This window comes from Chloroflexota bacterium (genome assembly GCA_020850535.1).
Taxonomy (GTDB): domain Bacteria; phylum Chloroflexota; class UBA6077; order UBA6077; family JACCZL01; genus JADZEM01.
Genome location: JADZEM010000166.1, coordinates 1 through 98,529 on the forward strand (window position 1 = coordinate 1; position 98,529 = coordinate 98,529).

Consider the following 98,529-nt stretch of genomic DNA (forward strand, 5'->3'; position numbering starts at 1 on the left):
GCGGGCGAGGGGGAGCAACGACAGTCTCGTGTGTCTCCCCCTCGCCCGCGCACAGGGCGAGGGGGTTGGGGGGTGAGGGCCTTCCCCTGTCCTGGGGGTCACGGCCCTTCAGGACGCCTCGAACGCGTCGTCAGGCGCTCAGGTCGCGGCGCGCGCGGGCGTCACGCGTGGTCAGCTCTTGCAGGATCAGCAGCAGGATGAACCACGTTGCCAGCCCGAGCCCCGTCAGCACGAGCGTCCCGCCAGCCGCAAAGTACGACCAGTGCGCCGTGATCTGCCGGGTGGCAAGCCACTGGAGCGCAGCCGGCGTCATCAGCCCCATCCCGAGGATGACCATGATCACGCCGATGCCGGCGAGGCGGCCACGCCAGGGGCGCGGCACCGCTGGCGGCGGCCGGCGGCGGGCCGGCAGCAACCCGAGGATCGCCTGACAGGTCACCCCGAAGGCGAGCAGGTTGACACCCGCCACGCTCAGGATCAGCACCGCGAACAGGCGGTAGATCATGTCTTCTTGCAGGTGCCGGTTCTGCGCGTAGTAGATGGTCGGTCCAAGCCCGAGCAAGAATGCCACGATCAACAGCCCCAGCCCGAACGTGCTGAAGAAGCGCTGCGGATCGTAGAGCAGGGCCGTCCAGAGAATCGAGCGCAGGAAGCGGATACCGTCCTTGAGCGGGTTCAGCTTCGAGCGGCCGACGCGCTCCTTGTAGGGGATCGGCACCTCGACCATCTTGAGCCCCTCGTAGACGGCGCGGGTGCTCATGGCCGGGGTGAAGTCGAGGCCGTCCGGCAGCGGGTACAGGATCGGGAGCATGTCGCGGTGGAAGACCCGCATGCCGCTGGCGCTGTCCGAGATCCGCCGCGAGCCGACGATGCTCAGCAGCGCGGCGAAGATCGTGTTGCCAACCCGCCGCACCAGCGGCATCTCGCTTTCGCCGCTCAACATGCGCGAGCCGATGATCAGGTCGGCCCCGTGCTCCTCGACCGCCTGGCAGAGCGCCGGGAACGACTCGGGCGGGTAGGTGCCGTCAGCATCGAGGAAGGCCAGCAGGTCGCCCGTCGCGGCATTGAAGCCCGTCTTGAGCGCCGCGCCGTACCCCTTGTTGACCTCGTGCTGAATCAGGCGAACATCGCTGTAGGTGCGGATGCGGTCCGCCGTCTTGTCCTTCGAGCCATCGTCCACGACGATGACTTCCAGCTCCCGGATGCCCACCTGGGCCAGCCCCTCGCGCTGCGCCAGCACCCGCTGGAGGATGGCGTCGATGCCATTCTCCTCGTTGAGGGCCGGGATCACCACCGAGAGTGAGGCCGGGCGGCCCCGCGCCGTCCCATCCAGGGCGCTCTCGGGTTCGGCCAGCAGAAGATCGCGAGTACGGTTCACCATTGGCAAGCTCGACAAGACCGAGTCATCCAGACCATCCGCAGGGCCAGTGTGCCCGCGCATGGATGCGCCGCGCGGTACCCGGCGAGCACGGACTATACCCGATCCCGCTGGCCCTGTCCGACCCTCATCCAGGCCAATTGTTGAGAACGGGTTCCCGGACGGGCGCGAGACCGCCCGTCAGGCGCGCGAAGTCGGCGTTTCGGACGGGGCGGGCGGAGCGGACGCCGGGGCCGCCGGGGCCGGGGTCTGGACCTCCGGAGATGACGCCGGGGCCGCTGGAATCGAAGCCGCGCCGGCTGGCGCTGCCGTCGCGGCGGCCTCGGCGGGCCGGTCGGCCGGCTCGGGCTTCCGCTCGTTGGTCCGGTTCGCCACCATCTCGGCGAACATCACCGAGTTCGGGATGATGATCTGGACGTTGTCGGCGTTCCGCAACTGCGTGGTCCGGATGCCGATGTGCTCGACGATGCCCCGCTGATCCTTCACCGAGATCTCGTCGCCGATGCGGAACGGCCGCTCGAACAGCAGGTACGTCCCCGCCACAAAGCTCTTGAGGATGTCCTGCATCGCCAGCGAGATGCCGAGTCCGGCGACGCCCAGCACCGTGACGAAGGTGGTCAGCGGCACGCCGATGGTGTCGAGAATCGTGGCGACGCCGATGCCCACGATGACCGTCGTGATGATCCGCCCGATCAACAGGCGAGCCGTCACGTCCGCACGACGGGCCGTGTAGTTGAACGACGAGCGCGCCACGCGAACGGCGATGTACGTCGCAACGGCGACGAAGAGCGCACGCAAGGCCGGCGGACCGAACTCGTACGCGGCGAGGAGCCATCCGTCCATCGTCAACAGCCGCGCAAAGCTTCCAGGTTCAGGCACGAGAGGAATGGCGCCCCAGGGGTCAGACGCGCGGGTGGCGACGCTGCCACCCCGACTGACGCGGGATTAGTTGGCCGGCGCCTGCTGGCCGAGCAGGAGCTTTGCCTCGCCGGACACGCCCGCCGTGAGGCAATCCTGGTACGTGGAATAGAGCGCTTTGTTCAGGAGACGCATTCGCCAATCCCCATTGTCGAGCACGTTCACGCACTCGCGGCGCTGCCGCTGGAGATACGATAGCCGCATCAGGAAGAACAGTTGCGTCGGCGAATACGACTTCAGACTGTTCCCACTCATGCCGCCCTGGGCCAGGCCCAGCAGGGACTCTTTATTCTGGTCACTCGGAGGCATTGCACCACCCTCGGTTCCGGATTACGTCCCCCGACGGGAGCCGAACCTGTGCTCCAGCGGTACTCTTAGTGTACCAGGGGCTCAAAGCCGGGTGCTAAGATCATCAACGATTCAACGATGCGGATAGTTCCACCCGTACACGGTCGGCTGGCAGGAAGCGTGTGTGCTGCGAGGCCACGCGCGTGACGGTCATCGCCCAGAAAGCGCTGGCGACGGTCCGCGGTGCGCTGGACCGAACCATGCGCGACGATGTCGAGCTGGCGCTGTTCACCTGCACGCGTGGACGGACCGCGCACGGCCAGCCGGCTGGCCCGACCTGCGCCAGAACACGCGAGCTGATGCAACACCTCGTCAGTCTCTCCGATCGCCTGCAGCCGACGATGCACGCTGTGGGTGACGATCCTGCCATGGCTACAGGATACAACGTTCGTGCGGTTCCGACGGTGATTATTCGCAAGCGCGCACCAGAATACCCACCCTCCAGGAGGGCGACGACGTGCGATCTCTGCACCGGCCGGGCGACGACGCGCGCTGCACGCTGCGTATGCCACCCTTGAGCCACTCTTGAGCCACTGATGCACCATCCATGGAAGGAGTCTCTGTCGATGTCTGTGCGCCTCCGCCGGCGCCGCCTGCTGGCGCTGCTCCCGGCGTCCGTCGCCGCTCTCGGACTCTCGGCGGCCTGCAGCCAGGCCGGCAGCTCGCCGTCCGCCCCGCGGACGGCCAACGAGCAGCAAACCGGAGCCAAGCCGTCGGAGGCGAAGCCAGCCGACGCCAAGCCCACCGCCGCGGCGGCTGCCGCCTCGCCAAAGCTGGCCCAGAAGCCGCTGGCCGGCCCGCCGGCGATGTCCATCGACCAGAACAAGCAGTACACCGCCCTCATCAAGACCAGCATGGGCGATATGACGGCGGAGCTGTACGCGAAAGACGCCCCGAACACCGTCAACAACTTCGTCTTCCTCTCGCGCGAGGGGTTCTACAACGGGGTGATCTTTCACCGGATCATCAAAGAGTTCATGGTTCAGACCGGCGACCCCCAGGGCACCGGTATGGGCGGCCCCGGCTACAAGTTCAACGACGAGCTGACCGGGCCCCAGACCTATGTCAAGGGCACGCTGGCGATGGCGAACGCCGGCCCGAATACGCAGGGCAGCCAGTTCTTCATCTGCCACGGCTCGCGCGCCGAGACCCTCCCCAAGCGCTACTCGATCTTTGGGAAGGTCACCACCGGGTTGGATGTGCTCGACAAGATCGCGGGCGTCCAGGTGCGCCCCGGACCGAGCGGCGAGCCGTCCCAGCCGGTCGACCCGCCGAAGATCGACACCGTCCAGATCGCCGAGGCCTGAGCGCGCAGTCTCCGGGCGGGGCGTCGATCTTGCGAGTGCCCCGGTCAGGACGACGCGCACCCATCGACGGCGCATCGCGCCAGCATCGGCAGCCGTGCGCGCAGGGCGTCGCTGCCACGGAGAAAGGAAGCATCCAGATGGCAGAGCAGAAGCAGTGGTCATCCCCTCCCGCCTTCGCGCTCGACGGGGGCAAGAAGTACACCGCTACCATCAAGACCAGCCTCGGCGACATGACGGCTGACCTGTTCGTGGGCGACGCGCCGCAGACGGCCAACAACTTCGTGTTCCTGGCCCGTGAGGGCTTCTACGACGGCGTCATCTTCCACCGCATCATCCGCGACTTCATGGTTCAGACCGGCGATCCGACGGGCACCGGCATGGGCGGCCCCGGCTACCGCTTCAAGGACGAGCTGTCTGGCCCGCAGGGCTACACCAAGGGCACGCTGGCGATGGCGAACGCCGGCCCGAACACCCAGGGCAGCCAGTTCTTCATCTGCCACGGCCGGAACGCCGAGGGCCTGCCGAAGAACTACACCATTTTCGGGCGGGTGACGTCCGGCCTGGACGTGCTGGACAAGATCGCGACGGTCCCGGTCCAGGTCGGACGGTCAGGCGAGCCGTCCTCGCCGGTCGAGCCGCCGGTGATCGAGGCAGTCGAGATCGCCGAGGCGTAGGCGCCCCGCAGCCCCAGAGCGATTGCACGATGGGCACGTCCCGCAGCTTCGTCGTGTCTGGGCACGCGCGAGCGATCGTGCAATTGCCCTGCCCGCGTCCCTTCACCAGGAGCGTGGGGACAAGCCCCGCGCTACTGGAGCCGGGGTCGGCCGCCGCTGCCGCCTGAGCCGCCACCACCGCCGCCACTCGATCCGCCGCCGCTGCTGCCACCGCCCGGCGCTGGGGTCGGGTTCGCCGAGGGCGGCGGGCTGGTGCTCGGCGGGGTCACGGGCGCACCGGCCGGTGGCGGCGTTGTGCCCACGGAGGCTGATGCCGTCGCGCCGGCCACCAGCGGGACGACCAGCGTCTGATCGTTGCCAGTCGCCGTGGGCTGCGCGATGCGGAGCCGCCAGTTCAGTTGGAGGGCCGGCTGCTCACGCGGGACCATGAACGAGAGCCAGCCTCGGGCCGGCGACGCCATCGAGACCATTCCCGTCCGCAGGCCCGGCGAGCGCCCTGAGACCGCCGTCCAGAAGCGGCCATCGTAGGTGTTGACCGAAAAGTCGGTCAGGGCGGTGGTCACGTCCGTCGCCCCTGCGACCTCGATCTGGACCTCGACGGTGAGGTACTCCATACCGGAGGGCGGCGTCGGGACGCTGCCGCCGGAGTTCCACGGTCGGTCGATGGCCGTCACGGTCAGCAGCACCACCGTGTCGCCGTTGACCGGCGAGCCGCTGGAGCTGCCAGTCACCTCGGCGCCTGGCGCGCCCGGCATCGTCTCGCCAGCGATGGCGATCGGCACCTCGGGATCTTTGCCCGGCACCACGACCGGCGCTGTCGGCCAGCCGGCCTGCGCCGTGACGAGGTCCGCATCGTCCTTGATCCGCTTGAGCATGAGGCTCGCAGCGTTGTCCAGCAGGCCCGGATCGTTGACGCCGCTCTGGGTGAAGACGGCAACTTCAGCGGTGATGGCGTTGACGCGGTACAGCGCGAGCGTGCCGTTGCCACCATCCGCGTTGACGCGCGTACCACGGAAGCCACTCTCGCCGTAGGCCGAGCTGGGGGTGAAACGCCAGCCCTGGAAGCGGGTCAGGTTGTTGACCTGGGTGTCCATCGCGGTCTGGGCAGTCGCCGTGGACGGGTGGATGGTGGCCCCCACCACCAGACGTCGGCTCTCGTCCAGGGCCACGTACGCCCGACGGATCGCCTGGGTCGGTTGCACGTCACCGCCCACGACATCTGACCAGTCCTCGCGGAAGCCCGCTGGCAGATTCGCGAGCGACGGCACGAAGTCGGCGGCATCCGTCAACAACGGCGCGGCCTGGGGGGCGTGCGCCGGGCTGGCCTGGGCCGGGCTGGCGGCCGACGGCAGCGTCAGGCCAAGCACGAGCAGCACGGCCACAAGCATCCGCGGCCAGCCGGCTCGCGGCGATGGCCGCCGTGTGGCCATGTTCGTCGTTCGCGTCATCAGACATCCCCCCCGGTTGCCGGTCCGCGCAAGATGCCGGCAGCCAGCAGCAATGGACACAGGTCGTACGCCTGTACGGGCGTACACCAGTAGGAACGAGTGTCGGCCAGCGGCGTGCCACCCCAGATGGGCCGTCTTTGCCCTACCCAGAGGGATGATGCACAGCCGTAACGCGGGGAGCCGCGACGCAGGGAGTGCGCCCGCACGCGTTGGGCATCGCCAGGCGCGCTGCTCCACCGGTCGCCACGGCTCGCTCAGCGGATCATCTGAATTCTCTCACACAGAACTAACGCGGGAAGCCGAAAAGTTAACGCGCTGCTGATGCACGCCGTGCGAGGATTGATGTTGTACAGAGAGATGCAAATCATCTCGATTGGGACACTCGCAACAGGACAGGGACGTGCAGATGATCGCCCAGACACCGGCCCCCCAGCAGTATCGAGAGATCCCGAACTTCCCCGACGAGCTTGAGGTCATCATCGCCAACATCGAGTGCCGCCTGCTGGAGTCGCTGACGCCCCAGCAGTTCACGATGGTGCAGCACCTGATGGAGGCCACGCGACTGCTCACCGAGGCTGAGCTGACGCTGAACAAGATCCCGGCGGCGGAGCGGCTGAGCGCCTGAGCGCCCGCGCTCCCCGTCCCCATCGTTCTGGCTGCGCAGCTGCGCGCGTCGAGCACCTGTCCCCCGTGCTCCGCCCGCAGCTTCGTCAGTTAATGGGCCTGCCGCCAGCGGCAGTCCTACCCTGAGACGGTCACCGGGTGCGCGACGCAGGCGCTGTACAGGTAGCCGAGCGAGTTCCACTGCACCGAGTCCGGCTGCGTGTTGCCCTGCTCGTCGGTGGCGCGCGTCGTGATCTCGTAGCTGCCGGGCGCGGCCTTCCAGTTGAACTCCCAACGCACCCAGGCCAGCGGCTCGTTCGGCGCCAGCAGGTTGGCCTGCTCCCAGTGTGCGCCGCCGTCGAAGCTGTACTCAACCCTTGCGACCCGGCCATACGGCGACCACGCGAAGCCACGCACCGTCTGCGGGCCAGCGCTGAGATCGGCCTCCCACGGCAGCGACAAGACGCTCTTGACCGGCTGAAACGTCAGCGCCGGATCGTCAGGGTAGTCCGGGCCATGCATCGCGTAGCTGGTCGTGTTCCACTTCACCTTGATCGGCTCGCTCGACACGACGACCCGCCCGACCCACTTGATGCTGTTGGTGCCGATCCAGCCCGGCACCACCATCCGCACGGGAAATCCGTTGTCCGGCGGCAGCGGATCGCCGTTCATAGCGTAGGCCAGGATCGTCTCGGGGCGCCGCGCGATGTCGATGGGCATCGGACGGGCGATCTTGCCGTCGTCCAGCCCCTCGGGCATCACATCCACGGCGCTCGGCTTGATGTCCGCCAGGTCGAGCACCGTCGAGAGCGAGACGCCGGTCCACTCAGAATTGCTGACGGCGCCCTGCCCCCAGGGGAGCTGGGCCGGATCGACAGCCTTCCCGAGCACCCGCTCATACTGGACGCGGGAGTTCCCAGCACATTCGAGCCAGTTAACCTGTGACCTGGACGGCAACGCCTTCAGATCCGCCAGCGAGAGCTGAATCGGGTTGCCAACCGCGTCGCCCTCGATGCTCAGACGATAGGTCCGCGGATCGATGTTCGGGGCAACGTGCTGGCTGCGAACAAAGTGCAGATCGCGTGGGGTGATCCACCCGGCCACCAGATCGAGGCGGCTCTCGTAGTTCGGTGGATCGGCCGAGACGACACGACGACGTTCCATGCGGACATCCCCTCCACTCACGCAAATGACTCGCCGAAACAGAATCGGGCCGGACTCGTGTGGGGCGAGGTCCGGCCCGATGTGCTCGCTGTGCTGGCTCTACGGGTAGATCGGCGACCGGTCGAGCGCGGTCTTCTCTGGGAACCCGAACATGATGTTGATGTTCTGGAGGGCCACGCCAGCCTGACCCTTCATCAGGTTGTCGATGGAGCCGACCATCACCAGCCGCCCATTCTCCTCGTCCAGCACGACGCTGACGTCGCAGAGGTTGGAGCCGGAGACGGCCTTCGGACCGGGGGTCAGGCCCGGCGGCAACACCCGCACGAACGGCTCGTCCTTGAACGTCTCCTCGTAGACCGCCTGGATCTCCTTCGCGGAGACATCCTTCCGAAGCTGCGCGTACGACGTGGTGATGATCCCCCGCGTCAGCGGCACGAGGTGCGGCACGAAGGTGATGCCGACCTTCTCACCAGCGACAGCTTCCAGCGACGCGACCGTCTCGTAAACATGCTGATGCGACGCCACCCGGTACGGGGTGACGCTCTCATTGCGTTCCGGGAAGTGGTTCGTCGCCGAGGGCTTCTTCCCCGCCCCCGAGATCCCAGTCTTTCCGTCGGCGATGATCGACTTCGGATCGATCAGCCCGGCCTTGATGGCCGGCAGCAGCGAGAGGATCATCGCGATGGCGAAGCAGCCGGGGTTCCCGACGACGCTGGCCTCGCGGATCCGCGCGCGGTTCAGCTCCGGCACGCCGTACACCGCCCGCTCGAACAGGTTCGGGGTCAGGTGCGGCTTGCCGGCCACGCTCGGATGGGCCTTCGCGTACCACTCGTACAGCGGCAGCGTCGCAAAGCGAAAGTCGCCGCTGTAGTCGAGGATGCGGATGCCGGCGTCCACCAGTTGCTGGGCATACCCCATGCCGACCCGATCCGGCGTCGAGAAGATCACCAGCTCGGCGTCCTGGCCGACCCGCTCCGGCTTCGCCTCCTCGACGACGGTGTCGCAGAAGCCGCGCAAATGCGGATAGAAGGCGCTCAGCGGCTTCCCGACATCGGAGACTGCCAGCAGCGAGGTCACCCTGATCTCGGGATGCCTGAGCAACAGCTCCACCATCCCGACACCGCCGTACCCCGTCGCTCCGACAATCTGCGCTCGGACCACGTTACACCTCCCGAGTCTGCGGGAAGTGTACCGGAATCGCCGGGGGCCTCGGAGTCACGTGGTGAGCGGCCCGGGGATCGCTCACCGCCACCAACGGGCCGCCCAGGCCGTCAGCCGTCACGCTCCAATTGCCGGCAAGCGCCGTTGTCACCGCGACGGGCAGAGCTGGCCGCACAAGCGGTCAGCGACCATGCTCCAATTGTCATCCTGAATGGAGCGAGCTTGCGAGTGGCTCTCGGCCTGGTCTGCAGCGATGGCGACCTCGGGCTCCAATTATCATCCTGAATGGAGCGAGCTTGCGAGCGGTTCTCGGCCTGGTCTGCAGCGATGGCGACCTCGGGCTCCAATTGTCATCCTGAATGGAGCGAGCTTGCGAGCGGCTCTCGGCCTGGTCTGCAGCGATGGCGACCTCGGGCTCCAATTGTCATCCTGAATGGAGCGAGCTTGCGAGTGGTTCTCGGCCTGGTCTGCAGCGATGGCGACCTCGGGCTCCAATTGTCATCCTGAATGGAGCGAGCTTGCGAGCGCAATGAAGGATCTCACCCGCTGACCGTCGAGCATCCGAAGCCTCGCGCGCCTGCGGGTGAGGTCCTTCGCAAGCTCAGGACGACATTTGCATCATGTCGGTGCACCGATTGCGCGTGGTGTCGTGCCAGAGGGACGGTGAGGCCGTTTTCCTGTACCCAGGGTCCTCACCCGACGCCCAGGCCAGCAATGGAGGTGTCGTCGAGGAACGCCTGCAGCGCGGCGGGGTCGAAGGAGGCCGCGCGGCCGGGGTCCAGGCCCGCCAGCTCGGGCGTCGGACGGCCGGCCAGTTGATCGGCCACGCATCGCCCGACCGCCGGCGCGATGGCGAACCCGTGCCCCGAGAAGCCGACCGCCAGCGTCAGACCAGGGAGCCCCGAGACCGGCCCGATCAGCGGGATGTGGTCGAACGTCTCCGCTTCCAGCCCGCACCACTTCCGCACGATGCGCTGCTCGTCCACGGCCGGCACGATGCCGACGCCGGCCGCCCAGCCGCCGCTGATGCTCTCCTCGACCATCGTGAATGAGCGCCGATCTTCGGCGGCGATGCCCGGCCAGCCGCCGCCCAGCATGAACTCGCCGGTCGGCAGCTGCTTGAGTGACAGCCGTCGCCCCGCCGAGCCGAGCACCTGCCGGAGCGTCCCCGGCGCGGCGGGACTCGAAATCAGGATCTGCGGCACGCGCGTCCGGATCGGCAGGCGCAGGCCGGCCGTCGCGGCGATCTCGTCGGTCCAGACGCCGGCCGCCAGCACGACGGCGTCGGCATGGACGTCCTCGCGGCGCGTGCGGACGCCCGTGACCCGATCGCCCGCCAGCAACAGGCCCGTGGTCGCCGTCTCGTGCCAGGACAGCGCGCCGTGGCGCTCGGCCGCCGCCGCGAAGGCGCGCGTCGTCAGGACCGGATCGGCCTGCCCGTCCTGTGGGCTGTAGCTGGCAGCCGTGACCGTCTCGCTGAGGGCCGGCGCCAGCTCGTGCACCTCGCGGGCGTCGAGCAGGCGCACGTCCGAGAAGCCGTTCGCCACCTGCCGCGCCGCGAACTGGGCAACGATCTCGGCCTCGGCGTCGCCCTCGCCAACGTAGAGGTTGCCGCCCTGCTGGTAGCCCAGGTCCGCGCCAAGCTCGTCCGGCAGCGAGGGCCAGCGGCCAATCGACTCGCTCGCCAGCCGGGCCTCGGCCGGATCTCGGCCCTGCCGCCGCACGCCACCGGCGCTGGCCCAGGACGCGGCCGGCTCGACGGCCGGGCGGCTCCGGTCGACGACCAGCACGCGCCGGCCCTGGCGCGCCAGGTGGTAGGCAATCGAGCTTCCGATGACGCCGCTGCCGACCACAACCACCTCAACCTGTGCCATGCGACGGTTCTCCCTCGGCTGCCAGTCCAGCCGCGATGCATCCATGTTCGTGAGATGGTAGCGCGGCTGCACTTCCCGAGTGCCGCACCAGGCAACGTGTCTCGGAACGCCCCCTGAGAGCGCGGCACCGGATCATCCTGGTGCTGCTCCAGGTCGGCTCAGCCGCCGGGCCGCACCAGGAACACGCCCCACGGCGCTGCCAGCAGCCCGATGCCGATGGCCGCCACGATCGCGCTGCGCCGCCGCCGGAACCCCAGCAGCCGGTTGGCGATCACCCAGCCGGCAGCGCCCATCAGCAGCATCGCCAGCGGCAGCGGCGTGAGCGACTGGCCGAACAGCCAGAGGTACCCGACGCTGACCGGCACCGACACGGCGGTCAGCACCAGCGACGCGAGCGCCGTGCGCCGCACCGAGAACGCCATGATCAGGCGGACCGTCAGTTGGACGCTCGCCAGCACGGCGAAGCTCCAGACCAGGGCGAGCAGCAGGCCGGTCGGCGAGAGGAGGGCGCTCATGGGGACCGTTCGCAGGTCGGAGATCGGAGCAGCACGACCGATTCAGCCAAGCAGCGCGTACACCTTGTCGAGCAGGGCGATGGGGCTGAACGGCTTGACGAAGTAGTCGTCGGCCGAGGCCTCGAAGGCGCGCGTCCGGTGGACCTCGCTGCCGCTCGCCGTCAGCATCACGATCTTGATGTGCGCGGTGCGCTGGTCAGCCTTGAGCAGCCGGCAGACCTCGAGTCCGCTGCGCCTGGGCATCTCGATATCAAGCAGGATCAGGGCCGGCAGATGCTCCCGGGCCATCACGAGCGTCTCATCGCCATCGGCGGCGGAGAGCAGGTTGAAGTGCTCGGACCCGAGCGTCGCCCCGACGAGCCGGCGCAAGCCGGGGTCGTCGTCAGCGAGCAGGACTGTGCGCTTGTTCATGACGATGCATCTCCGGCGGGGGCTGGTCGTCTGCCAGATCGTCTGGGTACAGGCAGACCGTGTTGCGTCCTCGATGCTTCGCCGCATAGAGGGCAAGGTCCGCTGTCCGAATCATTTCGGCCCCGTCCAGATCGGGCTGAGACGCCGAGACGCCACCGATACTGATCGAGAGGTACATAGGCGGAGCGCCGTGGATAGTCAGAGGATGGAGGCTCCGCACGGCGCGCCGCAGCTTCTCGCCCACCGCGCGGACACCACGCAGGCCCAGGCCAGGCAGGATGATGGCAAACTCTTCGCCGCCGTAGCGCGAGGCCAGGTCCGTCTGGCGGAGGTTGGTTCGCAGCGCTCCGGCGATGCTCTTCAGCACCTCATCCCCTACCGGGTGCCCGAATGTATCGTTGACGCGCTTGAAGTTGTCAACATCCACCATCAGCAGCCCAACGGCGTATCCCAGCCGGCTCGCACGAGCGACTTCCAGCCCCAGCGCCTCCCGGAAATTCCGGTGGTTTGAGAGGCCGGTCAGCGGATCGGTGATAGCCAGCCGCTGCGTCTGCTCGTAAAGGCGAGCATTGTAAATGGCGGCTGCCGCCTCCGTCGCCACCATCTCGGCCAGCTTCCGGTCGTCCTCGACCAGCGGTGCGCCGAACGCACGCACGATGTACAGAACGCCGATGATCTTGCCACTGGCCCGCATGACCACCATCAACGAGCGGGCATCGGCAGGGATCGCCGCGGCGTCGGCGCCGCTCAGCAATGACCCGAACGGCGACACCTGCACCGTCAGGCGCTCGGGCGGCAGCAGCGCCAGATCGCCGACCGTCGCAGCCCGCACCATCTCCTCGCCTTCCACGAGGTAGATGCAGGCGGCCTGATTCTCGACGAGCCGTCCGACCCCCTCAAGCGTCCGGGCCATTACCTCGGCGGGCTCCAGTACCTCGCCAATGGAGGTACTGATGCGGTGGAGGTCGCTCATGTGCGTCAACTGTCGCCGCAGCTCGCCAAACGTCCGCCGAAGATCCTCGGCATAGATCTCCAGCTGCCGCTGGGACGTTTCCAGCTCACGGACCCGCTCACGCAGACGCAGCAGTTCCTGCTGCTCGCCGGTCAACCCGTCGTCAGCGGGCATCAGCGCTCACCTGCCGGGCCGTCCGGCGCGCGCCCACGCCTGGTGACGGGCAAGGACACAGGCCTGCCGCCGGCCAGCGGCAGGCCTGTGTATCCCAGCCACCTCGGGCGCATCTGCTACCTCGCGTCACCTGACCGTCTGACCGACACCGAGCGAATGTTACCGGCGAACGTCTGCCGTGACGAGCGAATCGGGATGCTTCGGCGTCGCCGGCACTGGAGGTCGCCGCCAGGCCCGCAGCCGCCCACCGACAAACGATCCGATCCATGCCGCCGGCGCCAGCGCCAGCGGCAGCAGGTACAGAATGTACGTAGCGTCCTTCATATAGGGATGCCAGAAGTGATGATAGTACATCACGGTCGGCGCGGAGAGGCTGAAGCCGATCAGCACTTTGGCCGTCGTGGACTGCCACCCGAGCAGGATCGCCAGCGCCAGCGGCCAGCTGAAGTACCACGGCAAGACCCAGGTGTTGACGGCCAGCAAGAAGACCATCATCACCCGCGCGCCGGCGCCGGCGATCCCGAGGCCGCCGCGCACGCGCCACAGCTCGACGGCGCACCAGAGGACGAACACGACCCGCGCGACAGACTTGATCTGGTCGCGGCTCTGCTCCACGGCGATCTGTGGGTCGAGCGCGCCGCCCGCCTCCAGAATGCGCCGCCCCGCCAGGTGGAACGCGAGGATGTCCGGCACGTAGTTGTTGAACATCGGCCCCTGCGACCAGAGCAGGATCGGGCCGATGGTGGCGGGGCCGTCCCACCAGGGCAGGTAGAACGCGACGACGACGACCGGAATGGTGAGCGTCGCCAGGATACCCACGGCGAAGAAGCGGACCCAGGTGGCCTGCTCCCTGGCCCAGGCCATCGCGTAGTACGGCAGCAGGAACAGCGCCGTCATCTTCAGCAGCACGGCCACCACGGCGGTCACCATGCCGACCCACCGTGCAGACGAGGTGTACAGCGCCAGGGCCAGCAGCATCGCGCTGACCATCATCGCGTCGTTGTGGCCGTTGCCGCCGAACTCGAAGACCAGCAACGGGTTCCAGGCGTACATCGTGACCGCTTCGAGCGCGCTGCCCGGCCGCAGCCGATGCGAGACGTACCCGATCAGCCCGATGGCCACCAGATGCCCGAGGTTGACCAGGGCCTTGTAGGCCATCACCTTGTCAACCTCGGAGGCGTTCGCGACGCTCCGTGCGAGTGGCAGCGTCATGTCGATCCAGGCCGGGCCGTAGATCGAGGGCGCGTTCTGCCAGATCGGGTGGATCCAGTGGAAGATCCGCACGTCGGGGAACCAGGACGGCTGGCTGGTGTACGGGTTCACCTGGAGCACGCCAGCGATGTGGCTGTACATCACGTAGGAGAACATGTCCGTGGTGTACAGCCCGGGCATCAGGAACAGCGTCAACTGGAACGCCAGCGCCGACCCAACGACGACGGCCGGCCCGACGACTTTCGGGATGCCGCCGCGCACCAGCCCGATGGCCACCAGATACAGGATGAACGTCCCGATGAACACCTGCATCAGGGCGTCCACCAGGAAGTCGATCGAGCGCGATCCGCCCGGCCACTGGGTCTCGAAGTGGGCGAGCAACGACTGGAGCCGCTCCCAGACCCACGGATACTGCACCAGATACTCGTAGGTGAAGTCCGGGGCCTGCGTCATGAAGTACGACAGCGGCCACACAAACACGTAGATGATCTGGCTGAGGACGGCCACGACGGCAAGCGCCGCGAGGCGCACCCAGGGGAGGGCGGCCTGCATCAGCGAGCGACCGCGCGGCGCCGGCGGAGGCGCCGTGCCGCGCGGGGCATCGTCGATTGCGATGGCAGTCGGGCTGGCGATGCGCTCAGAAACGACCGTCATGCACCTGGAAAGACGCGTTCGCCTGCGATTGGGTCAGACCTTGCGGGCGAACGTCATGAAGATGTCACCAAGGTCAACCGCCACGAGACGGTCGCCCTGACCCGACTTACGAACCAGAAAGTCCAGCACCTGATACAACGGCCGGCAGTACGGCTCGATGCGAGAGATCAGGTACGAAAGCCTCACAACCCGCCGGTGGGTGGACATCTCGACCACCTGATACCCGGCCTTGGTCAGCATGTTGTGCAGGGTCCGCTTGGAGAAGTAGACCAGGTGCATCTGCATGTACCATGGCCAGCGCCGGCCGGCGAGGCGCGGGAACAGCGCATCGACGTTCATCGTCGAGACGGCCAGCAGCCCGCCCGGCTTCAGGATGCGGTGCATTCGCTTCAGCTCGGCCAGCGGGTCCGTCAGGTGCTCGATGACGTCCCACATCGTGACCGTGTCAAACGACTCGTCGTCGAAGTAGACGCTCTCAAGCGTGCCATGCCGCACGTCCAGGCCGCGCGCCCGCGCCTGCTCCACCGACCACCGCGACGGCTCGACGCCGTGCACGTCCCAGCCACGCTCCTTCGCCACGTCCAGAAACAGCCCCAGATGGCAGCCCACGTCCAGGATCTTGCCGCCGCGCTCGTGGCGCTCCACGGCGTCCAGGTCGTGCGCGAACGTCTCCATTCGGCCGCTGGACTCTTCGACGTACCGCGTGTCCACCACGCCATCGTAGGCGTCCAGGATCTCCTCGGAGGAGGGCACCGGACTCTGGTAGACCAGGCCGCAGCGCTTGCACTTCACAATCGGCCCGCACATGCCGTAGGCCGTATTGGTGCAGGCGTACGCCTCGCTGGCCGACCCGTGACCGTTCCGACGCTCGGCGGCGGGATAGAGCTCCTGCGCATCCCAGCTGGCACACAGGCCGCAGGGAACACTTTCGAGCGTCTCAGGAAGAAGGATCTCTAGCTCTGCCGACATCGCACCTTCAGCGGCCGCGGCCCGGTATTCTCGACGCATGGGCCGTCGGTCCAGGGGTGAGACCCGCGATCACCACGCCCGGAAGCTCGCTCGCAAGAACTGTACCCCCGAGATGATGACCATCCTGGTATGTGACCTGCACGGCGTCGACGGGCAGACCACGGGACGCGTACCGGCGGCACGGTGCCGTGCCACACCGGACGGACCGTCGGGAGAGAGGGACGCATCGCCGCGTACAAGGGTACGGACTTTTGGCGCGCGCGTCAACACGCTGGCGCCCGTTTTCACGGTCTCGGGAACACCCGAACTCACACGAAACCGCGGGTCATGAAATGTCTGACCGTACCCTGGATCTCTGCACGTCCGGCACGCGGAAGCGGAGCGTGGCTCAGGAGTCGGGGGCTCCCTGAGGAGCACCCCAGGACTCCTGACGTCGCTCAGCTGCTCACACCGCTCGGGGGCTTTCGGGCAACCACCCACAGGAACGTCACCGGCTGACCGTCCTCATCAGCCGTCACATCCTGCGCCTCCACGATCTCCAGTCCAGCCGCCCGGATCAGGGCCAGGCTCACGGCGCTGGCGAAGAAGCTCCAGTACATCGGGGCACCTAGCCAGTCCTGCTCGACCGTCCCCGGGTCCGAGTACGACCCCGTGGACGCGACCAGCAGCCCGCCCGGCCGCAGCCAGGTCGCGATGCTGGCGAACATCGCCGCGTGCTCGTCTCGCGGGAGATGGATGAGCGAGAAGAACGCCACGACGGCATCAAAGCTCGCAGCCGGGAATGTCAGCGCGGTCATGTCGCCATGGCTGAACGTCGCATTGGGCACGCTGGCACGCGCAAGCTCGATCTGACGACGGGAGATATCGACGCCCGTCACGTCGAACCGCTCGGCGAGACGGCGTGCGACGGGCACTCCGGCGCCACAGCCGAGATCGAGCACGCGAGCACCCACGGGTAGCTCGGCTTCGAGAACGGCAAGATGACGGAAGCGATGCTCGTTGACACCACCCGCAACCCGGGCGGCGTACGTCTCAGCAATCCTGTCGTAGCCATCGGCCACGAGCTGCTTCGGATTCATACCCGAACCTTTTTCTGTCCCGCTGGGACCACTAAGCGTCGTCACGGGCAGCCGGTGACATCCTGAATCTGCAGTTGCCATCGGTGCCATAGGTGAACAGTGCTTAGTCGGGCCAGGACAGATCGGCCGGGCACCTCCTGGGGTACGCGACTGCTGGAAAAGCTTCCACAGCTACTATCGCTGGTGGCGCCCAGGCTGTCAACTGCGTCTTTCACGCGTCGAACCGCTCGACACGCCGCAAGTCCGGGAACAGCCGCATCCAGGTCAACGCCACCAGCACCGTGCCGATCCCGCCGATCAGCACGGCCGGCACCACGCCGAACCAGGCCGCCGTCAGCCCCGATTCGAAGTCCCCGAGCTGGTTCGACGTGCCGGTGAACAGCGAGTTGACGGCGCTGACCCGCCCGCGCATCTCGTTGGGCGTGCGTAGCTGCACCACAGAGATGCGGATCACCACGCTGACCATGTTGGCCGCTCCCAGCACGGCCAGGGCCACCAGTGAGAGCGGCAGGCTGGTCGAGACGCCGAAGATGACCGTCGCCAGCCCGAAAACGATCACGGCGGCGAACAGCAGCGTCCCGACGTTCCGCCCGATCGGGTACTTTGCCAGCACGGCAGACATCGCGATGGCCCCGACGGCCGGCGCAGACCGCAGCAGCCCCAGCCCGACCGGCCCGGTCTCCAGAATGTCGCGCGCGTAGATCGGCAGCAGGGCTGTCGCGCCGCCGAGCAGCACCACGAACAGGTCGAGCGAGATCGAGCCGAGGATGATCGGGGTGCGCCAGGTGAAGACCAGCCCGGCAAAGACCGACTCCAGCGAGACGGGGGCGCTGGCCCGCGTGCTGGCGTCCCGGGGGATCAACAGCGTCAGGATGGCGGCGACGGCGAACACGGCGGCGGCCACGCTGAAGGCCGCCGTCGGCCCGAGCAGGTAGAGAAAGCCGCCGAAGGCCGGCCCGGTGATCCGGGCAAGCTGGCTGGACATCGTGTACCAGACCGTGGCCCGAGCGAAGATCTCACGCGGGACCAGCCCGGTCATCAGCGCGACGACGGTCGGGTCTTCAAACGCCCGTGCCGCCCCGATCAGCGCGACGAGCGCGAAGATCGACGTGGTGTCCAGCCAGCCGGCCGCGCTCCCAAGCGCCAGCAGCCCGCCGGCCACGCCCTGCGTGGCCCGGCAAACGGCGACGATCAGGCGGCGGTCGTAGCGGTCCGCCACCTGCCCGACGGCCAGCGTCAGCAGCAGGATCGGCAGGAACTGCACCAGGCCGACGAGGCCAAGGTCGAGCGGGTCGTTCGTCAGGTCGTAGACGGCCCAGCCAACCGCCACCACCAGCATGTTGAAGGCGATGACCGAGCTGAACCGCCCGAGCCAGAGCAGCACGAACCCCGGATACCGCCCAACGGTCAGCGTCACCTCACGCACGCGCGTTGAACATCACCCCCTCTTCTGTCACCCTGGGATCGCTACCCCGGTCTGCCGGCGCACATCGTAGCGCGGCACGGCCACCGCCCACGAACGAAGCGGAGGAGTCCACCACGTGGACTCCTCCGCTGATTCCCATGTGGGCGCGCGATGTGCGTCAGGGCGTGCTGGGAGCTGCTGCCGCTGCCGGCGCGCTGCTCGGCGTGGAGGCGGCGGCGCTCGACGAGGAGTCGCCGCTGCTGCTGGCTGCCGGCGCGCTGCTGGACGCGTCCGAGGACGTGCTCTCGGTCTTGGTCGCCGCCGCGTCGCTGCTGCCATTTGAGCCGGTGCTGCTCTTGTAGTCAGTGTTGTAGAAGCCGCTGCCCTTGAAGACGATGCCGGCCGGGTGAATCACCCGCCGCAGGCTGCCACCGCAGCTCTCGTGAACCGTCAAAGGGTCATCGCTGAAACTCTGGCGCTTCTCCAGCGTCGAGTCGCAGGACTGGCATTCGTAGGTGTAGATCGGCAAGGGTTCGCTCCCTCCTTTCCAACTGGTTCGCCCTGAATCCGTGTCACAGAAAGGCGACCAGCCACGGGGCTGATCGCCAGAAGGCGCCTGCCGAAGTATAAGCATCGCGCTCGAAGCAGGCCAGCGAACGAACGAGACCCGCCCGTCAGTCCGGCAGGCGGGTCAGCGTGAAGACCTCCCGCGACATCGCATCGGCGAACCAGAACACGCCGTTGTGGATGGTGAAGCCGTGCGGCTCCGGCCCGTCGATGCCGATGGCGTCGAGGATGCGGCCATCCTTTGAGTCAAGCTGGAACAGCACCTGGCGGTTGGTGTCGGCCATCCAGATCGTCTCGCCCTCGAACGCGAGGCCGTGGGCGCGGTCGCCGGGAATCGGGATCTCCCCGACGATCTTACCGGTGGTCGGGTTCATCCGGAAGATGCGGCGGGTGATCGGCACGTTGAACCAGAGCTCGTCGTTGTGCCACTCGATGCCGTGAGCGCCGCCGGACTTGTCGCCGGGCGGGGTCGGGTAGGCCGCGACTTCCTTGCCGGTCTCGACGTCGTAGGCGACCAGCTCGTAGCCGAACGTCGAGGAGACCCAGATGCGCCCGTGCGGGTCGCGGGTGATGCCGCTGCCGTGCTTGCAGCGGGTCGGGATCTCCTTCAGGATCTCCCCCTTCTCGGGGTCCATCAGGTACATGAGGTTCGGGTCGATCTGGTCGCAGACCCAGATCCCCTCTGGCGTGGACTGCAATCCGTTGGGCATCCCGCTGGGCGCCTTGTAGAGGACCGTGGTGACGTAGCGCTTGGGCATGTGATCTCCCTCCTCGTCGAGTGACTGCCGAGTCTGGAAAGCCCTCAACCCCGTACGAGCCCCTCACCCCCCGTGAGAGCCCCTCACGGGCGTGAAGGACTGAAGTGAAGCTCTACGAGCCGGCCACCGCCACGCACTCGATCTCGATCAGCACGCCTGGGCCGAACGTCGCGCCGCCGATGCAGGTGCGGCCGGGCGGGTTCTCGGGAAAGTACTCCTGGTAGACCTCGTTGACGGCCGGGCGGTCCGCGATGTCTGCCAGGTAGATGTTGACCTTGACGACGTTGCCGAGGGAGCTGCCGCCTGCCTCGAGGACTCGCTTCAGGCTGTCCAGCGTCTCCCGCGTCTGCCCCTTGATGTCCTCCGGCATGGTGCCGGTCTCGGGGTTGCGCCCGACGTGGCCGGCGGTCCAGATCAGATCGCCGACGCGAATCCCAGAGCTGAGAATGGCGTTGGGTGGAAACCCGGCTGGGCGGATCACTTCCCGGTTCATGTCCGTCGCTGCCTCCTCGCCCTGTCCACTGTCGACAGTGGCGGACGTGCCGGCGATTGAAGCAGGGCGGGGGGCATCAGGTCAAGCGAGCGGAGCCACCCCTCAGGGCGATTGCATGTTCATTGGGGTGCCCGAAGCATCATGGAACGGGCGGTCGGGGACTGAAGTCCCCGCCTACCATCCTGCAGTCGCTGCGCGACGCGCCAGTCGCACCAGTGCCTGCCGTTCCCGGCGGCCGTCGCGCAGCGACTGAATGACTGTAGGCGGGGCTTTCAAGCCCCGACGCCGCCGCACGACGCGCTCAACATACGATTGCACTGGTAGCAGCATCAGGGCGATTGCATGTTCATTGGTATACCCAAAGCATCATGGAACGGGCGGTCGGGGACTGAAGTCCCCGCCTACAGTCATTCAGTCGCTGCGCGACGCGCCAGTCGCACCAGTGCCTGCCGTTCCCGGCGGCCGTCGCGCAGCGACTGAATGACTGTAGGCGGGGCTTTCAAGCCCCGACGAGGCGGCACGACGACATCAACATGCGATTGCCCTGCGGAGCCACCCCTCCTGACGGAGACAGCATGATCTCTGCTGCTACAATCGGGACGTCGTGGCGGCGACGGGCGCTCTGCGGAACGAGCGGCGCGATCTCCTCCCCGACGAGGCCGAGCTGAGGGGCACCGTGCGCGCCGACAAACTGGTCAGATCGCTGCTGAGGCTCAACGTCGGGCGGCGGTCCCTGCTGCGGACTGGCGTCAAACTCGGGACGGTTGCCCCGCTCGCGGCGGTGGCCGGCTGCGCGCCAGCCTTCCCGAAGCTCGCCCAGCCAGCCGTCCTGCCGACGGCCCCAGGTGCAGCCGTCGGCGTCCACAGCATGGCCCACGTCACCGAGCTTGCGCCGGGCGTCGTGCCCGGGTTGCCTCGGCAGGCGCCGGCGCCAGGCTGGGCCGCCCGCGCCCCGGCCGAGATCCTGACCGCCTTCGACTACGGCCGGGTCTCGCAGCTGCCGGGCGGCCAGACGCTGCGCGAGTACACCTTCATCGCCCAGGAAACCGAGATCGAGGTCGCGAAGGGCGTCATGTTCCCGGCCTGGACCTACAACGGCAGCGTGCCCGGCCCGACGATCCGCTGCACCGAGGGCGACCGGGTCCGGATCTACTTCCAGAACGGCACCCGCCACCCGCACACCATCCACCTGCACGGCGTCCACCCGGCCAGCATGGATGGCGTCTTCGAGCAGGTGCCGCCGGGCCACAGCTACACCTACGAGTTCGACGCCGATCCGTGGGGGCTGTTCCCCTACCACTGCCACACCATGCCGATCCGCAAGCACATCGAGAAGGGGCTGTACGGGACGATGATCGTCGATCCGCCGACGCCCCGCGAGCCGGCCCACGAGCTGGTGATGGTGATGAACGGCTTCGACACCGACGTGGACGGCGAGAACGAGGTCTACACCGTCAACGGCGTCGCCAACTACTTCAACGAGCATCCCATCGAGTTGAAGGTGGGCGCGCTGGTACGGGTCTACCTCTCCAACATGACCGAGTTCGACCCGATCAACTCGTTCCACCTGCACGGCAACATGTTCAAGCTGTACCGCAGCGGCACCAGCACCACGAACCCTGAGCTGACGGACACCGTGATGCTCTGCCAGGGCGAACGGGCCGTGCTGGAGTTCCGCTACAAATACCCGGGCAAGTTCATGTTCCACGCCCACCAGAGTGAGTTCGCGGAGCTGGGCTGGATGGGCTTCTTCGACGTGAAAGCGTAGCCGGGAGATGGCCGCGCGCAGCCACGACGGCCGGGGCGACGACGGGCAGGGCCACGCCAGCGACGCGCCGTTTCCGGCCCGGCCACCCGACGCTGCCCCAACCTCCGACACCGCGCCGGCCGCCCCCGCGAGCGGCAAGAGTGGCGGGGCGCTGGCGCTCCTGGCCCTGCTGCCGGTGGCGCTGCTGGTGGCCCTCATCTCCCTGTTCGTCGTCTACGGCGATGAGCTGCTCGGGCCGGCCCCGGTCCCGCCCGACGCGCTCGGCAAGCTCGACATCGAGCGACTCTGGTTCCGGCCGGAGGGCGTCGCCGTCCAGGTGGTGAACACCGGCCCGGCCCCGTTGACCGTCGCCCAGGTGATCGTCAACGATGCCCTCTGGGAGTTCGCCATCGAGCCGGGTCCAGCCATCCCCCGGCTCGGCCGGGCGACCATCGGCATCGCCTACCCCTGGCTGGAGGGCGAGCCGGTCACCGTCAAGGTGCTCACCGCAAACGGGCTGGCGTTCCTGAAGACGGTCCCCATCGCCGCCACCACCCCGGAGCCGTCGTCGTCCCTGCTGCTGCTGTTCGCGCTGCTCGGGGTGCTGGTCGGCGTGTTGCCGGTCTATCTCGGACTGCTCTGGTTCCCGCTGGTGCGGCGGCTGGATCGCGCGGTGCTCGACTTCCTGCTGGCTCTGACGGCCGGGCTGCTGATCTTCCTCGGCGTGGATGCCGTGGTCGAAGCGCTGGAGCTGGCCGGCAGGGTGCCGTCCCCGTTCCGGGGCATCGGGTTGGTAGCGATCGGCGTGGCCGGGTCGATCCTGGTGCTGCTCGGCGTGAGCCGGCGGACTATCGACGCGGCGGCAGGGCGCTCGGAGGCCGAGCGGGCGCTGGCGCTCTCCTTTCTGATCTCGACGGGCATCGGGCTGCACAATTTTGGCGAAGGGCTGGCCATCGGTGCGGCCTACGCGGTGGGCGAGCTGGCGCTCGGGGCGTTCCTGGTGGTCGGCTTCACCCTGCACAACATCACCGAGGGCTTCGGCATCCTGACGCCCATCGCCCGCCACGGCACGACGCTCAAGAACCTGCTCTTGCTGGGGCTGGCGGCCGGCGGCCCGACCATCCTCGGCACCTGGCTTGGCGGGTTCGCCTACTCCGACCTCTGGGCAACACTGTTCCTGGCGATTGGCGCGGGGGCGGTCTTCCAGGTAGTCTACGAGCTGGCGCGCCTCACGACCAGCAAGGGCGGCAGCCGCATCGCGACGCCCCTCGGCGCGGCCGGCGTCCTGACGGGGATGCTGCTGATGTACCTGACGGGCCTGTTCGTCGCCTGACCCGCGCTCCCAGGCAGCCCCCTGCGCCTGGGGTATCATGGCTTCCTGTCGCCTCCGTGACAGGGGACGAGCCTACCGAGGCCAGAGGAGGAACGATGAGGTACGGAACTCTGCCGGACGTTGCTGGGCCTGTCTCGCGGCTGGTCATGGGCAGCATGGTCTTCTCCATCGAGAACCAGCAGCGCACCAACGACATCCTGGATCGCTTTGTCGAGGCCGGCGGCACCGCCGTGGACACCGCCCGCGTCTACTCGAAGGGCACCAGCGAAGCGGCGTTCGGCAACTGGCTCAAAGAGCGCGGCCTGCGCGACAAGATCGTCGTCATCGGCAAGGGCGCGCACCACGACAGCCAGACGCTGGAGCGGCGCGTCAACGCAGCGGCGATCCATGAGGATATCGAGATCAGCCTGGGGATCATGCAGCTTGACCGGATGGACGTCTACATCCTCCACAAGGACGACGAGGATGCGCCGGTCGGACCGGTCATCGACGCGCTGAACGAGGAGCACCGGGCGGGGCGGATCGGCGCGTTCGGCGGCTCGAGCTGGCGGCACCAGCGGATCGCCGAGGCGAACGCCTACGCCGAGGCGCACGGCCTGAAGCCGTTCAGCGTCAGCAGCCCGAACCTGGCGCTGGCCGTGCCCGTCGAGCCGATGTGGGCCGGCTGCGTCACCCTGGCCGGCGACCGCGACGCCCTGGACTGGTACGAGAAGACCCGCATGCCGATCTTCGCATGGTCGTCGCAGGCGCGCGGGTTCTTCAGCGGCCGGTATCAGCCCGGCATGACCGGCGAGACGATGGATCAGCAGAACGTGATCCGCACCTACTTCTCAGATGAGAACTGGGAGCGGTACCGCCGGGCCGAGTCGCTGGCCGGCGAGAAGGGCTGCAACCTGCGCCAGATCGCGCTGGCCTGGGTGCTGCACCAGCCGCTGGAGCTGTACGCGCTGATCGGGCCGGCCTCAGTGGAGGAGCTGGACGACTGCCTCGGGGCGCTCGACGTGAAGCTGTCCGAGGAGGAGCTGCTCTGGCTGAACCTCCAGAAGGAGCCGATCCGCGCCCTGGCCTGAACCCGCGACACGCCCCCCGGGAGCGCGGAGATCCCTTCGCTCCGCTCAGGGCAGGCTTTCGCCGCCTGGTTCCACTGGCGCTACCAGAGCGGACAAGCCGTCTGCGGTCCCAGGGGCCGCTACCGCGTCAGCCGGCCGCAGCCGATCAGGAAGGCGGCCGGCTCGGCGCGGTGTAGCTCGGCCGGCACGAAGCCGTCGTCCGCGAACGGGTTGGCGGTCGGCCGCAGGGTCAGCGACTGGCCGCTCCAGCTCCCGTCCAGCACCGTACCGAGCGCGCGCCGGGCCGGATCGGCGAACGTCAGCCGCAGCTCGACGCGGTCGCCGGAGCGGCTCGCCTCGCCGTCGACGCTGTACTCGAACAGCTCGCCCGCCCGATTGCAGATGCGAGCCCGCCCGGTCAGCGTGGACGCGCCAGACAGCCGGACGCCGCCGTCCCGGTAGCTCAGCTCCACGTACAGACGGTACTCGGCCCCCTGCTCGGCGCGCAGCGGCCCCTCCCAGACGCCGGTCAGAGTCGGGCCGAGCGCCGGCATCGACCAGGGCGCCCAGACCCATCGTCCGCCATACGTGCCTGCCAGATAGAGCACGCCGACGAAGGCCAGCAGGTTGATCGTTCGGAGCACCGGCCGACCTCAGCCCAGCCGAGCCGGCCGCAGCGTCACCATAAAGTCTCTCCCCCGCGATCTGCGAGGCCGCCCGCCCGCAAACGGCCCGCCCTGAACTCTACCGGACCACACGGCGTGCCCCCGGGAAGCAGTTTCTGCTGAACCACACGGTTGGCCAGGCCGGGAGCCAGCTCCAGGTCGCTTCAGGCCCACCGTTCTGACAAGCCGATCGGGCGCCGGGGTGCGCCAGCACGAGGCCGCCCAGGTACGCGCGCGAATGCCTGTTTCGGATCTTGACAGTCATGATGCGCCGGAGTACCGTACCGATATCGCACGCCATGTGCAGCATGTGAGCATCGGAGGCTCACCCGACTCCGGATTGCCGGCCCACTTGGGCGGCTGGCACGCTCGATGGTCGATTCACGAGAACAGTCTGCCGCCGATGCTGGCGGCTGGGGTCTGCGGGCGGCGCTCCCAGAGCAGGAGGCTGCGCGCGGCTGGCGCCAATCAGTACGGGAGCGAGGAAGGCAGTGACGCCTGGGTACATCGTTCGACGAGTTCTGCTGTTCGTGCTGGTAGTCTGGATGGCGACGAGCGTCATCTTCTTCCTGCCCCGGCTGGCCCCCGGCCGCGACCCGATCCGCGAGCGGCTGGCGTTGATGGCCGTCAGCGGCAGCGTCATGCAGACCGCGATTGAGGAGATGGCGCGCGCCTACGAGGAGAAGTTCGGGCTGGATCAGCCGCTGTACGTCCAGTACTTCCGCTTCATGGGCGACGTCCTGCGGCTGGACTTCAACGTCTCGCTGCTGATGTACCCATCGCGCGTCATCGACCTGATCGGGCAGGCGTTGCCGTGGACCGTCGGGCTGCTGCTGACGGCCACGCTGATCGCGTTCGGGCTGGGGACGCTGCTTGGCGGGCTGACGGCCTGGCCGCGCGCCCCGAAGATCTTCAGCTACCTGCTGCCGCCGCTGTTCGCCTTCTCCGCCGTGCCCTACTATCTGCTCGGCGTGTTGTTGGTGTACTGCTTCGCCTTCAAGCTGCCGATCTTCCCGATCAGCGGCGGCGCGCCCACTGGCACCCTCCCGAGCCTGACCGTCGGCTACATGCTGACCGTCATGTACCACTCGATGCTGCCGGCCCTGTCCATCGTGCTGGCGGCAACCGGGTTCTGGGCGCTTGGGATGCGCGGCATGATGGTCACGACGCAGGGCGAAGACTTCATGGTCATGGCCGAGGCGAAGGGACTGCGCGGCTGGCGCGTCTTCCTCAACTACGGCATGCGGACGGCCATTCTGCCGCAGATCACCTCGCTGGCCCTCACGCTCGGGCACATCGTGTCGGGCGCGCTGCTGGTGGAGATCATCTTCCAGTACCCGGGCGTCGGCACGCTGCTCTACAAGGCGATCTCCGGCTTCGACTTCTTCACGATCAACGGGATCGTCTTCTTCGTGATCGTCGGAGTCGGGCTGGCGACGCTGTTGCTCGACCTGAGCTACCACCTGCTCGATCCGCGCATCAAGCGGCAGCACGCCTGAGCCTGCCAGGCCTGCCCGCCGCCGACAGGAGATCTGCTCCACCGCCGCGCAGTCATGCACCGGCTGCGCCCCGCGGCCCGACCATACCTTCGCCAATCAGACACGCACCGTGAGGATGCTTCGCATGGGGATGCACGCTTCGGGAGTCGCCGCTTCCACCGCCGTCGTCACGGACGGGGATGGAGCGCTTCGGGGTCGCCCAGGGCTGGACGACAACGCGCTGAACGGGCCGCCGCCAGCCCAGGCGCCGCCCGCCGAATCTCGCGTCAGCATGGCGTGGCACTATCTGCGCCGCAATCCTCGCCTCGTGGCCGGCCTGCTGATCCTGCTGGGACTGTTGTTGTTCTGGCTGATCGGGTCGCGGGTGGTGGACGTGCGCGGCGCCCGCCCGCTCTCCGCGCCCCCAGACATGGAACCGTCCGCCGAGTACCTGCTGGGCACGGACACGGCCGGCCGCCAGCTCCTGCCGGTGCTGATCGAGGCGACGCCCCGCGCCTTCGAGGTCGGCCTGCTGGCCGGCTTCGTCGGGCTGATGATCGGCACGGTGCTCGGCTTCATGGCCGGCTTCTTCGGTGGCACAGTGGACACCGTCATCGGCGGCCTCGCCGACACGCTCTTACCGATCCCGGCCCTCGCGGTGCTGGTGGTGATCGCCTCGACGATCAAGACCAACCTGACCGTCGAGATCATGGCGCTGATCGTCGCCTCGCTGGCCTGGATGACGCCGACGCGCACGATCCGCGCGCAGGTGCTCACCATGCGCGAGCGCGGGTACGTCGAGATCGCGCGGCTCTCGGGGATGGGCGGCCTGGAGATCATCTTCCGCGAGCTGCTCCCCAACCTGCTGCCGTACCTCGCGGCCAGCTTCGTGAGCGCCGTCGGCGCGGCAGTGCTGGCCTCGCTCGGCCTGGAGGCGCTCGGCCTGGGGCCGCAGAACGAGCCGACCCTCGGCATGACGATCTTCTGGTCGATCTACTACGGCGCGCTGCTGCGGGGCATGTGGTGGTGGTGGGGAGGACCGCTGGTGGTGATCGTGCTGCTGTTCACCGGCCTGTTCCTGGTGGCCTCTGGCCTCGACGAGATCGCGAACCCGCGCGTGCGGCGGGCGGTGTAGCCGAACAGACGGCCCTCACCCCCCGACACCTGGCCGTCACCCACGGCACGAGTCTGTCTCCCTGAACCTCGGTCGTTCGAGCACGATGCTCGGGAAGGAGTGGACCACGATGGACCACGAGACGGAGCGGTCTGCGACGCCTCTTTCTGATCCCGCCCCGGTGGGCGAGCAGCCGCCGCGCGCCGGCCTGACGCGCTGGACGAGCCGGCGGCGCTTCATCGCCACGAGCGTGGCTGGCGTCGGCGCGACGCTGCTGGCGGCCTGTTCGCAGCCGCCAGCGCCAGCCGCCCCAGCAGCGCCGGCCAAGCCCGCCGAACCGGCCAAGCCGGCGGAAGCCGCCAAGCCTGCCGCGCCTGCTGAGGCGGCCAAGCCCGCCGCGCCGGCCGGCGCGGCAGCCCAGCCCCCGGCTGCCGCCCAGCAGGCCCCGGCCCAGAAGCCGGCCGAGGCCGCCAAGCCCGCGGCTGCCGCTGGCGGCGAGGTCAAGAACATCCCGCGCAACCGCACGATGGTCGCGGCGGGCCTCGGCGGCGAGCACCCGGGCGGCTTCACCGACGTCGACAACTTCAACCAGTACCTGCCGGGCCTCTCGCGGAGCGGCTACACCCAGGCCGGCACCGAGGGCCTGTTCTACTACGCCCCGCTCAACAACGAGTTCCAGCCCTGGCTGGCTGAGAGCTTCCAGTTCGCCAACGACTTCACCGAGGTCACGCTGAAGCTCCGCAAGGGCACAGAGTGGAGCGACGGCAAGCCGTTCACCTCGCGGGACGTGGTCTTCACCTTCGAGATGCTGGCGAACGAGCCGACGCTCCTCAACGGCTCGGAGGTCAAGCGGCTGGTCAAGTCGATCCAGGCCGTGGACGAGCAGACCGTCAAGTTCGTGCTCAACTTCCGCAACCCGCGCTTCGTCTTCGACATCCTGACCTTCCGCGCGGACATCGCCCTGCCGATCGCTCCCGAGCACGTCTGGAAGGGCCAGGATCCGAAGTCGTTCAAGAACTACGACCCTGCCAAGGGCTGGCCGCTCGTGACCGGCCCCTACAAGCTCGTCGCCACAACCGTCGAGCAGAAGCTGTGGGATCGGCGCGACGACTGGTGGGCCAAGAAGATCGGCTTCAAGGAGCTGCCGAAGATCGAGCGGCTGATCTTCCTGCCAGGCATGAACGAGATCACGATGGCGCAGAAGATGATCGCCAACGAGATCGACATGGCGTTCTCGTTCACGCCGGGCAACATGCGGGCCGTCCAGGGGCAGAACAAGAAGGTCATCACCCACAGCGATCAGCCGCCGTACGGCTTCATGGACTGGTGGCCGATCGCCCTCGGCTTCAACAACTCTGAGAAGCCGTTCGACGATCCGGAGATCCGCTGGGCCATCAGCTACGCGCTGAACCGCGACCAGATCATCAAGTTCGCGTTCCAGGGGTTCAACCAGATCGCGCCGCTCCCCTACCCCGACTTTGCCGGGCTGCGACCGTACATGGAGGCCGCCAAGCCGCTGCTCGAAAAGTACAACACCACCCTCTACGACTTGAAGAAGTCCGACGAGATCATGATGAAGAAGGGGTACAAGAAGGACGGTCAGGGCATGTGGGTCGGCGCGGACGGCAACAAGGTGGCCGTGCCGATCATCACCTTCCCGCAGCACCCTTCCACGACGCCGCAGGCCCCGATTGTCACCGAGCAGCTCCGGCAGGCCGGCTTCGACGCCACCTTCCAGCTGCCGGCCGACTACGCGGCGCGCGTCCGCACCGGCGAGGCGAAGGCGTACCTCTGGGGCCACGGCGGCAGCATGCGCGAGCCGTTCAGCACCTGGGACCGGCTCTACCACATGCGGCACGTCAAGCCGACCGGCACGGACAACAACGGCCTGAACCTGTACCGCTGGTCGAACAAGCCGTTCAGCGATGTCGTGGATCAGATGGGGCAGCTCGCGGAGGACGACCCGAAGCTGATGGACCTCTGGCTCAAGTCGCTGGAGATCTGGCTGCCTGAGCTGCCGGACGTGCCGCTGGTGCACACGGTCATCCCGGTGCCGATGAACACGACGTTCTGGACGAACTGGCCCAGCGCGAAGGATCCGTACGTCCACGAGGGCTTCTGGCACCGCAACGCGCTGCAGATGGTCCTCAAGCTGGAGCCGACCCAGTAGCCGCCGTCAGAAGCCGTCGCGCGGGGGCGTGTCCCCGCGCGGCCACGAGCGATACCTGAATCGCAGCAATGGGGGCGTGTCCCCCGCCCGTTCCATCGAGAAACGGGCGGGGGACACGCCCCCGCGCTACAGGTAACCGGTTCGCGGGACTCCCAGAAGAAAGGCCTCGCGGTGCAGCTTGCGGGGGTCAGCGGAACAGCATCGGGATGCCGCTCAGCTCGATCCACGAGTAGCCGTACAGCGCGATGAACAGCATCAGGAAGAGCAGCGCCAGCACCAGCGTGCCCGGCACCTCGAACGCGCCGGCGTGGGCAGCCGCCGGGTGATCCTCTGACCCGCCTGCCACCAGGGCCGGCATCGGTGCAAACGCCTCTGGCGAGACGTAGCCCAGGTCCGGCGTCGCGGTGCGCGTCCCCAGAAAGACCGTGCCCACAATCGAGAGCACGAACATCGCGCCGCCGGTGACGGCGATGATCGCGCCAATGCCCATGATCGCCAGGAAGATCGTCGGCTCGGCGCTGCCCGCCAGCAGGTTGATCCCGAGCGGGCCAGTCGAGCTGAACGTGACGTCCCAGTGCCGGCGTGGCAGGCCCCAGTGGCCGGCCAGCCCCATGCCGATGCAGAGGACCGTCATCCCGAAGCCGTAGACCCACGGCTGCGCCTTGACCATGGCCGGCAGCATCATCTGGCGCTGGAAAACCAGCGGCACCAGGTAGTACGAGATGCCCATGAAGGCGGCGGTGGTCCCGGCCACCACCGTCATGTGGAAGTGGGCGGGGACGATCAGCGTGTTGTGGGCCAGCAGGTTCGCCTGTGGGCCGCCCATGATGACGCCGCTGATGCCGCCGAAGACGCCGAACAGCACGAGGCTCACGGCCAGCGACGCGAAGCCCGGCTCGCCCCACGGCACGTTCCGCAGCCAGCCGAACAGCCCGTTGCTGAGACCGCGCTCGCGCATCGCAAGCTCGACGGCCGCCGGGATGCTGAACGCGTGGATCAGGCTCGCCATCACCGCCGCGTACATGAAGTAGCTCGTGTTCAGGTTGCGGACCCACGGCGCGATGCCCGGATCGGCCAGCAGGTGGTGCATCGACCCCATCTGGATGAACAGCACGTACAGGACGATGGCGACGCGGCTCAGCCCCTCGTTGACGGGCTTCGCGCCGACCGTGAGGCTGGCCAGGGCGTACCAGATGCCGATCATCGCCGCGAGGTTCACCTGCTGCGCGCCGTGGCCCAGGCCCCAGTAGAGCAGCCGGTAGACGCCCGGGTCCGGCGGACCGATCAGCCCGAGACTCCAGAGGAACGCCGGGATGAGCGCCGCCGCGCCTGCCGCGAGGCTCCAGAGGGCCAGGATCGCCGCCGCCAGCAGTGCGAACGTGAACAGCGGCAGCGTCCCGACATCCCCGCGCCGCCGCGCAGCGATGACGTTGACGAAGAAGTGGACGACGGCGACGATCGCGCCGACGGCGAAGACCAGCACCGCGCCGTAGTAGGTCGGCGGGGCCAGCAGCGGCGGATACGACGTGAACATCACCGTGGCGCGACCGGTGAGCATCAGCAGCATCGCCACAAGTGAGCCGCCGAGCATCATCGCATAGGCGATCCAGCCGACAATCGGTGCGACCATCCGCGCGCTCAGGAGGACGGTGCTGGCGAAAATGAGTCCTGCGACCTCGAAGAACAAGATCCAGAAGATCAGCATCACCATGCCGTGGGTCGAGAGCAGCTCATAGAACGTGTTGACCGGCAGCAGATGGACCCACTGCCAGCGCGTCAGGGCGATGAGCAGCGCCAGGATGCCGCCGATGGCCAGGTAGACCACCGCCGTCACCGCGTGCGCCATGATCTGATGTTCGGCTGAACGGTCCACCACCAGATCGGTGACCTGGCAGCGCCGCCCAAACGTGAGACTTGCCTGCATGGACATCCCTTTCTGTGTGGTGCGTCAGTCCTTGACGATGACCCGGCCGAGCATCAGGTGGTGGCCCAGGCCGCAATACTCATTGCAGACCACCGGAAACTCGCCACTGCGCTCAGGCGTGATCTGAACGACGGTGATGTAGCCCGGCAGCACCTGGTAGTTCAGGCTGCGCGGCCCGAAGACCAGCGAGAAGCCGTGCTGGAGATCGCGGCTCGACAGCAGCAAGCGGTACTGCTTGCCGCGCTGCAGCTGCAGGAACGGCCGCCAGGAGAAGGCGGCGGCTTCCAGGTAGGCGTCGCCGCCGGCCGGCGCGGCTACGACGGGCACGCCCGCGATCTCCCCGACCTTGTTGGCGGCCGTAAACGCTTCGACCTTGTCGTGGAAGGTGGCGGGATCGACGCGGTAGGCCTGGATGTCGTTGTCGCGAGCGCCGATGGCCGGCCAGATGAAGACGATCATGGCGAACATCGCCAGACCCCAGATCACCACCAGCCCGACCCAGAGCCGCTCATCTCTTCCCAGGGACTGCCACCACGCCCCGCGCGGCTTGACCAGACTACTGACCCGAACGGCCATCATCGTGCTCCCTGGCGAGCGCCGTCAGGGCGGCGCGTGTGGTGTGGTCGGCGCGCGCTCACGGCGTGAACACCGGAACGCTGGTCAGGCTGAGCAGCCCCAGCACGATGTAGAAAACTGTCGGAATGATCAGGCCAGCGACGGTGATGAGAAAGATGTCGTCCAGAAACCGCTGCTGCCAGGGTGTGCGCGCTGCGCTCCGAGTGGCAGGCGTGTCGTCCGGCATAGATTCCCCCCTTCGGGCCGGCCGTCCTGCACGTCATCGGCAGGCGGCGTCTCCTCGTCTAGGCGAGGCGGCCACCAGATAGAAACAGGGTGCCAGCGGTGGCGACTGGACACCCCACTCAAACGGGTGGTCTTGTTCACGAAGCATGGGTAGGATTGTCCCGGCGCGGCGCTCGTATGACGCGTCAGTGCGTCGCGAGGCGGGTCGGGACTGGCCGACTCGCTCGGAGGATTCGCAGTCAGCGGGCTGCGAAGGACCTCGAGCGGGTGCGGCTGACGAGGGCGCCAAGCATCACGGCAGCATAGAACAGTCCCCCAGCGATCCACATCACCAGGCCGCCGCGCCGCTGATCTTCTGCGGCGGTGATGCCCCATTCCGTCGCGGAGACGGCGTAGCCAGGGTACCACACTGCGCCAGACAGCGCGAGGGTCGCACCGAGCATATCGCAGACCATCCAGGTGGCAAACAGCACCAGCAGCGTGCCTTCGAGCGAGAGGCGCGCGTGCCGTGGCGTGGCCGGATCCAGCAGGATCAGCCAGAACAGTGCCGATGGCAGCAGGAACGTCAGGTGCTCCAGATCGTGCAGCACCTGGTTGGCGAGCGCAGCCTCGTAGAGCGTCGGCAGGTGCCACACGACGAGCGGCACGTTGAGCGCGACGGCCAGGATCAACGGGTGCGCGGCGATCGCCAGCGCGATGCGCACCCCCCGCGACTCGACCCCGAGACGAGCTAGTGCTTGCCGCTGCGCGGGGGAGAACAGGGCCATCCCGACATACAGCGGCTGACCACAGGCCACCAGCGGCGGCACGACGATGGTGAGCAGCATGTGCTGGACCATGTGCGCCCAGAAGAGCGCATGGGCCAGGCTGTCGAGCGGGCCGGACAGGGCCGCGCCGAGCACGCCAAGCCCGCCGAGGAACGCCCCGATCCGCCAGCCGGCCGGGCGGCGGCGTCGGCCCGCCGAGCGCAGCGCGTAGGCGTACCCAAGCGCCACCAGCACGACGATCCAGGCCGGTCCGACGTTCACGCCTCAACCACTGCGCGCCGCTCACAGCATACGATCAACTGAATGAGCGACCTCAGAAGCCAGATACGCATGCCATCGATGCCGCGGGATCACCTGGTCAACGTGAAACTGCGAGCGTGACGGCATCAGACAGTACTCACAGGCGCTATGCGCCCGCCACTGTACAACCAACCGCACGTCCGCATGCGCTGGATCGTGAGACGACAGGCGTGCGAGCCGTTCCTGTGCTTGCCGGATGGCGGGTGAATCGGTCATGTTGCTCGGCGCGCCCGTTGGCGTTCAATGTACGACCTGCGCGCACGCGGATCAACGGGGGCCTGTTGAAGCCATGCATCTGCCTCTGCCAATCGATCTCGACGAGTGCTGCCAGTTCTTGCTGCTCAGACGCGCTGAGACCATGTTCGCTCTGGAGGTCGAGCAGCGAGAGGCCGCGCGCGCTCAGCAGCGCATCAAGCTGGGGGTAGACGGAGACGGCCACCAGAGATACCTCACTCCGGAACGATCATCAGCACGTACACATCATACGCGGCGAGCCCGTTGATCCAGAAGCCGACGCGCCTGCGTCTCAGGGCATCCGCGCGCGAGCCAGCACGGCGTCACGGGCGCTGACGGCATCGGCGCGCACGGCCTCGGCGTCAAGCGTCAGCAGCCGGCCAGCGTCCACCACCACCCGACCATCCACCAGCACAGCCCGCACGTCCGTCCCCCGGCACGAGTAGACCAGCGTCGTGTACGGGTCGCCGTTGGGCAGGTGGGCGTGAGGGTCCACCACCAGCAGGTCGGCCCGCTTCCCGACCTCGACGCTGCCGATCTGGTCCGCCAGCCCGAGCGCCCGCGCCCCGCCGAGCGTCGCCACCTCGAACGCCTCACGGGCAGGCAGCGCGCCCGCACCATCGTGGACGGACCCGATGAGCGCCGCCAGCCAGAGCTGCTGCCAGCCATCGAGCGTGTTGCTGCACGCCGCCCCATCCGAACCGAGCGCCACGTTGATCCCCAGGTCGAGCATCCGGCGCACCGGGGCCAACCCCGACGCCAGCTTCATGTTCGAGGCTGGGCAGTGGGTCACGTGTGAGCCGCTCCGAGCCACCTCGGCAAGGCCCGCGTCGTCGAACCAGACCCCGTGTGCCAGCACCAGCCAGGGTCCCGTCAGCCCGATCCGCGCGAAGTACTCCAGGTCGCTGCACCCCAGCTCGGCGCGGACGACCGCCAGCTCTTCCTGCTGCTCGGAGGCATGCGTGTGGACCCACGCACCGGACCTGGCCCGCTCCGCGACGCCCTGCAGCAACTCCGGCGAGCACGAGAGGATGAAGCGCGGGTTGTAGGCATACCGCAGCCTGCCACCAGCCGCGCCGTCCCAGCGGGCACGGAGGGCGTCGCTCTCGGCCAGGGCCGCAGCCGTCGGCTGGCAGAGTCCCGGCGGGACGCCCTCGCCCCGGTCCATCAGCGCCTGCCCGCCGGTGTAGCGGATGCCAGACGCCTCGGCCGCCTCAAACAGGGCGTCCGTGTGGTGAACGGTGCCCATGTCGAGGATCGCCGTCGTGCCGGTCCGCAGCAGCTCGGCGATGCCCAGGCGGGCCGACGCCAACAGGCTGGCATGGTCGTGGGCGGCCTCCAGCGGCCAGATGCGCTCCTTGAGCCACGCCAGCAGCGGGCGCTCCTCGGCCAACCCCCGAAAGAGCGTCTGGCACAGGTGCAGGTGGGCCTGCACCAGCCCGGGCGTCACGAAGCAGCCCGCCGCGTCGACGATCTGCGCGCCCACGGGGGTGGGCGAGCCGGGCGGCAGCAGCGCGGCTATCGCGCCATCCGCGCCGACCAGCACGTCAGCCTGCACGACCTCGCGCGCGGGGTTCATGGTCACCACCGTGCCGCCGGCGATCACACGCGGCTCGGCGCGGTGCGGTGTCGGCGCGGCGCCCGCACGGGCGGAACGGTCAGTCATCGGCTCACTTCCCTGCCACAACGCCCCTGGACCGTCCCACGGTTGCGGGGCGCATGCTACCCTTCGCACAATCGCGCAGCAGCGCTCGTTGCGCGATCACTCTAGCTGATCACGATCGGGAGCCGTTCGATGACGCCCGTCACACAGGTGCGCTACCCGGGAGACACACCGTGACCGACGAGGCGCGCCGCGCTGAGGCGTTGCGGCTCTGGACCGAAGGCGGGCGGCTGATTGAGGCGCGACGCTACAACGACGCCATCATCACGCTGACCCGCTCCATCGAGTTGTTCCCAACGGCTGAGGCGTACACCTTCCGAGGCTGGGCCTTCAGCCACCAGGGGCGCATCGACGAGGCCATTGCCGAGTGCAAGCAGGCCATCGAGGTCGATCCGGCGTTCGGCAACCCGTACAACGACATCGGCGCGTACCTGATCCAGCAGCACAAGTACGACGAGGCGATCCCCTGGCTGGAGCGGGCCATCGCGGCGGAGCGCTACGAGGCCCGCGTCTACCCCTGGGCGAACCTCGGGCGGATCCATGCCACGCGCGGCAACCGCACCGAGGCCATCCGCTGCTTCCGGAAGGCGCTGGAGGAGCAGCCGGGCTACCACCCGGCCCAGCACATGCTGGAACGGCTGATCGCCGGCACGAACGGCTTCGCGAAGCTGCCCAGCATCCGGGGCCGGTGATCGTGGAAGCACGCCGGCTGACGTGCGCCGCCGCGCTGTAGTAAAGACGCACCCCCCCATGTCATCCTGAGCGCAGCGAAGGACCTCACCCGCTGACGCGAACGTTGACGGTAGGCGGGTGGGGTAGCGCTGATGGTGAGCAGACGACGGCAAGTTGACGGTCAGCGGGTAACGGGAGCGTTGACGGTCAGCAGACGACGGCAAGTTGACGGTCAGCGGGTGAGGTCCTTCGCTGCGCTCAGGATGACAATTGTGATTTGCACGCTTTCACCAACACCCACAGCCCACAATCGTGCCTACCGGGTGTACTTCGCTGCCCATGCGCCGCGCCACGTCGTGGTGCGCTCAGGCGTCACGCGGATGGTGACGCGCGGGAAGTCCAGCGTCTTCGTCATGTACTTCAGGCCGTCGTCGCCGCCCATGTAGCGCCGCGCCATCCGCTCGGCAATCGGCAGCCACGGGCCGCGCACGCTCGGCCCCTCCACGATCTCCGCCGTCCCCTGCACAACCACCCGCGCATGCGCGCCGTCCGGATCGTCGATGCACAGGCCGACGCGCGGGTCACGCCGAATGTGCGCGATCCACTCCGCCCGCTCCCGCCCGATGAAGACGTAGCCGTCGCCGTCGTACTCGAACCAGAGCGGCGTCACATACGGGTGCCCGTCGTCGGAGAGGGTCGCCAGCCGGCAAATCCAGGCGCCAGACAGGAACTCGGCCAGCTCGTCACCAGTGAGGCGCGAGCCTTCCGCATTGCCACCACGCTCGGCCATGCGCTGACCTCCGTTTGTGCCCGATTGTAGGCCATCCGCGGCACGAATGACGCCCACGACCGCGCCGTACTCGTCCCTGAGGGGCATGGCCCGAAGGATCGGCAGCGTGTCGTCGGCGATGGACGGCGAGGCCGCCCTCGCCTGATGCGCCCCGTTTTTGACCGCGCTGTCGTTCTCGTATGAAGGAGGCGCGCCATGTCATCCTTCACCTACGTTCAGCCACGGAGCCACACGGTGACACAGGCCCAGACGCCTCGCACGGACAGCCTCGCCGCCGCCCACCGTTCCAGCCTGGAGATCGCCCAGGCAACGCCGCTCCAGCCGATTGCCGAGATCGCCGCCCGCCTGGGTGTCCAGGACGATGAGCTGATCCCGTACGGTCGGCATGTCGCCAAGCTCGACGCTGCCGCCATCCTCCGGCGGCTGGCGGACCGGCCGAACGGGCGGTACGTGGCCGTGACGGCAGTCACCCCGACGCCCCTTGGCGAGGGCAAGACGCTGACGACCGTCGGCTTGTCGATGGCGCTCTCGGCACTCGGCAAGCGGACGGTCGGGACGATCCGGCAGCCGTCGCTGGGGCCGGTCTTCGGCGTGAAGGGCGGCGCGGCGGGTGGTGGCCACAGCCAGGTGCTGCCGATGGAGTCGCTCAACCTCCATCTGACGGGCGACAATCACGCCGTGGCGCTGGCGCACAACCTGCTGGCAGCGGCCATCGACGCCCACATCCTGCACGGCAACGCGCTCGGCCTCGATCCGCTCAGCATCTCGTGGCCGCGCGTGGTCGACGTGAACGACCGCGCCCTGCGCCAGATCGTGGTGGGGCTGGGCGGGCGCGAGAACGGGGTGCCGCGCGAGACTCGTTTCGACATCGCCGTGGCCTCCGAGGTGATGGCGATCCTCGGCCTCTCGCGTGACCTGCGTGAGCTGCGCCTGCGGCTCGGCGCGATCCAGGTCGGCGTCTCGCGGGACGGGCAGCCGGTCACCGCCGAGCAGTTGCAGGTGGCCGGCGCGATGGCCGTCCTCCTGAAGGACGCCCTCCAGCCGAACGTGCTCCAGACCACCGAGCACACGCCGATGCTGGTGCACACCGGGCCGTTCGCCAACATCGCGCACGGGAATTCAAGCGTGCTGGCCGACCTGCTGGCCCTCAAGCTGGCCGACTACGTGGTGACGGAGAGCGGCTTCGGCGCGGACATGGGCTTTGAGAAGCTGATGCACCTGAAGGGGCGCGCCTCCGGCGTGCTGCCGGATGTGGCGGTGGTGGTCTGCACGGTCCGCGCGCTGAAGGTGCATTCGGGCCGGTTCAAGGTCGCGACCGGCAAGCCGCTCGATCCAGGCCTCGAACGGGAAGACCCCCAGGCCGTCGCTGAGGGCATGGCGAACCTCGACAAGCACATCGAGAACGTGCGGCGCTTCGGGGTGCCGGCGGTGGTGGCCGTCAACCGGTTCACCAGCGACTTCCCCTCCGAGATCGAGGCCATCCGCGCGGGGGCTCTGCGTGCGGGGGCGCTCGACGCCCAGGTCAGCGACGTCTGGGCCCAGGGCAGCGCGGGCGGCCTGGACCTGGCCCGGGCCGTGGCGAAGGTGGCCGACAGCGGACAGTCTGCGCCGCACTTCTTGTACGACCTGGACGCCTCGCCGGAAGAGAAGATTCGGGTGGTGGCGCGGGAGGTCTACGGCGCCGCGGATGTCGTGTTTCAACCGCGCGCCCGCCGTCAACTGGCCCAGTACGTCGAGCAGGGGCTGGGTGGCCTGCCCGTCTGCATGGCGAAGACGCCGCTCTCGCTCTCGGACGACGCCGCGAAGAAGGGCCGGCCCACGGGCTTCACCGTGACCATTCGCGAGGTGCGCGCCTACACCGGAGCCGGCTTCCTGACCCCGGTCGCCGGCGAGATCATGACGATGCCCGGCTTGCCGACAACGGCAGCGTACCAGCAGATCGACCTGGACGAGAACGGGGACGTCGTCGGCCTGTTCTAATCCAGGGTCGCGCCTCGCACTTCAGCGACTGCAAGAAGCATATGATCCTGAGCGCAGCGAAGGACCTCACCCGCTGACCGTCAACACTCGCACCACCCGCTGACCGTCATCGTGCGCCCCACCGGCTGACCGTCATCGCGCGCCTCACCCGCTGGCCGTCTGCGTACGTGTCACCCGCCGACCGTCCACCATCGCGTCAGCGGGTGAGGTCCTTCGCTGCGCTCAGGATGACAATTGCTTCTTGCACTGATTCCACGAGGTGACGGCCTGTCCTGACTCCTGGCTCCTACTGTTTCGCCTCGCGGTGCCCGCCGAACTCGTAGCGCATCGCCGAGAGCAGCCGGTCCGCCATCTCTGACTCCCCGCGCGAGCTGAACCGGGCGAAGAGCGCCGCGCTCAGCACCGGCGCCGGCACCGACTCGTCAATCGCGGCGTCCAGCGTCCAGCGCCCCTCGCCGGAGTCCGAGACGTGCCCGGTGAAGTTGGAGAGCGACGGGTTGTCGTGGAGGGCGCGCGCCGTCAGATCGAGCAGCCACGACGCGACCACGCTGCCGCGCCGCCAGACCTCGGCAATCGCGGCCAGGTCGAAGTCGTACTGGTAGACCTCAGGGTTCCGGAGCGGCGTCGTTTCGGCATCCGTCTTGTGCTCGCGCTTGCCGACGTTGGCGTTGTACAGGATGTTGAACCCTTCCGCGAACGCCTCCATCAGCCCGTACTCGATGCCGTTGTGCACCATCTTCACGAAGTGCCCTGCGCCGTGCTGGCCGCAGTGCAGGTAGCCATGCTCGGCGGTGCTGGTTCCGTCCTTGTCGGGCGTGATGCCGGCCGCCTCAACGCCCGGCGAGAGCGCCTCCCAGATCGGCGTGAGGCGCTGGACGGTCTCGGCCTCCCCGCCGATCATCAGGCAGTACCCACGGTCCAGCCCCCAGATGCCGCCGCTGGTCCCGACATCCAGGTAGTGGATGCCCATCGGCGCGAGCGACGTGGCGCGACGGATATCGTCGTGGAAGAACGAGTTGCCGCCGTCGATCAGGATATCGCCACGGTCGAGCAAGGGCGTCAGCGCGGCGATAGTCTGATCCACGATGGCGGCCGGCAGCATCAGCCAGATGGCGCGTGGCCGGCCGAGCGTGCCGATGAACTCCTCCATCGAACCAGCGCCCGTCGCACCTTCGCCGCGCAGTTGCTCGACGGCAGCGTAGTTCACGTCGAAGACCACCGGGCTGTGGCCCGCGCGCATCAGGCGGCGCGCGATGTTGGCGCCCATCCGACCGAGTCCGAGCACGCCGAGCTGCATGGCACTCCCCCTCGCCGTTCCAGGTACGCTCCCGCTCTGTTCCCAGTATCGCAGGGCGGCGGCCATCCCGCACTCGATTCGGCCAGCCTCGGCAGGGCGATTGCACGTTGGGCGGGTCGTGCCGCGTCGTCAGGGCTTGATACCCCCGACTGCGCGTCTCACAACGTTGTGGGAACCTCAACGAGCATGCAGTTGCCCTGCCCCGTACTCAATACACCACGGCTGATGCTCTCCCTGTACTGGGCGAGAAGAGCGGCCCGAGGGAGTCTCCCTCGGGCCGCTCGTGGTTATCTGACTGATTCAGCCTGACCGAGGTCAGACGGGATCAGTCGTACTCGGGCATCCCGCCGCCGGCCGGGGCCGCCGGAGCCTTCTCAGGCTTCTCGGTCACCAGCGCGTCGGTGGTCAGGATGATGCCAGCCACGGACGCCGCGTTCTCCAGCGCCGAGCGGGTCACCTTGGCCGGGTCGATGATGCCGAGGTCGATCAGGTTGCCGTACTGCTCCGTCGACACGTTGAAGCCGATGTTCGGATCGGTCTTGTGGCGCGCCTTCAGCTCCTGCACGATGACCGAACCCTCAAGTCCGGCGTTGTTCGCCAGTTGGCGAGTCGGCTCCTCAAGCGCGCGCTTCAGGATCTCGACGCCAACCTGCTGGTCCGGGTCCAGCTTCAGAGAGTCGAGCGCCCGAGCCGCCGCCAGCAGCGAGACGCCGCCGCCCGGCACCACGCCCTCCTCGACCGCCGCCCGGGTGGCCTGGAGCGCGTCCTCGACGCGGGCCTTCTTCTCCTTCAGCTCGACCTCGGTGGCCGCGCCGACCTTGACGACCGCCACGCCGCCGGAGAGCTTCGCCAGCCGCTCCTGCAGCTTCTCGCGGTCGTAGTCCGAGGTGGTCTCCTCGATCTGGGCCTTGATCTGGTTGATGCGGGCCTTGATCGCGTCCTCGGAGCCGTGGCCCTCGACGACCGTCGTCTCGTCCTTGTTGGACACGATGCGGCGCGCCCGGCCCAGCTCGGCGATGCTGGCGTTCTCCAGCTTCTTGCCCAGCTCCTCGGAGATGACCTCGCCGCCGGTCAGCACGGCGATGTCGCGGAGCATCTCCTTGCGGCGGTCGCCGAAGCCCGGAGCCTTGATCGCCAGGACGTTCAGCACGCCGCGCAGCTTGTTCACCACCAGGGTGCCCAGGGCCTCGCCGTCCACGTCCTCGGCGATGATGACCAGCTCCTTGCGGCCGGTCTGCACCAGCTGCTCGAGAACTGGCAGCAGCTCCTGCACCGAGCTGATCTTCTTCTCGGTGATCAGGATGTACGGCTCGTCGACCTCGGCGACCATCCGCTCGGGGTTGGTGATGAAGTACGGCGAGATGTAGCCGCGGTCGAACAGCATCCCCTCGGTGTACTCGATCTCGAGCTTGAGGGTCTTGCTCTCCTCGACGGTGATGACCCCGTCCTTGCCGACCTTCTCCATCGCCTCGGCGAACAGCTTGCCGATCTCGGCGTCGTTCGCGGAGATGGTGGCGATGCGCTCCAGATCCTCGCGACCCTTCACCGGCTTGGCGAGCCGCTTGACCTCGGCGACCGCCGCGTCGGCAGCCTTCTCGATGCCCCGCTTGATGAGCATCGGGTTCGCGCCGGCGGTGACGTTGCGGAGCCCCTCGGTCACCATGGCCTGCGCCAGGATGGTGGCCGTCGTGGTGCCGTCGCCGGCGACGTCGTTGGTCTTCGTCGCAGCCTGCTTGAGCATCTGAGCACCCATGTTCTGGAACGGGTTCTCGAGCTCGATCTCCTTGGCGACGGTGACGCCGTCATGGGTGACGGTGGGCGGGCCCCACTTCTTATCGATGGCGACGTTCCGGCCGCGCGGCCCGAGGGTCACCTTCACGGCGTTCGCCAGCGCATCAATGCCGGCCTTGAGCTGTCGGCGCGCCGACTCGTCGAATGCCAGATCCTTCGCGGGCATGTTGCTCCCTTCCTCCGTAGCTGTCAGGTATCAGCGGTCAGCATTCAGCGACGGAACACTTTGCTGACGGCTGAAAGCTGACGCCTGTTCGCTCGTTCCTTAGCCTTCGATCACCGCGAGCACGTCGCGCTCGTTCAGGATCAGCAGGTCGTCGTCGTCGTGCTTGAACTCGGTGCCGCTGTACTTGGCGAAGAGGACGGTGTCGCCAACCTTCAGGTCGAGCGCCACCAGCGACCCGTTGTCCAGGCGGCGGCCCGGGCCAACGGACAGCACCTCGCCCTGCTGCGGCTTCTCGCTCGCCGTGTCGGGGAGGATGATGCCGCCCTTGGTCTGCTCGTCGCGGCTCTTCGGCTTGACGACCACCCGGTCGCCCAACGGCTTCAGTGACAAGGCCATTCCCTGACCCTCCTCTTGACGTAGGTGTTGGGTACTGGGTTCTGGGTTTCAGGGGAGCCCCCCAGAACCCAGTACCCAGTACCCAGAACCAGCAATTAGACTTCGCGGTACTCGCCCTCGACCGTGCCCGGCCGCGAGCCGCCGCCCGGCTGCCCGCCAGCGCCCGGCTGGTCATCCGGTCCCGCCGCGCCCTCGGCCTCGGCCTGCTGGGCCTGCGCCGTGTAGACGGCCGCCCCCGCCCGGTTGAGCGCGTCCTGCAAGGCGTTCTGGGCATCCCGCATGGCGGTGATGTCGTTGGCCTTCAAGGCCTCCTGAAGCGTCCTGGTCTTCTCTTCGACCTCGGTCTTCAGGTCGGCAGGCAGCTTGTCGCCGCTCTCCCGCACGATCTTCTCGGCCTGGTACGCCAGGCTGTCAGCCCGGTTCCGCTCCTCGATCTCCTCGCGGCGCTTCTGGTCCTCGGCGGCGTTCGCCTCGGCCTCACGCACCATCCGGTCGATCTCGTCCTTGGCCAGACCAGAGCTGGCCTGGATGACGATGCGCTGCTCCTTGCCGGTCGCCTTGTCCTTCGCCGAGACATTCAGGATGCCGTTGGCGTCGATGTCGAAGGTGACCTCAACCTGCGGGATGCCGCGCGGGGCCGGCAGGATGCCGTCGAGGATGAAGCGCGCCAGTGACTTGTTCTCGGCGGCCATCAGGCGCTCGCCCTGGAGGACGTGCACCTCCACCGAAGTCTGACCGTCGGCGGCCGTGGTGAACGTCTCGCTCTTGCTGGTCGGGATCGTCGTGTTGCGCGGGATCAGCGGGGTGCTGACGCCGCCCAGCGTCTCGATGCCGAGCGTCAGTGGGGTGACGTCCAGCAGCAGGATGTCCTTGACGTCGCCGCCGAGAACGCCGGCCTGGATGGCCGCGCCAGCCGCCACGACCTCGTCAGGGTTGACGCCCTTGTGCGGCTCGCGGTTGAAGAGCTTCTTGACCTGCTCGGAGACGGCCGGCATGCGGGTCTGGCCGCCGACCAGCACGACCTCGTCGATCTGGCTCGCGTCGAGGCCGGCGTCGCGCAGGGCCGCGCGGCAGGGGCCAACGGTCCGCTCCACCAGGTCAGCCGTCAGCTGCTCCAGGCGTGCACGGGTCAGCGTGAGCGCCAGGTGCTTCGGGCCAGAGACATCCGCCGTGATGAACGGGAGGTTCAGCTCGGTCTGCAGGGTGGTCGACAGCTCGATCTTCGCCTTCTCGGCCGCTTCCTTCAGCCGCTGGAGGGCCATCTTGTCCTGGCGCAGGTCGATGCCCTGATCCTTGCGGAACTCGTCAACGGCCCACTCGATGATGCGGAGGTCGAAGTCGTCGCCGCCGAGGTAGGTGTCGCCGTTGGTGGAGACCACCTCGAAGACGCCCTCGCCAACGCGCAGCACCGAGACGTCGAAGGTGCCGCCACCGAGGTCGTAGACCGCGATGTTCTGATCCGTGCCCTTCTTGTCCAGGCCGTAGGCCAGGGCTGCCGCCGTCGGTTCGTTGATGATGCGGAGGACTTCGAGGCCGGCGATCTGGCCGGCATCCTTCGTGGCCTGCCGCTGGCTGTCGTTGAAGTAGGCAGGGACGGTGATCACGGCCTGGGTGATGGCCTCGCCGAGCTTGGCTTCGGCGTCCTGCTTCAGCTTCCGCAGGATCATCGCCGAGGCCTCAGGCGGGGAGAACTCCTTGCCGCCCATCACCACCCGCACGTCGCCGTTGGACGCGGCCTTGACGGTGTAGGGGACGTGCTTGAGCGCCTCCTGCACCTCGGGGTCGGAGAACTTGCGGCCCATGAAGCGCTTGACCGAAAAGATCGTGTTCTCGGGGTTGGTGATCGCCTGCCGGCGGGCCACCTGCCCCACGATCTGCTCGCTGGTCTTCGGGTTGACCGCGACGACGGATGGCGTCAGGCGGTTGCCCTCGGCGTTCTCAAGAATCGTCGGATCCCCGGCCTCGATGACCGCCATCACGGAGTTGGTCGTGCCGAGGTCGATGCCCAGGATTTTTGCCATAGTGGATTGTGCCTCCTTGATGTCGTGGGGCCGATGCCTCAGCGCCACGACGAGACGTGCGAACAGTCAGAAAGGGGCGCGGTCCGCGCTCACGCGTGCGACGTGCCCTCGCCGACCGACCGGGAATCGCCCCCGGCCGATGCCGGCGACGTGCTCGACCCCCGCGCGACGACCACCTGGGCCGGGCGCAGGACGCGCTCGTTGAGGCGGTAGCCGACGCGGTAGACGCTGGCGACCTGCCCCTCGTCGTAGACGGGGTGGGACTCGTAGGCGACGGCCTCGTGAACGTGCGGATCGAAGAGGTCGCCCTCCGCGCCGATCCGTTCGAGGCCCTGGAGCTGCAGCAAATGCTCGAGCTTCTGGCCGATCAGGGCGACGCCCTTGGGCCAGGACTGCTCCGCCAGCTCTGCCGGGATGCTTGTGAGCGCCCGCTGGAGATCGTCGATCACGGGCAGAAGCTGCGTGAGCAGGCTGGCGTTGGCGTCCTTGACCTTCTGCTCCAGCTCCTGGGTCGTGCGGCGCTTGTAGTTGACAAAATCGGCCTGTGAGCGCTGTGCGAGATCCAGGTACGACTCGGCCTTGCGGCGCTGCTCGTCGGCCTCGGCGCGCGCCTGTTCCAGCTGCGCCTCGACGGTCAACGGCTCGCCGGACGCGCCAGCACCAGCCGCTCCCTGAGGATCTGGACTTCGCTCGTGCTGTGGACCGCTCATCGGCACCTCCTGGTCCCGAACAGAGGCGCGCGGTGGCCGACAGAGCCCACCACACACCAGAAATGTCTAGTGGAGTTGTATCGGCCGGCTCGTAAGAGGCCCGTATGACGAGTGTTAGCAATCTATTAGATCGAGTGCTAACGCCGAGGACCGTCGAGCGCCCCTGTTTGACCTTGAGGTGTCAGGCGCGGGGCCGATGATGGTGCGCTACAGCAGCCGGATCGGTCCTGGATACTGAGCCGGGCGTGCGTCGGCGGTCAGTTGTAGCGTGACGCCCTCAGCGTGACGCCCTCGCTGATGGCCTGCGCCAGCAGCAAGCGGTCAAATGGGTCTTTGTGAAGAGGCGGCAGGAGGGCGATGGTGGCAGCATGCTTCCCGGTGATGGCGAACTCGGTGTAGCCAGGGCGATTGCATGTTCATTGGTGTCCCCGAAGCATCATGGAACGGGCGGTCGGGGACTGAAGTCCCCGCCTACAGTCACACCGTCGCTGCGCGACGGACGCCGGGCACGGACAGGGACTGGTGAGACTACAGCGTCGCGCAGCGACTGCAGGATGGTAGGCGGGGCTTTCAAGCCCCGACGCGGCGGCACGACGACATCAACATACGATTGCACTGGTAGCAGCATCAGGGCGATTGCATGTTCATTGGGGTACCCGAAGCATCATGGAACGGGCGGTCGGGGACTGAAGTCCCCGCCTACGATCCTGCAGTCGCTTCGCGACGCCCCGGGTCTCACCGGACGACGCTGTTCCCGGCGTCCGTCGCGCAGCGACTGAATGAGTGTAGGCGGGGGTTTCAACCCCCGACTGCGCGTCTCGTCGCGCTTCGGGAACACCAGCGAACATGCAATCGCCCTGCTCTACCACCATGTCGGGAGTGAGAATGTGCATGTCGCCCCTGGTCTACGCCACGCAGAACACTGTCACCGAGACGGTCGCGGTGGAGCCGCCCGGTGTCAGGGTGTAGGTGAACGTGACCGGGCCGGTCAGCAGGGTACAGTCAGGAGCGTTGAACTCGTACGTGAGCCCAGTCCCGCCGCCGGTGATGACGACCGTACCATGGGCTGGCTGCGTGACCGAGGTTATGGAGATCGGTCCACCGTCGACATCGGTGTCGTTTCCCAGGACGTCGATCGCGGTCGGCCCGGCGTCCTCCGTGACCGTGGGGCTGTCAGCGTTGGCCACCGGGTTGTCATCCACGCAGGTCACTGTGACAGACACTGTGGCGGTGGAGCCGCCCGGCACCAGGGTATAGGTGAACGTGTCCAGCATGGCGCTGGGCGGGGCGTTGCAGTAGTTGGTGTTCGGCGCGTAGCTCACGCCGGTCCCACCTCCGGTGATGGTGACTGTGCCGCTGGCGGGCTGGGTTACCGAGGCGATGGACTTCGGTCCGCTGCCGGTGTCATTGGTCAGGACGGCGACGGCGTTCGCACCGCTGTCTTCGAAGACGGTGGTGCTGTCATCGACGGCGACGGGTGGGACCGGGGTGAGCGTTACGGTGGGCGTGCTGGTGGCGGCGGGTGTGCTGGTCACGGTCGGCGTGGCGGTCGCTGATGGCGTGGCCGCTGCGGTATCGGTGGGCGTGCTGCTCACGGTGCTGCTAGGTGTGCTGCTGACCGTTGTGGTGGTGACGGCGGTCGGCGTTGGCGTGCTGTCCGGCGTGGTTGTCGCGGTCGGTGGGCCGTCATTGGACGCATCCGAGCCTGCTGGCTGCCGAGGCTGCTCTCGCACCCGCCGAGAGCCGGTCGAGAGTCCGTCGTTCACCGTGCCCTCGCGGTCGCTCAGGTTCGAGATCGACGTGGCGACGAGGGTGCCGTCTGGCAGCACCTCGACCTCGATGCTCAGCAGGTCGTCCTGCGCGATGTCGGGCAGGCGATCCTTGATCCAGGCCAGGCTGATGACGTAGCGCATCGGCGCGCCACTGTCATCCGAGACAATCGTGAGGGCGCCGTCCGGCGAGAGCGTGGCGCCGCTGGGCTTGCCGCCATCCACGATCCCGACGAGCGTGAACCCGGCCCGCACGGTCTGGGCTTCCGGCTCGAAGATCGCCAGGGATGCCAGGAGGAGCAGCAGGAAAAGAGCGTTGAGCCGAGCGAGCATCGCGTGAGCAGCACCTTTGTGACAGCAATCCAGGAAGCCAGTGTTCCTCGTGTGCGCCCGCGATGCGCCGTCTCCGCGGTCGCCGGGATCGTAGCGGGCGTCTTGAGATGCTGTCAAATCCGATGCTGGGGCCGCATCCGGCGATGGGCCATCGGCGAGCGATCTTCGGAACAGGCCATGCACGTTGGTGAAGGTTCCGCCCTGCGGCTCGCATCATCGCGATGGTCGAGTTGTCGCCGGTGCGCGTGTGGCCGGGTGCGCCGGTGAGTCGATCGAGCGGCCCCGTGCCGGCCTGACCCAGCATCGATATCGTGCACAACCCCCCACCCGAGCGTCTTGTGCTGCACGCTGCAGCACCAGCGTGACCATCCGTGTAGAATGCCGGCACCTTGCCACCCCTGGCGTGGCGGCGCGGGGTCACGGTACGCGGCGAAGGAGGCGCGCCGGGCGCTCCGCGCGGCCCTTCGTCCTGCCGACCGACCGTTCGCCCTGCCCGCGGCCAGGCCGAATGACAATCGTATCCAACCCGGCTACCCTAGCCAGACTCCGGCCGTAAGGCCCGCGCCGCTCCCTTCCCCCGTCTCGCGTGGCGCCGCTGTTCAGCCGAGCACGTCAGGCTTCGCCTGACCCCAGCCACCCCAGAGGAGCACGAGGAACGATGAGCAAGCACCAGCACCTCGACCGACCGGACGATGGCGTCCTCTCGCGCGGCATGAGTCGCCGCACCCTGCTGCGGGCGCTGGTTACGGGCGCGGGCGCGACGGCCCTCAGCGGCGTGCTGGCCGCGTGCGGCCAGCAGGCTGCGCCAGCCCCGGCCAAGCCCGCCGAGACGAAGCCGGCCGAGTCCAAGCCTGCCGAGGCGGCGAAGCCAGCCGCACCGGCCGCGCCAGCCGCGCCAGCGCCGACCACGGCCCCCGCGCCGGCGGCGGCTGCCAAGCCGGCCGAAGCGGCGAAGCCAGCGGCAGCCGGCGGCGCGAGCGGCGGCCAGATCAGCGTCCACTGGACCAAGCCAGTCACCTTCAACACGCTCTACTCGACGGCCGGCTCGGAGCAGGGCGTCGAGCGGCTGATGTTCGGGGCGCTGGTCCGCATCAACGATAAGCTCGAAGCGGTCCCGGACCTCGCCGAGAAGATCGACGTCTCACCAGATGCGAAGACCTACACCTTCACGCTGAAGAAGGGCATCACCTTCTCGGATGGGAAGCCGCTCACCGCCCAGGACGTGAAGTTCACGCTGGAGCGGGCCATCGACAAGCGGGCGGCGACCTACTGGCGCGGCCGGCTGGTGGACATCGAGGGGGCGACGGAGTACGGCGACACCAAGATGGACGGCGTCTCCGGCGTCCAGGCGCCCGACGACTCGACCATCAAGATCACGCTCCGGAAGGCCGACTCGACGTTCCTGCTCACCCTCGGCGACTTCTCCGGCCTGAGCATCCTGCCGGCCCACGTCCTCAAGGACGTTGCGCCCGATCAGCTTCAGAAGCACCCGTTCTCGCTCAACCCGAACGTCTCGGCCGGCGCATTCCAGTTCGTCAAGTATGAGACGGATCAGTACCTCGAGATCAAGCGGAACGACAACTACACCGGCGGCCCGAAGGCGAAGCTCGACCGGATCTTCTTCAAGCTGCTGGCGGCGGACGCGGCCATCGCGCAGATGGAGCGCGGCGAGCTTGACCTGATGATCGTGCCGACCTCCGAGATGGAGCGGCTGAAGAAGGTGTCGAACGTCACCGTCGTCAGCGTGCCCAGCCCCAGCATCGACTTCCTGGCGATCAACGTCCGCAAGGACTACCTCAAGGACAAGCGGGTCCGCCAGGCCATGCTGTACGCGCTGGACCGCGAGGCCGTCGTCAAGGCGATCTACCAGGGCGAGGCGCAGGTCGTCAACCAGACGATCATCGGCCCGGACTGGATGGGCAACCTGGAGCTGAACCCGTACAAGTTCGATCCAGGCAAGGCGAAGGAGCTGCTGAAGGCCGCCAGTTGGGACAGCGGCCGCTCGCTCCAGGCCGTCTACGTGCCCGGGACCAAGGAGCGCGACGCCTACATGCCGATCATCCAGCAGCAGTTCAAGGAGGTCGGCATCACGATGGAGATCATCCCGGCCGAGGCGACGGAGTACACCCGCCGCCGCAACGCCGGCGAGTTCGACATCGGCCAGATCGGCGGCGGCATCTTCCGGCAGGACCCGAACGTCTCCGGCAAGTATATGGAGACCTCCAACTTCGTGCCGGTCGGCGGGAACTACGGCCACTACACCAACACCCGCCTGGACGAGCTGTTCCCGGCTGGCCGCGCCACGACGGATCAGGCGCAGCGGAAGAAGATCTACACCGAGGCCGCCCAGATTCTGAACGACGACGTGCCCTGGATCTACCTCTGGTCCCCGAACTCGATCTTCGCGCACAGCAAGAAGCTCGTCGGGTTCAAGCCGCCGAGCTACGCCACGCACAACATGTGGAACGCCGACGAGTGGACGGTGGCCGGGTGATCGGAGTCGGCCAGGGGGCGGGGCGTACCCGTCCCCGCGCGGGCTCGGAGCGGCCTGACTGATGGGACAGTATCTGCTGCAACGGCTCATGGTCAGTGTGCCGGTCCTGCTGGGCATCACGCTGGTGGTCTACGTGGTCATCAGCCTGGCGCCCGGCGATCCGGTGGACGCGCTCGTCAATCCAGAGCAGGTGGCCGCCCTCGGGCCGGAGTTCCTGGCGCAGCAGCGCGAGGCATTGGGGCTGAACCAGCCGATCCTGGTGCGGTACGGCATCTGGCTCAAGGAGGCCGTCCAGGGCAACCTGGGCTTCTCGTTCCAGGACCGCCAGCCGATCTCCACCAAGATCGGCGAGCGCCTCTGGCCGACCCTCCGGCTGATGCTGACCGCCCAGCTCATCGCCATCATCATCGCGATCCCCGTCGGGGTGATGTCGGCGCTGCGGCAGTACTCGCTGCTGGACTACGGCGCGACGGTCCTCGGGTTCGCGGCGATCTCGGTGCCGTCGTTCTTCCTGTCGCTCGGAGGCATCTACCTGTTCGCGTTGAAGCTGCCAATCCTGCCGGCCGGCGGCATGGTGACCGTCGGGCAGGATCCCACCCTTGCCGATGCGCTCTGGCACCTGATCCTGCCGGCCTTCGTGCTGGGGCTGGCCGAGGCCGCGCCGCTGATCCGCTACACCCGCTCGAGCATGCTGGAGGTGATCCGGCAGGACTACGTCCGTACCGCCCACGCCAAGGGCCTCCGCGAGCGGACCGTCATCTACCAGCACGCGTTGCGGAATGCCCTGATCCCGCTGGTGACGGTCATCGCCCTGAACCTGCCGCGCCTGCTGGGTGGGACGGTCATCGTCGAGGCGATCTTCGCGTGGCCGGGCATGGGGACGCTGGCGATCACGGCGGTCCGCGCCCGCGACTACCCGGTCATCATGGCGATCAACCTGATCAGCGCCGTGACCATCCTGATGAGCAATCTGCTTGCGGACCTGATCTACGCGCTGATCGATCCGCGCATCAAGTACTCATGACCACTTCAAGCCGGCTCATGGTTCAACTCACCAGCGTGAGGCGAGTGAGAACATGACGGATTCGAGCATCTCGGTGCGGCAGCAGCCCGGTGCGGGTGCTGCTGCACCCGTCAACGGCGTGCCGACGCCCGGTGTCCGACGCCGGCCCGGTGTCTGGCAGCGGTTCCGCCGGCACCGTGTGGCGCTGGCCGGCGCGATGATCCTGCTGCTGCTGACGATCCTGGCCGTTGCCGCGCCCGTGTTCTCGCTCGGCAACGATCCGTATAAGGTAGACATCAGCTCGTATCGCCAGGGGCCGAGCGCGGCGCACGTCCTCGGGACGGACTCCTCCGGGCGCGACGTGCTCAGCCGGCTGCTGCACGCCGGGCAGGTCTCACTGTCCGTCGGGGTGGTGGCGGTCGCCATCTACACCGTCATCGGCGTGCTGCTCGGATCGATCTCCGGCTTCTACGGCGGGCTGACCGACTCGATCGTCATGCGCCTCGCGGACGTGGTGCTCTCGTTCCCCTCGCTGATCCTGATCATCACCGTCGTCTCGGTGCTCGGCCCGAGCATCTACAACATCATGCTGGTGATCGGCTTACTGGGGTGGCCGCCCATCGCCCGGATCGTGCGGGCGCTGTTCCTCTCCCTGCGCGAGCGCGAGTTCGTGCTGGCGAGCCGGACCATCGGCGTCCCGAACAGCCGGATCATCTTCCGGCACATCCTGCCGAACGCGGTGGCCCCGGTGATCGTCGCGGCGACGTTCGGCATGGCGAACGCAATCCTGTTGGAGGCCGGTCTCAGCTTCCTGGGGCTGGGCGTGCAGCCGCCGACGCCCAGTTGGGGCAACATGCTGACGGACGCACAGTCCTTGACGGTGCTGGAGTCGATGCCGTGGCTGTGGATCCCGCCGGGCACGATGATCGCGCTGGCCGTGCTCTCGATCAACTTCATCGGGGACGGGCTGCGCGACGCGCTGGACCCGCAGCACGTCCGGTGAGGTCTTCTTCAGTCTCGCAACCTGATACTGACACAGCAATCGGAAGGGGGAGCAACGTGGCTGACATCTATCGGCGTCTCGGGTTGCGCCCGATCATCAACGCCCGAGGCACGCACACCCGGCTGGGCGGCACGCTGATGCGCACCGACGTCGTCGAAGCGATGCAGGCGGCGGCCGGCGCCTACGTGGTGCTGGATGAGCTGCAGGACAAGGCCAGCGAGGTCATCGCGCGGGCGACAGGCGCCGAGGCCGGGCTGGTGGTCGGCGGCGCGGAGGCCGGCCTGCTGATCGGGACGGCGGCGATCCTGGCCGGCACGGACCCGGCGAAGATCGCGCGGTTGCCGGATACCACGGGCATGAAGCACGAGGCGATCATGCACCGGGCGCACCGCAACGGCTACGACCACGGTGTGCGGGCGGCCGGCGCCACCATTGTGGACATCGGGTACGGCGGCTCGGCGCTGCCGTATCAACTGGAGTCCGCCATCAACGAGCGGACGGCGCTGGTCGTGTACCTGATGTCGCCGTGGGCCGGGCAGGGCGCGCTGCCGCTCAAGAGGACGTGCGAGATCGCGCATGCCCACGATGTCCCGGTCCTGGTGGACGCCGCCGCGATGCTGCCGCCCGCCGAGAACCTGAACACGTACATCGGCGAGGGCGCGGACCTCGTGACGTACAGCGGCGGCAAGGGCCTGATGGGGCCGCAGTCGTCCGGCATCCTGGCGGGCCGGGCCGACCTGATCCGCGCGGCCCGGTTGAACGGCAGCCCGTATCACAGCGTCGGGCGGGCGGCGAAGGCGGCCAAGGAGGACATCGTCGGGCTGATCGTCGCCATCGAGAACTACCTGGCGCGCGATCACGCCGCCGACATGGCCGGCTGGCAGGCGCAAGCCGAGTACATGCTGGAGCGGCTGAACGATTTCCCCGGCGTCACCTCGTCGTACATCTACGACGGCCGCGAGCACCCGGTCCCGCGCGTCGAGCTGATCTTCACGCCGGAGAGCGGCATCGACGCGCACCGGCTGGTGCTCGACATGGAGGAGCACGACCCGCGCATCTTCCTGTTCGAGCCGACGGGGCCGACGGCGAAGCCGAACAGCATCTGCATCAACACCCAGACGATGCAGCCCGGCGAAGAGCGGATCGTGGCAGACTCGCTGCGGGGGGCGATCCTGGCGCGGCTGCCGCAGGCGATCGCCGTGGCGAGCACGTAGCAAAGATCGCGCTCCCCCTGAATCGGGCGGTCACCTGCGAAGGGACAACACCACACCTCCGCCATCTCAACCGCGGGGACCACCGACCCTCCACCGTCATCCCGAGCAGAGTGAGCTTGCGAACGAAGTCGAGGGATCTTCTTCTTCTTCGTGCGAGCAGACTGAGGAAGATCCCTCCGCTTCGCTCGTTCCTCGCCGCGGTCGGGATGACGGGCACTTCGTTGCGTCATCGCTACAGCAGAAGGGATCAACCTATGGCAGCTGCGCGGAAACCGGCGGACCAGTTCGGCACGTCCGTGGTGCGCCCACCCGACTTTGACGACTTCTGGGCGGCCATCATGGCCGAGGCCAACGCACTCCCGCTCAACCCGTCGATGGAGCACATCCCGATGCGCTCCACCGACGAGGTTGACGTCTACGAGATCGGGTACGACAGCCTGGATGGGCTGCGGATCGCCGGGTGGTACTGCCGCCCGAAGGAAGGCTACATCGCGCCGCCGTATCCGGCGCTGCTGATCGTCCCGGGCTACGTCTCCGAGCCGACGCTGCCGAAGTCCTGGGCCAAGATGGGGTACGCGGCGGTCGGCGTCGCGCCGCGCGGCAAGCTGCGCTCGAATCGACACTTCAACCCCGGCTACCCGGGGCTGCTGGTCAACAACATCGTGGACCGTCACACCTACAGCTACCGGGGATTCTACGTGGACGCCTGCCGGGCGGTGGACTTCGTGCTGACGCGGCCCGAGGTCGACCCCGCGCGGATCGGCGTGCACGGCAGCAGCCAGGGCGGCGCGCTGACGATCACCACGGCAGCGCTGCGGCGGGACGTCATCACCTGCGGCGCGGCCGGCGCGCCGTACCTGTGCGGGTTCATGGACGCCGCCAGTCTGACCAACTCCTGGCCGTACCAGGAGATGAACGACTACCTGCGTCTGTATCCCGACCGCGAGCAGCAGATGCGCGACACGGTCGCCTACTTTGACGGGATCAACTTCGCGCCGTGGATCACCGCCCCGATGATGGTCTACATCGGCCTCAACGACGATGTCTGCCCGCCGGAGACCGGCTACGCGCTCAAGAACGCCCTGACCTGCCCGCTGGAGTTCCACGCCCAGCCGCGCTCGGCCCACGACGCCGGCCGCCACTGGGTCATGCCGAAGGTCGAGGCGTTCCTGGCGAAGCACCTGAAGCCCGCGCCAACCTCGCGCCACGCGCAGCCGACGGTCGGATAGGAGAGGCGATGATGACGCAGACGACGATGCCACGCCCGTCCGACTTCGATGCGTACTGGGCAGCGGTTGACGCCAAACTGGCCCAGTACCCCGCCGCGCCGACGCTCGAACGGCTGGCCCTGCCCTCCGACGAGCACTCGACCGTCTACGGCGTGAAGCTCACCAGCATCGGCCCGTACCGCATCTTTGGCTACCTGAGCATCCCGAACGGCCAGGGGCCATGGCCGGGCCTGCTTGTCGCGCCGGGGTACGGCAGCGTCAACCACCTGCCGCACCTGGACGACCGCCAGCGCTACGTGACGCTGGTGCTGATGCACCGGGGGCAGCGGCTGGCCGACCAGCCGTTCGCGGCGGCCTTTCCCGGGCTGCTGACGCTCGGCATCGACGATCCAAACCGCTACATCTTCCGGGGCATCGTGGCGGACTGTCTGCGCGGCGCGGAGTTCCTGCTCTCGCGGCCGGAGGTGGACAAGCACAAGGTCGGGATCGTCGGGGGCGGCCTCGCGTTGATGACGGCAGCCCGCCGGCCCGGCTTCACCGCTGTGCAGGCGTCTGGCATGCTGTTCCACCGGCTGATGGAGGTGCGGCGGCGCAGCGACGAGTATCCCATCGAGGAGATCAACGACTACCTGCGCGCCTATCCCGAGCAGGAGGAGGCCGTCGCCCGCACGCTCTCGTACTTCGAGGCGAGCAGCCACGCGCCAGCCATCACGGGCCGGACGGTCTTCAGCATCGGCGGGGCTGGCCTCTCAGGGTACGAGTGGCTGAAGCCGCTGACGAGCGCTCCAACTGGGCCCGTCGACTTCTACGAGCTGTCGCACGAGGGCGGCACCGACCACGACTGGCTGGACGCCTGGACGGCCGAGCAGCTTGGCTCGGTGCCGAAGCCGCGCCTGTGGACGGTTGCCTGACGCCAGCCGCCGCGGCTTACGATGCGGCCCTTACCCTCCGACGCAGTCGGGCCACCGGGCCTGTGCGCGGGAGCGGGGGAGGAGCGTCTCGGAAGCGTGACTGACGGCAGATTCACAGAGAAGTATGCGAGTTCCCCTGTCATCCTGAGCTGTGCTCAGGATGACAGGGGAACTCGCATGCATTGCTCTGGCATGACCGTTGGTCGATTCAGATGAATCCGTTTTCCGGGGCTGGCCAGGGCATCCTGGTACAATCCGGGCGCGCCACGCTCGCATGAGGCGACCGATCACCTATGCGCTTCATCCTCTGGACTGCGCTGCTGCTCGTGCTGGTAGCGTCGCTCGGGTTCCTCGGCGTGGTGGCCGTCTACGCCTACTACGCCAAAGAGCTGCCGGACTACACCCAGCTCGACAGGCGTCGCGTCTTCCAGACCGCCCGCATCCTCGACCGCAACAACGAGCTGCTGGGCGAGTTCACCGATCCCGAGGGCGGCCGGCGCACCGTCGTGCCGATTGACCGCATCCCGAAGGCCCTTCGCGACGCCACCATCGCCGCCGAGGACGCCAACTTCTACCAGCACCCCGGCTTCGACCCGATCGCCATCCTGCGGGCGCTCTACCTCAACGTGCGCGGGCGGGAGATCGTCTCCGGGGCCAGCACCATCACCCAGCAGCTGGTCAAGAACACGCTGCTGACGCCCGAGCAGACGCCGGACCGCAAGATCAAAGAGGCGATCCTGGCCTGGGAGGTCAGCCGCCGCTTCTCGAAGGACCGGATCCTGGAGCTGTACCTCAACGAGGTCTACTACGGGAACCTTGCGTACGGCGTCGAGGCTGCCGCGCAGACCTACTTCGGGCGCTCCGTCTCCGAGCTGGACCTGGCCGAGCTGACCTTCATCGCCGGGCTGCCGCAGGCCCCCTCCGGCTACGATCCGTACGTCAACCCCCAGGCGGCCCGTGGCCGCCAGGACTACGTGCTGGAGCAGATGGTTCGGCACGGGATGGTCACCCGCGAGCAGGCCGATGCCGCTCGCGCCAAGCCGATTGCGTTGCAGCCGCGCCGTGAGAGCGGGCCGATCCAGGCGCCGCACTTCGTCAACTTCATCCGGCAGCTGCTGGAGCGCAGCTACTCCTCGGACACCCTCTTCCGCGAGGGGCTCCAGATCCGGACGTCGCTCGATCTCGGATTGCAGCGCAAGGCCGAGCAGGCGGCCCGCGAGCAGATCGCCGAGCTGAAGCAGCGCAACGCCAACAACGCCGCCCTCGTCGCCATCAAGCCGGACTCGGGCGAGATCCTGGCGATGGTCGGCAGCGTCAACTATGACGATGTCTCGATCTCCGGGCAGGTCAACGTGGCGCTGGCGGATCGCCAACCGGGATCGACCCTCAAGCCGTTCACCTACCTGACGGCGTTTCAGCGCGGCTGGGCGCCCTCGACGATGGTGATGGACGTGCCGACCACGTTCGGCGGCGCCTATACCCCGCTGAACTACGATCAGAAGTTCCGCGGGCCGGTCAGCGTGCGTCGCGCCCTGGCGGCGTCTCTCAACATCCCGGCCGTCAAAGCGCTCGAATTCGTCGGGATGGACGCGATGCTGACGACGGTCCACCGGATGGGCGTCAACGGCCTGCGCGATCCGGCCCGCTACGGTCTCTCGGTGACGCTCGGCGGCGGCGAGGTCAACCTGCTCGACCTGACCTACGCGTATGCGCCGTTCGCCTACAACGGCCGGCAGATCGGGCAGCCGCTCGGGACGGGAGATCGGACGCCGGCCTCGCGCCAGTTCGAGCCAATCGCCATTCTGGAGATCCGCAACGGCGCGGGGACCGTCCTCTATCAGCAGCAGAAGGCCACGCCCCAGCCGGTCGTGGATGCTGGCCTCGCCTACCTGATCACCGACATCCTGGGCGACGACGAGGCCCGTGCCGAGACGTTCGGGCTGAACAGCCCGCTGAAGCTCTCGCGGCCGTCCGCTGCCAAGACCGGCACGACCGACGACTACCGTGATTCGTGGGTGGTCGGCTACACGCCAGACCTGGTGGCCGGCGTCTGGGTCGGCAACAGCGACGGCGCCCCGATGCGCGACATCCAGAGCGCTGCCAGCGCCGGCCGCATCTGGCACGCCTTCATGGAGGGGGCGCTCGAAGGCGTCCCGGCCCGCCCGTTCGACCGTCCGGCCGACGTGGTGCAGCAGGAGGTCTGCAAGCTGTCCGGCCTGCTGCCTACGCCGGAGTGCCCCGAGCGCGTTCAGGGCCTCTTCACCCCGGCCAACCTGCCGAACCGGCCGGACAACCTGTATCGACGGGTGGAAGTCTGCCGGGTGAATGGCAAGCTCGCGTTTGACCTCGTGCCGGCGAACGCCCGCGAGTCAAAGGTCTTCGTGGTGTTTCCCGCGCCGGATTCTGAATGGGGTCCGAAGAACGGCTTCCCGGCGCCGCCGAGCCAGCGCTGCGACGACGTGTACAGGGGCGTGCAGGTCGCGAAGATCGACGGCCCCGTGACCGAGACGCCAGTCTCCGGCACGGTCCAGGTGGTCGGCTCGGCGATGCTGGACGACTTCCACCACCTCGACCTTGAGGTTGGGGCTGGCCCCAACCCGTCCGTCTGGTCGAAGATCACCGATGGTCGCACCGAGGGCGTGGACCGGGCGCTGCTCGGCGTCTGGAACACGGCCAGTTTCCCGTCCGGGCGGTACACCCTGCGCCTGACCGTCTACGACAGCGTCGGCAACAGCATCCAGGCGGCCAGCCCGGTCACGGTGGGCGCAGCGCCATCCTCGCCGGTCCCGGCCGGCTCGCCGGGGCCGCTGCCGCCCTCGCTGATGCCGCCGCTGTTCGGCCCGACGCCCGCCCCGCCGGCCGGCCAGCCGCCGTCGCTGGTGCCGCCCGTAGGTGGACCCCGGCCGCCTGCGCCCTCGCCCGCTCCCGAAGGCCCGAGCGGCCCGAGTGGCGTGAGCGGCCCGAGCGCTCAGCCGACCCCGTCCAACCGCTTCGCGCCGGGGCCGCAAGCGACCCCCACGCCGACGCCGCGTCGCCGCTGACCGCTGGCGAAGGTGGGCCGCTGGATCGACCCGGCCGGTATCCTTCGATGCGTCCCTGGCCCCGCGCCGATTGTGTGCACTGAGGTGGGTATGTCGTTGTTTTCGTTCGACCGGCCGGCTGACCCGCCGGTCGGCGCGACCCTCAAGGAAGGCTGGCCGTACATCCTGGGGCTGGCGCTGCTGGCCCTGCCGCTCTGGCGCTGGAAGCCGCTGGCGGGCCTTGCGGCGCTGATGGCTGCCGGCGCGGTCGCCTCCTTCTTCCGCGATCCGACACGCCCGCTCGATCCTGAGGCGGACACGTTCTACTCGCCGGCGGACGGCACCGTCATCGGGACGGATATCGTCGAAGACCCCTGGTTCGTGGGGCGGCCCTGCCACCGGATCAGCATCTTCCTGTCGGTGTTCAACGTCCACGTCAATCGCAGCCCGGTGGCCGGCCACATCGTGGAGGTGCGCGAGCTGGGCACCGGTTTCGCGCCCGCCATGAGCTTCGAGCGGTCGCACGAGAACCGCCGCCGGGAGATCGGCCTTGAGACGGCGCGTGGCCGGATCGTGGTCGTCCAGGTGGCGGGGCTGATCGCCCGGCGCGTCGTCGGGTGGGTTCACCCCGGTGAGTCGGTGCTGGCCGGCCAGAAGCTCGGCATGATCACGTTCGGCTCGCGCACCGATCTGTACGTCCCCGTGGGGGAGGCTGTGCCGTTCGTCACCGCGGGCCAGAAGGTCGTCGGAGGGAAGACGCCCGTCGCACGCTGGCTGTAGCTGCGCGCGGAGTTGCAGCTTCCGGGGACGGTGCGCGCGGTGTCCGGCACTGTAAGATACGGAGAGGGGCCACCGATGAATCGACGATCTCTCGGAAAGCGCAAGCTTGGGTGGACCGTTCCGACGCGGCTTCGGCGCTGGACGCCGAACGCGCGAGGCTTTGTGATGGAGCGACGGGGCTGGAAGCGGCGGGTGGCGAAGCGTGGCGGGCTCGCCGCCCACGTCGTCACCTTCACGAACCTGGGCTGTGGGTTCGCCGTACTGCTGCTCCTGCATGAAGGGCAGGTCAACCTGGCCGTCAGCTTGATGTTCCTGGCGATGGTGCTGGACTTCTTCGACGGTGCGCTGGCCCGTATGGCCGGCCACGGCAGCGCATTCGGCAAGGAGCTGGATTCGCTGGCCGATCTCGTCTCGTTCGGGGTGGCCCCGGCTTTCCTGGTCTACCAGGCGTTGAACGCGCCGTCAGCGCTCGCGGCCGGGCTGGTCTCGCTGTCGTTCGTGGTGGCGGGCGCGTGGCGGCTGGCGCTGTTCAACGTGGCCGAGTCCGGACGCGACTTCCGGGGCATGCCGATCACGGTGGCTGGCGGTTTGATGGCGGCCATCGCCCATCAGGCGCACCTGGCGGGCAACTGGCCGTGGCCGGTCCTGGCGTTCTTCACCGTGGGGCTGGCCGGACTGATGGTCTGCCGGGTCAAGTTCGTCAAGCTCTCGCGCGTGCTGGTCCCGGCCATCCGCAAGCTGCCGGATGAGATCCGCTGGACGGTTGTGCTGCTGACCATCCCGACGGTGGCCATCATCATGGAGCCAAGCTCGGCGGCGGTGATGACCCTCGGCGCGATCTACGTGCTCTACAGCCTGCTGGACAACCGCCGCCCCAGCCCGACGCCGACCGCTGCCAAGATCGGCGAGGAGGCCGCGCACTGACCTGCCCGCTGACGGTGGTCGTTTCAGTACTTCTCCTGGTATCGTCCGCGCGTCGCGCCATGCCGTCGGCGCAGTGGAGGTAACGGGCATGCCGGCAGGCTGGCGTTGGGACGGGGTCGTACGGCCAACATCGCGGCTCCTGGTCGTGACGCTCATCGTCGTCGGGCTGCTGTGGCAGGCGAGCTTCGCGCTCGGGCAGGTCGCTGCCGGCGCGACGGTCACCGTGCTGCGTGGCACGGTCAGTGTCTCGCGGGCAGATGGCACGGCGGTGATGCCGGCGTCGAGCGGCCTCGTGCTGGGGGTCGGGGATACCGTCGCCACGGTGGGGCGCTCCTCGGCGCTGGTCACCTTCTTCGACGGCAGCGAGATCGAGCTGGGCGCTGACACGGCCATCGTGATTCAGAACATGCAGGCCGGCAGCGCCGGCGAGAAGACGATCCTGATCAAGAATGTGGTTGGGAGCACGGTCCATCGGATCGTCGCGCTGGCCACGCCGGGCTCGTCCTATCGCATCGAGGCGAACGGGACCGTCACCGACGTGCGCGGCACGACGCTCGGGCACCGGGTGGACGAGGATGGCAACGTCACGGTGTACCTGATCGATTCCAACGGGAACGTGATGTTCCCGACGAGCAGCTACTTCATGCGGGACGGCGAGGTCTGTACGTGGTCAGTCTCTGGCGACCTCGTCTGCGCGTCGGCCAACGGCGAGAATGTCTGGAATGTGCTGGCGAACGGCGTTTTCGGGAACCAGGCCGGCGGCACAGGCAATCAAGGGGCGCTGACCGGCTCGCAGCCGAACAACAAGCCGCGCGACGACCACGACAGCCGCGATGGCGGCCCGACGCCAACGGCGACAGCGACAGCGACAGCTACGCCGGAGGGACGCCTGACGCCCACCGACACGGCCACCCCGACGCCGACCACTACCCCGACCGTGACCTCTACTACGAACCAGCCGCCCTGTGCGCTCCTGGTGGCCGGCTGCTAGTGCTGCCAACCAACGTCCCCTCTCACGAAGCCTCCCGTCGACGGGTGTGAGCAGGATTACACCTTGCCCTGGATGCCTCGTGGTAGCCTGTAGCACGACACGCGTGGCGCCGATACTCTCGTCCAGAACGGCGGCGCCCTCCCTCCTCCCGCGCCAGGTCAAAGGAGGCGTCTCATGGCTGTAGTTGAAGCTCCGTTCAACTCGCTGATTCACGACCGTTCTCCCGCAACCCGAGCGTTTCTCCGGTTCTTTGGCACGCTGTGCTCTATCCCCACGGTCGAGCGGATCGCCTGCGACATGGATCGCGGCACGCTGCACTACTGGGTCAAGCTCAACAGCGACAGCGAAGCCGGCCAGAACGCCATGTACGACGCCTGGCGCCGACTCCTGGCATCCGATGACGTTCAGCTTGGGGCCGAACTGCACGTCATCTTTACCGACGAGGGCGACGAGGTGATTCCATCTGACGCCGACGTGATCTTCGTCCGCGAGTGAGCACCGCCGCCGACGCCCACCGCGCCCAGGCGCGGGCCAACCAGGACTTCGCTGACGAACTGCTCCGCGATCACGCGGGCAGCTCGTCTCACGTGCAGTGGGCCGTCACCGCGACGTTCTACGCCGCGGTTCATGCGATGCAAGCCCATCTGATTGCTTGCGGGCATGATCCCCAGTCGCACCAGCGGCGCGAGCAGCTCATGGCCGATCCACTGAACAAGGTGCCGGCCGACGTCTTCCGGGCCTACATGACGCTGAGCAGCTACAGCAAGAAGTCCCGGTACCGCTGCGGCATCTTCGCGCCGAGTTGGGTGCGCCAGACGCTGCTGGATCGCCACTTGAAAGCCATCTTTGACTTCGTCAGCCTGTGAGCCTCGTGCTACCATGCGCGCGGTATGAGAACGGTGCTCACGCTCCTGGCCGGCATGCTGATCGGTGTGTGCCTCGCCATAGTTCCTGATCTGGTATATGAGCGGCGTACCGTGTCCCTCACCGGGGAAGGACGCGTGGTCTGAGCTGACCTCCAGCGTGCTATCACCCAAGATGGATGGCGCATCGTACGCGTTGACAACGAGGTCCTCTATCAGATCGAGCGGCCTCGCATGCGTCTGCCTGTGGCTGACATCGTTCGTGCGCCGGCCCGCCCAACCGAGGCCCCGAAGCCAGCATCCCCCTCTCCCTAAAGCAAGAACGCTGTTGATTCCAACCTGTCCCTGGTTGAGGGGGTGGTGCACGTGCCTGCACACACGCATGTGAGTGTTGCGATGTGATGCCCGGCGCAGCACCTCGGCGCTCACGATGGTGATGTTCGCGCAACCGTCGTCAACCTGCGCGTCCGACGCCCGACCATCGGCGGGGGCGTGTTCAACGTCGGGAAGCCGGCGACATCCGACGTGCGGTCTCGAACGTAGTCGTTCGGCGGCTCTGACCGGACGCTACGCCGACAGCTCGATCTCGGCGGCCAGGGCTTCCCAGCGCGCTTCCAACTCCGCGACGCGTACGTCCAGGTCGGCGTGCTCGGCGGCCAACGCCTCCAGCGCGCCCGGCTCGCCGTAATGGGCCGGGTCGGCCAGCATCTCCTCGACGGCTGACTTGCGCGCCGCCACCTTGCCCAGCTCCGTCTCGATGCGGTTCAGCTCACGCTCCTGGGCGGCCGGGCCACGCTTTCGCCGCCGCTCAGCCTCCTGGCGAGCCGACCGCTCGGCGCGCTCGCGCTCGGCCTCGTCGCGGGCGGCGGCGTCCAGGGCTTTTTGCTCGGGTGGCGGCGTCGTCGGCGTCGAGGAGCTGCCGGCGGCGATGCGCCGGTCGCGGTACGACGAGTACGCGCCCAGATAGACCTGGAGCCGCCCGCCGCCCACCTCGCCGACCTTCGTCGCCACGCGGTCCATGAAGTAGCGGTCGTGGCTCGCCATGACCACCGTCCCCTGGAACTGACGCAGGGCCCGCTCCAGCTCCTCGCGTGAGTCCAGGTCCAGGTGGTTCGTCGGCTCGTCGAGCAGGAGCAGGTTGGCCGGCTGCAAGAGCAGCCGGGCAATCGCCAGCCGCGCCTTCTCGCCGCCGGAGAGCACGCCGATCGGCTTGTGCGCGTCGTCGCCGGTGAAGCAGAACCGGCCCAGCAGCGTGCGGATCGCCGACTCGCCCCAGCCGGCCGGCGCGGCCGCCCAGGCCTCTTCGAGGACCGTCCGCCGCGCGTCCAGTACCTCGGTCTGATCCTGGGCGTAGTACCCGACCGTCACGCCAGCCCCGAGCAGCAGCGTGCCACGGTCGGCCTGCTCCACGTCCGCCAGCATCCGGAGGAGCGTGCTCTTGCCGGCCCCGTTCGGGCCGACGAGCGCCAGCCGCTCGCCTCGCTCCAGCGTCAGCGCCAGCCCGTCGAAGACGGTGTTCGGGCCGTACCGTTTGACGACGTTCTGGATCGTCACGACTTCGCGGTGACTCGGCTTGGCCGGCGGGAACTTGAGCGCCATGCCACGGGCCTCGGCGCGCGGAGCCTCGATGCGCTCGACGCGGGCCAGCGCCTTCTCGCGGCTCTTGACCTGGGTCGCCTTGGTCGCCTTGGCGCGGAATCGGTCGATGAACCCCTGCTGCCGCTTCAGCTCGCGCTGCTGGCGCTCGTAGGCCGTCTGGGCCGCCTGGAATCGCCGCTCCTTCTCCCCCAGGTAGTAGGAGTAGTTGCCGGCGTACTCCACCAGCTTGCCGCGCTCCAGTTCGACGGTCCGCGAGATCATCCGGTCCAGAAAGTAGCGGTCGTGCGAGACCACGATGGCCGACGCACCCGAGGCTTTCAGATACCCTTCGAGCCACTCCGTCGCGTCGAGATCCAGGTGGTTCGTCGGCTCGTCCAGCAGGAGCAGGTCGGCCCCGCGCACCAGCAGCTTCGCCAGTGCGATGCGGGTGCGCCAGCCGCCCGAGAACTCGTCGGTCCGCTTGTGGAGGTCGTTCTTGCCGAACCCCAGTCCGGCCAGGATCTTGTGGATCTCCGCCTCGACGCGGTACCCCCCGCGTGCTTCGAAGCGCGCCAGCACCTCGGCGTGGCGGTCTACCAGCCGGCCCAGGTCCTCCTCGGGCAGGTCGACGTGGAGCGACCGCTCGATCTCCGTGGCCTCGTGCTGGAGGGCCAGCAAGTCGGCGTGGGCGGCCAGCATCTCGTCCCAGAGGGTGCGCTCGTCCACCACGCCGGCATCCTGCGGCAGATACCCGATCTGCCAGCCGTTCGCGAGCTGCACCTCGCCGTTATCTGGCTCTTCCTCGCCGCAGACGATCTTGAGCAGCGTCGTCTTGCCGGCGCCGTTCGCGCCGACGAGGGCGATCTTCTCGCCGCTGGCGATGGTCAGGGAGACGGCGTCGAGGATCGGTCGGGAGCCGTAGCTCTTTTCAAGTTCAACCAGTCTGAGCACGAGATGAAGTGTGGCGGGCGGGCGGCACGACTGGCAACGTGCCATACTGCGCCGCGCCCTGTTCGCAAACGAACGGGGTATGGCGCGCCAGCACATCCCGGCACGCGGCGCGTGGCAGCATGCAATCGACGACGATGCGCGAGGTCGTGGCCGCTCAGGCCAGCCTCGACGTGGGAGGGACCACGGATGAGTGGGCAACTACAAGGGCAGATCGCCATCGTGACCGGGGGATCCGGCGGCATCGGCACGGCGCTGTGCAAGACGCTCGCCGCCAGCGGGGCGACGGTCGTGGTGGTGGACATCGACGGCGCTGGGGCGGCGCGCGTCGCCGACGAGATCCGCGCGGCCGGCGGCACGGCGGAGGGGCGGCGGCTCGACGTCACGAACCCCGCCGAGGTCACGGCGCTGGTGCAGGACGTGGCTGCCACCTACGGGCGGCTCGATCAGCTCTGGAACAACGCCGGCATCGTGACAATCGGCCCGCTGATCGACATCTCGCCCGAAGACTGGCGGCGCGTCTTCGCCGTGAACGTGGAAGGCGCGTTGTTCGGCACCCAGGCGGCCCTGCGCCAGATGCTCGGCCAGGAGCCACACCCCGTTGCCCGGCGCAAGGGGCTGATCGTCAACGTCAGCTCGGGGGCGGCGGATCGTGGCCGCCCGATGCTCCCGGCCTACGGCGCGAGCAAGGCCGCGATGACCCACCTGATGAAGACGACGGCGGCAGCGTACGGCGAGCAGGGCATCTGCGCGACGGCGATCTATCCAAGCAGCATCTTCGAGGGCATGTGGAAGCAGATCGATCCGGAGTGGGGCGCTTACGAGGGGCTGCCGCCCGGAGAGATGGGCCGCCGACGGATGTCCGAGAGCCTGCTCGGGCGCTACGAGAAGCCGGAGGAGGTCGCGGCGATTGCCCTGCGGATCGCCGAGCGGACCGGGCTCGCGATGAACGGAAAGATCGTGATCACCACGCCCACCGTCCGGGACTCCTGAGGCCACCATGCCGATCGAGCTTGGGATCGCGACGCCGGCCGTCCCGCGCGATCCGCGTCTGCTGGACGACCAGTTCTGCAAGTGGGCCGCCGATCTCGGCGTGACGGTGCTTGGCACGCACCTCGGCCCGACCCCGGAGGACGTACTGCCCTACGCTGCCGAGGTGCGCGAGCGGCTCGACGGCTGGGGCCTCCGCATCGTGCAGGCGACGGGCTACAACCCCGCGCTCGTCGGGCGGGATGCCGCGCGCCGCGACGACGATCTCGCCCGGCTGGCGCGGTCGTTTCGCGCAGCCCAGTTGCTCGGCAGTCCGATGGTGCTGACCGGCTGTGGCAGCTACCATCCGACGCACGGCTACGGGCCGCACCCGGAGAATCACCGCCCTGAGGCCCGCGAGCGGATCGTCGAGTTCCTGCGGCTGGCTGCCCCGCGCGCCGAAGATCACGGGGTGGTGCTGGCGCTCGAGTGCCACCTGATCACGGCGCTCGACACACCGGAGCACATCCGCGAGATCGTCGAGGCGGTCGGCTCGCCCAGTATCCGCGTCAACTTCGATCCGGTCAACCTGCTGAGCAGCATCGACGCGGTCTATCAGTCCGGGGCCGAGATGGAGCGGATGCTCTCCGTGCTGGGTCCGTACTATCACTGGACCGCACACGCCAAGGACCTCGTCATCGAGCCACGGCTGGCGCTCCACTTTGACGAGACGGTCTGCGGCGACGGCCTGCTGGACTGGGCAGCCTATCTGCGCTGCGCCGAGTGGCTGGGCACGCCCGAGCAGCCGGCGGCGGTCCTGGTGGAGCACATGCCAGCGTTTCTCGCGCCGCGCGGCCTCACCTTCGTGCGCGGGCAGGCAGCAGCGGCCGGCATCCAGGTTCTCGGGCGGCGGGGGTGATGCCGCGCCGTTCACCTGGGCCGGTCTGGACCGCCCGTTCGCTGGGGGACGCGGAGCCGACGGCTCTTGGTCCGGCTCTTCGGTCCGGCTATTCGTCGTCCAGGTCGAGCTCGACGAGCGGCTCGGGGAACATCGGCTCGACATCGTCCTCGTTGCTGGGAGTGCTCGACTCGTGGAGATCGACAGTTCGCATACACTGATGGTAGCGCCAGGTGACCCGTGTGGCCCACCATCACGGCGGCGGGCGAGCAAGGGAGCTTCCGATCGTGATACGCCTCTGTAACAGAGTGGACCCAAAAGCCGTCCCTTTGGCGTATCCTATGTCGTTTTAGGGTCATCATCATGGTTACCGCTGGCGGGGCGCGCCAGAAATTCGTGTCTCGGGACTGCACGAATTCAGGGGCGACGCGCCACTGAGTAGTCAGGAAGCACGAGCCAGGGTGATCCGTCTTGACGATAAGACGGCGGCGCTGGGTACGGAGGGAACAGCAGGGATGGACGTGGTGAGCAGCCGGTCACGCGGCCGTCACACACGCCTGCGTGGTGAGCGGCAGGCCCGATTCGCACGCGTGCGTTTCTTCGTGCTGCTCGGACTGCTGCTGCCGTTGTTCAGCGCACTCCAGACACTCGCCGATTCCGGCGTGCCGCAGGTCGAGATCCGGGTCGTTCAGCGCGATGTGCCGGTCGAGGTACCGGTAGAGGTCGTCGTTGAGCGCATCGTGGACCGCTTCGTCTTGGTGCCGATGCCACGCACCGGCGCCCAGGCTGGCATGCTGGCCCGCTGGGACATCTCGCGGCTGCCGCAGGCCGGTACGCCGTTCCTGCGGGTGGCCCAGGCTGCTGCCAGGGCCTCGGGCGTGACCGTGTTGCCACAGGTTGGGACTGCACCGGGCTTCTGGTCTCCCGATCAGGTAGCCCGTGTCCCAGGCGCGGCTGAGCGAACCGGCCAGGCCGGCCAGTTCGGGTCGCTCACGGGCCTGTTCAACGAGGCGGTGGCCTCGGTTGCGCCGGGCGCTTCGCGGGCGGGCGTGTCCCTGGGGTCTGGTGCGTCGATCGTGAGCGGCCCGCTCGGGGTACGCTCGCCATCCTCGAGCTTCATTCGGCCATCGAGCCAGATCAGCAGCAGCAGCGCGAGCGGCAGCTCGACGGCGACCCGGTCGAACTCGGGCACGCTCCCCACGTCCATGCTCAACAGCCAGGGCTTGATCGTCTCACCGGACGGTCAGCTCGTATCGCCAGAGCTGGTGCTCGCGCCTGCGGGCGCCCAGCCACTGATGCTCGCCGTCGCGCCGGCATCGGCTCCGCTGACCACCTCGATGTATGCCACGCCGACGCCGACCATGGTGATCGGGCCGGTTCGTCGTCAGCCTACTCGCCAGACGCGCACCACGGGCAACGACAACGAGCCGCTGCTGACGGCGCTCTCGCAGTCTGATCCCGGTACGGGGACCACTCCAGGCTCTGGCTCGACCACGCCGCCGCCACCACCCTCGACGGCGCTGGGCCCGACGCCCGAAAGTGGTTCGAACCTGCCGAACTTCAAGACGCCAACGGCAACCCTGATCCCGCAGCCGACCGAGACGCCGAAGCCGGCCCCGACCGAGACGCCCAAGCCGCAGCCAACTCCCGTTCCGCCGACGGCGACCCCGAAGCCTCCGACTGCCACCCCCGTGCCGCCCACGGCCACGCCGGTGCCGCCGACGGCGACCCCGAAGCCGCCCACCGCCACGCCCAAGCCGCCGACCGCGACGCCCAAGCCGCCGACGGCCACCCCGAAGGTCGTGACAGCCCCCACCAAGACGCCAACCCCGAAGCCGGCCACCAAGACCCCGACCCCGACGCCCAAGGCCGCGACGAAGACGCCAACCCCGAAGCCCGCGACGGCCACGCCGAAGCCGGCCACGCCGACGCCCAAGCCGCCGACAGCTACCCCGAAGCGCGCCTGACGTCCAGGCGCGCTTCCTGGGGTGAGATCGTCACGGCGACGTCGGGGAGTGCGCCGCGCGGCTCGACCGAGCGAGCATCCGGCAGCCTTCCTCAGGCCAGCGAGCGGTACTGCTCCGTTGGCCACGCTCCGAGCGCCAGCAACTGCACCATGGCCGCTTGATCCAACAGGGTGCAGGGCCTTCCTGGCCCCTCGAAGTGGAACAGGCCCGTTGCACGGTCGTGGATGGACGGGTCGCGCCAGGCACGGTCGGCGTAGGCCAGCATCTCGTCGTGGTACGCGCGGGCGCCGGTGACGGCCGCCAACTGAAGCAGGTTGCGGAAGAAGATCGCCACGAAGATGGCAGGCTGACCGGCGTAGCTTTGCCGCCCGTACCATGCGAGCGCGGCCTCGGCGGTCTGTTCGGCCTGCTCGAGGTAGATGGTGTCGCCGGTGATACGGTGGAGCATCACACCGGCCGCCACCGGCACGCCCTGGTTGTAGATCCACTGGGCGGTGTCGATGCGTCCATCACCCAGCACCTTGTCGTGATAGAGGCCGGCCTCTGAGCCATGCTCGATCCAGAGCGTTGCACGGAGCCAGCGGTACGCCTCGATCGCCGTCTGGACCCGGTCAACGGTGGCTCGACCGTTCCGCCCGGCCGGCTCGGTCAGATCGTGGAGGTGCGCGGCGAGCGCTGCCAGCCCTGCCGTGACCGCTGCGCCACGGTCGCGGTTCCAGGTGGCGTCTACCCAGTACACGCCACCGGGGTACGGCTGCGCGTCGCTGGCCCACGCCGCCGACACGAGGTCGAGGATCTGGCCGGCCCGCTCCAGGCCGGCGTCGTGTCTCGCTGGCCGGCCGCCGGTCCGCATCCGGTACGCCTGCACGATGTCCAGCGCGATCCAGGTGTTGTCGTCAAGGTAGGTGTCGCCGCCCTGCCCGAGCGGAAACGGCGGATACGACGCGTACGATGGCTTGTTGACGATGCCGTTGCGGCGGCGCGGCTGCCAGTACGCCAGCCGATCGACGACATTTTCGATGTCGGCCGCGTACTGGTGGCCGACGTCCGGCAGACCGCGCATGTACAGGGCGGCCTTGGCAGCCTCCTCGAACGGCCAGACGTAGGCGAACGGGTTGCCACCGGCAGCAGTCGGGACGGACTCTCGGTAGAGCCGCGCGCCCTGCAAGTACAGGTGGCGCTGCATCGCTGCGTACGCCTGGACGGCCCGTTCGCCAGTCATCAGTCGGCTGACCTTACCCCATCGCTGCCCTGATCGACTTCCCGAACGCCGCGCCGCCAGCGTAGCACTTCTCGACCGACTCGTAGCTGTAGGCCAGCCGCGCGAACTCCTCGCCGCCGCCGTTCGGCATGAAGCCGGTGCCCGGCCGCCACTCGACGCTCTCCTCGGCCGCCCACTTCTTCAGCTCGGCAGTATCGGTGCCGGTCGGCAGCTTGATCCAGATGAAGAAGCCGCCTTCAGGCACGCTGATCTCGGCATCCGTGCCGTCGAGGTGCTCGCGCAGGCCGCGCAGCATCGCGTCTCGCTTGTTGCGGTAGATGTCGATCAGCAGCTTGACGTGCTGCTCCATGTGATCGCGCAGGAAGTACGTCGCCACCCGCGACATGTACGGGTTGACGCCGCCGCCGAAGAGGAAGCTCTGCAGCGCCGGGATCATCTCGGCCGGGGCGCACAGCCAGCCGAGCCGCACGCCCGCCCCGAGGATCTTCGAGAGCGTGCCCGCGCGGATCGTGCGGCCGTTCGGGTCGAGCGCGTAGATCGACGGCAACGCATGCCCCTCGAAGCGCAGCTCGCCGTAAGCGTCGTCTTCGAGGATCAACGTGTCGTACTCGGCTGCCAGCGCCACCAGCTCCTTGCGCCGCTCCAGCGACATCGTGGGGCCAGACGGGTTCTGGAAGTTGACGATGGTGTAGATCAACTTGCAGCGGCGGCCCGAAGCCGTGATCGATTCCAGCTGCTCGCGGACGGCGCTGGTGACGATGCCGTCCTGGTCGACCGGGACGCTGTGCACCTCTGCGCCGTGCCGGCGGATCGTCTGGAGCGTGCCGGAGAAGGTCGGCGCTTCGGTGATGATCGGGTCGCCGATGTCCACGAACGCGCTGAACGCCAGCGAGAGCGCGTTGCCGGAGCCGTTGGCAACCAGGATGTTGTCGGGGCTGACCTTCAAGTCCTCGAACAACTCGTACTTGTGGCAGATGAGCTTGCGCAGGCCCAGGTAGCCCTGGGCCTCGCCGTAGGTCATAGCCGCGTCGCCCTCTTCCTTGAGCATGCGGGCGGTCGCGGCGAGCATCGCGTCATGCGGGAACGAGGCGGGGTCTGGCAGGCCGCCTCCAAACTCGTAGAGGGACTCGGTCAGGACGCGCGGGCCGCCGCCGGCCTTCGGGCCGGTCCAGCCGATCTGTGCGCGTGAGGAGAGCAGGTCATCCCATCGGGTACCGGGCACCGTCGCCATTCGTCCGAACCTCCAAGCGTCGCATTATAGACCTGGGTTTTGGGCGCTGGGTTTCAGGTTTCGGGGAGCGCGCCTGAAACCTGAAACCCAGCGCCCAGAACCTCGACTAGCGCAGTCGCCCTGTCAGCGCGCGGGCGTTCACGACGGCGTCCCACGAGAAGAGCGGGCTCCAGTTGTCGCCGTCCACGTCGTCGAGCCGGTCCATCACGACGGCCCCGATCACCGAGCCGAACTTGAAGCCGTGCCCGGAGCCGCCCGTCGCCACCAGCAGCCGTGCATCGCGCGGGTGGAAGTCCACCAGGAAGTCGCTGGTTGGGGAGAGGTTGTACATGCAGCTTTCGGCGCGGACCGTCGTGGAGGACGGGTCGATGCCGAAGTGGTCGCGCAGGAACGCCTCGGCGCCCTCGACGAAACCAGGCGGCGTCGTCCGGCGGTCGAAGTCCGGCGACGCGACCGGCTCCGACTGGACGTGGTGCGCGATCTTGAAGACGTCCGTCCTCCAGGCCGGGAAGCCGTAGTGGCCCTCGTCCGAGCAGCCCCAGGCGGGCATCTGGGGCGAGTGGAAGATCGGCGGCACCTCGGCGAGGTACATGATGCCCTGCTTCGTCTGGGTCAGGGTCTCGGTCAGCTCGGGGAGCAGCCGCTTCGTCCAGCCGCCCAGCGCCAGGACTGCTCGCTCACCCTGGAAGCGCTCGCCGCCGGCCGTGCGCACCTCGACGACCTGGCCGTCCTGGTCGATGGCGACGATCTCGCGCTCGGGGAGGATCGTGGCGCCTGCCCGCTCCGCGACGATCCGCAGCGACTCGATGCAGGCACTGGCCCGCACGAAGCCGGCATCCCGCTCCAGCAGGGCGCGCTTCGCCAGCTTGAACTGGGGGAACCGTGCCCGTAGCTCGGCCTGACCGAGGATCTCGATGTCCGCGCCGATCTGCCGGCTGACCTTCTCCAGATCGTCCAGGTACGGCTGCTGGTCCAGCGCCGTGAAGTTGAGGTTGCCGACGGCGAGGTAGAGGTCGTCGCCGGTCTGGGCCTCGATCTCGCGCCAGCGCTGCATCGCCTTGCGGGCGAGTGCGGCGTAGTGCGGCTCGGTGTAGGTCGAGCGGATCTTCCGCGACGGCCCGTAGGAGGCGGCAATCGGGTTGGGGAGCGGACCGCGCTCGACGACGGCGACGCGCAGGCCACGCATGGCAGCCTCGGCGGCAGTGCCCAGCCCGAACGCGCCGCCGCCGACGACGAGCAGATCAAACCGGTTGGTGGACCTGTCAGCAGCGGACATGAGCGCGGCTCCAGCAGTGCAGAATGCCGGCATTCTAGTGCAGAGGCGGGGTGTCGGGTTGCGGGGCCGCGTCTGGGCAGGCCGTAACTGACCGCGCGGCCTCCTGGGAACCCAGTACACTCCGTGCAGAGCGATGGCGAGTGCGGTCCGTCAGACGGACCGTCGAGGTGGGAGGCCGAGATGCCTGTTACACATGACCGTCACTACAAGGTGACCCTCCACCTGACCGATGAGGAGCTACGCCGCTGGGACCATGTGCGGCGGTCGCTCTCGGACGGCGAGCAGGTGCCGTCCCATAGTGACGCGCTGATGATGGTGCTGGAGCTCGTCGAGGAGGCGTCCGTCGGACGGCTCGGCAGGCTCACCGAGCACTGGCGGGCCAGGGAGCGCGAGCGCGTCGAGGAGTAGGCTCGACTCAGCCCCTTTCGACCTGTTTGCGCGGCAGGTAATCGGGACCGGCCGGCCCCCCGCATCGTTCTCTGATGCGTGATGCAACAAACCGCCCGCCTGCTCCTCGCGCTTGTGACCGTCGTGAGTGTGCTGCTGCCCGCCCGAACGGCAACTGCCGCCGCTGCGCCGGGTTTCGCCATCAGCGGGACCACCCTGGTGGACCCAGCCGGCCGCCCCGCCTTCCTCATCGGCGCGAACTACCAGGGGCCGGCCGACCGCGCCTGGCAGATGTGGGCCGACGACCAGTTTGACCTCAACCTGATCGGCCAGGACTTCGCGCGGGCGAAGGCGGCCGGCCTCAGCGTCCTCCGTATCTTCGTGCAAGCGCCGCTGGCGAACGACCTCGCGGCCGGTCGCTGGCAGAAGCTCGACCGCGTCCTGGACCTGGCCGACAAGCACGGACTCTCGATCGTGCTGGCCCTGAACGACTACACCGACTGGGATCTCGGGCGGGTGGCGGCGCTCGACGGGGCCATTGCCGCGCACTATCGCGGCCGGCCGACGCTGGTCGCGCTCGATCTCAAGAACGAGCCGCGCCTGGGCGACCTTGCGCTGTCGATCTACCCGCCCGGCGATGCGCCGACCCTCCAGAGCGCCGGGCTGGTCGCCCGGATCGGGGAGCGGATCACCCGCGCCGAGATCCCCGAGTACCGCGCGAGTGAGGCTGGGCAGAAGAACGTCCCCGCCCGCCTCTCCGACGACGAGGCGTATGTCTACATCAACGTCCTGCGGGCCTACGTCCAGTTGCTGGAGGACTCCGGGAACTGGGTCAAGAGCCGGGACGGCGCCAACGTCGTCACGTATCTGCGGTCGCCTGAGGCCGCCCGTTGGAGGCCGCTGACCGACGCCTTGAACGATGCGCTGGCCCTCTGGCTGCGTCCGCGCCTCAGCGCGATCCGCGCCGCCGACCCCGACCGACTGGTGACCGTGGCCCAGGTCGACACGATCCTGGCGACGCTGCCCGTCAACGCCTGGACCGACTACCGAACCTACCATCGCTACCCGTCCGCGACGCCAGCCGGTATCCGAGCGGCGCTCAGCCTGTGGGACGACGTGCGAAGGGCCGTTCCCGGCCGCCCGCTGGTGCTCGGCGAGTTCGGCGTCTCGAACGAGGGTACGGACGAGGCCACCAGTGCTGCCCTGGAACTGGAGTTCGTGCGCGGGGTCCGCGAGCGCGGCGGGGCCGGCGCGCTCAAGTGGATGCTCAACGACTTCCCGAACGGGGCCAATGCCCGTGAGAACAGCTTCGGGATGTTCCGCGCGGACGGCACGGCGAAGCCGGTGGTGGGCAGCCTGAAGGCGTACGCTCAGACTGCGCCGCAGCCGGTCGGCGGCCTCGTGGCAGCCGCCGCCGCCGCGCCGCCCGCCTGCGAGCCGGCCAGTCCGGCCAATCTGCGCCTACCCGTCCTCAGCGTTGTGGTGGTCGCCGGCACCGATGGCGAGGGCGCGTACATCCGCAAGAGCACCCGGCTGGAGGATCGCCTCCGGGCCTGGTCAGACGGTACTCGCCTGGACGTGCTCGGGCCGGACGTGGAGCGTGACGGCTTGCGCTGGACGCCCGTGCGCGATCCGTGTGGCGCGGTGGGCTGGCTCCCGATGCGCTACGCCGCCCCGGCCGCTCCCTGAGTCTTCCTGACGCTTTCGTCGGCGGTAGTCCGACCTGACCCCCGCACACAGACTATCCCCCACCGACACTTGAGCGTGCTTCTCGTCGTTCGTCTCTATGGATGCACCGCCCCATGAGTGCAAGGTGCAGAGCTGGACGAGATCGCATGTTTCGATGGAAGCGCTCCACCCTCGAAGCCGACCCACCGGCCTCCCAGCCGGAATCACCCCGTACCGCCGATGCTGCCGGGTTCAGGGATGCCGACGATCCGGCGCTCGAAGCGTTCGTGTCCGTCCTCCGTGCGATGGGCCAGTACGCCTTCGACCTGGAGCATGAGAGCTCCATCTCGTACAGCCAGCTGTGTGAGGCCTGGGCGCGGCACCTGTTGATCCTCGCGCCGCCCCCCTTGAGCGACGACGAGCTGATCGAGCGCGAGCGCAACGTCGGGCCTCAGGGCGAGGGCGAGGATGCCTCAGCGGAGACGCCGCCCCGCCGCGACTGGCCGACCGTCGTCCAGTTTATGCAGTCCCGCCGCCAGCGGGAACAGCAGCACGTCAACAAGGCCCTTGGCGACCTGCGCCAGGGTATCTGGGCGTTCGCGCAGAGCCTCGGGTCGGCGCTGATCGAAGACCAGCGCATGGACAACCGCTTGAAGTCGCAGATCGACCGCCTCAAGTCGGCGGTCGAGCGCAACTCGACCGAAGAGCTGAAGAAGGAGATGGTCTCGGCGGCCAGCAACCTCTCGAAGCTCGTCTCCGAGCGCCAGCAGGTGCAGCGGCTGCGGCTGGAGCAGCTCGGCGCGCGCGTCACCGATCTGGCCGGGCAGCTGCGAGACGCCAAGGCCGAGAACACGCGCGACGGCCTGACCCAGCTCGTCAACCGTAAGGGCTTCGACGAGTTCATGAACCGCATGGTCTTCATGCGCGACGTGTTCGGGGAGTCGGCGGCGCTGCTGGTCATCGACGCCGACCGCTTCAAGTCCGTCAACGACACCTACGGTCACCCGGGCGGCGATGCCGTCCTGAAGAGCATCGCCGACACGCTGGTCCGTAACTTCCCGCGCAAGAGCGACCTTGTCGCGCGGTACGGCGGCGAGGAGTTCGCGGTGGTGCTGCCGGACACGTCGCTGCAGAACGCCGTTCGGCTGGCCGAGCGCACGCGGCAGGCCGTGGCCGGGCTGGAAGTGCCGTATGGCGACCAGATCATCCGGGTGACCATCTCCATCGGCGTCGGGCGGCTCGGGCGGTTCGAGTCGGTGCAGGCGTGGCTCGAACGGACGGATCAGGCGCTGTACATGGCGAAGGCGCACGGTCGCGACAAGGTGGTCGACGCCATCGATCCGGACTGACGCGGCGTCGTTCCGACCACCAACGGCTCAGGCAACCTCCCGGGGCCGGCTACAATGCCGGCCGACGCGCTGGGAGGAGCACTATGGCCGTCGGACCTGCCACCCCTGAGACCGTCTACGAACCCGTTCCCTTCTGGGCCAAGATCCCGCACGGCATCTGGCTCAAGGAGGCCACGTCTGTCGCCGTGGACTCGCACGACCGGGTCTACGTCTTCAACCGGGGCAACATGCCCGTCCTCGTCTTCGACCGGGACGGCAACCTCGTCGACTCCTGGGGCAACGAGACGCCGTTCATCGGCACCGAGCTGTTCGAGGATCCGTACGGCAACATGATGCCGCGCTGGAAGGGCGCTCGCTTCATGCGCGCCCACGCCATCACCATCGACCGGGAGGACAACCTCTGGCTGGTGGATGACCTCGGCAACAAGCTCACCAAGACCGACAGGAAGGGCAAGACGCTGATGACGCTCGGCAGCGGCACGCCGAGCGACTTCCAGAGCGGCGTGCCGTTCAACCGCCCGACGGACATCGCCGTCTCGCCGAAGACCGGCGACCTCTTCGTCTCGGATGGCTACCGCAACTCGCGGGTCCACCGCTACGACAAGAACGGCAAGCACATCCTCTCGTGGGGAACCTCGGGGACGGATGAGGGCGAGTTCAGCCTGCCGCACAACATCGCCATGTTCGGGGATGACGCCGTCATCGTCTGCGACCGCGAGAACCACCGCGTCCAGGTCTTCTCGGTGGACGGCGAGTTCCGCCAGACCTGGCACGCGCACAAGGCGGTGGCTGCCTACGCCGGCAAGGGCGAGGACACCAACGTTTACGTCGCGGAACAGGGGCCGCCGCCGGTCCAGCACAACGTCCCGAACCTGGGCCACAAGATCCAGATCTACAACCGCAAGGGCGAGCGCATCACGAAGTTCGGCGCGGCCCTGCCCGGTGAGGCCCCGGACCAGTTCAACTGGCTGCACAGCGTGGCCGTGGACTCGGAGGGGAGCGTCTACGCCGCCGAGGTCTCCTACGTCGAGGTCGGCAGCAAGATGTCGCCGCCCCGCGAGGTGGTCAGCCTCCGCAAGTGGCGGCGCGCAAAGGGCTGACCGCGTCGCTCCCTCGCAATGTGCGCCGGCCCCCTCTCTCCCGCGCACAGGGAGAGAGGGTCGGGGGGTGAGGGGCCTCCGACCTGACGCACGGACTGCGTGGGTATTTCGTCAATCTTCATCAAGCCCCGACGACGCTGCGGGACGCGCCCATCATGCAATCGCCCTGCGTGTCTCAGCCTGCCGGTGGCTCCGGGCGGTAGCGCTCCGGTCGGAGGGTCGCCAGGAACGGCAGGTTGCGGTAGCGCTGGTGGTAGTCCAGCCCGTAGCCCACCACAAACTGGTCTTCCAGCTCGAAGCCGACGTACTCGATCGGCACGTCCGCCAGGCGGCGGGTCCGCTTGTCGAACAGGGCGCACACCTCCAGGCTGGCCGGCTGCCAGCGCTCCAGGTGGCCCAGGATGTACCGCAGCGTCATGCCGGTATCGACGATGTCTTCCACCAGGATCACATGCCGCCCGGCGATGTTCAGATCCAGGTCTTTGACGATCCGCACCGCCCCGCCGTGGCCCATCTCCGAGACGGCCATGAAGTCGACCTCGACGGGCAAGCTGATCTGGCGCATCAGGTCGGACAGGAAGAACGTCACGCCCTTGAGGATGCCGATGAGGATCGGGGGGCGGCCGGCGTAGTCGCGGGTCAGCGTCTCGCCCAGGCGGCGCACCCGCGCGGCGATCTCCGCCTGGCTGAACAGCACCCGCTCGGCGCGCGCCTCGGCCCGGAACGCCTCAGCCTCCGGCGAGACCACCTCATCCGGCCCGAATCCGAACCGCGCCAGCAGCTCCTGGTAATCCTTGCGGTAGAGCAGCCGCACGTTGACGTGCGGATACAGCTCCTTGATCATCCGCAGCTTGCGGTTCTTCTTGGTGACCAGCCGCTGGCGGAGCGTTGTCAGCTCCAGGTACTGATCCAGCTCCGGCAGGTAGAAGTCCGGGCTGAACATCTCCAGCACCCGCTCGCCCTTGGCGCGCAGCACGAACGAGTACGGCTCGTAGCGCCAGGGCACGCGGTAGAAATCGAAGATCGAGGCAAGCTCGCGCTCGCTGGGGTGGGCGAAGACGATTGGGGCGGCCGGGTCACGCGGGATGATGCCGGCCGGCGTCCCAACGATAGACGGCTCGTAGGCGCTGTCGTCGTCCTCCGGAGGGCCGGCCGCGGCGCCGTTCAGCCCGCCGCGCACACTCCTGGGAGACTCCCTCGTGGTGTCAGCGTTCGCACGCCCGAGGGACGACGCACCGTCCGGCTGGACTGTCGATCCACCTGCCTGCGCGTCACCCTCGCCGTGCTCGTTCACCCGTCTCCTGGTCCCGGACGCGGTCTACTCATCCGATCAGATCGGTTTGAGCGTGTCGGCCAGCGCCCGCATCTCGGCGGCGACGTCGTCCAGGACGCTCGTGTTGTCCGGATCGGCTGCCACCAGCGCCACTGCCCGGGCAATCTGCCGCATCTGGTCTTCCGTTGCGCCGCGCGTCGTCAGCGCCGGCGTCCCGAAGCGCACGCCGCTGGTCTGGCGTGGCGACCGCGTCTCGCCGGGCACTGTGGATTTGCTGGTGATGATCCCGACCCGCTCCAGCGCCTCGGCCAGCTTCGCGCCGGTGTACGAGCGGTCCAGCAGGCTGACCAGCAGCAGGTGGTTGTCCGTGCCGCCAGACACCAGGCTCAGGCCACGATCCCACATCTCGCCGGCCAGCGCCGCCGCGTTCTTGACGACCTGTTCGCTGTAGGTCTTGAACTCCGGCTGCAACGCCTCCTGGAAGCAGACGGCGCGCGCCGCCACCGCCCCCAGGATCGGGCCGCCCTGGAGCATCGGGAAGACGGCCCGGTCAATCGCCTTCGCGTACGTCGCCTTCGAGAGGATCAGGCCGCCGCGCGGTCCGCGCAGCGACTTGTGCGTAGTAGTGGTCACGATGTCGGCGTAGGGGACTGGGCTGGGATGCACCCCGGCCGCCACCAGCCCGGCGATATGCGCGATGTCGGCCATGAACAGCGCGCCGACCTCGTCCGCGATCTCGCGGAAGCGCGCCCAGTCGATGATTCTCGGGTACGCCGATGCGCCCGCCACGATCATCTTCGGCTGGTGTTCGCGGGCCAGCGCGGCCACCTCGTCATAGTCGATGACGTGCGTCTCCGGATCGACGTGGTACGAGGAGAACGTGAACTGCTTGCCGGAGAAGCTGACCGGGCTGCCGTGCGTCAGGTGGCCGCCGTGCGAGAGATCCATCCCCAGGATGCCGTCGCCAAGCTCCAGCGTGGCGTAGTAGGCCGCCATGTTGGCGCTGCTGCCGGAGTGCGGCTGGACGTTCGCGTGCTCCGCGCCGAACAACTGCTTCGCCCGCTCGATAGCCAGCGTCTCGATATCATCGGCCAGCGCGACGCCCTGGTAGTAGCGGGCGTGCGGGTATCCCTCGGCGTACTTGGCGTTCAGGTGCGAGGCCAGCGCCTGGAGGACGGCCGGCGAGGCGTAGTTCTCGCTGGCGATGAAGTTGAGGGTCTGGTTGTGGCGAGCGTGATCGCGCTGGAGGAGCGACCAGATCCGCGGGTCGTCCGTCTCCAGCCCCGGGCGCGTGTCGATGGCCATGAGGTTCGGCCCTCCGTCGAGGTTGGGGCAGCCCTGAGACCTCACCCCAAGCACACGCTCCGGCCGGGAGCGAGCGGAGGCGCCGGGCGGCCGATGTTCATCCAGGGGATGCCTCACGCAGCAGGAGGCACGTTGCCACGGGGCAGTATACCGCCGTTCGGGCCGGCGTAGGTCGCTCGCCCCGCACGGTTCGGCCAGGATCAGGCCAGGATCAGCTCTGCGCCCGCCTTCTCGATGGCCGCGCGCGCATCGTCTGGCAGGGCGTCGTCGGTGACGACGGTCTGGATCGACGAGAGCGGCGTCACCTTGATGAAGCCCGTCCGCGACCACTTCTGTGCATCGGCCAGCAGGATCACCTGGCGGGCTGCATGGACCATCGCCCGCTTGACCCGCGCGATCTCCGGTGAGGTCTCCGTGACCCCAGCCTGAAGCTCCACCGACTGCGCCCCCAGGAACAGCTTCTGCACCACCACGGCATCCAGCCCCTGCTCGGCGAGGATGCCGTGGGTGCTGAGCGTGTCGAAGTTGAGGCTGCCGCCCAGCAGCACGACCCGCACATCCGGCACGCCCCGGAACTCCATCGCCACGTTGAGGGCGTTGGTGATGACCGTCAGCGGCCCGAGCGTCCTGAGGTAGGGCGTCATCTGGACGGTCGTCGTGCCAGCGTCGAGGATGATCGTGTCGCCCGGGCTGACCAGCCCGGCCGCTGCCCGCCCGATGCGCGCTTTCGCATCCTGGGCCAGCGACTTTCGCTGCTCGAAAGCGATCAGGCCGCTGCGTTGCTCGGGGGCCACCGCGCCGCCTCGGTCACGCAGCAGGAAGCCATCCTGTTCGAGCTGCTCAAGGTCGGTGCGGATGGTGACGGCCGAGACGCCGAACTGCTCGGCCAACTCGCTGACGAGGACTGTGCCACGCTGCCGCACCAGATCGACGATGCGTCCGCGCCGATCCCGCATCAAGAGGCTCTTTGGCCCAGGCCGCTCAGTGTGCTCTGCTGCCATCCGTGCTGTCCGCCCCCGTGAGATGAGATGAGGTGTTGCCGCGTACTTTCGCCTGTAAGCATGATAGCAAGCAAACGAAAGTCTGGGAAGTGCCGTGGCACCTGGAGACGGGCGAGAAGGAACTCACCATCGACTCTTCCCACAATGAGCGAAAGTGAACGAAAATCAGTGTTGACAAGAACGAAAGTAAGCGCTAGTATATGGAAAACTGCGAAACCTCTTGTGGTCACTGAGCGCGCTCCAGGCGCTGGGAGGAGTCATGGCGATGAAGCAGGTTGCGGCGGTTGTCGCAGGGACTGGCGGGGCACACACTCGGCTCGCGGCCGAGGCCCTTCGCAAGACCGGTGAGGTCGCCGGTCTCAAGATCGCCGTCGAGGTGCAGGAGCCTTCCGGCGTCAAGGACGTCCTGCCCGCCCAGGCCATCGCAGACGCCGACGTCGTGCTCCTGGCATCCGATCTCTCGCTCGACACTAGCCGGTTCGCCGGCAAGACGCTCTACCGCACGCGCACCAGCGAGGCGATTCGCCACACCCAGACCGTCCTCGACGCGGCCCTGGGCAACGACGGCGGCGTGGGCACGCTGGCTCGGCCAGCCGCATCGTCCGCGCCAGCCGTCGCCACGGTCGCCGCCCCCGCGCCGGCGCCCGCCCGCCCGCCAGCCCCGGTGGCTCCGCTGACGAACGGCAGCGCGCCGGCGTCTGCTGCCGCCCCCGCTCCGGCCGCCCAGAAGCGGATCGTGGCGATCACCTCCTGCCCCACGGGCATCGCACACACGTTCATGGCGGCTGAGGCGCTCCAGAAGGCCGCCACCCGGCTCGGCCACATCATCAAGGTCGAGACGCAGGGCTCGGTCGGCGCGCAGAACACCCTGACGGCCGCCGAGATCGCCGCCGCCGACGTGGTCATCATCGCCGCCGACACGAAGGTTGACCTGAGCCGCTTCGGCGGCAAGCCGGTCGCGATGGCCTCGACCAAGGAGGCGATCCACGATGGCGCGGCGGTCGTCATGTCCGCCCTCAGCCAGCCGGCCCCGTCCGCTGCCGCGTCTGGCCCCCTGGCCGCCGGCAGCCTCGCCGAGACGGTCGAGCGGGAGAAGGCCCAGCGCTCCAGCCAGCGGACTGGCCCCTACAAGCACCTGATGACCGGCGTCTCCTACATGCTCCCGGTCGTGGTGGCGGGCGGCCTCTGTATCGCCCTGGCGTTCGCGGTCGGCGGCATCTACGCCGGCGATGAGCAGGGCACGCTCGGCGCGGCCCTGATGCAGATCGGCGGCAAGACGGCGTTCGGCCTGATCGTGGCGATCCTCTCGGCGTTTATCGCCTACAGCATCGCGGACCGCCCGGGCATCGCCCCCGGCCTCGTCGGCGGCATGCTGGCGCAGTCGCTTGGCGCAGGCTTCCTCGGCGGCATCGTCTCGGGCTTCCTGGCAGGCTACTTCACGCAGTGGCTGGCCCGCTCCATCAAGCTGCCGCGCAACCTGGAAGGGTTGAAGCCGGTCCTGATCCTGCCGCTGATCTCCACGCTGGTGGTCGGCCTGCTGATGATCTACGTCATCGCCCCGCCCGTGCAGGTGGTGCTGAATGCGCTGACCGGCTGGCTCAAGGCGATGCAGGGCGCCAATGCGCTGTTGCTCGGCGTGCTCCTCGGTGCGATGATGGCCTTCGACATGGGCGGCCCGGTCAACAAGGCGTCGTACACGTTCGCGGTCGGCCTGCTGGCCAGCCAGATCTACACTCCGATGGCTGCCGTGATGGCTGCCGGCATGACCCCGCCGCTCGGGCTGGCGCTGGCCGCCTTCCTGTTCAAGAATCGGTTTGACGAGGAGGAGCGTGAGGCCGAGGGTGCGGCGGCAGTCCTGGGGCTGGCCTTCATCACCGAAGGCGCGATCCCGTTCGCGGCCAAGGACCCGCTGCGGGTGCTCCCCTCGCTGATGCTCGGCTCGGCAGTCGCGGGCGGCCTCTCGATGCTCTGGGGCATCCAGCTGCTGGTCCCGCACGGCGGCGTCTTCTCAATGCTGATCCCGGGGGCGGTCACCAGCCCCGTGCTCTATCTGGTCGCGATTCTTGCAGGCTCACTGGTGACGACTGGGGCGCTGTTCATCCTGAAGCGCCCGCTCAACGCGAACACCCAGCCGGCGACGGCGACGGCGCCGGCAGAGGCGGCGGTGGCCTGATGAGTGAGACGGCGCAGCGGTCAACCACCCTCCAGCTTGAAGCGTCCGATGTCCGACTGAACGTGCGGGTCGCCTCGCGGGAGGAAGCGATCCGCGAGGTGGCGGGGCTGCTGATTGCCAACGGCAAGGTCGCCCCGGGCTACGTCGAGAGCATGCTCGGGCGCGAGCAGCAGGCGAACACCTACCTCGGGCACGGCATCTCGATCCCGCACGGTATGCCCCAGGATCGAGAGCTGATCCGCCGGACCGGCATCGCCGTGCTTCAGGTGCCGGACGGCGTGACCTGGAACCCGGGCGAGCGCGTCCACCTCGTCGTCGGGATCGCGGCGCGCTCGGACGAGCATCTCCAGGTGCTGGCGAGCCTGACCGATGTGCTGGACGATCCGTCCCTGGTCGATCGTCTCGCGACTACCAACGACGCGGGCGAGATCGTCGCCAGCCTGAATCGGCGCACCAGCCTCGGCTCGGCCGGGTTGGGCGACGAGTTCGCCGAGGCCCCGTTCGTGGACGTGACCATCGTCGGCTCGGGGGGGCTGCACGCCCGCCCGGCCACGATGCTGGTGGAGGTGGCCGGCCGCTTCGCCTCCGAGATCCGGGTCCAGCAGGCCGGCCGCGAGGCGAACGCCAAGGCGCTGGCCTCGATCCTCAAGCTCGGGGTCGAGGGCGGCCAGACCGTCCGGCTGCTGGCGCTCGGCCCGGATGCCGACGCCGCGCTGGCGGCCCTGCGCGAGGCCGTCGAGAGCGGCCTGGGCGAGGGCGAGGCGCACGATGCTGCCGTCACCTCGGAGGGGCCGTCCTGGCTGCCGGTCTCGACGGCGCGCGCCATCATGGGCGTGGCGGCATCGCCGGGGCTGGCGATTGGCCCGGTCTTCCAGTTCAAGCGCGCCCGGCTGGTGGTCGAGGATCGCCCGCGCGAGCGCGACGAGGAGAAGCTGCGGCTGCGCGAGGCGCTGGAGACGGCCCGCGAACAGCTTGACGTGATCCACGAGCAGGTGAAGTCCCGCGCTGGCAGCAACGAGGCCGCGATCTTCCGCGCCCACCAGGCGATGCTGGCCGATCCGGACCTGCTGGACGACGTCTACGCCCGCATCGAGGACGGCCACAGCGCGGCGTGGTCCTGGCAGCGCACGGTCGAGACGCGCGTGTCCGACGTGCAGCAGATCGGGAACGCGACGCTGGCTGGCCGCGCCGCCGACCTTCACGATGTCGGGCAGCGCGTCCTGCGCGTGCTGGCCGGCACCGAGGAGGGTGAGCCGAGCCTGCCGAGTTCGCCTGCGATCCTGGTCGCCGAGAACCTCTCGCCCTCGGACACGGCCAAGCTCGATCCGAACCTGATCCTCGGGCTCTGCACGGTGCTCGGCGGCCCGACCGCCCACACCGCGATCATCGCGCGGTCGCTGGGCATCCCGGCGATTGTCGGGGCGGGGGCGGCGCTGCTGGAGCTGCCGGACGGCCAGACCACCATCGTGGACGGCTCGCTTGGCGCGCTCTACGTCTCCCCCAGCGAGGCCGATCTGGCGTCGGCGCGTGCGGCCCAGGCTGGCATCGCACAGCGTCGCGACCTCGAAAACGAGTCGCGGTTCGCGCCGGCCCTGCTGACGGACGGCCACCGCGTCGAGGTCGTTGCCAACCTCGGGCGGCCGTCCGAGGTCGAGCAGGCGTTGCAGGCTGGCGCGGAGGGCGTGGGCCTGCTGCGGACGGAATTGCTGTTCGTCGGGCGCTCGTCCGCGCCCACCGAAGAGGAACAGTACCAGGCCTACGCCGAGATGGCTCGCAACCTGAACGGCCTGCCGCTCATCATCCGCACGCTCGACATCGGCGGCGACAAGTCCGCTCCGTACATCACCGTCCCGGCTGAGGAGAACCCGTTCCTGGGCGTGCGTGGCATCCGCCTCTGCCTGCGGCGGCCGGACCTGTTCCGCACCCAGCTTCGGGCGATCTACCGCGCCTCGACGGCCGGCGACATCAAGATCATGTTCCCGATGGTCTCGACGCTCGAAGAGCTGCGCGAGGCCAAGGATTTTGCCGAGAGCGTCCGCCAGGAGATCGGCGTCCCGCCGGTCGAGATCGGGATGATGGTCGAGGTGCCGTCGGCTGCGCTGATGGCGGACGAGCTGGCCCCGGAAGTCGACTTCTTCTCGATTGGCACCAACGACCTCGCGCAGTACACCCTGGCTATCGACCGTCTCCACCCGACCCTCGGGTCGCAGGTCGATGGGCTGCACCCGGCCGTGCTGCGGCTGATCCAGCGAGTCGTCCAGGCTGGCGAGCCGGTCGGCACCTGGGTCGGCGTCTGCGGCGGCATCGCCGGCGAGCCGCTCGGCGCGCTGATCCTGACCGGCCTCGGCGTGGCCGAGCTGAGCATGAGCATCCCGAGCGTCGCGGCCGTCAAGGCCCGCCTGCGGCAGGTCTCGCGGGCGGATACCCGCATGCTTGCCGAGCGTGCCCTGCGCTGCTCGTCGGCCGCCGAGGTGCGAGCGCTCGGTCGCAGTGGCGGATCGGGGGGCGAGTGATGAACGCACCGGACCGCGCCGCTGCTGTCTTCGACGTCGTGACCGTGACGCTCAACCCGGCCATCGACGAGACGGTGACGATCACCAACTTCGAGGCAGGCGCCGTCAACCGCGTCGAGCAGGTGCGGATGGGGCCGGGCGGCAAGGGCGTCAACGTCGCGGCGACGCTGGCCGCCCTCGGCCTGCGGGTCGGCGTGAGCGGCTTCCTCGGCCGTGAGAACGCCGTCCCGTTCGAGTCGCTGTTCGCGCGGCTCGGCATCGAGGATCAGTTTGTGCGGATCGAGGGGCAGACCCGCGTCGGCATCAAGATCGTCGATCCGGCCCGCCAGCAGACGACGGACGTGAACTTCCCCGGCCAGGCCCCCGAGCCGTCCGACCTGGCCGCCCTCCGCGAGAGGCTGGATGCCCTGAATGCCGGCTGGGTCGTGCTGGCGGGGAGCTTGCCGCCGGGCGTCCCGCCGCGCGTCTACGCCGACCTGATCGAGCAACTGCACGCGCGCGGCCGGCGCGTCGTGCTGGACACCAGCGGCGAGGCGTTGCGGCACGCCATCGCCGCCGGGCCAGACGTCATCAAGCCGAACGTCCACGAGCTTGAGGATCTGGTGGGCCATCCGCTGGCAGACCGTGCTGCCGTTGTCGCCGAGGCCCGCCGGCTGATCGCCGGTGGCATCGGGATGGTGGTGGTGTCGCTCGGGGCGGAGGGCGCGTGCTTCGTGACCGCCGACGAGGTGGTGGTCGCTCGTCCACCGTCCGTCACCGTCCAGAGCACGGTCGGCGGCGGCGATGCGCTGGTGGCCGGGATCGTGGCTTCGCGGGTGCGCGGCACGCCGCTGGCTGCGTGCGCTCAGTTCGCCACGGCGCTGGCGCTGGCACGGATCACCAGTACGGAGACCGGCCCGGTGGCACTGTCCGCTGTGGACGCGTATCTGCCACGGGTGGCCGTTCAGCACGATCGGCCGGCCGCCACACCGGTTGAGCTGCCGGCGTCCGCCCCCTGACAACGAGTCCAGGCCGCTGCCAGAGACCTGCCCTGGGAGGGCGGACAAGCTGTCCGCGCGCCCAGGGCGCTCGCGTGCCTGATGCGGACAGTCGGCGTCGTCCGCATCGAGGGTGCGGGCGTTCCGTCCCCAAAGTCACCTGCCGAATCGTTCTCGACTCGGAAAAATAGGTCGCGGAAAATGCGGGTGTGCGAGCGTTCCCCTGGTATGCTTGGCTCGCTTCGTTCGTAGCATCCCGAGGATCGCTTTTCCTGCGCAGCCCCGGACAGTATCTTGCTTTGCTCATCATCGACGGCGAACAGCGGAACGGTCGCCGCCAGGCGGCGATCATCCCCGGCCGGCTGACGCATCGGCTCCGCCAGGCAGAAGGACGCAGATTCCGCGTGGGCGGCTCTGTGGACGCCTGGGACGGTCGGGGCCGACGTGCATGTGCGTGGCGAGTGTTCACCGAGTTGGAGCTGTCCATCATGTCGCGAGCAAGAGGAGTTCTGCGTGCCTGAAGAGAGGCCACAGTTTCGCGAGGATCGTGTAGCGATCCCGATCAGTCCCTGGGAAGAGGAGTTCGGCTGGCGCGTCGAGCAGGCGTTCTGGTCGTATTTCAACCGCTCGGAGGATCCAGAGGGCTGGAACCGCCGGTGGATCGTCGAGAAGGACGTGCCCTGGGACGACATCAAACGCGAGCCGCTCTCCGAAGACGCCGCGACGATGATCGAATCGTTCTTCGCTGTCGAGAGCTATCTGCCCGACTTTGCCGAGAAGGGGCTGGGCTACTATCGTAAGATGGTCGGCCTGACCAACTCGCACATCAACTGGAGCTACGAGGAGCTGAAGCACGGGCGGACGCTTCAGTTGATTCTGGAGCGTTCCGGCGCCCGGACCGCGGACCAGACGCGCCGCTTCCGCCTGGATCTCGCCAAGAACGCCTGGACGATGCCGTACCCGACGGCCCGCCAGATGCTGATCTACGCGTCGTTCCAGGAGAAGGAGACGCAGCGCAACTACGAGCTGCTGCGGGGCGTCCTTGCGGCCGGCGGCTCGTTCGGCGCGGGCCAGGGCCTGCGGATCATCGGTCGTGATGAGGCGTTCCACCACGCCTTTTACAAGGACATGGTCCGGATGCTCCTGGAATACGACGAAGTCGGGACGGCCCAGGATATCGAGGCGGTCGCCAAGAGCTTCCGGATGCCGGCCCAGCACCTGATGCCGAACATGGAAGACCGCGTTCGCGTGATGGTCCGCAACAAGGTGTTCGGCAAGAAGCAGCTGATGAACGAGGCGATCAATCCGACGATCAAGGCGTTCGGGTTCCGCGACGCGGACGAGCTGGCGAGCGTCGCTTCGGCCCGTCCCAAGACCAACCCTGACCAGAAGCTGATCCTTGCGCCCGGCGAGGACGCCGCCGACGACGACGACGAAGGAACGCCGACCCTGCTCGGCGCGGATGGCCGCCCGATCTTCAGCAACGGCGCCGGGAGCAACGACTCGCACTAATGGCCCGTCTGGCGTCAATCGCAGGGTTGCTCAGTGCCCGCCGTCATCCCGAGCGGAGTGACCCATTCGGCAGGCTCAGGGCAAGGCTTGCTCCCTCCATCGTCATCCCGAGCGGCGTGAGCGTGCGCCACCCCTCGTCATCCCGAGCGGCGTGAGCGTGCGAACGCAGTCGAGGGATCTTCCTGGATGCTGTTGCCGGCGACGGGGGAAGATCCCTTGTATGGTCGTGCCTCGCCGCGGTCGGGATGACGGAAGGGTGTGCTCGTGCCTCGCCGCGGTCGGGATGACGGACTCATCACGTCCGTTGTGGTGCGGGCTGCCGCTTCGCCGGCGGCTTCACGCCCAGCACCTTGAACCAGAACCCCACGGACGGCCCCAGGCCGAGCGCAAACAGGATCGTGCCGATGCCGAGCGGCGCGCCGAGCAGCAGCCCGCCGACCGTCGCCCCGACCTCGATCCCGATGCGGACGGGGGACGCACCGCGCCCGGTCAGCCGCATCAAGGCGAGCATGAATCCGTCCCGTGGGCCAGCGCCAAGGCCGCCTCGGATGTAGACGGCGATCCCCAGGCCCGACGCAACCAGCGAGAGCAGCAGCATCAGGAGGCCCGACAGTCCCAGCTCCTGATGCGGGATGAACCCAGATGCCAGCAGCAGATCGGTGAACAGGCCGACCAGCACGGCGTTCATGATCGTAGCGAGGCCCGGCCGCACGCCGGCGGCCCAGGCTGCCAGCAGCATCACCAGGCCTACCACCTGACTGGCCTGCCCGAATGAGAGCGGCGTGTGCAAGGTCAACCCGAAGTGCAGCGCCTGCCAGGGCGAGAGACCGGAGCCGGACCGCAGGTTGAGCACCACGCCAACCGCGAAGACGAAGAGGCCGGTCGTGGTGACCAGGAGCCGGACCAGGAACCGGGCGAGCGCCCCGCGCGACATCCTCGCTCGCAACGACAGCAACTCAGCGCGACTCCGCTCGTTATCCTTACGTCGGGGAACCGTTCCCTGCCATCATGCATGGTAGCCGGGCGCGGGTGTCGCCCGCCGATGTATCCAGAGCAAGCCGGCTGACGTACCCCAGAGTGCTCCGGCCTGTGGCCGTCTGAGCGCCGAGTGTGGAAGCCAGGAGAGAAGGGACCAGAAAGCGATGCCGAAGCGCGGATCACGCGAGTGGCTCAACCGGATGAGCGTTGGGCTCACCAGTGGAGCGCTCGCCCTCTCGGTGTTGAGCTGGGGGGGCGGCGCCCTGCCGGCGCCAGTCGCGCGGACGGTGCAAGCCGAAGATATCGACTGCTACAACGACAAGGATCTGTACGATCTGCCGGAGTGTGTTGAGCGGCGCGCGCTGGATCGCCGCTCGGGCAACCAGCAGAACGAGGCCCAGGGGGCCGGCGGCCAGCCCGCGGGCGGGGATCAGCAGCAGTCCAGCGGTGGCGGACAGCCGTCAGGTGGTGGGGACCAGCAGCAGACGAGCAGCGGCGGCGGGCAGCCGGCTGGTGGCGGTGACCAGCAGCAGGCCGGCGGCGGTCAGCCGGCCGGGGGTGGTCAGCAGCAGCCGCCTCAGCAGCAGGCGGCTGCCGAAGAGGAAGAGGACGGCGAGAAGCCCGAGCCGCCGCGCGGCCCCCTCAACGATCCGAAGGAAGCGATCCTGACGATCAAGGACGCCGGCAAGGAAGCGACGCAGTACATCTCCGACGAGGGCACCGACAAGTACGGCAAGTTTGCGCGGAACCGTTTCGAGCGCGACCGCTCTAACGGCGCCAGCGCGCTCGGCCCGAACGTCATCGACAACAAGGTCTGGGTCGCGAAGGATGTCGAGACGGCCAAGGCGCTGTTCAAGGAGCAGGCCGCCATCAAGAACTTCCCGGAGCGGAAGGAAGGGGTCCAGGGCCCGGTCGAGAAGATCAAGCCGACCAAGTACGGCGAGGAGTTCAACGTCGAGACCGGCTTCTACCAGGACGAGAAGATCTGGCATCACTACCGCTTCGTGATGCGAGTCGGGAACGTCGTCTCGGTCATCTACCTGTTCGGCCGCGAAGAGTTCTTCCAGGATGAGAAGGACCGAGGCTGGACCGGCCAGGGAGACTGGTACACCTCGACGGTCTTCCACCGGATGTAGGCCGCGGAATCCCCGCTCCTCCTGGGAGCGGGCAGGGGTCAGCGCTGAGACGCCCCGGTCACGCGCCCGCGTGACCGGGGCGTCTTGTTGCGTCGGTCCCAACCAAAGCTACGATGGAATCCACGTAGCAGACGTCCGAGACTACTACGTTGCCAAGCCGGATGTGACGGGTGTGTCATCCCGACCCCATTCGGCAAGCTCAGGGCAAGCTACGCGAGGAACGAGCGGAGCGGAGGGATCTTCCTCGCAGGGGTGTCCAGGGGAAGATCCCTCGACTACGCTCGCTCCGCTCGGGATGACGGGTGCGACGCTGCCTTCTGCGTGGTGGAGTACTACCCAGGGCGATTGCATGTTGATGTCGTCGTGTCGCCTCGTCGGGGCTTGAAAGCCCCGCCTACCATCCTGCAGTCGCTGCACGACGCTCCCGGCTCACCTGTCCCTGCCGTTCCCGACGGCCGTCGCGCAGCGACGGTGTGACTGTAGGCGGGGACTTCAGTCCCCGACCGCCCGTTCCATGATGCTCCGGGTACACCAGCGAACATGCAATTGCCCTGGCGTACTACCTCAACATGTGGTTTTCGGCATGGTATTGGTTTAGCGCCGAGCGCTGATCCCGGCTCGCTCGCGGATGCGCTCGGCGGCAGCCTGTGCGCCCGCCAGCACCTCCGCTTCGTCCACGCCGGCGATCGTGCCGTCCTCCAGCACGATCCGTCCGGCCGCGACGGTCGTGACCACGTTGTGCTCGCCACCGGTGTAGACCAGGGTCGAGATCGGGTCGTGCAGCGGGGTGGACCTGGCATGGCGCGGGTCGAACAGGAAGAAGTCGGCCCGCATGTCCGGCGCGAGGTAGCCGACATCCTCCCGGTGGATCGCGTCGGCGCCGCCCACCGTCGCCATCCGCAGGATCTCGGGGGCCGTCATCGCCGTCGAGTCGGCGTGCGCGACCTTCTGCAGCAGCGCCCCGAACTTGAGCGCCTCAATCATGTCCTGGCTGTTGTTGCTGGCCGCGCCGTCCGTGGCCAGCGAGAGTCGAACGCCGGCCTCGCGCATCTTCAGGACCGGCGCGACGCCGCTCCCCAGGTACATGTTCGAGATCGGGTTGTACGAGACGGCGCAGCGGTGCTTCGCCAGCAGCGCGATATCGTCGTCGTCGTTGTAGACGCCGTGCGCGTGCAGCACGTCGTCGTTCAGGAACCCGATGGACGCCAGCAGCGGGATCGAGCGCAGGCCCGTGCGCCGGACGCTCTCCTCGCTGTCGAACGGCACTTCGTTCATGTGGATGGTGATCAGCAGGCCCTTCCGGTCCGCGAGCTGGCGCACCCGCTTGAGGCCGTCGATGCTCATACCCCAGACGGTCCCCGGGGCGATCCAGACCTTGTCAGGCCCGAGCCGCTCCAGCAGCGACTCGACGTGCGCGAGCTGCTGATCGAGCGTGAGATCCTCGTCGTAGGTCCGCACCGCCGACGTGCTGACCGAGTCGCGGATGGTCCGCGCCATGATCAGCGAGCCGCCGATATCGTCCCAGGCGCGGATCGTCTCGTCGTAGAGCGCGAGGCGCGGGAAGTGGTGCATGAAGTCGAGCATGGTGGTGCAGCCGCTGCGCGCCGACTCCAGCGCACCGAGCGCCGACCCGTAGTAGGCCGCCTCGTCGTCCATCACGGGCATCGTCGGTACGAGCAGGGTCTGAATCCAGTCGATCAGCCCCATGTCGTCGCCGAGGCCCTTGAGCATCGTCTGCCAGAGGTGATTGTGGGTGTTGATCAGGCCGGGGAAGATCCAGCAGGCCGGCCTGTCGATGCGCTTCTTCGGCGCGTACCGCTGGGTCAGATCATCGGGCGTGCCGACGGCGACGATCTTCTCGCCGCTGACGGCGATGGCCCCGGGCCGCAGGATCGTGTCGTTCGGATCGACGGTCACGACGCCGGCGGCGGTGACCAGCAGGTCGCACGGGAGTGACGGAGAGAGGGTCATGAGCGCACGCACCGTCCGATGAACGAGGCGTCCGAGCCGCGCCGAGAGCGGCCGGACGCCCGCAGTGTGGCAGACCGAGGCGTCAGCGGCGGCACGCGCCGCTGACCCGCGAGTCATAGCACACCGCCCCCGTCCTGCACCGACGGGTCTCCGCGCGTTGTCAGGGCGATTGCATGACAAGCACGTCCTGCGACCTCGTCGGGGACTTCAGTCCCTGGCCGCCCGATTCGCCGTCTTCGGGAACACCAGAGATCATGCAATCGCCCTGCGCGTGCTGTAGCGAAGCGGGGCGAGGCCAGGGCTGTCGTCGTGAGTGCTATGCTACGCCGGCCAGCATTGCCGCGGCGGAGTGACGGAGGATGATGTGGTTGCCACGGACAGCTTCGCCGAGTTCCTGCGCGAGCAGCTTGCCCCACTCGGCCCTGTCCACGCGCGGCGCATGTTCGGGAAGACCGGCGTCTTCTGCGATGGGCTGATGTTCGGCATGGTCACCGAGAACGTGCTCTACCTGCGGGTTGATGCGCACAATCGCGATGCGTTCAAGGAGGCCGAGGCGTCTCCTCCCCTCAACTACCAGAAGCACGGCCAGACGATTGACCTCTCCTTCTGGCGTGTGCCGGAGCGGCTGCTGGACGAACCCGACGAGCTGGTCGCGTGGGCGCGCATCGCACTGGAAGCCGCACGGCGCGTGGCAGCGAAGCGGTCGCGTATCAGAGCGCGTGCGACCTGACCAGACGTCGCCGGACGCGGCCATCATGCACTGGCCCTCGGCGTGCCGTGCAGCGGCGTCGGGGCTTGAAAGCCCCGCCTACCATCCTGCAGTCGCTGCGCGACGCTCCAATCTTGGTGGTCGATGGCTGTTTCCAACGCCCGTCGCGCAGCGACGGAGTGGCTGTAGACGGGGGTCTCAACCCCCGACTGCTCGCTTCATGACGCTGGGGGAACACCGACGGTGATGCCAACGCCCCGGTCTGGCAACGCGCCTTCGCCCCCCAGCCGTGTCGCCGTGCTATCGTGGCGTGGGACTCTGTCAGGGAGTGCCGGTAGCGATGCGGCGCTCGCAGGCGTCGGGTGCAGGGTTCGCAGGGGCACACGGAAGGGAGCACAGGTATGGTTGCCGAGGTGGGTGTCACCCATCGTGCGCCGAGGACGGCCGCCAGCATGGCTGCCGCGGCGCAGCGATTCCTCGGCTCGCTGGACGAGCCGCGCCGAAAGGCCACGCAGTTCGCCTTCGAGGATCAGGAGCGCTTCCGCTGGAACTACCGCCCGGACGGCTTCTTCATCGACGGGGCGACGTTCTGGCACGAGGGGCTGCGCCTGATCAACATGACGCCCGAGCAGCAGCAGGCCGCGCTGGCCTTGCTGGATGCTGGCGTCAGCGCCCGCACCGCCGCCCGCGCCCGCGCGATCATGTCGTTGGAGACCTACCTGCGCGAGCAGGAGCGTGTGGTGCCGCGCTGGGTGCCGCACGTCTGCCGCGATCCTGAGCTGTACGCCTTCTCGATCTTCGGTGAGCCGGGTGGCAAGGCTCCCTGGGCGTGGCGCGCCGGCGGCCATCACATCGGGTTCCACGTCACGGTGATCGACGGCGACCAGGTGGCGACGACGCCGTTTTTCCTGGGTGCGAACCCGGCCATCGTTCGCCACGGCACGCGCGACCTCGGGATGCGGACCCTCCCCGAGGAGGAGGATCTCGGCCGCGCGCTGCTGCAGTCGCTGGCGCCAGAGCGCAAGCTGGCGGCTATCGTCAGCCCGAAGGCCCCCACCGACATTTTGACCGACGCCTACCGCACGGCGAATCCGTCAGTGCCGCCGCGTGGCCTCACCTATGCAGCGATGTCGGGCGAGGAGCGCGGCAAGCTGATCGACCTGGTCAAGCTGTACGTCGGCCGCGCGACGGACGAGGTGGCCGAGAACGAGTGGCGGCGCATCGAGGCGGCCGGCCTGGACGGGATCACCTTCGCGTGGCTCGGCAGCGAGGAGATCCAGCGGGGGCACTACTACGCCGTCAAAGGCCCGACGTTCGCCATCGAGTACGACAACACCCAGGACGACGCGACGCATATCCACTCGGTCTGGCGCAATTACGCCAACGACTGGGGTGAGGATCTGCTGGTGGCGCACTACGCCGCCGAGCACCGCTAGCGCGCTCGCGCCATCCCTTGATGGCCGCGCCGGAGGTGATGCAGCCGTCACCTCCGGCGACATCCTGGCTCGCCGCTGGGACACGCGCCACGCCAAGCCGCGTGTCCCGGCGCCCGAACGAGCGTGAGGCCGCCGTCTCCGGCTTCCTAACGGAGACGCTACGTAGTTGCCTGCGCGATTCCACAGTTGGCGTGGCGGCTGCGGGGCCGTACGCTCACTCCAGGCTCTGTTGTGCGAGCGTTCCGCGGCGGTAGGCGCCAGATCGCGCCGGCCGGCTCGTCAAGTGAACGGAGCCGCGGGCGCGGCCGCGCAGACTCCCGCATGCCGTCGCACCTGCCCAGAATCCGGCCTGCCTCGTGGGCCGCCGTCGCCTGCATTGATGCCCGGTCGGGGGTGCTGGCGCGCTGCGTCTGGAGGCTGGCCGGCGGGAAGTGCTGGAGGGACTGCGCACACGGCCAGGGGCCACCCGAGCATGGTGACGCCGACGTTGCACGTTCCACCCGGGAAGTGGGGAGTGAGAGCATGCCATCGATTCAGGACGTCGCAGATCAGATCAACGCCAAGCTTGACCAGATCAACACCAACACCGCCACCTCGGTCACCATCGGCAACGGCATCCGTACCGACATCGGGCAGACCAACGCGAAGCTGGACACGCTGGATGCCCATCTGCAGGCTGGGGTGTCTGAGCTTGCGAACGGGATCTTCGCGATCTTCGAGCTGCACAAGGCCACGAACGCGATCCTCGAGCATCAGAGCAAGCAGAACGACACCATCATCTGCTTGATCACCAACACCAACGAGTTGCTGTGCGGGATCACCCGCAAGCTGACTCGCCAGCTTGCATTGAGCGAGCAGACGCTCACCTCCGTCAAGCGCATCGAGGGGATCGCCGAGCGCGCCGAACCGGCCGCCGCCGGCGACTATGACCGTCTCGCCGAGCTGGACCACCGGCTGCTGGAGTGCTGCCCGCCCGAGCAGCCCAAGCCCGAGGCGTGCCCTGAGCCCTGCCCGGTGCCGCGCGACGATCCGTATCGGCCGAAGGGACAGGATTGGAGGCCACGGCCGCAGCGCGATCCCGTGCGATGAGTGAAGAGGACGGGGAACGGCCATGACGCTCTTCATCCAGAACGACGCGACGGGAGCAGGCGCCGGCAGCCTGAACCCCAACCAGGCGGCGGTTGACCTGGCAGTGGCTGCCAACGGCGATACGGGACTTGGCCTGGCCGCGGCGGTGGGCAACCGGCAGCAAGTCACCTACGCCCAGACCTTGCCTGGCGGGCCGCCGACCCGCCTGAGCGCCCTCGTCAACACGAACTTTACGCCGAACTTCGGTGCTGGCCCGCAAAATGTCAACATCGTGATCCTGCCGGTGCTGGCGAATTTCGTGCTGAACGATGGCACCTCCATTCTGACGGTCGGCGGCACCGCGCTCCCGCCGGCCGGCTCCGGCCTGGCCGGCGCCGGGCTGAACAACACGACGGACTGCCTCGTGATCTACGACACGACGCAGAACAACGGGAACGGCTACTGCACCGCGCGCAACGGCACCGGCGGGACGCTCGACCTCCCTACGCCGAACCCGATCATCCTCTTCCACGAGCTGTCGCACGCGTTCCGGATCGTGACGAACGCGCTCCTGGCGCTGAGCGCGACCTGCAATCCGTCCTCGCCGGAAGAGAACGCCGCCATCGTGGACGAGAACACCCTCCGTACGCAGGTCGCGAATGCCACCGGCGTCGCGGTGGTTCTCCGCGATCCTGGCATCCACTGTGGGACCGTCTGCGGCGCGGGCGGCGGCGGGTCATCCTGCTGCATCATCGCGTCCGTCGCATCGGGCTCGCCACTCTCGGCGGAGGTTGCAGCGCTGCGGAGCGTGCGTGACAACCTGCTCCGCCGGACGGAGATCGGCTTTGCCTCGCTCCAGGCGCTCCTGCGTGACTACTATGGCTTCAGCCCCCAGGTCTCGACGCTGATGGCACGCTACCCTGCCCTCCAGCGGCTCGTGCTGGAGGGGTATGTGCGACCGTTGATCCAGAGCCTGCGGCTGATCGAACGGTACGCCCTCGGCGGGGACAGCGCTGATGCCCTGGGAGCGCAGTTCGTGGCGGACCACGCCGACCGGGTGACGGCCGCCATGCGACTCAGCCTGTTGCAGCGGGCGCGTGGCGTCATCCAGGGCGAGATGGCCTGGCTGGATGACGGCGACGAGACCGAGCGGGAGCTGGCACGGCTGCTGCAACCCGGGCTGGCAAGCGAGCATGTGCGTTGGGGACTCCTCGAGCCGGTCGATATGTACCTGACCAGCCTGGAGGCGCACCTGGACGGATGCTCGCCGCTCGACCTCGGAGAACGCCTGGCGGCCCTGATCGATGCCTGGGGCGCGCGGATGCCGCTCGACGACGTCTGGGCCTCCCTCACCGTCGCGCAGCTACAGGAGGAGCTTGCGGCGATGGAGCGCACGCTGCTGCGGAACGCCGCTGCGAGCAAGCGGTTCCGTGAACGCCTGCTGCAGGCGTACGGTTCGGTCACCGCCGTGGCGACCGTCCTTGGCGACGGGGCTCTCGGCAAAGGAGACGTGTGATGACCGTCGGTCCGGGCCAATTCCCCCCTGCTGAGCCGCCACAACTCCAGGGCGCTGTCGAGTCGATGCGCGACACCTCCAGCGGCGTCGAGCTCTCGGTTCGGCTGCGAAACCCCTCGAACCGGGCGCTCCACTACATCGCCGACGTACGGGCCACGATCTTCGATCCGGCCACGCGGCAGCTTCGCGTACAACTGTCCGATCAGGGACGGGAGCCACCGCCCGGCGCCCTGTCGGTTCAGCCGCAGTTTCGGGTCGTCGGTCCCAACAGCGAGGCGTTGCTGACGGTCCGTCTTCCCAGGACCATTGTGAAGCTGTCGAGCACACCCTCGCCGTCCGGCGATGTGACCCTTGAGGAGCATGTGATCGCCGACGCCGACTCCATCGAGGTGGAGATCGGCTGGGGCGACACACCGTACTACCGCGATCCGCGTGACAGCGCCCGTGGCACGCCGCCCATCGCCGCCTGGGAGCAGGCGAGCCTCCGGCTGACCTACCGGCCGGGCCCGCGCCGGCCCGGGCGCAGGCGGTAGTCGCCGGCGGCCGTCGATCCCGCTCCCAGAGAGCCACACGCCCCGCTCACAGAGGTGAGCGGGGCGTGTGGCTCTCTGGGAGCAACCGATCCTGGTTCCTGGGCTTGCGTACCCTCAGCCGCGCTGCCCAGGCCGTGTCTGGCCTACCAGCTGCGCTCGCTGGGCGGATCGACCACCAGCGGCCGGCTCGGATCGTACGGCCCGACCACGAACCCGACGCGGTTGCCGCCACGAAGCTCGTAGCTGGACGCCACGGGCTCACGGCCGGACAGCCCATCCTGCCAGGACTCGGGCGTCCCCTCGATCCACGCGCCGCTGGCATTCCTGACGTGCAGCCGCCCCGCCCCATCCACGGCCAGGCTGGTCGCGCCAACGTACTCCAGCTCGATGATGCCTGGACTCACGCCCGGCTCGACGATCATGTTGGCGGCCCAGCCGCCCGGCATGGTGCGGATCACGGCATCGACGCCCGGCCAGGCGCTTCGATAGCGGATCTCCTCGATGCGGCTGCCGTCAGCCGACATCGTCTCCACCTCGGGCACGGCGGCCGGGTTGCCCATCGTCAGGCGCACGGCTGGCTGCGCCTGACCCTCGCGCCAGTCCATGAGCATCGCGCCGGGCGCCGCTGCCGTCAGGCTCCAGCCATCATCCATGACGAAGTGGACCTGCTCGGTGGATGCGCCCTGGTAGGCGACGAAGTGCGGCGTCTTCAGTCCCAGCGCGAGCAGCGGATCGCGGCCGGTCACCAGCCCCAGGAGGGCGACCGACGCGCACACCATCGCGACCAGCAGGCCGACCCGGCCGAGGGCGCTCTGGAGCGCCGGGTCGAGCGCGATGTGTGGCAGCGGGCGCGGCCAGGGCGCTGCGCCCGCGTACCGGGTGACCGCATCTCGGGCCTGGGGTGCGGCAGCAGTGGGCGGGGGCGGCGCAGTCTCGTCGTGGGGGGGCTGCCCCGGCACCACGACCACCCAGTCTGCGGCTTGTGCGCGCGTACGCGGTCGGTCCAGCGTGCTTGGCGGCATAGCTGCTCCTCTCCTCTACGGACGCGGGGATGGCGCTCGGGCGCTCCGGCGATCGCCTCGCCTCCCGATACTGTACAGAATACGCCGACCCACCGTGGCGCAAAACCTCCGCCGAGGTTCCCCTATACTGACCGCCTGGAGGGCCGGTAGCCAGCTATGCACCCTGACCACCCAAGGACGGAGCCGTCCGCGCCGCCTCCAGGACTCAGCATGCAGCCGGGACCGTTGCTGCTCGCGGGATCGGGCGAGTTTCGTCCGCCGATGACGGCTGTTGACGCCGAATTGTTGCGCCACACCCCGGGCCGCCCCCCGAAGGTCGCCATTTTGCCAACGGCGGCCGGGCAGGAGGACGTCTCGTCCTGGATCCGGGACGGGATCGCCCATTTCACCGCGCTCGGCTGCGAGGCGTACGGCGTCCGCGCACTCGACCGACCGGGCGTCGAGGCCGCCGAGCACGTCGCGGCACTCGAGGCGGCCGACCTGATCTATCTCTCAGGAGGCAGCCCCGGCTATCTGGTGGAGACCCTGCGCGGCAGCGTCGTCTGGGATGCCATCCGGCGGGTCTGGCGGCGCGGCGGGGCACTGGCCGGCAGCAGCGCTGGCGCGATGGCCCTCGGCGAGCGGACGCTGGTTCGGCGCGAGGGGCAGATCGGCCGGATGCCAGCCCACTGGGACGACGGCCTCAACCTGCTCCCGGAGATCGGCGTCATCCCGCACTACGACCGCTTCGGCCTGGAGCGCACGAACGCGCGGGTCGCGGAAGCGCCGTCGGGCCTGGTCGTGCTCGGCATTGACGAGGACACGGTGATCCTGTGCACTGCTGGCCGTGTCCGAGTACTCGGACACGGCACGGTCACCGTCTGGCACGACGGCTTCTCGACCCGCCTGGCGGCCGGCTCAATGATATCGGCCACGCTGGCGCCGCTCCCCTGACCCGGTCGCCTGACGATGGCAGGAACAGGAATCAGGGCTGCGCCGCGCCGGTTCCCCTGTTCCCTGTCCAGGGCGATGGCATGTTCATTGGTGTCCCCGAAGCATCATGGAACGGGCGGTCGGGGACTGAAGTCCCCGCCTACAGTCATGCCGTCGCTGCGCGACGGCCGCCGGGAACGGCAGGCACTGGTGCGACTGGAGCGTCGCGCAGCGA

The 98,529-nt window shown here is 68.3% G+C and carries 83 protein-coding genes; 42 read left to right on the plus strand and 41 right to left on the minus strand.

Annotation, left to right across the window (positions count from 1 at the left end; all coding sequences use genetic code 11):
* Positions 1–130 precede the first annotated feature (130 nt).
* The 3 genes from IT306_23685 to IT306_23695 form a co-directional block, all read right to left on the minus strand.
* Entirely contained in the window at positions 131–1,381 is a 1,251-nt protein-coding gene (locus tag IT306_23685) for a glycosyltransferase family 2 protein (GenBank protein ID MCC7371441.1), read from the minus strand.
* Positions 1,382–1,558: 177 nt separating this feature from the next.
* The gene (locus IT306_23690; protein ID MCC7371442.1) at positions 1,559–2,221 is read right to left on the minus strand and encodes a mechanosensitive ion channel; all 663 of its coding nucleotides are present in this window, start codon (positions 2,219–2,221) and stop codon (positions 1,559–1,561) included.
* A gap of 102 nt (positions 2,222–2,323) precedes the next feature.
* Positions 2,324–2,605, minus strand: a complete 282-nt coding sequence (locus IT306_23695) for a hypothetical protein (protein ID MCC7371443.1) — start codon at positions 2,603–2,605, stop codon at positions 2,324–2,326.
* Positions 2,606–2,787: 182 nt separating this feature from the next.
* On the opposite strand from IT306_23695, the gene IT306_23700 reads away from it, so the two are divergent.
* From IT306_23700 to IT306_23710, 3 genes are all read left to right on the plus strand, one after another.
* Positions 2,788–3,162 (plus strand): hypothetical protein, encoded by a 375-nt coding sequence (locus IT306_23700; GenBank protein MCC7371444.1) that lies wholly within the window; start codon positions 2,788–2,790, stop codon positions 3,160–3,162.
* Positions 3,163–3,210: 48 nt separating this feature from the next.
* Positions 3,211–3,951, plus strand: a complete 741-nt coding sequence (locus IT306_23705) for a peptidylprolyl isomerase (protein ID MCC7371445.1) — start codon at positions 3,211–3,213, stop codon at positions 3,949–3,951.
* Positions 3,952–4,088: 137 nt separating this feature from the next.
* Complete coding sequence (locus tag IT306_23710; protein MCC7371446.1) at positions 4,089–4,625, plus strand: peptidylprolyl isomerase; 537 nt, start codon at positions 4,089–4,091, stop codon at positions 4,623–4,625.
* A 131-nt stretch (positions 4,626–4,756) separates the two neighbouring features.
* On the opposite strand, the gene IT306_23715 is transcribed toward IT306_23710, so the two are convergent.
* A complete protein-coding gene (locus IT306_23715; protein ID MCC7371447.1) occupies positions 4,757–6,073 on the minus strand; it encodes a hypothetical protein in 1,317 nt (438 codons plus the stop codon).
* A 406-nt stretch (positions 6,074–6,479) separates the two neighbouring features.
* On the opposite strand from IT306_23715, the gene IT306_23720 reads away from it, so the two are divergent.
* The gene (locus tag IT306_23720) at positions 6,480–6,698 is read left to right on the plus strand and encodes a hypothetical protein (GenBank protein ID MCC7371448.1); all 219 of its coding nucleotides are present in this window, start codon (positions 6,480–6,482) and stop codon (positions 6,696–6,698) included.
* Between the two features lie 116 nt (positions 6,699–6,814).
* Here the strand turns inward: IT306_23720 and IT306_23725 are convergent, their stop codons facing one another.
* The 13 genes from IT306_23725 to IT306_23785 form a co-directional block, all read right to left on the minus strand.
* A complete protein-coding gene (locus tag IT306_23725) occupies positions 6,815–7,840 on the minus strand; it encodes a sulfite oxidase (GenBank protein MCC7371449.1) in 1,026 nt (341 codons plus the stop codon).
* Between the two features lie 99 nt (positions 7,841–7,939).
* A complete protein-coding gene (locus tag IT306_23730; GenBank protein MCC7371450.1) occupies positions 7,940–9,001 on the minus strand; it encodes an N-acetyl-gamma-glutamyl-phosphate reductase in 1,062 nt (353 codons plus the stop codon).
* 692 nt (positions 9,002–9,693) lie between these two features.
* On the minus strand, positions 9,694–10,875 hold the full coding sequence (locus IT306_23735) for an FAD-binding oxidoreductase (protein MCC7371451.1): 1,182 nt from the start codon (positions 10,873–10,875) through the stop codon (positions 9,694–9,696).
* Between the two features lie 158 nt (positions 10,876–11,033).
* Entirely contained in the window at positions 11,034–11,390 is a 357-nt protein-coding gene (locus IT306_23740; GenBank protein ID MCC7371452.1) for a hypothetical protein, read from the minus strand.
* A 42-nt stretch (positions 11,391–11,432) separates the two neighbouring features.
* On the minus strand, positions 11,433–11,801 hold the full coding sequence (locus IT306_23745) for a response regulator (protein ID MCC7371453.1): 369 nt from the start codon (positions 11,799–11,801) through the stop codon (positions 11,433–11,435).
* On the minus strand, positions 11,773–12,927 hold the full coding sequence (locus IT306_23750) for a sensor domain-containing diguanylate cyclase (protein MCC7371454.1): 1,155 nt from the start codon (positions 12,925–12,927) through the stop codon (positions 11,773–11,775). The genes IT306_23745 and IT306_23750 overlap by 29 nt, the downstream gene beginning before the upstream one ends.
* A gap of 159 nt (positions 12,928–13,086) precedes the next feature.
* On the minus strand, positions 13,087–14,793 hold the full coding sequence (locus IT306_23755; GenBank protein MCC7371455.1) for a hypothetical protein: 1,707 nt from the start codon (positions 14,791–14,793) through the stop codon (positions 13,087–13,089).
* Positions 14,794–14,826: 33 nt separating this feature from the next.
* The gene (locus IT306_23760; protein ID MCC7371456.1) at positions 14,827–15,762 is read right to left on the minus strand and encodes a methyltransferase domain-containing protein; all 936 of its coding nucleotides are present in this window, start codon (positions 15,760–15,762) and stop codon (positions 14,827–14,829) included.
* A gap of 437 nt (positions 15,763–16,199) precedes the next feature.
* Positions 16,200–16,841 carry a class I SAM-dependent methyltransferase gene (locus IT306_23765; GenBank protein ID MCC7371457.1) on the minus strand — a complete coding sequence of 214 codons (642 nt, stop codon included), beginning with the start codon at positions 16,839–16,841 and terminating at the stop codon, positions 16,200–16,202.
* 211 nt (positions 16,842–17,052) lie between these two features.
* Positions 17,053–18,267 (minus strand): MFS transporter, encoded by a 1,215-nt coding sequence (locus tag IT306_23770; protein ID MCC7371458.1) that lies wholly within the window; start codon positions 18,265–18,267, stop codon positions 17,053–17,055.
* Positions 18,268–18,424: 157 nt separating this feature from the next.
* On the minus strand, positions 18,425–18,775 hold the full coding sequence (locus IT306_23775) for an FmdB family transcriptional regulator (protein MCC7371459.1): 351 nt from the start codon (positions 18,773–18,775) through the stop codon (positions 18,425–18,427).
* Positions 18,776–18,920: 145 nt separating this feature from the next.
* Positions 18,921–19,571, minus strand: a complete 651-nt coding sequence (locus IT306_23780) for a hypothetical protein (GenBank protein ID MCC7371460.1) — start codon at positions 19,569–19,571, stop codon at positions 18,921–18,923.
* Between the two features lie 112 nt (positions 19,572–19,683).
* The gene (locus IT306_23785) at positions 19,684–20,064 is read right to left on the minus strand and encodes a RidA family protein (protein MCC7371461.1); all 381 of its coding nucleotides are present in this window, start codon (positions 20,062–20,064) and stop codon (positions 19,684–19,686) included.
* An 868-nt stretch (positions 20,065–20,932) separates the two neighbouring features.
* On the opposite strand from IT306_23785, the gene IT306_23790 reads away from it, so the two are divergent.
* The 3 genes from IT306_23790 (at position 20,933) to IT306_23800 (ending at position 24,214) form a co-directional block, all read left to right on the plus strand.
* Positions 20,933–21,832: a multicopper oxidase domain-containing protein gene (locus IT306_23790; GenBank protein ID MCC7371462.1), complete on the plus strand. Its 900-nt coding sequence runs from the start codon at positions 20,933–20,935 to the stop codon at positions 21,830–21,832.
* A 7-nt stretch (positions 21,833–21,839) separates the two neighbouring features.
* Complete coding sequence (locus IT306_23795) at positions 21,840–23,144, plus strand: metal transporter (protein ID MCC7371463.1); 1,305 nt, start codon at positions 21,840–21,842, stop codon at positions 23,142–23,144.
* Positions 23,145–23,239: 95 nt separating this feature from the next.
* A complete protein-coding gene (locus tag IT306_23800) occupies positions 23,240–24,214 on the plus strand; it encodes an aldo/keto reductase (GenBank protein ID MCC7371464.1) in 975 nt (324 codons plus the stop codon).
* Between the two features lie 119 nt (positions 24,215–24,333).
* Here the strand turns inward: IT306_23800 and IT306_23805 are convergent, their stop codons facing one another.
* Positions 24,334–24,837, minus strand: a complete 504-nt coding sequence (locus IT306_23805) for a hypothetical protein (GenBank protein ID MCC7371465.1) — start codon at positions 24,835–24,837, stop codon at positions 24,334–24,336.
* A gap of 512 nt (positions 24,838–25,349) precedes the next feature.
* On the opposite strand from IT306_23805, the gene IT306_23810 reads away from it, so the two are divergent.
* The 3 genes from IT306_23810 (at position 25,350) to IT306_23820 (ending at position 29,620) form a co-directional block, all read left to right on the plus strand.
* Positions 25,350–26,357, plus strand: coding sequence for an ABC transporter permease (locus tag IT306_23810; protein ID MCC7371466.1), 1,008 nt, complete (start codon positions 25,350–25,352; stop codon positions 26,355–26,357).
* Positions 26,358–26,628: 271 nt separating this feature from the next.
* On the plus strand, positions 26,629–27,471 hold the full coding sequence (locus tag IT306_23815) for an ABC transporter permease (protein MCC7371467.1): 843 nt from the start codon (positions 26,629–26,631) through the stop codon (positions 27,469–27,471).
* Between the two features lie 109 nt (positions 27,472–27,580).
* On the plus strand, positions 27,581–29,620 hold the full coding sequence (locus tag IT306_23820; protein MCC7371468.1) for an ABC transporter substrate-binding protein: 2,040 nt from the start codon (positions 27,581–27,583) through the stop codon (positions 29,618–29,620).
* 187 nt (positions 29,621–29,807) lie between these two features.
* Here the strand turns inward: IT306_23820 and IT306_23825 are convergent, their stop codons facing one another.
* The 6 genes from IT306_23825 to IT306_23850 form a co-directional block, all read right to left on the minus strand.
* Positions 29,808–31,550: a cbb3-type cytochrome c oxidase subunit I gene (locus IT306_23825; protein ID MCC7371469.1), complete on the minus strand. Its 1,743-nt coding sequence runs from the start codon at positions 31,548–31,550 to the stop codon at positions 29,808–29,810.
* A gap of 18 nt (positions 31,551–31,568) precedes the next feature.
* Positions 31,569–32,120, minus strand: coding sequence for a cytochrome c oxidase subunit II (locus IT306_23830; GenBank protein MCC7371470.1), 552 nt, complete (start codon positions 32,118–32,120; stop codon positions 31,569–31,571).
* Positions 32,121–32,178: 58 nt separating this feature from the next.
* Entirely contained in the window at positions 32,179–32,346 is a 168-nt protein-coding gene (locus IT306_23835; protein MCC7371471.1) for a hypothetical protein, read from the minus strand.
* Positions 32,347–32,584: 238 nt separating this feature from the next.
* Positions 32,585–33,373 (minus strand): cytochrome c oxidase assembly protein, encoded by a 789-nt coding sequence (locus IT306_23840; GenBank protein ID MCC7371472.1) that lies wholly within the window; start codon positions 33,371–33,373, stop codon positions 32,585–32,587.
* Between the two features lie 145 nt (positions 33,374–33,518).
* Positions 33,519–33,851 carry a hypothetical protein gene (locus IT306_23845; protein ID MCC7371473.1) on the minus strand — a complete coding sequence of 111 codons (333 nt, stop codon included), beginning with the start codon at positions 33,849–33,851 and terminating at the stop codon, positions 33,519–33,521.
* An 87-nt stretch (positions 33,852–33,938) separates the two neighbouring features.
* Positions 33,939–35,225 carry an amidohydrolase family protein gene (locus IT306_23850; protein ID MCC7371474.1) on the minus strand — a complete coding sequence of 429 codons (1,287 nt, stop codon included), beginning with the start codon at positions 35,223–35,225 and terminating at the stop codon, positions 33,939–33,941.
* Between the two features lie 140 nt (positions 35,226–35,365).
* Between IT306_23850 and IT306_23855 the strand changes: the two genes are divergently transcribed.
* Positions 35,366–36,001, plus strand: coding sequence for a tetratricopeptide repeat protein (locus IT306_23855; protein MCC7371475.1), 636 nt, complete (start codon positions 35,366–35,368; stop codon positions 35,999–36,001).
* 296 nt (positions 36,002–36,297) lie between these two features.
* Here IT306_23855 and IT306_23860 read toward each other — a convergent pair whose 3' ends face one another.
* A complete protein-coding gene (locus tag IT306_23860; protein MCC7371476.1) occupies positions 36,298–36,771 on the minus strand; it encodes a PPOX class F420-dependent oxidoreductase in 474 nt (157 codons plus the stop codon).
* A 195-nt stretch (positions 36,772–36,966) separates the two neighbouring features.
* On the opposite strand from IT306_23860, the gene IT306_23865 reads away from it, so the two are divergent.
* A complete protein-coding gene (locus tag IT306_23865) occupies positions 36,967–38,751 on the plus strand; it encodes a formate--tetrahydrofolate ligase (protein MCC7371477.1) in 1,785 nt (594 codons plus the stop codon).
* Between the two features lie 286 nt (positions 38,752–39,037).
* On the opposite strand, the gene gnd is transcribed toward IT306_23865, so the two are convergent.
* The 6 genes from gnd to IT306_23895 form a co-directional block, all read right to left on the minus strand.
* On the minus strand, positions 39,038–40,048 hold the full coding sequence (gene gnd, locus IT306_23870) for a decarboxylating 6-phosphogluconate dehydrogenase (GenBank protein ID MCC7371478.1): 1,011 nt from the start codon (positions 40,046–40,048) through the stop codon (positions 39,038–39,040).
* A 325-nt stretch (positions 40,049–40,373) separates the two neighbouring features.
* Positions 40,374–42,005, minus strand: coding sequence for a chaperonin GroEL (gene groL / locus IT306_23875; GenBank protein MCC7371479.1), 1,632 nt, complete (start codon positions 42,003–42,005; stop codon positions 40,374–40,376).
* Positions 42,006–42,104: 99 nt separating this feature from the next.
* Positions 42,105–42,401 (minus strand): co-chaperone GroES, encoded by a 297-nt coding sequence (groES, locus tag IT306_23880; protein ID MCC7371480.1) that lies wholly within the window; start codon positions 42,399–42,401, stop codon positions 42,105–42,107.
* Positions 42,402–42,496: 95 nt separating this feature from the next.
* The gene (dnaK, locus tag IT306_23885; protein ID MCC7371481.1) at positions 42,497–44,422 is read right to left on the minus strand and encodes a molecular chaperone DnaK; all 1,926 of its coding nucleotides are present in this window, start codon (positions 44,420–44,422) and stop codon (positions 42,497–42,499) included.
* A gap of 89 nt (positions 44,423–44,511) precedes the next feature.
* A complete protein-coding gene (locus IT306_23890; GenBank protein MCC7371482.1) occupies positions 44,512–45,132 on the minus strand; it encodes a nucleotide exchange factor GrpE in 621 nt (206 codons plus the stop codon).
* A gap of 905 nt (positions 45,133–46,037) precedes the next feature.
* Positions 46,038–47,234 (minus strand): cadherin-like domain-containing protein, encoded by a 1,197-nt coding sequence (locus IT306_23895; protein ID MCC7371483.1) that lies wholly within the window; start codon positions 47,232–47,234, stop codon positions 46,038–46,040.
* 658 nt (positions 47,235–47,892) lie between these two features.
* Here IT306_23895 and IT306_23900 point away from each other — a divergent pair.
* The 12 genes from IT306_23900 to IT306_23955 all read left to right on the plus strand — a co-directional run bounded on the left by IT306_23900 (position 47,893) and on the right by IT306_23955 (position 61,669).
* Positions 47,893–49,728 carry an ABC transporter substrate-binding protein gene (locus IT306_23900; protein ID MCC7371484.1) on the plus strand — a complete coding sequence of 612 codons (1,836 nt, stop codon included), beginning with the start codon at positions 47,893–47,895 and terminating at the stop codon, positions 49,726–49,728.
* Positions 49,729–49,789: 61 nt separating this feature from the next.
* Complete coding sequence (locus tag IT306_23905) at positions 49,790–50,752, plus strand: ABC transporter permease (protein ID MCC7371485.1); 963 nt, start codon at positions 49,790–49,792, stop codon at positions 50,750–50,752.
* A 52-nt stretch (positions 50,753–50,804) separates the two neighbouring features.
* The gene (locus IT306_23910) at positions 50,805–51,734 is read left to right on the plus strand and encodes an ABC transporter permease (GenBank protein ID MCC7371486.1); all 930 of its coding nucleotides are present in this window, start codon (positions 50,805–50,807) and stop codon (positions 51,732–51,734) included.
* Between the two features lie 56 nt (positions 51,735–51,790).
* Complete coding sequence (locus tag IT306_23915; protein ID MCC7371487.1) at positions 51,791–52,948, plus strand: aminotransferase class V-fold PLP-dependent enzyme; 1,158 nt, start codon at positions 51,791–51,793, stop codon at positions 52,946–52,948.
* A 254-nt stretch (positions 52,949–53,202) separates the two neighbouring features.
* Positions 53,203–54,177, plus strand: a complete 975-nt coding sequence (locus IT306_23920; protein MCC7371488.1) for an acetylxylan esterase — start codon at positions 53,203–53,205, stop codon at positions 54,175–54,177.
* Positions 54,178–54,185: 8 nt separating this feature from the next.
* Positions 54,186–55,088 carry an acetylxylan esterase gene (locus IT306_23925; GenBank protein ID MCC7371489.1) on the plus strand — a complete coding sequence of 301 codons (903 nt, stop codon included), beginning with the start codon at positions 54,186–54,188 and terminating at the stop codon, positions 55,086–55,088.
* Between the two features lie 293 nt (positions 55,089–55,381).
* On the plus strand, positions 55,382–58,129 hold the full coding sequence (locus IT306_23930; GenBank protein ID MCC7371490.1) for a PBP1A family penicillin-binding protein: 2,748 nt from the start codon (positions 55,382–55,384) through the stop codon (positions 58,127–58,129).
* A 90-nt stretch (positions 58,130–58,219) separates the two neighbouring features.
* Positions 58,220–58,888: a phosphatidylserine decarboxylase family protein gene (locus tag IT306_23935; GenBank protein MCC7371491.1), complete on the plus strand. Its 669-nt coding sequence runs from the start codon at positions 58,220–58,222 to the stop codon at positions 58,886–58,888.
* 75 nt (positions 58,889–58,963) lie between these two features.
* Positions 58,964–59,812 (plus strand): CDP-diacylglycerol--serine O-phosphatidyltransferase, encoded by an 849-nt coding sequence (gene pssA / locus IT306_23940; protein ID MCC7371492.1) that lies wholly within the window; start codon positions 58,964–58,966, stop codon positions 59,810–59,812.
* An 88-nt stretch (positions 59,813–59,900) separates the two neighbouring features.
* Positions 59,901–60,803, plus strand: a complete 903-nt coding sequence (locus tag IT306_23945) for a FecR domain-containing protein (protein ID MCC7371493.1) — start codon at positions 59,901–59,903, stop codon at positions 60,801–60,803.
* 174 nt (positions 60,804–60,977) lie between these two features.
* A complete protein-coding gene (locus IT306_23950; protein MCC7371494.1) occupies positions 60,978–61,298 on the plus strand; it encodes a hypothetical protein in 321 nt (106 codons plus the stop codon).
* Positions 61,295–61,669: a hypothetical protein gene (locus tag IT306_23955; protein ID MCC7371495.1), complete on the plus strand. Its 375-nt coding sequence runs from the start codon at positions 61,295–61,297 to the stop codon at positions 61,667–61,669. Before IT306_23950 ends, IT306_23955 begins: the two co-directional genes overlap by 4 nt.
* 564 nt (positions 61,670–62,233) lie before the next feature.
* Here the strand turns inward: IT306_23955 and IT306_23960 are convergent.
* The gene (locus tag IT306_23960) at positions 62,234–64,195 is read right to left on the minus strand and encodes an ABC-F family ATP-binding cassette domain-containing protein (protein MCC7371496.1); all 1,962 of its coding nucleotides are present in this window, start codon (positions 64,193–64,195) and stop codon (positions 62,234–62,236) included.
* A 186-nt stretch (positions 64,196–64,381) separates the two neighbouring features.
* Here IT306_23960 and IT306_23965 point away from each other — a divergent pair, with 186 nt between their 5' ends.
* From IT306_23965 to IT306_23975, 3 genes are all read left to right on the plus strand, one after another.
* Complete coding sequence (locus IT306_23965) at positions 64,382–65,185, plus strand: SDR family oxidoreductase (GenBank protein MCC7371497.1); 804 nt, start codon at positions 64,382–64,384, stop codon at positions 65,183–65,185.
* A 7-nt stretch (positions 65,186–65,192) separates the two neighbouring features.
* Complete coding sequence (locus tag IT306_23970) at positions 65,193–66,080, plus strand: sugar phosphate isomerase/epimerase (protein MCC7371498.1); 888 nt, start codon at positions 65,193–65,195, stop codon at positions 66,078–66,080.
* 503 nt (positions 66,081–66,583) lie between these two features.
* Positions 66,584–68,026: a hypothetical protein gene (locus IT306_23975; GenBank protein ID MCC7371499.1), complete on the plus strand. Its 1,443-nt coding sequence runs from the start codon at positions 66,584–66,586 to the stop codon at positions 68,024–68,026.
* A 91-nt stretch (positions 68,027–68,117) separates the two neighbouring features.
* On the opposite strand, the gene IT306_23980 is transcribed toward IT306_23975, so the two are convergent.
* From IT306_23980 to IT306_23990, 3 genes are all read right to left on the minus strand, one after another.
* Entirely contained in the window at positions 68,118–69,248 is a 1,131-nt protein-coding gene (locus IT306_23980) for a glycosyl hydrolase (GenBank protein MCC7371500.1), read from the minus strand.
* 13 nt (positions 69,249–69,261) lie between these two features.
* Positions 69,262–70,479, minus strand: coding sequence for a PLP-dependent aminotransferase family protein (locus tag IT306_23985; protein ID MCC7371501.1), 1,218 nt, complete (start codon positions 70,477–70,479; stop codon positions 69,262–69,264).
* Positions 70,480–70,585: 106 nt separating this feature from the next.
* Complete coding sequence (locus tag IT306_23990; protein ID MCC7371502.1) at positions 70,586–71,755, minus strand: FAD-dependent oxidoreductase; 1,170 nt, start codon at positions 71,753–71,755, stop codon at positions 70,586–70,588.
* Positions 71,756–71,935: 180 nt separating this feature from the next.
* On the opposite strand from IT306_23990, the gene IT306_23995 reads away from it, so the two are divergent.
* The 4 genes from IT306_23995 to IT306_24010 all read left to right on the plus strand — a co-directional run bounded on the left by IT306_23995 (position 71,936) and on the right by IT306_24010 (position 76,259).
* Positions 71,936–72,163, plus strand: coding sequence for a hypothetical protein (locus IT306_23995; protein MCC7371503.1), 228 nt, complete (start codon positions 71,936–71,938; stop codon positions 72,161–72,163).
* Between the two features lie 81 nt (positions 72,164–72,244).
* On the plus strand, positions 72,245–73,831 hold the full coding sequence (locus IT306_24000; protein ID MCC7371504.1) for a hypothetical protein: 1,587 nt from the start codon (positions 72,245–72,247) through the stop codon (positions 73,829–73,831).
* Between the two features lie 146 nt (positions 73,832–73,977).
* Positions 73,978–75,159: a GGDEF domain-containing protein gene (locus IT306_24005; GenBank protein MCC7371505.1), complete on the plus strand. Its 1,182-nt coding sequence runs from the start codon at positions 73,978–73,980 to the stop codon at positions 75,157–75,159.
* Between the two features lie 83 nt (positions 75,160–75,242).
* A complete protein-coding gene (locus IT306_24010) occupies positions 75,243–76,259 on the plus strand; it encodes a peptidylglycine alpha-amidating monooxygenase (protein ID MCC7371506.1) in 1,017 nt (338 codons plus the stop codon).
* 175 nt (positions 76,260–76,434) lie between these two features.
* Here the strand turns inward: IT306_24010 and hpt are convergent, their stop codons facing one another.
* The 3 genes from hpt to IT306_24025 all read right to left on the minus strand — a co-directional run bounded on the left by hpt (position 76,435) and on the right by IT306_24025 (position 79,838).
* A complete protein-coding gene (hpt, locus tag IT306_24015; protein ID MCC7371507.1) occupies positions 76,435–77,103 on the minus strand; it encodes a hypoxanthine phosphoribosyltransferase in 669 nt (222 codons plus the stop codon).
* A 486-nt stretch (positions 77,104–77,589) separates the two neighbouring features.
* On the minus strand, positions 77,590–78,837 hold the full coding sequence (locus tag IT306_24020) for a serine hydroxymethyltransferase (GenBank protein MCC7371508.1): 1,248 nt from the start codon (positions 78,835–78,837) through the stop codon (positions 77,590–77,592).
* Positions 78,838–79,037: 200 nt separating this feature from the next.
* Positions 79,038–79,838, minus strand: coding sequence for a DeoR/GlpR transcriptional regulator (locus tag IT306_24025; protein ID MCC7371509.1), 801 nt, complete (start codon positions 79,836–79,838; stop codon positions 79,038–79,040).
* 265 nt (positions 79,839–80,103) lie between these two features.
* Here IT306_24025 and IT306_24030 point away from each other — a divergent pair, with 265 nt between their 5' ends.
* The 4 genes from IT306_24030 (at position 80,104) to IT306_24045 (ending at position 87,013) form a co-directional block, all read left to right on the plus strand.
* A complete protein-coding gene (locus IT306_24030; protein ID MCC7371510.1) occupies positions 80,104–82,011 on the plus strand; it encodes a PTS fructose-like transporter subunit IIB in 1,908 nt (635 codons plus the stop codon).
* Positions 82,011–84,524: a phosphoenolpyruvate--protein phosphotransferase gene (gene ptsP / locus IT306_24035; GenBank protein ID MCC7371511.1), complete on the plus strand. Its 2,514-nt coding sequence runs from the start codon at positions 82,011–82,013 to the stop codon at positions 84,522–84,524. The genes IT306_24030 and ptsP overlap by 1 nt, the downstream gene beginning before the upstream one ends.
* Positions 84,524–85,522 (plus strand): 1-phosphofructokinase, encoded by a 999-nt coding sequence (gene pfkB, locus IT306_24040; GenBank protein ID MCC7371512.1) that lies wholly within the window; start codon positions 84,524–84,526, stop codon positions 85,520–85,522. The genes ptsP and pfkB overlap by 1 nt, the downstream gene beginning before the upstream one ends.
* Before the next feature lie 492 nt (positions 85,523–86,014).
* On the plus strand, positions 86,015–87,013 hold the full coding sequence (locus IT306_24045) for an acyl-ACP desaturase (GenBank protein MCC7371513.1): 999 nt from the start codon (positions 86,015–86,017) through the stop codon (positions 87,011–87,013).
* Positions 87,014–87,308: 295 nt separating this feature from the next.
* Here IT306_24045 and IT306_24050 read toward each other — a convergent pair whose 3' ends face one another.
* Positions 87,309–87,968, minus strand: coding sequence for a membrane protein (locus IT306_24050; GenBank protein MCC7371514.1), 660 nt, complete (start codon positions 87,966–87,968; stop codon positions 87,309–87,311).
* Between the two features lie 223 nt (positions 87,969–88,191).
* Here IT306_24050 and IT306_24055 point away from each other — a divergent pair, with 223 nt between their 5' ends.
* Positions 88,192–89,127 (plus strand): hypothetical protein, encoded by a 936-nt coding sequence (locus IT306_24055; protein MCC7371515.1) that lies wholly within the window; start codon positions 88,192–88,194, stop codon positions 89,125–89,127.
* Between the two features lie 594 nt (positions 89,128–89,721).
* Here IT306_24055 and IT306_24060 read toward each other — a convergent pair.
* Positions 89,722–91,098: an amidohydrolase gene (locus IT306_24060; protein MCC7371516.1), complete on the minus strand. Its 1,377-nt coding sequence runs from the start codon at positions 91,096–91,098 to the stop codon at positions 89,722–89,724.
* Positions 91,099–91,462: 364 nt separating this feature from the next.
* Between IT306_24060 and IT306_24065 the strand changes: the two genes are divergently transcribed.
* The 5 genes from IT306_24065 to IT306_24085 all read left to right on the plus strand — a co-directional run bounded on the left by IT306_24065 (position 91,463) and on the right by IT306_24085 (position 96,360).
* Positions 91,463–91,828, plus strand: a complete 366-nt coding sequence (locus IT306_24065; protein MCC7371517.1) for a TfoX/Sxy family protein — start codon at positions 91,463–91,465, stop codon at positions 91,826–91,828.
* 380 nt (positions 91,829–92,208) lie between these two features.
* Complete coding sequence (locus IT306_24070; protein ID MCC7371518.1) at positions 92,209–93,243, plus strand: DUF3500 domain-containing protein; 1,035 nt, start codon at positions 92,209–92,211, stop codon at positions 93,241–93,243.
* 522 nt (positions 93,244–93,765) lie between these two features.
* Entirely contained in the window at positions 93,766–94,332 is a 567-nt protein-coding gene (locus IT306_24075; GenBank protein ID MCC7371519.1) for a hypothetical protein, read from the plus strand.
* Between the two features lie 22 nt (positions 94,333–94,354).
* Positions 94,355–95,827, plus strand: coding sequence for a hypothetical protein (locus tag IT306_24080; protein MCC7371520.1), 1,473 nt, complete (start codon positions 94,355–94,357; stop codon positions 95,825–95,827).
* Complete coding sequence (locus IT306_24085; GenBank protein ID MCC7371521.1) at positions 95,827–96,360, plus strand: hypothetical protein; 534 nt, start codon at positions 95,827–95,829, stop codon at positions 96,358–96,360. Before IT306_24080 ends, IT306_24085 begins: the two co-directional genes overlap by 1 nt.
* Before the next feature lie 143 nt (positions 96,361–96,503).
* Here the strand turns inward: IT306_24085 and IT306_24090 are convergent, their stop codons facing one another.
* Positions 96,504–97,382: a hypothetical protein gene (locus IT306_24090; GenBank protein MCC7371522.1), complete on the minus strand. Its 879-nt coding sequence runs from the start codon at positions 97,380–97,382 to the stop codon at positions 96,504–96,506.
* Positions 97,383–97,592: 210 nt separating this feature from the next.
* On the opposite strand from IT306_24090, the gene IT306_24095 reads away from it, so the two are divergent.
* The gene (locus IT306_24095) at positions 97,593–98,315 is read left to right on the plus strand and encodes a Type 1 glutamine amidotransferase-like domain-containing protein (GenBank protein ID MCC7371523.1); all 723 of its coding nucleotides are present in this window, start codon (positions 97,593–97,595) and stop codon (positions 98,313–98,315) included.
* Positions 98,316–98,529 lie beyond the last annotated feature (214 nt).

What these genes read in the sequence shown, in the direction of transcription:
- IT306_23685 (MCC7371441.1), bottom strand. Translation starts at nt 1,381, where the DNA reads ATGGTGAACCGTACTCGCGATCTTCTGCTGGCCGAACCCGAGAGCGCC.
- IT306_23690 (MCC7371442.1), bottom strand. Translation starts at nt 2,221, where the DNA reads ATGGACGGATGGCTCCTCGCCGCGTACGAGTTCGGTCCGCCGGCCTTG.
- IT306_23695 (MCC7371443.1), bottom strand. Translation starts at nt 2,605, where the DNA reads ATGCCTCCGAGTGACCAGAATAAAGAGTCCCTGCTGGGCCTGGCCCAG.
- IT306_23705 (MCC7371445.1), top strand. Translation starts at nt 3,211, where the DNA reads ATGTCTGTGCGCCTCCGCCGGCGCCGCCTGCTGGCGCTGCTCCCGGCG.
- IT306_23710 (MCC7371446.1), top strand. Translation starts at nt 4,089, where the DNA reads ATGGCAGAGCAGAAGCAGTGGTCATCCCCTCCCGCCTTCGCGCTCGAC.
- IT306_23715 (MCC7371447.1), bottom strand. Translation starts at nt 6,073, where the DNA reads ATGACGCGAACGACGAACATGGCCACACGGCGGCCATCGCCGCGAGCC.
- IT306_23720 (MCC7371448.1), top strand. Translation starts at nt 6,480, where the DNA reads ATGATCGCCCAGACACCGGCCCCCCAGCAGTATCGAGAGATCCCGAAC.
- IT306_23725 (MCC7371449.1), bottom strand. Translation starts at nt 7,840, where the DNA reads ATGGAACGTCGTCGTGTCGTCTCGGCCGATCCACCGAACTACGAGAGC.
- IT306_23735 (MCC7371451.1), bottom strand. Translation starts at nt 10,875, where the DNA reads ATGGCACAGGTTGAGGTGGTTGTGGTCGGCAGCGGCGTCATCGGAAGC.
- IT306_23740 (MCC7371452.1), bottom strand. Translation starts at nt 11,390, where the DNA reads ATGAGCGCCCTCCTCTCGCCGACCGGCCTGCTGCTCGCCCTGGTCTGG.
- IT306_23745 (MCC7371453.1), bottom strand. Translation starts at nt 11,801, where the DNA reads ATGAACAAGCGCACAGTCCTGCTCGCTGACGACGACCCCGGCTTGCGC.
- IT306_23750 (MCC7371454.1), bottom strand. Translation starts at nt 12,927, where the DNA reads ATGCCCGCTGACGACGGGTTGACCGGCGAGCAGCAGGAACTGCTGCGT.
- IT306_23755 (MCC7371455.1), bottom strand. Translation starts at nt 14,793, where the DNA reads ATGACGGTCGTTTCTGAGCGCATCGCCAGCCCGACTGCCATCGCAATC.
- IT306_23760 (MCC7371456.1), bottom strand. Translation starts at nt 15,762, where the DNA reads ATGTCGGCAGAGCTAGAGATCCTTCTTCCTGAGACGCTCGAAAGTGTT.
- IT306_23765 (MCC7371457.1), bottom strand. Translation starts at nt 16,841, where the DNA reads ATGAATCCGAAGCAGCTCGTGGCCGATGGCTACGACAGGATTGCTGAG.
- IT306_23780 (MCC7371460.1), bottom strand. Translation starts at nt 19,571, where the DNA reads ATGCCCAAGCGCTACGTCACCACGGTCCTCTACAAGGCGCCCAGCGGG.
- IT306_23785 (MCC7371461.1), bottom strand. Translation starts at nt 20,064, where the DNA reads ATGAACCGGGAAGTGATCCGCCCAGCCGGGTTTCCACCCAACGCCATT.
- IT306_23790 (MCC7371462.1), top strand. Translation starts at nt 20,933, where the DNA reads ATGGCCCACGTCACCGAGCTTGCGCCGGGCGTCGTGCCCGGGTTGCCT.
- IT306_23795 (MCC7371463.1), top strand. Translation starts at nt 21,840, where the DNA reads ATGGCCGCGCGCAGCCACGACGGCCGGGGCGACGACGGGCAGGGCCAC.
- IT306_23800 (MCC7371464.1), top strand. Translation starts at nt 23,240, where the DNA reads ATGAGGTACGGAACTCTGCCGGACGTTGCTGGGCCTGTCTCGCGGCTG.
- IT306_23815 (MCC7371467.1), top strand. Translation starts at nt 26,629, where the DNA reads ATGGCGTGGCACTATCTGCGCCGCAATCCTCGCCTCGTGGCCGGCCTG.
- IT306_23820 (MCC7371468.1), top strand. Translation starts at nt 27,581, where the DNA reads ATGGACCACGAGACGGAGCGGTCTGCGACGCCTCTTTCTGATCCCGCC.
- IT306_23825 (MCC7371469.1), bottom strand. Translation starts at nt 31,550, where the DNA reads ATGTCCATGCAGGCAAGTCTCACGTTTGGGCGGCGCTGCCAGGTCACC.
- IT306_23830 (MCC7371470.1), bottom strand. Translation starts at nt 32,120, where the DNA reads ATGGCCGTTCGGGTCAGTAGTCTGGTCAAGCCGCGCGGGGCGTGGTGG.
- IT306_23835 (MCC7371471.1), bottom strand. Translation starts at nt 32,346, where the DNA reads ATGCCGGACGACACGCCTGCCACTCGGAGCGCAGCGCGCACACCCTGG.
- IT306_23850 (MCC7371474.1), bottom strand. Translation starts at nt 35,225, where the DNA reads ATGAACCCCGCGCGCGAGGTCGTGCAGGCTGACGTGCTGGTCGGCGCG.
- IT306_23855 (MCC7371475.1), top strand. Translation starts at nt 35,366, where the DNA reads ATGCTACCCTTCGCACAATCGCGCAGCAGCGCTCGTTGCGCGATCACT.
- IT306_23860 (MCC7371476.1), bottom strand. Translation starts at nt 36,771, where the DNA reads ATGGCCGAGCGTGGTGGCAATGCGGAAGGCTCGCGCCTCACTGGTGAC.
- IT306_23865 (MCC7371477.1), top strand. Translation starts at nt 36,967, where the DNA reads ATGTCATCCTTCACCTACGTTCAGCCACGGAGCCACACGGTGACACAG.
- gnd (MCC7371478.1), bottom strand. Translation starts at nt 40,048, where the DNA reads ATGCAGCTCGGCGTGCTCGGACTCGGTCGGATGGGCGCCAACATCGCG.
- groL (MCC7371479.1), bottom strand. Translation starts at nt 42,005, where the DNA reads ATGCCCGCGAAGGATCTGGCATTCGACGAGTCGGCGCGCCGACAGCTC.
- groES (MCC7371480.1), bottom strand. Translation starts at nt 42,401, where the DNA reads ATGGCCTTGTCACTGAAGCCGTTGGGCGACCGGGTGGTCGTCAAGCCG.
- dnaK (MCC7371481.1), bottom strand. Translation starts at nt 44,422, where the DNA reads ATGGCAAAAATCCTGGGCATCGACCTCGGCACGACCAACTCCGTGATG.
- IT306_23890 (MCC7371482.1), bottom strand. Translation starts at nt 45,132, where the DNA reads ATGAGCGGTCCACAGCACGAGCGAAGTCCAGATCCTCAGGGAGCGGCT.
- IT306_23895 (MCC7371483.1), bottom strand. Translation starts at nt 47,234, where the DNA reads ATGCTCGCTCGGCTCAACGCTCTTTTCCTGCTGCTCCTCCTGGCATCC.
- IT306_23900 (MCC7371484.1), top strand. Translation starts at nt 47,893, where the DNA reads ATGAGCAAGCACCAGCACCTCGACCGACCGGACGATGGCGTCCTCTCG.
- IT306_23905 (MCC7371485.1), top strand. Translation starts at nt 49,790, where the DNA reads ATGGGACAGTATCTGCTGCAACGGCTCATGGTCAGTGTGCCGGTCCTG.
- IT306_23910 (MCC7371486.1), top strand. Translation starts at nt 50,805, where the DNA reads ATGACGGATTCGAGCATCTCGGTGCGGCAGCAGCCCGGTGCGGGTGCT.
- IT306_23920 (MCC7371488.1), top strand. Translation starts at nt 53,203, where the DNA reads ATGGCAGCTGCGCGGAAACCGGCGGACCAGTTCGGCACGTCCGTGGTG.
- IT306_23925 (MCC7371489.1), top strand. Translation starts at nt 54,186, where the DNA reads ATGATGACGCAGACGACGATGCCACGCCCGTCCGACTTCGATGCGTAC.
- IT306_23930 (MCC7371490.1), top strand. Translation starts at nt 55,382, where the DNA reads ATGCGCTTCATCCTCTGGACTGCGCTGCTGCTCGTGCTGGTAGCGTCG.
- IT306_23935 (MCC7371491.1), top strand. Translation starts at nt 58,220, where the DNA reads ATGTCGTTGTTTTCGTTCGACCGGCCGGCTGACCCGCCGGTCGGCGCG.
- pssA (MCC7371492.1), top strand. Translation starts at nt 58,964, where the DNA reads ATGAATCGACGATCTCTCGGAAAGCGCAAGCTTGGGTGGACCGTTCCG.
- IT306_23945 (MCC7371493.1), top strand. Translation starts at nt 59,901, where the DNA reads ATGCCGGCAGGCTGGCGTTGGGACGGGGTCGTACGGCCAACATCGCGG.
- IT306_23950 (MCC7371494.1), top strand. Translation starts at nt 60,978, where the DNA reads ATGGCTGTAGTTGAAGCTCCGTTCAACTCGCTGATTCACGACCGTTCT.
- IT306_23965 (MCC7371497.1), top strand. Translation starts at nt 64,382, where the DNA reads ATGAGTGGGCAACTACAAGGGCAGATCGCCATCGTGACCGGGGGATCC.
- IT306_23970 (MCC7371498.1), top strand. Translation starts at nt 65,193, where the DNA reads ATGCCGATCGAGCTTGGGATCGCGACGCCGGCCGTCCCGCGCGATCCG.
- IT306_23980 (MCC7371500.1), bottom strand. Translation starts at nt 69,248, where the DNA reads ATGACTGGCGAACGGGCCGTCCAGGCGTACGCAGCGATGCAGCGCCAC.
- IT306_23985 (MCC7371501.1), bottom strand. Translation starts at nt 70,479, where the DNA reads ATGGCGACGGTGCCCGGTACCCGATGGGATGACCTGCTCTCCTCACGC.
- IT306_23990 (MCC7371502.1), bottom strand. Translation starts at nt 71,755, where the DNA reads ATGTCCGCTGCTGACAGGTCCACCAACCGGTTTGATCTGCTCGTCGTC.
- IT306_23995 (MCC7371503.1), top strand. Translation starts at nt 71,936, where the DNA reads ATGCCTGTTACACATGACCGTCACTACAAGGTGACCCTCCACCTGACC.
- IT306_24000 (MCC7371504.1), top strand. Translation starts at nt 72,245, where the DNA reads ATGCAACAAACCGCCCGCCTGCTCCTCGCGCTTGTGACCGTCGTGAGT.
- IT306_24005 (MCC7371505.1), top strand. Translation starts at nt 73,978, where the DNA reads ATGTTTCGATGGAAGCGCTCCACCCTCGAAGCCGACCCACCGGCCTCC.
- IT306_24010 (MCC7371506.1), top strand. Translation starts at nt 75,243, where the DNA reads ATGGCCGTCGGACCTGCCACCCCTGAGACCGTCTACGAACCCGTTCCC.
- hpt (MCC7371507.1), bottom strand. Translation starts at nt 77,103, where the DNA reads ATGATCAAGGAGCTGTATCCGCACGTCAACGTGCGGCTGCTCTACCGC.
- IT306_24020 (MCC7371508.1), bottom strand. Translation starts at nt 78,837, where the DNA reads ATGGCCATCGACACGCGCCCGGGGCTGGAGACGGACGACCCGCGGATC.
- IT306_24025 (MCC7371509.1), bottom strand. Translation starts at nt 79,838, where the DNA reads ATGGCAGCAGAGCACACTGAGCGGCCTGGGCCAAAGAGCCTCTTGATG.
- IT306_24030 (MCC7371510.1), top strand. Translation starts at nt 80,104, where the DNA reads ATGAAGCAGGTTGCGGCGGTTGTCGCAGGGACTGGCGGGGCACACACT.
- ptsP (MCC7371511.1), top strand. Translation starts at nt 82,011, where the DNA reads ATGAGTGAGACGGCGCAGCGGTCAACCACCCTCCAGCTTGAAGCGTCC.
- pfkB (MCC7371512.1), top strand. Translation starts at nt 84,524, where the DNA reads ATGAACGCACCGGACCGCGCCGCTGCTGTCTTCGACGTCGTGACCGTG.
- IT306_24055 (MCC7371515.1), top strand. Translation starts at nt 88,192, where the DNA reads ATGAGCGTTGGGCTCACCAGTGGAGCGCTCGCCCTCTCGGTGTTGAGC.
- IT306_24060 (MCC7371516.1), bottom strand. Translation starts at nt 91,098, where the DNA reads ATGACCCTCTCTCCGTCACTCCCGTGCGACCTGCTGGTCACCGCCGCC.
- IT306_24070 (MCC7371518.1), top strand. Translation starts at nt 92,209, where the DNA reads ATGGTTGCCGAGGTGGGTGTCACCCATCGTGCGCCGAGGACGGCCGCC.
- IT306_24075 (MCC7371519.1), top strand. Translation starts at nt 93,766, where the DNA reads ATGCCATCGATTCAGGACGTCGCAGATCAGATCAACGCCAAGCTTGAC.
- IT306_24080 (MCC7371520.1), top strand. Translation starts at nt 94,355, where the DNA reads ATGACGCTCTTCATCCAGAACGACGCGACGGGAGCAGGCGCCGGCAGC.
- IT306_24085 (MCC7371521.1), top strand. Translation starts at nt 95,827, where the DNA reads ATGACCGTCGGTCCGGGCCAATTCCCCCCTGCTGAGCCGCCACAACTC.
- IT306_24090 (MCC7371522.1), bottom strand. Translation starts at nt 97,382, where the DNA reads ATGCCGCCAAGCACGCTGGACCGACCGCGTACGCGCGCACAAGCCGCA.
- IT306_24095 (MCC7371523.1), top strand. Translation starts at nt 97,593, where the DNA reads ATGCAGCCGGGACCGTTGCTGCTCGCGGGATCGGGCGAGTTTCGTCCG.